The 110,648-nt window shown below is 65.8% G+C and carries 110 protein-coding genes (2 of these 110 running past the window's edge); 72 read left to right on the top strand and 38 right to left on the bottom strand.

Translation table 11 applies throughout. The annotated features are described in order from the left end of the window. Positions 1 to 1,238, bottom strand: partial view of a nucleotide 5'-monophosphate nucleosidase PpnN gene (gene ppnN / locus QC821_RS11645; protein WP_309721376.1) — the 5' portion only. It extends 127 nt beyond the left edge of the window; the window shows 1,238 of its 1,365 coding nt (coding positions 1-1,238); the start codon lies at positions 1,236 to 1,238; its stop codon lies beyond the left edge, outside the window. 181 nt (positions 1,239 to 1,419) lie between these two features. Between ppnN and QC821_RS11640 the strand changes: the two genes are divergently transcribed. Continuing rightward, on the top strand, positions 1,420 to 2,334 hold the full coding sequence (locus QC821_RS11640; protein ID WP_309721373.1) for a LysR family transcriptional regulator: 915 nt from the start codon (positions 1,420 to 1,422) through the stop codon (positions 2,332 to 2,334). An 80-nt stretch (positions 2,335 to 2,414) separates the two neighbouring features. Here the strand turns inward: QC821_RS11640 and gcvP are convergent, their stop codons facing one another. Both gcvP and gcvH read right to left on the bottom strand, forming a co-directional pair. Further along, complete coding sequence (gene gcvP, locus QC821_RS11635; RefSeq protein WP_309721370.1) at positions 2,415 to 5,309, bottom strand: aminomethyl-transferring glycine dehydrogenase; 2,895 nt, start codon at positions 5,307 to 5,309, stop codon at positions 2,415 to 2,417. Positions 5,310 to 5,396: 87 nt separating this feature from the next. After that, the gene (gene gcvH, locus QC821_RS11630; RefSeq protein ID WP_309721367.1) at positions 5,397 to 5,789 is read right to left on the bottom strand and encodes a glycine cleavage system protein GcvH; all 393 of its coding nucleotides are present in this window, start codon (positions 5,787 to 5,789) and stop codon (positions 5,397 to 5,399) included. A 682-nt stretch (positions 5,790 to 6,471) separates the two neighbouring features. On the opposite strand from gcvH, the gene QC821_RS11625 reads away from it, so the two are divergent. Continuing rightward, complete coding sequence (locus tag QC821_RS11625) at positions 6,472 to 7,857, top strand: alanine/glycine:cation symporter family protein (RefSeq protein WP_309721365.1); 1,386 nt, start codon at positions 6,472 to 6,474, stop codon at positions 7,855 to 7,857. A gap of 69 nt (positions 7,858 to 7,926) precedes the next feature. Beyond that, the gene (gcvT, locus tag QC821_RS11620) at positions 7,927 to 9,039 is read left to right on the top strand and encodes a glycine cleavage system aminomethyltransferase GcvT (RefSeq protein WP_309721363.1); all 1,113 of its coding nucleotides are present in this window, start codon (positions 7,927 to 7,929) and stop codon (positions 9,037 to 9,039) included. Between the two features lie 99 nt (positions 9,040 to 9,138). Here the strand turns inward: gcvT and QC821_RS11615 are convergent, their stop codons facing one another. From QC821_RS11615 to QC821_RS11580, 8 genes are all read right to left on the bottom strand, one after another. Then, positions 9,139 to 9,753: an alpha-ketoglutarate-dependent dioxygenase AlkB family protein gene (locus QC821_RS11615; protein ID WP_309721360.1), complete on the bottom strand. Its 615-nt coding sequence runs from the start codon at positions 9,751 to 9,753 to the stop codon at positions 9,139 to 9,141. 31 nt (positions 9,754 to 9,784) lie between these two features. Further along, positions 9,785 to 10,336, bottom strand: a complete 552-nt coding sequence (locus QC821_RS11610) for a phosphatase PAP2 family protein (RefSeq protein WP_309721358.1) — start codon at positions 10,334 to 10,336, stop codon at positions 9,785 to 9,787. After that, positions 10,305 to 11,462, bottom strand: a complete 1,158-nt coding sequence (locus QC821_RS11605; RefSeq protein ID WP_309721355.1) for a glycosyltransferase family 4 protein — start codon at positions 11,460 to 11,462, stop codon at positions 10,305 to 10,307. The genes QC821_RS11610 and QC821_RS11605 overlap by 32 nt, the downstream gene beginning before the upstream one ends. A 92-nt stretch (positions 11,463 to 11,554) precedes the next feature. Next, positions 11,555 to 12,496, bottom strand: a complete 942-nt coding sequence (locus QC821_RS11600; RefSeq protein ID WP_309721353.1) for a LysM peptidoglycan-binding domain-containing protein — start codon at positions 12,494 to 12,496, stop codon at positions 11,555 to 11,557. Beyond that, positions 12,442 to 13,314, bottom strand: coding sequence for an acyltransferase (locus tag QC821_RS11595; protein WP_309721350.1), 873 nt, complete (start codon positions 13,312 to 13,314; stop codon positions 12,442 to 12,444). The genes QC821_RS11600 and QC821_RS11595 overlap by 55 nt, the downstream gene beginning before the upstream one ends. Before the next feature lie 253 nt (positions 13,315 to 13,567). Further along, positions 13,568 to 14,335 (bottom strand): VOC family protein, encoded by a 768-nt coding sequence (locus tag QC821_RS11590; RefSeq protein ID WP_309721347.1) that lies wholly within the window; start codon positions 14,333 to 14,335, stop codon positions 13,568 to 13,570. Between the two features lie 148 nt (positions 14,336 to 14,483). Then, complete coding sequence (locus QC821_RS11585) at positions 14,484 to 14,759, bottom strand: GrxA family glutaredoxin (protein ID WP_095619176.1); 276 nt, start codon at positions 14,757 to 14,759, stop codon at positions 14,484 to 14,486. Positions 14,760 to 14,893: 134 nt separating this feature from the next. Next, positions 14,894 to 15,703: an inositol monophosphatase family protein gene (locus QC821_RS11580; RefSeq protein ID WP_309721344.1), complete on the bottom strand. Its 810-nt coding sequence runs from the start codon at positions 15,701 to 15,703 to the stop codon at positions 14,894 to 14,896. An 87-nt stretch (positions 15,704 to 15,790) separates the two neighbouring features. On the opposite strand from QC821_RS11580, the gene hybE reads away from it, so the two are divergent. Then, positions 15,791 to 16,213 (top strand): [NiFe]-hydrogenase assembly chaperone HybE, encoded by a 423-nt coding sequence (hybE, locus tag QC821_RS11575; RefSeq protein ID WP_309721341.1) that lies wholly within the window; start codon positions 15,791 to 15,793, stop codon positions 16,211 to 16,213. Here hybE and QC821_RS11570 read toward each other — a convergent pair. Both QC821_RS11570 and QC821_RS11565 read right to left on the bottom strand, forming a co-directional pair. Next, entirely contained in the window at positions 16,210 to 16,749 is a 540-nt protein-coding gene (locus QC821_RS11570; RefSeq protein ID WP_309721338.1) for a response regulator transcription factor, read from the bottom strand. The genes hybE and QC821_RS11570 overlap by 4 nt on opposite strands. A 35-nt stretch (positions 16,750 to 16,784) precedes the next feature. Continuing rightward, entirely contained in the window at positions 16,785 to 18,059 is a 1,275-nt protein-coding gene (locus QC821_RS11565; RefSeq protein ID WP_309721335.1) for an ATP-binding protein, read from the bottom strand. Positions 18,060 to 18,188: 129 nt separating this feature from the next. Here QC821_RS11565 and QC821_RS11560 point away from each other — a divergent pair, with 129 nt between their 5' ends. The 3 genes from QC821_RS11560 (at position 18,189) to QC821_RS11550 (ending at position 21,125) form a co-directional block, all read left to right on the top strand. Next, the gene (locus QC821_RS11560) at positions 18,189 to 18,452 is read left to right on the top strand and encodes a hypothetical protein (protein WP_309721332.1); all 264 of its coding nucleotides are present in this window, start codon (positions 18,189 to 18,191) and stop codon (positions 18,450 to 18,452) included. A gap of 95 nt (positions 18,453 to 18,547) precedes the next feature. Further along, entirely contained in the window at positions 18,548 to 20,137 is a 1,590-nt protein-coding gene (locus tag QC821_RS11555) for a peptide chain release factor 3 (RefSeq protein WP_309721330.1), read from the top strand. Between the two features lie 202 nt (positions 20,138 to 20,339). Continuing rightward, entirely contained in the window at positions 20,340 to 21,125 is a 786-nt protein-coding gene (locus tag QC821_RS11550) for a TatD family hydrolase (protein WP_309721327.1), read from the top strand. Here QC821_RS11550 and ygfZ read toward each other — a convergent pair. Continuing rightward, complete coding sequence (ygfZ, locus tag QC821_RS11545) at positions 21,108 to 22,145, bottom strand: CAF17-like 4Fe-4S cluster assembly/insertion protein YgfZ (protein WP_309721324.1); 1,038 nt, start codon at positions 22,143 to 22,145, stop codon at positions 21,108 to 21,110. The genes QC821_RS11550 and ygfZ overlap by 18 nt on opposite strands. Before the next feature lie 146 nt (positions 22,146 to 22,291). Between ygfZ and QC821_RS11540 the strand changes: the two genes are divergently transcribed. From QC821_RS11540 to QC821_RS11510, 7 genes are all read left to right on the top strand, one after another. Continuing rightward, positions 22,292 to 22,483: a hypothetical protein gene (locus QC821_RS11540; RefSeq protein WP_095619269.1), complete on the top strand. Its 192-nt coding sequence runs from the start codon at positions 22,292 to 22,294 to the stop codon at positions 22,481 to 22,483. Further along, complete coding sequence (locus tag QC821_RS11535) at positions 22,483 to 22,884, top strand: OsmC family protein (RefSeq protein WP_095619270.1); 402 nt, start codon at positions 22,483 to 22,485, stop codon at positions 22,882 to 22,884. The genes QC821_RS11540 and QC821_RS11535 overlap by 1 nt, the downstream gene beginning before the upstream one ends. A gap of 42 nt (positions 22,885 to 22,926) precedes the next feature. Next, positions 22,927 to 24,957 carry an excinuclease ABC subunit UvrB gene (uvrB, locus tag QC821_RS11530; RefSeq protein WP_309721317.1) on the top strand — a complete coding sequence of 677 codons (2,031 nt, stop codon included), beginning with the start codon at positions 22,927 to 22,929 and terminating at the stop codon, positions 24,955 to 24,957. A gap of 4 nt (positions 24,958 to 24,961) precedes the next feature. Then, positions 24,962 to 25,783 carry an endonuclease VIII gene (gene nei, locus QC821_RS11525; protein WP_309721314.1) on the top strand — a complete coding sequence of 274 codons (822 nt, stop codon included), beginning with the start codon at positions 24,962 to 24,964 and terminating at the stop codon, positions 25,781 to 25,783. Between the two features lie 197 nt (positions 25,784 to 25,980). Continuing rightward, positions 25,981 to 27,486 (top strand): fumarate hydratase, encoded by a 1,506-nt coding sequence (locus QC821_RS11520; RefSeq protein ID WP_309721309.1) that lies wholly within the window; start codon positions 25,981 to 25,983, stop codon positions 27,484 to 27,486. A gap of 91 nt (positions 27,487 to 27,577) precedes the next feature. Continuing rightward, the gene (gene cls, locus QC821_RS11515) at positions 27,578 to 28,996 is read left to right on the top strand and encodes a cardiolipin synthase (RefSeq protein ID WP_309721306.1); all 1,419 of its coding nucleotides are present in this window, start codon (positions 27,578 to 27,580) and stop codon (positions 28,994 to 28,996) included. 136 nt (positions 28,997 to 29,132) lie between these two features. Further along, positions 29,133 to 30,050, top strand: a complete 918-nt coding sequence (locus tag QC821_RS11510) for a LysR substrate-binding domain-containing protein (RefSeq protein WP_309721304.1) — start codon at positions 29,133 to 29,135, stop codon at positions 30,048 to 30,050. Here the strand turns inward: QC821_RS11510 and QC821_RS11505 are convergent. Further along, positions 30,047 to 31,147: a bifunctional nicotinamide-nucleotide adenylyltransferase/Nudix hydroxylase gene (locus tag QC821_RS11505; RefSeq protein WP_309721301.1), complete on the bottom strand. Its 1,101-nt coding sequence runs from the start codon at positions 31,145 to 31,147 to the stop codon at positions 30,047 to 30,049. The two genes, QC821_RS11510 and QC821_RS11505, sit on opposite strands and share 4 nt — an antisense overlap. A gap of 138 nt (positions 31,148 to 31,285) precedes the next feature. On the opposite strand from QC821_RS11505, the gene QC821_RS11500 reads away from it, so the two are divergent. Together QC821_RS11500 and QC821_RS11495 are read left to right on the top strand one after the other, a co-directional pair. Continuing rightward, on the top strand, positions 31,286 to 32,188 hold the full coding sequence (locus QC821_RS11500) for a YihY/virulence factor BrkB family protein (RefSeq protein ID WP_309721298.1): 903 nt from the start codon (positions 31,286 to 31,288) through the stop codon (positions 32,186 to 32,188). Positions 32,189 to 32,198: 10 nt separating this feature from the next. Then, on the top strand, positions 32,199 to 32,471 hold the full coding sequence (locus QC821_RS11495; protein WP_309721295.1) for an acylphosphatase: 273 nt from the start codon (positions 32,199 to 32,201) through the stop codon (positions 32,469 to 32,471). Positions 32,472 to 32,474: 3 nt separating this feature from the next. Here the strand turns inward: QC821_RS11495 and QC821_RS11490 are convergent, their stop codons facing one another. From QC821_RS11490 to QC821_RS11480, 3 genes are read right to left on the bottom strand one after another with little or no spacing between them, the layout of a single operon-like run. Further along, positions 32,475 to 33,416: a nucleoside hydrolase gene (locus QC821_RS11490; protein WP_309721293.1), complete on the bottom strand. Its 942-nt coding sequence runs from the start codon at positions 33,414 to 33,416 to the stop codon at positions 32,475 to 32,477. A gap of 39 nt (positions 33,417 to 33,455) precedes the next feature. After that, entirely contained in the window at positions 33,456 to 34,385 is a 930-nt protein-coding gene (locus QC821_RS11485) for a ribokinase (RefSeq protein ID WP_309721288.1), read from the bottom strand. A gap of 49 nt (positions 34,386 to 34,434) precedes the next feature. Continuing rightward, positions 34,435 to 35,379 (bottom strand): D-2-hydroxyacid dehydrogenase, encoded by a 945-nt coding sequence (locus QC821_RS11480; RefSeq protein ID WP_309721284.1) that lies wholly within the window; start codon positions 35,377 to 35,379, stop codon positions 34,435 to 34,437. A gap of 240 nt (positions 35,380 to 35,619) precedes the next feature. Between QC821_RS11480 and QC821_RS11475 the strand changes: the two genes are divergently transcribed. The 13 genes from QC821_RS11475 (at position 35,620) to QC821_RS11415 (ending at position 46,292) form a co-directional block, all read left to right on the top strand. Then, on the top strand, positions 35,620 to 35,883 hold the full coding sequence (locus QC821_RS11475; RefSeq protein ID WP_089656751.1) for an FmdB family zinc ribbon protein: 264 nt from the start codon (positions 35,620 to 35,622) through the stop codon (positions 35,881 to 35,883). A gap of 52 nt (positions 35,884 to 35,935) precedes the next feature. Beyond that, the gene (aspS, locus tag QC821_RS11470; protein WP_309721279.1) at positions 35,936 to 37,717 is read left to right on the top strand and encodes an aspartate--tRNA ligase; all 1,782 of its coding nucleotides are present in this window, start codon (positions 35,936 to 35,938) and stop codon (positions 37,715 to 37,717) included. A gap of 81 nt (positions 37,718 to 37,798) precedes the next feature. Continuing rightward, on the top strand, positions 37,799 to 38,344 hold the full coding sequence (gene ruvC, locus QC821_RS11465) for a crossover junction endodeoxyribonuclease RuvC (RefSeq protein WP_309721277.1): 546 nt from the start codon (positions 37,799 to 37,801) through the stop codon (positions 38,342 to 38,344). Positions 38,345 to 38,448: 104 nt separating this feature from the next. Then, the gene (ruvA, locus tag QC821_RS11460) at positions 38,449 to 39,060 is read left to right on the top strand and encodes a Holliday junction branch migration protein RuvA (protein WP_309721274.1); all 612 of its coding nucleotides are present in this window, start codon (positions 38,449 to 38,451) and stop codon (positions 39,058 to 39,060) included. Positions 39,061 to 39,093: 33 nt separating this feature from the next. Then, on the top strand, positions 39,094 to 40,131 hold the full coding sequence (ruvB, locus tag QC821_RS11455; RefSeq protein ID WP_309721271.1) for a Holliday junction branch migration DNA helicase RuvB: 1,038 nt from the start codon (positions 39,094 to 39,096) through the stop codon (positions 40,129 to 40,131). Then, a complete protein-coding gene (gene ybgC, locus QC821_RS11450; RefSeq protein ID WP_163503269.1) occupies positions 40,128 to 40,538 on the top strand; it encodes a tol-pal system-associated acyl-CoA thioesterase in 411 nt (136 codons plus the stop codon). The genes ruvB and ybgC overlap by 4 nt, the downstream gene beginning before the upstream one ends. Positions 40,539 to 40,561: 23 nt before the next feature. After that, positions 40,562 to 41,239, top strand: coding sequence for a protein TolQ (gene tolQ, locus QC821_RS11445; protein WP_422720110.1), 678 nt, complete (start codon positions 40,562 to 40,564; stop codon positions 41,237 to 41,239). Between the two features lie 12 nt (positions 41,240 to 41,251). Next, positions 41,252 to 41,692, top strand: a complete 441-nt coding sequence (gene tolR, locus QC821_RS11440; RefSeq protein ID WP_309721263.1) for a protein TolR — start codon at positions 41,252 to 41,254, stop codon at positions 41,690 to 41,692. Between the two features lie 8 nt (positions 41,693 to 41,700). Next, complete coding sequence (tolA, locus tag QC821_RS11435; RefSeq protein WP_309721261.1) at positions 41,701 to 42,861, top strand: cell envelope integrity protein TolA; 1,161 nt, start codon at positions 41,701 to 41,703, stop codon at positions 42,859 to 42,861. Continuing rightward, positions 42,861 to 44,153, top strand: a complete 1,293-nt coding sequence (tolB, locus tag QC821_RS11430; RefSeq protein ID WP_309721259.1) for a Tol-Pal system beta propeller repeat protein TolB — start codon at positions 42,861 to 42,863, stop codon at positions 44,151 to 44,153. The genes tolA and tolB overlap by 1 nt, the downstream gene beginning before the upstream one ends. Before the next feature lie 39 nt (positions 44,154 to 44,192). Further along, positions 44,193 to 44,729: a peptidoglycan-associated lipoprotein Pal gene (gene pal / locus QC821_RS11425; RefSeq protein ID WP_309721256.1), complete on the top strand. Its 537-nt coding sequence runs from the start codon at positions 44,193 to 44,195 to the stop codon at positions 44,727 to 44,729. 25 nt (positions 44,730 to 44,754) lie between these two features. Next, on the top strand, positions 44,755 to 45,507 hold the full coding sequence (ybgF, locus tag QC821_RS11420; RefSeq protein WP_309721253.1) for a tol-pal system protein YbgF: 753 nt from the start codon (positions 44,755 to 44,757) through the stop codon (positions 45,505 to 45,507). Between the two features lie 23 nt (positions 45,508 to 45,530). After that, complete coding sequence (locus tag QC821_RS11415) at positions 45,531 to 46,292, top strand: YciK family oxidoreductase (RefSeq protein WP_309721250.1); 762 nt, start codon at positions 45,531 to 45,533, stop codon at positions 46,290 to 46,292. Between the two features lie 40 nt (positions 46,293 to 46,332). Here QC821_RS11415 and QC821_RS11410 read toward each other — a convergent pair whose 3' ends face one another. After that, positions 46,333 to 47,004, bottom strand: coding sequence for an HAD family hydrolase (locus QC821_RS11410; protein WP_309721247.1), 672 nt, complete (start codon positions 47,002 to 47,004; stop codon positions 46,333 to 46,335). Further along, complete coding sequence (ubiG, locus tag QC821_RS11405) at positions 47,001 to 47,750, bottom strand: bifunctional 2-polyprenyl-6-hydroxyphenol methylase/3-demethylubiquinol 3-O-methyltransferase UbiG (RefSeq protein ID WP_309721244.1); 750 nt, start codon at positions 47,748 to 47,750, stop codon at positions 47,001 to 47,003. Before ubiG ends, QC821_RS11410 begins: the two co-directional genes overlap by 4 nt. Before the next feature lie 162 nt (positions 47,751 to 47,912). Between ubiG and galU the strand changes: the two genes are divergently transcribed. Together galU and QC821_RS11395 are read left to right on the top strand one after the other, a co-directional pair. Beyond that, on the top strand, positions 47,913 to 48,803 hold the full coding sequence (gene galU / locus QC821_RS11400; RefSeq protein WP_309721241.1) for a UTP--glucose-1-phosphate uridylyltransferase GalU: 891 nt from the start codon (positions 47,913 to 47,915) through the stop codon (positions 48,801 to 48,803). Between the two features lie 6 nt (positions 48,804 to 48,809). After that, positions 48,810 to 50,114 (top strand): nucleotide sugar dehydrogenase, encoded by a 1,305-nt coding sequence (locus tag QC821_RS11395; RefSeq protein WP_309721237.1) that lies wholly within the window; start codon positions 48,810 to 48,812, stop codon positions 50,112 to 50,114. Between the two features lie 54 nt (positions 50,115 to 50,168). On the opposite strand, the gene QC821_RS11390 is transcribed toward QC821_RS11395, so the two are convergent. Then, positions 50,169 to 50,747 carry a superoxide dismutase gene (locus QC821_RS11390; RefSeq protein ID WP_309721234.1) on the bottom strand — a complete coding sequence of 193 codons (579 nt, stop codon included), beginning with the start codon at positions 50,745 to 50,747 and terminating at the stop codon, positions 50,169 to 50,171. A 183-nt stretch (positions 50,748 to 50,930) separates the two neighbouring features. On the opposite strand from QC821_RS11390, the gene QC821_RS11385 reads away from it, so the two are divergent. The 4 genes from QC821_RS11385 to msrA are packed head-to-tail and all read left to right on the top strand — an operon-like array spanning position 50,931 to position 58,358. After that, positions 50,931 to 51,824, top strand: a complete 894-nt coding sequence (locus QC821_RS11385; RefSeq protein ID WP_309721231.1) for a coiled-coil domain-containing protein — start codon at positions 50,931 to 50,933, stop codon at positions 51,822 to 51,824. Between the two features lies 1 nt (position 51,825). Beyond that, positions 51,826 to 53,700, top strand: coding sequence for an autotransporter assembly complex protein TamA (tamA, locus tag QC821_RS11380; protein ID WP_309721229.1), 1,875 nt, complete (start codon positions 51,826 to 51,828; stop codon positions 53,698 to 53,700). Beyond that, entirely contained in the window at positions 53,664 to 57,692 is a 4,029-nt protein-coding gene (tamB, locus tag QC821_RS11375; protein ID WP_479691076.1) for an autotransporter assembly complex protein TamB, read from the top strand. Before tamA ends, tamB begins: the two co-directional genes overlap by 37 nt. Before the next feature lie 30 nt (positions 57,693 to 57,722). Next, entirely contained in the window at positions 57,723 to 58,358 is a 636-nt protein-coding gene (gene msrA / locus QC821_RS11370) for a peptide-methionine (S)-S-oxide reductase MsrA (protein ID WP_309721224.1), read from the top strand. Here the strand turns inward: msrA and QC821_RS11365 are convergent. The 3 genes from QC821_RS11365 to can form a co-directional block, all read right to left on the bottom strand. Continuing rightward, positions 58,339 to 59,379 (bottom strand): hydrolase, encoded by a 1,041-nt coding sequence (locus QC821_RS11365; protein WP_309721221.1) that lies wholly within the window; start codon positions 59,377 to 59,379, stop codon positions 58,339 to 58,341. The two genes, msrA and QC821_RS11365, sit on opposite strands and share 20 nt — an antisense overlap. A gap of 139 nt (positions 59,380 to 59,518) precedes the next feature. Next, on the bottom strand, positions 59,519 to 60,832 hold the full coding sequence (gene pepQ, locus QC821_RS11360) for a Xaa-Pro dipeptidase (protein ID WP_309721217.1): 1,314 nt from the start codon (positions 60,830 to 60,832) through the stop codon (positions 59,519 to 59,521). A gap of 11 nt (positions 60,833 to 60,843) precedes the next feature. Further along, on the bottom strand, positions 60,844 to 61,494 hold the full coding sequence (can, locus tag QC821_RS11355) for a carbonate dehydratase (protein ID WP_309721214.1): 651 nt from the start codon (positions 61,492 to 61,494) through the stop codon (positions 60,844 to 60,846). 149 nt (positions 61,495 to 61,643) lie between these two features. Here can and gorA point away from each other — a divergent pair, with 149 nt between their 5' ends. The 4 genes from gorA (at position 61,644) to QC821_RS11335 (ending at position 65,795) form a co-directional block, all read left to right on the top strand. Next, positions 61,644 to 63,005 carry a glutathione-disulfide reductase gene (gorA, locus tag QC821_RS11350; RefSeq protein WP_309721211.1) on the top strand — a complete coding sequence of 454 codons (1,362 nt, stop codon included), beginning with the start codon at positions 61,644 to 61,646 and terminating at the stop codon, positions 63,003 to 63,005. A gap of 268 nt (positions 63,006 to 63,273) precedes the next feature. After that, positions 63,274 to 63,852: a diaminobutyrate acetyltransferase gene (gene ectA, locus QC821_RS11345; protein WP_309721208.1), complete on the top strand. Its 579-nt coding sequence runs from the start codon at positions 63,274 to 63,276 to the stop codon at positions 63,850 to 63,852. Between the two features lie 102 nt (positions 63,853 to 63,954). Then, positions 63,955 to 65,220, top strand: coding sequence for a diaminobutyrate--2-oxoglutarate transaminase (ectB, locus tag QC821_RS11340; RefSeq protein WP_309721206.1), 1,266 nt, complete (start codon positions 63,955 to 63,957; stop codon positions 65,218 to 65,220). Between the two features lie 182 nt (positions 65,221 to 65,402). After that, on the top strand, positions 65,403 to 65,795 hold the full coding sequence (locus QC821_RS11335; RefSeq protein ID WP_309721204.1) for an ectoine synthase: 393 nt from the start codon (positions 65,403 to 65,405) through the stop codon (positions 65,793 to 65,795). Positions 65,796 to 65,871: 76 nt separating this feature from the next. Here QC821_RS11335 and QC821_RS11330 read toward each other — a convergent pair whose 3' ends face one another. After that, on the bottom strand, positions 65,872 to 66,420 hold the full coding sequence (locus QC821_RS11330) for a DUF3833 domain-containing protein (protein WP_309721201.1): 549 nt from the start codon (positions 66,418 to 66,420) through the stop codon (positions 65,872 to 65,874). A 209-nt stretch (positions 66,421 to 66,629) separates the two neighbouring features. Between QC821_RS11330 and QC821_RS11325 the strand changes: the two genes are divergently transcribed. The 8 genes from QC821_RS11325 to QC821_RS11290 all read left to right on the top strand — a co-directional run bounded on the left by QC821_RS11325 (position 66,630) and on the right by QC821_RS11290 (position 72,528). Beyond that, entirely contained in the window at positions 66,630 to 67,502 is an 873-nt protein-coding gene (locus QC821_RS11325) for an ATP-dependent zinc protease family protein (protein ID WP_309721198.1), read from the top strand. A 52-nt stretch (positions 67,503 to 67,554) separates the two neighbouring features. Next, positions 67,555 to 69,060 (top strand): UUP1 family membrane protein, encoded by a 1,506-nt coding sequence (locus tag QC821_RS11320; RefSeq protein ID WP_309721195.1) that lies wholly within the window; start codon positions 67,555 to 67,557, stop codon positions 69,058 to 69,060. Positions 69,061 to 69,064: 4 nt separating this feature from the next. Next, positions 69,065 to 70,045 carry an alpha-L-glutamate ligase-like protein gene (locus QC821_RS11315; RefSeq protein ID WP_309721192.1) on the top strand — a complete coding sequence of 327 codons (981 nt, stop codon included), beginning with the start codon at positions 69,065 to 69,067 and terminating at the stop codon, positions 70,043 to 70,045. A 58-nt stretch (positions 70,046 to 70,103) separates the two neighbouring features. Further along, complete coding sequence (locus tag QC821_RS11310; protein WP_309721189.1) at positions 70,104 to 70,541, top strand: Fur family transcriptional regulator; 438 nt, start codon at positions 70,104 to 70,106, stop codon at positions 70,539 to 70,541. After that, a complete protein-coding gene (gene hisI, locus QC821_RS11305) occupies positions 70,538 to 70,984 on the top strand; it encodes a phosphoribosyl-AMP cyclohydrolase (protein WP_309721186.1) in 447 nt (148 codons plus the stop codon). The genes QC821_RS11310 and hisI overlap by 4 nt, the downstream gene beginning before the upstream one ends. 3 nt (positions 70,985 to 70,987) lie before the next feature. Next, the gene (gene yidD, locus QC821_RS11300; protein ID WP_422720106.1) at positions 70,988 to 71,347 is read left to right on the top strand and encodes a membrane protein insertion efficiency factor YidD; all 360 of its coding nucleotides are present in this window, start codon (positions 70,988 to 70,990) and stop codon (positions 71,345 to 71,347) included. 128 nt (positions 71,348 to 71,475) lie between these two features. Continuing rightward, positions 71,476 to 72,060, top strand: a complete 585-nt coding sequence (locus QC821_RS11295; protein ID WP_309721183.1) for a DJ-1/PfpI family protein — start codon at positions 71,476 to 71,478, stop codon at positions 72,058 to 72,060. A 99-nt stretch (positions 72,061 to 72,159) separates the two neighbouring features. Then, on the top strand, positions 72,160 to 72,528 hold the full coding sequence (locus QC821_RS11290; protein ID WP_309721180.1) for a ribbon-helix-helix domain-containing protein: 369 nt from the start codon (positions 72,160 to 72,162) through the stop codon (positions 72,526 to 72,528). Positions 72,529 to 72,533: 5 nt separating this feature from the next. Here the strand turns inward: QC821_RS11290 and QC821_RS11285 are convergent, their stop codons facing one another. Together QC821_RS11285 and QC821_RS11280 are read right to left on the bottom strand one after the other, a co-directional pair. Next, positions 72,534 to 72,962, bottom strand: coding sequence for a SufE family protein (locus QC821_RS11285; protein ID WP_309721178.1), 429 nt, complete (start codon positions 72,960 to 72,962; stop codon positions 72,534 to 72,536). A 28-nt stretch (positions 72,963 to 72,990) separates the two neighbouring features. Next, on the bottom strand, positions 72,991 to 74,133 hold the full coding sequence (locus QC821_RS11280) for a tyrosine-type recombinase/integrase (protein ID WP_309721564.1): 1,143 nt from the start codon (positions 74,131 to 74,133) through the stop codon (positions 72,991 to 72,993). Positions 74,134 to 74,407: 274 nt separating this feature from the next. Here QC821_RS11280 and QC821_RS11275 point away from each other — a divergent pair, with 274 nt between their 5' ends. Continuing rightward, positions 74,408 to 75,373, top strand: a complete 966-nt coding sequence (locus QC821_RS11275) for a DNA-binding protein (RefSeq protein ID WP_309721175.1) — start codon at positions 74,408 to 74,410, stop codon at positions 75,371 to 75,373. 88 nt (positions 75,374 to 75,461) lie between these two features. On the opposite strand, the gene nfuA is transcribed toward QC821_RS11275, so the two are convergent. Continuing rightward, the gene (gene nfuA / locus QC821_RS11270; protein WP_309721172.1) at positions 75,462 to 76,052 is read right to left on the bottom strand and encodes a Fe-S biogenesis protein NfuA; all 591 of its coding nucleotides are present in this window, start codon (positions 76,050 to 76,052) and stop codon (positions 75,462 to 75,464) included. A gap of 211 nt (positions 76,053 to 76,263) precedes the next feature. Here nfuA and metH point away from each other — a divergent pair, with 211 nt between their 5' ends. The 6 genes from metH to QC821_RS11240 all read left to right on the top strand — a co-directional run bounded on the left by metH (position 76,264) and on the right by QC821_RS11240 (position 86,702). Next, positions 76,264 to 79,965, top strand: coding sequence for a methionine synthase (metH, locus tag QC821_RS11265; RefSeq protein WP_309721170.1), 3,702 nt, complete (start codon positions 76,264 to 76,266; stop codon positions 79,963 to 79,965). A gap of 54 nt (positions 79,966 to 80,019) precedes the next feature. Continuing rightward, positions 80,020 to 81,348, top strand: a complete 1,329-nt coding sequence (locus QC821_RS11260; RefSeq protein WP_309721168.1) for an MATE family efflux transporter — start codon at positions 80,020 to 80,022, stop codon at positions 81,346 to 81,348. 30 nt (positions 81,349 to 81,378) lie between these two features. Next, the gene (locus QC821_RS11255; RefSeq protein WP_309721165.1) at positions 81,379 to 82,467 is read left to right on the top strand and encodes an ABC transporter substrate-binding protein; all 1,089 of its coding nucleotides are present in this window, start codon (positions 81,379 to 81,381) and stop codon (positions 82,465 to 82,467) included. Beyond that, entirely contained in the window at positions 82,464 to 84,437 is a 1,974-nt protein-coding gene (locus QC821_RS11250) for a putative bifunctional diguanylate cyclase/phosphodiesterase (RefSeq protein ID WP_309721161.1), read from the top strand. Before QC821_RS11255 ends, QC821_RS11250 begins: the two co-directional genes overlap by 4 nt. A 101-nt stretch (positions 84,438 to 84,538) precedes the next feature. Further along, positions 84,539 to 86,191, top strand: coding sequence for a nitrite/sulfite reductase (locus QC821_RS11245; protein WP_309721158.1), 1,653 nt, complete (start codon positions 84,539 to 84,541; stop codon positions 86,189 to 86,191). Continuing rightward, positions 86,184 to 86,702, top strand: a complete 519-nt coding sequence (locus tag QC821_RS11240) for a DUF934 domain-containing protein (RefSeq protein ID WP_309721156.1) — start codon at positions 86,184 to 86,186, stop codon at positions 86,700 to 86,702. Before QC821_RS11245 ends, QC821_RS11240 begins: the two co-directional genes overlap by 8 nt. Before the next feature lie 89 nt (positions 86,703 to 86,791). Here QC821_RS11240 and smrA read toward each other — a convergent pair whose 3' ends face one another. After that, positions 86,792 to 87,376 (bottom strand): DNA endonuclease SmrA, encoded by a 585-nt coding sequence (gene smrA / locus QC821_RS11235; protein WP_309721154.1) that lies wholly within the window; start codon positions 87,374 to 87,376, stop codon positions 86,792 to 86,794. 84 nt (positions 87,377 to 87,460) lie between these two features. On the opposite strand from smrA, the gene QC821_RS11230 reads away from it, so the two are divergent. From QC821_RS11230 to pdxH, 5 genes are all read left to right on the top strand, one after another. Beyond that, entirely contained in the window at positions 87,461 to 87,874 is a 414-nt protein-coding gene (locus QC821_RS11230) for a gamma-glutamylcyclotransferase family protein (protein WP_309721151.1), read from the top strand. A 134-nt stretch (positions 87,875 to 88,008) separates the two neighbouring features. Further along, a complete protein-coding gene (locus QC821_RS11225) occupies positions 88,009 to 88,362 on the top strand; it encodes an ArsC/Spx/MgsR family protein (RefSeq protein WP_309721149.1) in 354 nt (117 codons plus the stop codon). A 25-nt stretch (positions 88,363 to 88,387) separates the two neighbouring features. After that, on the top strand, positions 88,388 to 89,011 hold the full coding sequence (gene wrbA, locus QC821_RS11220; protein WP_309721145.1) for an NAD(P)H:quinone oxidoreductase: 624 nt from the start codon (positions 88,388 to 88,390) through the stop codon (positions 89,009 to 89,011). Next, complete coding sequence (locus QC821_RS11215; RefSeq protein WP_309721142.1) at positions 89,008 to 89,406, top strand: DUF2069 domain-containing protein; 399 nt, start codon at positions 89,008 to 89,010, stop codon at positions 89,404 to 89,406. The genes wrbA and QC821_RS11215 overlap by 4 nt, the downstream gene beginning before the upstream one ends. Before the next feature lie 163 nt (positions 89,407 to 89,569). After that, the gene (pdxH, locus tag QC821_RS11210) at positions 89,570 to 90,211 is read left to right on the top strand and encodes a pyridoxamine 5'-phosphate oxidase (protein ID WP_309721139.1); all 642 of its coding nucleotides are present in this window, start codon (positions 89,570 to 89,572) and stop codon (positions 90,209 to 90,211) included. A gap of 30 nt (positions 90,212 to 90,241) precedes the next feature. On the opposite strand, the gene QC821_RS11205 is transcribed toward pdxH, so the two are convergent. After that, the gene (locus QC821_RS11205; RefSeq protein ID WP_309721136.1) at positions 90,242 to 92,983 is read right to left on the bottom strand and encodes a bifunctional acetate--CoA ligase family protein/GNAT family N-acetyltransferase; all 2,742 of its coding nucleotides are present in this window, start codon (positions 92,981 to 92,983) and stop codon (positions 90,242 to 90,244) included. Between the two features lie 249 nt (positions 92,984 to 93,232). Here QC821_RS11205 and QC821_RS11200 point away from each other — a divergent pair, with 249 nt between their 5' ends. Together QC821_RS11200 and QC821_RS11195 are read left to right on the top strand one after the other, a co-directional pair. After that, a complete protein-coding gene (locus QC821_RS11200) occupies positions 93,233 to 94,183 on the top strand; it encodes a histone deacetylase family protein (protein WP_309721133.1) in 951 nt (316 codons plus the stop codon). A gap of 86 nt (positions 94,184 to 94,269) precedes the next feature. Continuing rightward, on the top strand, positions 94,270 to 94,902 hold the full coding sequence (locus QC821_RS11195) for a helix-turn-helix domain-containing protein (protein WP_309721129.1): 633 nt from the start codon (positions 94,270 to 94,272) through the stop codon (positions 94,900 to 94,902). Between the two features lie 23 nt (positions 94,903 to 94,925). On the opposite strand, the gene QC821_RS11190 is transcribed toward QC821_RS11195, so the two are convergent. Beyond that, entirely contained in the window at positions 94,926 to 95,771 is an 846-nt protein-coding gene (locus QC821_RS11190; RefSeq protein ID WP_309721126.1) for a formate dehydrogenase accessory sulfurtransferase FdhD, read from the bottom strand. Between the two features lie 89 nt (positions 95,772 to 95,860). Here QC821_RS11190 and QC821_RS11185 point away from each other — a divergent pair, with 89 nt between their 5' ends. The 11 genes from QC821_RS11185 (at position 95,861) to QC821_RS11135 (ending at position 106,606) form a co-directional block, all read left to right on the top strand. Next, positions 95,861 to 96,289 carry a DUF3305 domain-containing protein gene (locus tag QC821_RS11185; RefSeq protein ID WP_309721124.1) on the top strand — a complete coding sequence of 143 codons (429 nt, stop codon included), beginning with the start codon at positions 95,861 to 95,863 and terminating at the stop codon, positions 96,287 to 96,289. After that, entirely contained in the window at positions 96,286 to 96,840 is a 555-nt protein-coding gene (locus QC821_RS11180) for a DUF3306 domain-containing protein (protein WP_309721122.1), read from the top strand. The genes QC821_RS11185 and QC821_RS11180 overlap by 4 nt, the downstream gene beginning before the upstream one ends. Before the next feature lie 194 nt (positions 96,841 to 97,034). Next, positions 97,035 to 98,738 (top strand): 4Fe-4S binding protein, encoded by a 1,704-nt coding sequence (locus QC821_RS11175; RefSeq protein ID WP_309721119.1) that lies wholly within the window; start codon positions 97,035 to 97,037, stop codon positions 98,736 to 98,738. Between the two features lie 4 nt (positions 98,739 to 98,742). Beyond that, complete coding sequence (locus tag QC821_RS11170; RefSeq protein ID WP_309721117.1) at positions 98,743 to 99,369, top strand: TorD/DmsD family molecular chaperone; 627 nt, start codon at positions 98,743 to 98,745, stop codon at positions 99,367 to 99,369. A 67-nt stretch (positions 99,370 to 99,436) separates the two neighbouring features. Beyond that, entirely contained in the window at positions 99,437 to 99,637 is a 201-nt protein-coding gene (locus QC821_RS11165; protein ID WP_309721114.1) for a twin-arginine translocation pathway signal, read from the top strand. Between the two features lie 35 nt (positions 99,638 to 99,672). Then, positions 99,673 to 102,525: a molybdopterin-dependent oxidoreductase gene (locus QC821_RS11160; protein WP_309721112.1), complete on the top strand. Its 2,853-nt coding sequence runs from the start codon at positions 99,673 to 99,675 to the stop codon at positions 102,523 to 102,525. A 62-nt stretch (positions 102,526 to 102,587) separates the two neighbouring features. Continuing rightward, the gene (gene fdh3B / locus QC821_RS11155; protein WP_309721109.1) at positions 102,588 to 103,223 is read left to right on the top strand and encodes a formate dehydrogenase FDH3 subunit beta; all 636 of its coding nucleotides are present in this window, start codon (positions 102,588 to 102,590) and stop codon (positions 103,221 to 103,223) included. A gap of 11 nt (positions 103,224 to 103,234) precedes the next feature. Next, positions 103,235 to 104,278 carry a formate dehydrogenase subunit gamma gene (locus QC821_RS11150; RefSeq protein ID WP_309721106.1) on the top strand — a complete coding sequence of 348 codons (1,044 nt, stop codon included), beginning with the start codon at positions 103,235 to 103,237 and terminating at the stop codon, positions 104,276 to 104,278. A 275-nt stretch (positions 104,279 to 104,553) separates the two neighbouring features. Further along, positions 104,554 to 104,862, top strand: a complete 309-nt coding sequence (locus QC821_RS11145; RefSeq protein ID WP_309721103.1) for a DUF1244 domain-containing protein — start codon at positions 104,554 to 104,556, stop codon at positions 104,860 to 104,862. 3 nt (positions 104,863 to 104,865) lie between these two features. Next, positions 104,866 to 105,396, top strand: a complete 531-nt coding sequence (moaB, locus tag QC821_RS11140; RefSeq protein WP_309721100.1) for a molybdenum cofactor biosynthesis protein B — start codon at positions 104,866 to 104,868, stop codon at positions 105,394 to 105,396. Beyond that, positions 105,389 to 106,606 (top strand): molybdopterin molybdotransferase MoeA, encoded by a 1,218-nt coding sequence (locus QC821_RS11135; protein WP_309721097.1) that lies wholly within the window; start codon positions 105,389 to 105,391, stop codon positions 106,604 to 106,606. Before moaB ends, QC821_RS11135 begins: the two co-directional genes overlap by 8 nt. A 4-nt stretch (positions 106,607 to 106,610) precedes the next feature. Here the strand turns inward: QC821_RS11135 and QC821_RS11130 are convergent, their stop codons facing one another. The 7 genes from QC821_RS11130 to hrpB all read right to left on the bottom strand — a co-directional run. Then, positions 106,611 to 107,189 carry an acyl carrier protein phosphodiesterase gene (locus tag QC821_RS11130; protein ID WP_309721094.1) on the bottom strand — a complete coding sequence of 193 codons (579 nt, stop codon included), beginning with the start codon at positions 107,187 to 107,189 and terminating at the stop codon, positions 106,611 to 106,613. Positions 107,190 to 107,197: 8 nt separating this feature from the next. Beyond that, the gene (locus QC821_RS11125; RefSeq protein WP_309721092.1) at positions 107,198 to 107,551 is read right to left on the bottom strand and encodes a TusE/DsrC/DsvC family sulfur relay protein; all 354 of its coding nucleotides are present in this window, start codon (positions 107,549 to 107,551) and stop codon (positions 107,198 to 107,200) included. Continuing rightward, entirely contained in the window at positions 107,551 to 107,841 is a 291-nt protein-coding gene (gene tusB, locus QC821_RS11120) for a sulfurtransferase complex subunit TusB (RefSeq protein ID WP_309721089.1), read from the bottom strand. Before tusB ends, QC821_RS11125 begins: the two co-directional genes overlap by 1 nt. A 15-nt stretch (positions 107,842 to 107,856) precedes the next feature. After that, positions 107,857 to 108,231, bottom strand: coding sequence for a sulfurtransferase complex subunit TusC (gene tusC, locus QC821_RS11115; RefSeq protein ID WP_309721086.1), 375 nt, complete (start codon positions 108,229 to 108,231; stop codon positions 107,857 to 107,859). A 7-nt stretch (positions 108,232 to 108,238) separates the two neighbouring features. Continuing rightward, entirely contained in the window at positions 108,239 to 108,631 is a 393-nt protein-coding gene (gene tusD, locus QC821_RS11110) for a sulfurtransferase complex subunit TusD (protein ID WP_095619350.1), read from the bottom strand. A gap of 156 nt (positions 108,632 to 108,787) precedes the next feature. After that, entirely contained in the window at positions 108,788 to 109,456 is a 669-nt protein-coding gene (locus QC821_RS11105; protein ID WP_076747887.1) for a Bax inhibitor-1/YccA family protein, read from the bottom strand. A gap of 118 nt (positions 109,457 to 109,574) precedes the next feature. Further along, positions 109,575 to 110,648: the final stretch of an ATP-dependent helicase HrpB gene (hrpB, locus tag QC821_RS11100; RefSeq protein WP_309721077.1), read on the bottom strand. The gene runs 1,386 nt beyond the window's last position; 1,074 of the gene's 2,460 nt are visible here — the last part of the coding sequence; its start codon lies beyond the right edge, outside the window; it ends in the stop codon at positions 109,575 to 109,577.

Genomic DNA, 110,648 nt, shown 5'->3' with positions numbered 1-110,648 from the left:
CCGTGGGCCTCGATGGCGCGGATACCGGGCTCCTTGACGTTGCCGGCGACGATACCCGAAAAGGCGCGGCGCAGGTTGGCGGCCAGCTCGTGGGTTGGCTGCTGGTGGTGCAGGGCCAGGCCGGCCATCGCCTCATGGGTCGCCTCGAAGGGTGCCTGGAAGTCGCGGGCGATATTCAGGCGCCAGTTGTAGTAGAAGGCATCCTGCTGATGGCGACGGAAGTCGGCGACGTCACTGATGCCGTCGCGCATGGCGCGCGCCACCCCGGCCGGGTCGTCGATGATGATCTTGTAGCGCGCGCGGGCTTCCTCGCCCAGGGTGTAGGCAAGAAACTCGTCGATGCGCTTGAAGTAGTCGGCGGCGCTGGCCGGACCGGTGAAGATCACCGGGTAGGGCATGTCGCGGTTCTCCGGGTGCAGCAGGATACCCAGCAGGTAGAGGATCTCCTCGGCGGTGCCGACCCCGCCGGGGAACACGATGATGCCGTGGCCGACCCGCACGAAGGCCTCGAGGCGCTTCTCGATGTCGGGCATGATCACCAGCTCGTTGACGATCGGGTTAGGCGATTCGGCGGCAATGATGCCCGGCTCGGAGATCCCCAGGTAGCGGCCCAGGCTGCGGCGCTGCTTGGCGTGGGCGACATTGGCGCCCTTCATCGGGCCCTTCATGGCGCCCGGGCCGCAGCCGGTGCAGATATCCATGTCGCGCAAGCCGATATGGTAGCCGACGTCCTTGGTGTACTCGTACTCCTCCCGCGAGATCGAGTGGCCCCCCCAGCACACCACCAGCCCCGGGTCGCGGCCCGGCTTGAGGGCGCCGGCCTTGCGCAGGATATGGAACACCGCATTGGTGGTGCCCTCGCCGGTGGAGAGGTCGAAGCGCTGCTGGGTCTGGATCTCGTTATAGACGTAGACGATATCGCGCAGCACCGAGGAGAGCAGCTCGCGGATGCCGCGGATCATCTTGCCGTCGACGAAGGCGTCGATGGGGGCGTTGGTCAGCTTGAGGCGAATGCCGCGATCCTGCTGCAGCACTTCGATGTCGAAATCGTGGTAGGTTTCCATCACGGCGCGGCCGTCGTCGGTGACGTTGCCGCAGTTGAGCACCGCCAGGGCGCAGCAGCGCAGCAGGTCGTGCAGGCCGGCGCGGGAGGTGTCGCGCAGGCGATTGACCTCGTGCTGAGAGAGCACCTCGAGGCTGCCTTCCGGCGAGATGATGGTGGAAATGGTCTCTGGCATAGCGGCGATCCTTGTCTTGCGTTCAGGCAGCCCTGCCAGTGGCCAGTGGCCAGCGGCCCCGGCAGGTTGTCATGAAATGCTACCACGGCCTGTGCGCCGGCCGCAGCGCTGCGGTCCTCAACGCGTTCTGATAACATGCGCTGAGTGATTCTTCATCTGCCAGTGAGTGCTGCGCTGCCCCATGTTCAACGCCCAATATTTCCGCACCTTCATTACCCTGGTGGAGACCGGCAGCTTCACGCAGACGGCGCGGCGCCTGGACATGACCCAGCCGGGGGTCAGCCAGCACATCCGCAAGCTCGAGCAGTATCTCGACAAGCCGCTGCTCAATCGACACGGGCGCCGCTTCACGCTTACTGACAGCGGTCGCCGTGCCTATGAGTACGCCATCAAGCTGTTCGCCGAGCATGAGCATTTTCGTCACTCGCTGGATAACGACTCGCTGGATTCCGGCGAGTGCCGCCTGGCCTCACCGGGTAGCGTGGGGCTGATGCTGTATCCCTTTCTGCTCAGCTACCAGCAGATGTATCCCGGTCTCACGGTCAGCTACCGTTTTGCCTTCAACGATGACATCGTCCAGGACGTGCTGGCCGGGCGCTACGATCTGGGGATCGTCACCGACCTGGTCAAGCACGCCGACCTGCACGTCGAGCCCTGGCATCAGGAGCCGCTGTGCCTGGTGGTCCCGGCGGACTTCACCGGCACCACCCTCAATGACCTCACGGGGCTGGGATTCATCAGCTACGCCGACGCTACCCAGCATGCCACCCAGCTGCTCAAGATCAATTTTCCCGGTGAGTTTCGCAGCATGAACCGCTTTCCCCAGCAGGGGTATACCAACGAGCTGTCGATGGTGCTCGATGCCGTGGCCCGCGGGCTGGGCTTTACGGTGGTGCCGCGGCTGGTGCTGGAGACCTCGCCCTGGCAGCGCCAAGTCAAGGAGTTGACGCTCAACCAGCCGGTCCATGAAACGCTCTACGTAGTGACGCCCAGCGGCTCGGAGCTGCCGCTGCGCTATGCGCGGCTACTGGAGGATTTTCGCGAGCAGCGTCGCCAGGCGCTCTACGGTTATGCCGAGGAGCCGAGCTTCGGCTGACGCTTGCGGATCGCTGTCCTAACGCATGCGCCCCGGCCAATAGGCCGGGGCGCATGCGTTGGACGGGGCGCGATTGCGGCTCAGTCGCGGTACTCGTCGATGCTCGGACAGGAGCAGATCAGCTGGCGGTCGCCGTGGACATTGTCGACCCGGTTGACCGCCGGCCACACCTTGGCGGCCTTGACCGCCGGCGACGGGAAGGCGCCCAGCTCGCGGGAGTAGGGCCGCGACCAGTCGGCATCCATCAGGTCGGCCATGGTGTGCGGAGCGTGCACCAGCGGGTTGTCATCCGCCGGCCAGTCGCCGTTTTCAACCTTGGCGATCTCCTCGCGGATGGCGATCATGGCATCGCAGAAGCGGTCGATCTCGTAGCGCGACTCCGACTCGGTGGGCTCGACCATCAGCGTGCCGGGCACCGGGAAGGACATGGTCGGGGCGTGGAAGCCGTAGTCCATCAGACGCTTGGCGATATCCTCCTCGCTGACCCCGGAGCTGGCCTTGAGCGGGCGGATGTCGATGATGCACTCGTGGGCCACGGTGCCGTTGGCGCCGCGATAGAGCACCGGGTAGTGGCCATCGAGGCGCTTGGCCACGTAGTTGGCGTTGAGGATCGCCAGCTCGGTAGCCTCGCGCAATCCGCGGGCGCCCATCATCTTGATGTAGGCCCAGGAGATCGGCAGGATCGAGGCGCTGCCGAAGGCGGCTGCGGACACCGCGCCACACTCGGCGTTGACCCCGGCGATCGGCGTCACCACGTGGTTGGAGACGAACGGCGCCAGGTGTGCCTTGACACCGATCGGCCCCATGCCCGGGCCGCCGCCGCCGTGGGGGATGCAGAACGTCTTGTGCAGGTTGAGGTGGCTGACGTCGGCGCCGAAGTCGCCGGGGCGGGTCAGGCCGACCTGGGCGTTCATGTTGGCGCCATCCACGTAGACCTGGCCGCCGTGGTCGTGAACGATCTGGCAGGCCTCGCGCACGCCCTCCTCGAATACGCCATGGGTCGAGGGGTAGGTGAGCATGATCGCCGACAGGACCTCGCTATGCTGCTCGGCCTTGGCGCGCAGGTCGGCGAGGTCGATATTGCCGTCGCTGTCGCACTCGACCACCACCACCTTCATCTGCGCCATGGCCGCCGAGGCGGGGTTGGTGCCGTGGGCCGAGCTGGGGATCAGACAGATGTCGCGGTGGCCCTGACCCTCGGCGGCCTGGTAGCGGCGAATCGCCACCAGCCCGGCGTACTCGCCCTGGGCGCCGGAGTTGGGCTGCATCGAGATATGGTCGTAGCCGGTGATCTCGACCAGGAAGGCCGCCAGCTCGTCGATCATCTGCTTGTAGCCCACTACCTGCTCGTGGGGCGCAAACGGATGGATCTGACCGAATTCCGGCCAGGTGATGGGGATCATCTCGCTGGTGGCGTTGAGCTTCATGGTGCAGGAGCCCAGCGGGATCATCGCATGGGTCAGCGACAGATCCTTGTTTTCCAGGCGCTTGAGATAGCGCAGCATCTCGGTCTCGCTGCGGTAGCGCTGGAAGGTGGGGTGCTGCAGGAAGTCGGAGTCACGCCGACAGGCGGCCGGAATGCCGCTGCTGCCGGCGCTGACGACGGCCTCGTCCAGGGCACTCACTGACAGGTCGTGCTCCTCGCCGATCAGCACGTCGAACAGCGTGTCGAGGTCGTGGGCGGTGGTGGTCTCGTCGAGGCTGACACCGATATCGCCGTTATCGAAATAGCGCAGGTTGATCTCGTGGGTCATGGCCCGGCCGTGGATCTTGCCGGCATCGACCCCGCTCAGGCGCAGGGTGTCGAACCAGCTGTCGTGGGCCAGCGCGATGCCCTTGTGACGCAGGCCCTCGGCGAGGATGGTGGTCAGCCGGTGGATGCGCGTGGCGATGGTGCGCAGCCCCTCGGCGCCGTGGTAGACGGCGTAGAAACCGGCGATATTGGCCAGCAGCGCCTGGGCGGTGCAGATGTTGGAGGTGGCCTTCTCGCGGCGGATGTGCTGCTCGCGGGTCTGCATCGCCATGCGTAGCGCCTGCTGGCCGCGGGCATCCTTCGAGACCCCGATGATGCGTCCCGGAATCGAGCGCTTGAGCTTGTCGGTGGTGGCGAAGAACGCCGCGTGGGGGCCGCCGAAGCCCATCGGCACGCCGAAACGCTGGGTGTTGCCGACCACGATGTCGGCCCCCAGCGCGCCGGGCTCCTTGAGCAGCACCAGGCTCATGATATCGGCAGCCACGCAGGTCATGATGCCGCGCTCGCGGGCGGCGCCGAGCAGCCCGCCAAGGTCGCGGACCTCGCCGCTCTGGCCCGGGTACTGAAGAAGCGCGCCGAATACCTCGTGTGCTGCCAGCTCATCTGCCGGCGCCACGATCAGCTCGAAGCCGAAGTAGTGGGCGCGGGTGCGCACCACATCGAGGGTCTGGGGCAGCACGTCATCGGCGACGAAGAACGCCTTGCTCTTGGCCTTCTTGTTGGCGCGCTGGCACAGCGCCATGGCTTCGGCCGCGGCGGTGGCCTCATCCAGCAGCGAGGCGTTGGCCAGCTCCATGCCGGTGAGGTCCATGACGGTTTGCTGGAAGTTGAGCAGGCCCTCCAGGCGGCCCTGGGCGATCTCCGGCTGGTAGGGCGTGTAGGCGGTATACCAGCCCGGATTCTCGAGCACGTTGCGCTGGATGACCGCCGGCACGTGGGTGTTGTGGTAGCCCTGACCGATATAGGTCTTGAAGACCTTGTTCTGGCGCGCCAGGCGCTTCAGGTAGTCGAGCGCCTCGGCCTCGGTGCGCGGCCCCTCGAGGGACAGCTCGCGGCCCAGGCGGATGCCGGCAGGTACGGTCTGCTCGATCAGCGAGGCGATGCTGTCGATGCCGAGGGTGGCGAGCATCTGGTCGACATCGTCGGCGCTGGGTCCGTTGTGACGATGAATGAAGGCGTCGTGTCCGGCCAGGTCGGCCAGGCGTCGGGTCTCGGTAGCCATGAAACACCTGTCAGGGTAGTCGGGCGGTCAGTCCCGGGGAAAGAAAAGGGGCGAGGCCGGGTCGCTCACGACCCGGCCGAAAGTCGTTCACTCTTCGGCGTCGACCACTGCGCCATAGGCCTCGGCATCGAGCAGGGCGTCGAGGGCATCGCTGTCGCTGAGCTTGAGCTTGGCGATCCAGCCGTCTTCGTAGGGCGATTCATTGACGGTCTCGGGGGCATCCTCGAGGGCGTCGTTGACGGCCACCACCTCGCCGCCAAGCGGCGCGTAGAGATCGGAGGCGGCCTTGACCGATTCGATCACGCCAAACTCCTCACCGCTGGCGAGCTCCTGGCCGACTTCCGGCAGTTCGACGAAGACCACGTCGCCAAGCGCCTGCTGGGCGTGATCGGTAATGCCCAGGGTGACGGTGCCGTCACCGTTGTCGAGCACCCACTCATGGCTCTTGGTGTAACGCAGGTTGGACGGAATAGCGCTCATAATAGTGGTTTTCCTATACGAAAAGGTTTTCTGAATCAGGGAATCGTACCGCCATTTGCACGCGATGGCGAGTATCGCGCGCATCCGGCGATGCTGCCCCAGGCTGACCGCCTATACAGGTTGGCTGCTGCGGGGAGTCTCGTCCAGCCCTGTGCAGTTGGCAGCCCTCGACTACGCTAAGTAAACACTGCATAAATGCCTACGCGGGCGAATCACTGCGTTGCGCGGTGCTCGAAATCCTCACCTATACCCCATAGGCTCCGGTTTCTGTGCTCCGTGCGCCTTGTGCTTCATCCCGCTCGCCGATTTATTCAGTGCTTCCCTAAAGGCAAGCGATCCAGTGCGGTGCCTGGCGGGTATTGGCGGTTGGTGGTATGCGCGGGGGCATGCTTGCGGACGCCGGGGGAGGCCAGTAAGCTGCCCTGTGTTTCGTATAAGAAATTAGTTTCTTTGAGTGGGGCGAGGGACGGACTCGCCGGCGGCAGAAGCCGATGATTTCACGCTGTAGTCGCATATTGGCAACGCAATGACCTGCAGCAGTAGAGCTTGGATGAGGTTATCCGCTATGGTACGCCCATTCGACCACGGGGACGCCTAGTCCCTTTGCGGTTGAGGCCAGGTGTCCGGCGCTGAGCTCAGCCCGGGGCACAACAATAACGAACCAGGATTGAAAGGAACGACCATGGAAACCTTGACCAGTCTCTTCACCGCCATCAACGGCGTGGTATGGGGCCCGTTGATGTTGATACTGCTGCTGGGGGTGGGCCTCTACCTCCAGCTGGGCCTCAAGCTGATGCCGATCCGCAAGCTCGGCATGGGCTTCAGCCTGCTGTGGCAGGGACGCGACAAGCCCGGTGCTGATAAGTCCGACAAGGACGGCGAGATCTCGCCCTTCAATGCGCTGATGACGGCGCTATCGGCCACCATCGGTACCGGTAATATTGCCGGCGTGGCGACCGCGATTGCGCTGGGTGGACCCGGCGCGGTGTTCTGGATGTGGATCACGGCACTGGTTGGCATGGCCACCAAGTTTGCCGAGGCGGTCCTGGCGGTGCGCTATCGCGAGACCGACAGTACCGGCAACCATGTCGGCGGGCCGATGTTCTATATCAAGAATGGCCTGGGCAAGAAGTGGATGTGGCTGGGCGGTGCCTTCGCCTTCTTCGGCGCCGTGGCAGCGTTCGGCATCGGCAATACCGTGCAGTCCAACTCGGTAGCCGACGCCCTCGACTCCACTTTCGGCCTGCCTCACTGGATCACCGGGGTGGTGATCATGGTGCTGGCCGGGGCGGTGATCCTCGGCGGCATCAAGCGCATCGCCAAGGTCGCCGGCAAGCTGGTGCCGATCATGGCGATTGCCTACATCACTGCCGGCATCGTGGTGCTGATCATCAATGCCAGCGAGATCGGCAGCGCCTTCAGCATGATCTTCTACTACGCCTTCAACCCGCATGCGGCCATGGGCGGCTTCGCCGGGGCGGCGGTGATGGCGGCGATTCGTTTCGGCGTGGCGCGCGGCATCTTCTCCAACGAGGCCGGCCTGGGTAGTGCGCCGATTGCCCACGCCGCCGCCAAGACCAAGAATCCGGTGCGTCAGGGCCTGATCGCCATGCTCGGCACCTTCATCGATACCATCATCGTGTGCACCATCACCGCGCTGGTGATTCTGACCTCCACGGTATGGATCGACGGCGAGGCCGGGGCATCGTTGACCGCACTATCGTTCGAGGCGGCGCTGCCTGGGGTGGGTAACCAGATCGTTTCGATCGCGCTGGCGATCTTTGCCTTCACGACCATTCTTGGCTGGTCGTTCTACGGCGAGAAGTGCTTCCAGTTCCTGTTCGGCACGCGTTCGATCATGCTCTACCGGACCTTGTTCGTGCTGGCCATCCCGCTCGGCGCCATGGCGCAGCTGGGCTTCATCTGGCTGATGGCCGATACCTTCAATGCCATGATGGCGATCCCCAACCTGATCGCACTGGCGCTGCTGTCGCCGATGGTCTTCAAGTTGACCCGCGACTACTTCGACGGCAAGGAGGTGCTGCCGGGCGAAGATCTGCCTAAGTAACCGTATGGCCACGCGGCACCAGCCTGCCGCGTGGCCAATCTGCTAGCCACTCGCCAATGGATCGATACCATGACGCAACTCAGCAAGACGCCACTCTACGACCTGCATCTGGAACTGGGCGGCAAGTTGGTGCCCTTCGCCGGCTACGAGATGCCGGTGCAGTTCCCGCTTGGGGTCAAGAAGGAGCATGAGCATACTCGCCAGGCGTGCGGCCTGTTCGATGTATCGCACATGGGTCAGGTATTGATCCATGGGCCGACGCCCGCCGAGGCGCTGGAAACCTTGGTCTCGGCGGATATCGTCGGCTTGCCCGCCGGCATGCAGCGCTATGCGCTGTTCACCGCGGAAGAGGGCGGTATCCTCGATGACCTGATGGTGGTCAACGCCGGTGAGCATCTCTATCTGGTGGTCAATGCCGCCTGCAAGGAGCAGGACATCAGCCACCTGCGTACCGGGCTCGGCAGCGACTACCGGGTCGAGGTCGTGGATCGCGGCCTGCTTGCCTTGCAGGGGCCTGCCGCGGCCAGCGTCATGCAGCGGCTGTGCCCGGCGGCCTGCGAGCTGGTATTCATGCAGCATGGCCGCTATGAGATCGACGGCATTGCGGTATGGATCAGTCGCAGTGGCTATACCGGTGAAGATGGTTTCGAGATGTCGGTGGCGGCGGAACAGGCCGAGGCACTGGCGCGCCTGCTGCTGGCGGAAGAGGAGGTGGAGGCCATCGGCTTGGGGGCCCGCGACTCGCTGCGCCTCGAAGCTGGCCTGTGCCTCTACGGGCACGATATCGACACCACCACCACCCCGGTTGAGGCGGGCCTGATCTGGGCCATCGGCAAGCCGCGGCGGCGCGGCGGTGAGCGCCCCGCGGGCTTTCCGGGGGCGGATCTCATCCTGCATCAGGTCGAGGCCAAGGATCACACCCGCAAGCGGGTCGGCTTGCTCGGCGAGGGCCGGGCACCGGTGCGCGAGGGTGCCGAGCTGTTCAGCGCCGACGATGTCAAGATCGGCGTGGTGACGTCGGGCGGCTTTGGCCCCAGCGTCGGCCGACCGGTGGCCATGGGCTATGTAGCGATCGATCAAGCCGAAGCGGGTACCCAGGTGTTTGCTGAGGTACGCGGCAAGCGCTTGCCGATGACGGTCAGCAAGATGCCGTTCGTGACGCCGGGCTACCATCGCGGCTGACGCCTGATCTTCTTGGTTATACCGTTATCTTGCGCCTACCATAGCGCATCAGCACCCTCCGGCCGTTCGCCTTGGCGAACGGCCTTTTCGTGGTTGTCATCAGGTGGGGATAACGATATGCCGAAAGGTCAGGCTGATACGGGTGCCATGGCCTGTTCGCGGCAGCAGGGCATGCTGCAGTAGGCGCTGCATGCCGGGCCCCATGACCAGCAGGCTGCCGTGGGGCAGATTGACATTGAAGGCCGGTGCGCGGCGGTCGCGCCAGCGAAAGCGCAGCGGCCGCTCGCTGCCCAGGCTGACGGCGGCGATCAGCGGCGCCTGGCCGAGCTCCGGCTCGTCGTCGCTGTGCCAGCCCATGCGCTCTTCACCGCTGGCATAACGATTGAGCAGCACGCTGTTGAATCGCGGGACCTCGCCGAAGGGACGCAGGGCATGAGCGATGCGCTCGGCCAGCCGCGCCACCTGGGGGTGCCAGGGCTCAGGCAAGAAGTCGCGGCCGGAGTAGCGATAGCGTGCCTCTGGGTCGCCCATCCACACCTGGCGGCGTGGGATCGGGTGCTCGCGGCCGAACAGCGTCAGGCTGGGCTGCTGCCAGGCGAGGTCACGCTCAAGGCAGCCCAGCAACCGGTCCGCTTGGTCGGCGTCTAGCAAGGCGTCATGCCGCCATAGCGGCGGCATGTCGAGAAGGTTCTGCCAGGTAGTCGGGGGAGGCATAGGCCGAGCATGCCAGCGGTGTGGCGGCGTGTCACGTAAGTGTGGGTAGCGTCCACCAGCCGAGCAGCGCAAACAGACCGCCGAGTAGCGCGCCGCCGATAACGTCGCTGATGTAGTGCAGGCCGAGACCGACCCGCGAGACGGCGATCAGGACGGCCAGAGGCACCACCAGCGGGAGCAGTGCCGGCGTGGTGGCAGCGGTCAGCAGGCTGAACATCACCGCGTGCAGGGTGTGTCCGCTGGGGAAGCTGTAGCGGTCACGCGGTACCTCGGTGCAGCATATCGCTTGAAAGGTGATCGAGGGACGTTCGCGGCACAGCCGCGTCTTGATCATTCGGTAGACGCCTATTGCCAGCAGTGACAGCAGTAGATGATGCCATGTCAGCGACCAGCCGTGGGCGCCGTGGATCACCGGCATTGCGGCAACCAGCAGCACCCAGGCCGGCCAGTCGCCAAGCCGGCTGGCTGCACGCAGCAGCATCAGTATGCCGCGGCGGCTGCCGTGGCGGGCGAGCCGCTGGCAGAGCTGCCATTCGAGCAGGTCGAGACGGTCAAAGACCGGCAGGGTGCGTGGTGCGGTCATGGGCGTGCTCCATGGCGGTATGCAAGACATGCAGGAAGCGTTCGGTAATCTGCGACCAGTGGCAGTCGGCCACGCGCACTCGCGCCGCGCGACCCAGGCGGCCGTAGAGTGCCGGTGAGCGAGCCAGCTGCGCGGCGCGTTCGACGAAGGCGCTGGAGGCGTCGAGGGGCAGCGTCAGGCCGTGGTGGTGGGGGACTATCCATTCGCCGGCGGCGGCATAGTCGAAGGCGATCACCGCCAGTCCGCTGGCCATGGCCTCGAGTACCACGTTGCCGTAGGTCTCGGAGCGTGACGGGAATACAAACAGGTCGGCGCTGGCGTAGTGCCTGGCGAGCTGGTCGCTGTCGATGAAGCCGGTGAAGTGGGTCTGCGGCAAGCGCCGCTGCAGGCGCTTGCGCAGGGGCCCATCGCCGACCACCACGCTGACCAGGTCGGGCTGCGCCAGGTGCATGGCCTGGAAGCTCTCGACCAGCAGGTCGAGGTTCTTTTCGCTGGCCAGGCGGCCGACATGCAGGGCCACCGGCTGGTGGTTGCTGGCGCCCCAGCGCTGGCGCAACTCGCTATCGCGTTTATCGGGATTGAAGTGCTGGCAGTCGATGCCGCGACCCATCACGGCGACACGTTCGAAGCCCTGGGCACCCAGCGTTTCGGCCTGCTGGCGGGTTGGCACCAGGGTGGCGCCGGTGCGGTTGTGGAAATGCCGCAGCAGGCCGAGCACGCCGCCGCGCAGCCAACCCAGGCCATAGTCGCTGGCGTAGTGGTCGAAGTTGGTATGAAAGCCGCTCAGGGTCGGGCTGCCGCGGCGTTCGGCGCTGCGCAGCGCCGACCAGCCCAGCGGTCCCTCGGTGGCCAGATAGATCGCATCGGGAGGCCGGGCTCGCCACTCGCCGAGCAGCCGTCGGCCACAGGGCCGGCCGAACTGCACGTCTGGGTAGCGCGGTAGATGAAAGCCTGGCACCTGCAGTTCGTTGGCCATGCGCGAATCGCTGTGCGCCTCGCGGGGGGCCGGTCGAACCAGCTGCAACGTCACCCCGCGTCGCCGGAGTTCGTCCGTCAACTGGCCCAGGGTATGGGCGACGCCGTTGATGTCCGGCGCCCAGGTTTCACTGACCAGGCATAAACGCATGAGGAGCTCCCGCGTGGTGAACTCCTCCCAGCTTCACCGACCATCATGACAGCAGGCCGACAGGTCGATGACGGATCGATGACGATGGGCGTCTAGCGCAGTACCTTGGTCGGGTCGACGGGCTTGCCGCCGTGGCGCAGGTCGAACAGCAGGTCATGGCGCTCGGTGCTGTTGCTGTAGTCGACCTGACAGACCGGTGTGCCCTGGCTCACGGTCTGCCCATCGGCGACCTTGAGCTCGCCGCACAGGGCGTAGACGCTCTGCAGGTTGCCATCGTGGTGGACGATCACCACGCGCCCCAGCTGGCGCATGCTGCCGGCGAAGCGCACCTGGCCATCGGCCACTGCCTTGGCCTGGCTGCCATTCTGGCTGGCGAGCAGCATGGGCTGCAGCGTGCCGCGGTCGTCTGGGCCGAAACGCCTGACCACGCGATAGTCGTCCAGCGGCCAGGGCCAGTTGCGTGCACTGCTGGGCAGGTTGCCGGGGTCGGGACGCTGGGCCGGCGGCCGACTGGCGCTGCTGCCACTACTGCTGGATGCTGCGCCGGATCCGCTTGAACTTGCGCTGCTGGTGCTTGCGCTTGCGCCGCTGAGGGGCACCTGGATCACCTGGCCGACCTGCAGGCGGTGGGCGGGGATGTTGGGATTGGCCGACTGTACGCGGGCAGGGTTGGTGCCGAAGCGTCGTGCAATGCCCGAGTAGGTGTCGCCGGGGCGTACCTGATAGCGGTAAGGGCCGCCGGAGGGGGCGCGCTCCTGCTGGGTGGGGATCAGCAGGCGCTGGCCTACCGCCAGGTGGCGTGGCTCGACCCCGGGGTTGAAACGTGTCAGGCGCTCCAGCGGTACATCGGCACGCGCGGCGATGGCGCCGAGGGTGTCGCCACGCTGAACGGTAATCCACTGGCCGTTGATGCCTTCGAGCCGCTGCGGCGCCGACCCGGCGCCGGCACAGCCGGCCAGCAGCCACGCCAGCAGCAGCATCAGGACGAGGTGTCGAGAGCGCGGTCCTTGTCCTGCCACAGCGCGTTGATCCATGTATGGAAGCGTTCCTTGTAGTCCGGGTCCTGGTGGTAATCGCCGCCGGGCATCCACTGGGGCACGTCGAGACGCCGGATATGGCAGTGAATCTGCCCTTCACGGCCGCACAGGAAGCCCCAGAAGGTCGGGGCCGGGTTGGTGTAGCTCAGGGTGGCGTCGAGAATGCCGCTGAGGCTCTCGCCGAGTAGGCCGGCGACCTGGGCGGTACCGCCGGCCTTGGGCCGCAGCAGGTGCCGGTAGGGGCTATTTTGCGCGTCGCGCTTGGCGGTTGTGAAGCGGGTGCCTTCAACGAAGTTGTAGATTGCCAGCGGCGTCTGGCGTGCCCGCTCGCACATGCGCTGGGTGGCACGACGGTCGCGCTCGGCGAGGGTCGGGTTGCGGGCCAGCTGCTCGCGGCTGTAGCGGCGCATGAAGGGGAACTCGAGGGCCCACCAGGCCTGGCCCACGATGGGGATCCAGATCAGCTGGTGCTTGAGGAAGAAGCGCGGCATGGGGATGCGCCGGTGCAGCGCGAACTGCAGCACGAAAATATCGGTCCAGCAGCGGTGGTTGGAGAGCACCAGCCACCAGCGCTGTGGTGACAGGCCGTCGGGGCGACGTATGTCGAGCCGGGGCTTGAGCCAGTAGCGCATCCACCACAGGTTGGCGCCGATCCAGTTGAGGGCCACAGCGTTGAGCCCGGCCAGCACGCGTAGCTTGGCGCGGCGCCCCGGGGCTAACAGCTTGAGCAGGATCAACACGAACAGCGGGATGCCCCAGAACAGCGTGGTCGCGATCAGCAGCAGCACGCTGACCAGTCCCTTGAGGGTCGCCATGGAGGGCCTCCAGAACCGCAGCAAAAAGCCAATCCTACTGCAAGATCAACGGGATGCCCAGCGCCTGCAGGCGCTGCGGGGTGACAGGCCTACTACCCTGGAGATGACAGCGGCAGTGGAAAGCTATGACAGTGGGATGTCGAAAAACTGACCATTCTGAGTAGAGCGTCAGTGACGTCGCGCTTCTCGGCGATTGTGCAAGGGCTTTGCACAGCGTTATCCACAGGAAATGTGCATAACCTGACCATGCCGTTTACGCGATCTCACAGCGGGTGTGCTGGGGTAGCAGCAGTTCAGCGGCGCGTTCGGCGTGGCTTGGTAGGCACTTCTGCACCAGCGCCAGGCCGCCGAGGGCAATGCGGTGCTCATCGCCCTCGGCGAAGGCCATGCGTCGCGAGCAGGTCGGGTAGAAGCGATAGTTGAGCAGTGGCGAGATCGGGAACACGCCATGGTGGCGATCGCTGCTGCCGATCAGGCCGGTCTGGCGCAGCTGCTGGTCGAGTTCGTCGAGCTCGTGTCCGAGGCGCTCGCTGTCGAAGCCGGCGTGATGCAGGCGTGGCCCCATTACCGCCAGCCATGCCGCCAGCGGATGTGCCATCTCGAGCAGTCGAAACGTCTGCCAGTCGGGCATTGGCCAGGGACGGCCCCGGCACAGCAGGTTCTGCCCGCGGGCGTCGGCGGGGTGAGCGGTGTCGACCAATGCCTTGAGTGCCTGGCGTGCGCTGCGTGGCAGCGTATTCAGCTGAAGCTCGCCGAGCATCAGCCAGGCGCCGTCGTCAGGCGCGGCGAGCAGGGTGGCCAGCAGTCCGCGGTCGGCCATGGCGTAGCGCTCCACTGGCCGGTAGCCAAAGTGTTGCAGGGTGGGCAGCACGGCGCTGGCGGCGTAGCGTCCATGATTGAGGGTCAGTAGCGCCAGGTATTCGGCAGGCGCATCGGTCGGCCAGACTCGCAGCGCACCAAGCTCGGGGTGGAGGTGGATGTAGTCCAACCACAGTTGTTGAAGGAATTCCTGGCGCTGCATGGTGTCCTTACCTCCCGCCTCTAACATGATTTTCAGCTGAGTATAGGCGGCAGCCGGGAGTGGCTTTCAACGCGGCGAAGACGCAAACGCCCGGCACTTGTTCGATTCAAGGGCCGGGCGTGGGGGCGGTGTGGCAGGCGCTAGAGGATTACTGTGCCGCGGTCTCCGGCATCAGCTCGTTATCCTTGGCGTACTGGTCGAACTCGGTAAAGCCGCCGATGTGGGTTTGGTCGATGAAGATCTGCGGCACGGTATCGACCGGCTTGCCGATGGTCTTCTCCATGTCGGCCTTGGTGATGCCCTCCTCGTGGATGTCGACGTAGCGGTAACCGCCGATGGCACCGATATCGCTGAGCTTGTCGGCAAGCTCCTTGGCGCGTACGCAGAACGGGCAGCCGGGACGACCGAAGATCACAACGAACATAGGGGAACTCCTTGCGGTGCAATATGAGAGATTCAAAAACTATCGGGAAGCTGGCCGCTATTGTTTCGCAACTCGCGACCAGATGCCAATAGCGGTGTACTACGCCGATGATGATCGGCTGCTATGGCTGGTGTTCAGCGCCCCTCGTCGGCACGCTTGAGAAGCTCGCAAAGCGGGCGATGGATGGCCTGGCCGGCAACCACGATATTCTCGCCGTACAGGTCGCTGGGTATGCCGCCGGGCGGCGCATAGAGGTGTCCGGTGCGTGCGCCGGCCTCGCGGGCAATCAGCACCCCGGCGGCGAAATCCCAGGGCGATACGCTTTCATAGTAGGCATCGAGCCGGCCGCAGGCGACGTCACACAGGTCGAGCGCCGCCGAGCCGTTGCGGCGGATGTCCTGGCACTCGCCGAGCACCGCTTGCAGCCGACGCAGCAGCGGCGGGCGCGACTCGCGGCGATAGGGGAAGCCGGTGGCCACCAGGGCGCGGTTCAGATCATCGCAGCGACTGGCTTGGATCGACTCGCCGTTACGCCAGGCGCCCTCGCCGCGCAGCGCGCTGAAGGTCTCGCCGAGGAACGGCGCGTGCACCACGCCGAGCTGGGTCTGGCCGTCCTCGCACCAGGCGATGGATACCGCAACGTGAGCCAGGCCGTGGGCGAAGTTGACAGTGCCGTCGATGGGATCGATTACCCACAGCGGGCCGCGTCGTTCGACCGCATCGCGCTCGGGGGAGAGCTCCTCGGTGAGCCGGGCTTCACCGGGGAAGGCGTCCTCGAGCCGCTCGGCGATCTGCTGGTCGACTGCCAGGTCGGTGTCGGTGACCAGCTCATGACCGGCCTTGTAGCGCTGGCCGAAGGTCTGGTCGCGGCGCGCGTCGCGGATCATGCGGCCGGCGTCGTGGGCGATCTCGATGGCGGTGTCGAGGCGAGTGGCGTGACGCATGGCGTCTCCTTGTGGCGTTGCCGTGACGAAGTGATCAGTCTACGCTGCGCGCCGGTGACGTCGCCATGATGACAGAGGAGAGACGCCGTGCAGGCCTTGACCGTCGAGCAGTATGCGCGGCTGCAGCAGCTGGCACGCCGCTACCAGCACCGCTGTGCCGCTTCCATCAAGCGCCACCCTGCGCGCAACCCGCGGCTGGGGGTCGACCTGCTGTGCTTCCAGCCGCTGCCCGAGCCTCACGCCGGCGACGAGCTGCTGGGGGCCTTGATCACGCCGGTCTCGCTGGCGCTCTGCGTGGTCAGCGCCACGCCGGTCGCCGTGCGCGATGACATGCCGCGGCGCTGGCTGGCGCTACCCGGCGGCGAGTATCCTCTCGCGCCGCTGGCGCTAGGGGAGGATGACGGCCTGTGGCACTGTCCGCTGCTCGATGATGTATCTGACCTTGCCTCGCTGCACGAGGCCAATCGGCTGGCCCAGCACATGGTCGAGCGGGTGCTGAGCGAGGCCTAGCGCCGCACCGGTCGCTTCTGCAGCTTGCGCTGCAGAGTGCGGCGGTGCATGCCCAGGGCGCGTGCGGTGGCCGAGATGTTGCCGTCGTGCTCCTGCAGGACTTTCTGGATATGTTCCCAGGTCACCCGGTTGATCGACGGGGGGTTGTCGGCCAGCTCGGTGTTGGGGTCGCCGTCCTGTTTGTCGAGCGCGGCGAGGATCTCATCGGCATCGGCGGGCTTGCACAGGTAGTTGACCGCGCCGAGCTTGATCGCCTCCACCGCGGTGGCGATGCTCGAGTAGCCGGTCAGAACCACGACCCGACAATCGGGCACCACGTCGAGCAGTTCGGGCAGCAGCTTGAGTCCCGAGGAGTGCTCCAGCTTGAGGTCCAGGGTGGCGATGTCGGGCTGCTGGCGGTGGGCCAGCATCAGCGCCTGCTCGGCGTCGTTGGCCACCTCGACGTCGAAGCCACGGCGGGTCATGGCGCGCTGCATGACGTGGCAGAACATATCGTCATCGTCGATGATCAGCAGGCGTTGCGGTTGGTCGTGCATGCGCTTTCCTCGTGACGGGTGGTGCAGTGGCACCCTTAACCTTGACTGGTATCCAGGCGCGGGAGTTTCACTTCGGTGAGGGTGCCGCCCTCTTCATGGTTGTAGAGACTCACGCCGCCGCCGAGGCGGTTGATGGTGGCATGGGTCAGGAACAGACCGATACCCATGCCCTTGCTCTTGGTCGAGACGAAGGTGTCGCCGAGCTGGTCGGCGATCGACATCGCCACACCAGGGCCGTGGTCGCGGATGTCGATGATCACCTCGTCGGTGTCCCAGTCGAGGCTCACGGCGATGCGCTCGGGGTTGGCATCGGCGGCGTTGTTGAGCAGGTTCATCAGCGCCTGCTCGAGGGTGGCATCCACCGCCAGGGTCGGCATGCCGCGGCGCTCGGCGATCTCCAGGCGGTGGCTGACGTCGGGGCGCAGCACCAGCCAGCGCTGTACCACCTGGGCCAGCCACTCGCCGGCGGGGCGCTGTTCGGGCTCGGCCAGGCGGCGCCGGTCGGCATTGGCCACCAGGTGCTGCAGCCGCGACTTGCAGATATCGACCTGCTGGCGCAGCAGATCGATATCGGCGCCGAGCTGCGGATCGTCTCGCGCATCCTCGCGCATCTCCTTGAGCAGCACGGCCATGGTCGACAGCGGCGTGCCAAGCTCGTGGGCGGTGCCGGCGGCCTGGGTGGCCACCGCCAGCACCTGCTCGTTGCGCAGTGCCGCCTCACGGGTACGTGACAGCGTCTGGTCGCGACGCCGCAGCGCATGGGCCATCTTGTAGATGAAGAAGGTCACCAGGCCCGCCGAGAGGCCGAAGTTGAGCCACATGCCGAGCACGTGGAGGCTGATCGAGCCAACGATGATGCCGTGGCTGAGCTGCGGCACCGGCTCGAAGAACAGCATCAGGAAGGTGTAGCCGGCCATCGAGGCGCTGGCGATCAGCCAGGCGAAGCGCCATGGCAGGGTGGCCGCCGCGATGGTGATCGGCACCAGGTAGTAGGTGATGAAGGGGTTGGTGGAGCCGCCGGTGAAATAGAACAGCAGGGTCAGACCGGCGACATCGGCCAGCAGGTGGAACAGGTACTCGGTATCGGTGACCGCCCGCGGGCGGCCCAGCCGCCACCAGGTGGCGACGTTGATCAGGCCCATGGCCACGATCACGCAGATCACCGGCACCACGCGCAGCTGGAAACCGATCACTTCGATGCCGAAGATGATTGCTGCCAGGAAGCCGGTCCAGGTGATGCCGCGCACGATGGTCAGTCTTACCAGGTTGCGATTGGGCGTCGATAGCGGCAGGGGTAGGGCGGGATGCATGGGCGCTCCGAAGATTTTCTCGCGCCATGATAGCGCATTGCCGCCGCTGGCTCAGCCGCAAGGCCGCCTTGAGGCCCAGATTTCAACTGCCTAGACTCATAGGGTCAGGCATCCAAGAGGAGCAATGAGATGGACGAGGAACGGATCTCCCAGGCCGAGCTGATCGAGCGGCTGCACAAGTGCATGGCAGGTGAGCGGGTGGTGGTGGTCACCGCCGAGGCGCGCTATCCGGCCAGGGTGCAGCATGTCGGGGCGACGGGGCTCAAGGTGATTCCCGAGCCCGAGTTGGAGGGCAGCCACGGCGCGCCGGGCGATCTCGAGGGCCATGTGGTGTCGTTCGGCGACGTCGAGTCGCTGGAGCTCGACGGGGTGCGCTACCTGCGCGAGCAGTAGCGGCGGGTGCGAGGTGGGGGCGTGATGCGCTATCATGCGCGCCACTCTTGTCGCCTGCGATACGGGCGACCGCTCATTCGTCATCAGGGCCGACCATGCCAGACACCGCCATTGCTCGCGAAGCCGAGCTGCGCCGTACGTTCGCCATCATTTCGCACCCCGATGCGGGCAAGACCACCATCACCGAGAAGCTGCTGCTGTTCGGTAATGCCATTCAGCTTGCCGGGTCGGTGAAGAGCAAGCGCGCCGAGCGCCACGCCACCTCCGACTGGATGAAGATGGAGCAGGAGCGCGGTATCTCGGTAACCACCTCGGTGATGCAGTTCCCTTACAATGGACGCATCGTCAATCTGCTCGACACGCCCGGGCACGAGGATTTCTCCGAGGACACCTACCGTACCCTGACCGCGGTGGACTCGGCACTGATGGTGATCGACGGCGCCAAGGGCGTCGAGGACCGTACCATCAAGCTGATGGATGTGTGCCGCCTGCGCACCACGCCGATCCTGACCTTCATCAACAAGATGGACCGCGATATCCGCGACCCCATCGAGGTGATGGACGAGGTGGAAACGGTGCTCAATATCCAGTGCGCACCGATGACCTGGCCGATCGGCATGGGCCGCCACTTCAAGGGTGTCTATCACCTCTACAACGACGTCATTCACCTCTACACCCAGGGCCAGGGCAGTCGGATTCCCGATGACAAGCGCATCGAGGGACTCGACAACCCCCAGGTCGAAGAGGTGCTGGGGGCCGACCAGGCCGAGGAGCTGCGCATGGAGGTCGAGCTGGTGCGCGGCGCCTCCCATGACTTCGACCTCGAGGCCTACCGCCGCGGTGAACTGACGCCGGTGTACTTCGGCACCGCCATGGGCAACTTCGGCGTGCGTGAGATGCTCGACGGCTTCGTCGAGTTCGCCCCGGCGCCGCAGCCGCGCGACACCGATACCCGCGAAGTCCGCGCCGACGACGAGCGCTTCAGCGGCTTCGTATTCAAGATCCAGGCCAACATGGACCCCAAGCACCGCGACCGCGTGGCGTTCCTGAGGGTCTGCTCCGGCAAGTACGACAAGAACATGAAGATGCGCCATGTGCGGATCGGCAAGGATGTCAAAATTGCCGATGCCTTGACCTTCATGGCCTCGGATCGCGCTCAGGTCGAGGAGGCCTGGCCCGGCGACATCATCGGCCTGCACAACCACGGCACCATCCAGATCGGCGATACCTTTACCGTCGGCGAGAGCATGCGCTTCACCGGGATTCCGCACTTCGCGCCGGAGCTGTTCAAGCGCGTTCAGCTCAAGGACCCGCTGAAGATGAAGGCGCTGCAGAAGGGCCTGCAGCAGCTTTCGGAGGAGGGTGCGACCCAGGTCTTCATGCCGCTGGATAACAACGACCTGATCGTCGGGGCGGTGGGGTCGCTGCAGTTCGACGTGGTCGCCCACCGGCTCAAGGAGGAGTACAAGGTCGACTGTGTCTACCAGGCGGTCAACGTGCAGACCGCGCGCTGGATCTACTGCGACGATGCCAAGATGCTCGACGAGTTCAAGCGCAAGGCGAGCGCCAACCTGGCGCTGGACGGTGGCGGCTACCTGACCTATATCGCCCCCACGCGAGTCAATCTGCAGATGACCCAGGAGCGCTGGCCGGATATTCGCTTTGCAGCGACAAGGGAGCATTAAGTGTTAAGCGCTCAGCAGTAAGGGGGCATTCCAGCCAGAGCACGCGACAGGGCCGGCTAACCTTGCCGCGTACAACGCTCACACGCTGTGAACCCCTCCCTGGGCGCTCCATTCTTCTTCCCTGAAGAATGAAGTTCGCTTTTGTACGCGGCAAGCGCCGGCCCGTTCCGGCGTAGGAGATCTCTCCAGCACGGTACAGCCTATGTTGATCGACGCCCACTGCCATCTTGATTTCCCCGACTTCGATGCCGACCGCGAGGCGGTCATCGCGCGTGCCAAGGCGGTGGGCGTCGAGGGCTTCGTGGTGCCGGGCACTACCCGCGCCCGCTGGCCGGACGTGCTGGCGCTGGGGCGCCGCGACGATGTCACGGTGTGCCTGGGGCTGCACCCCTATTTTATCGACCAGCATGGCGACGATGACCTGCAGGCCCTGGACGACGCACTGGCGTCCAACTCCCAGGTGGTGGCGGTGGGCGAGTGCGGGATCGACGCGCGCTTCAGCGAGAGTTGGGACGCTCAGTGGCGGCTGTTCGATGCGCAAGTACGCCTGGCCAAGCGCCATGGGCTGCCGCTGGTGGTCCACTGCGTGCGCGCCAACGACCGGCTCGCCAAGCGGCTGCGTCAGCTGGCTCCGCCTCACGGCGGGCTGATTCACGGCTTTGCCGGTTCCCCCGAGCAGGCCCGGGCCTTTATCGAACTCGGCTTCGTGGTCGGGCTGGGCGGAGCGCTCACCCATCCGCAAGCCAAGCGCCTGCAGCGCGCCGTTGCCGCACTTCCCGACGATGGCTATGTGCTGGAGACGGACAGCCCCGATATGCCGCTGGCCGGCCATCAGGGGCAGCGTAATGAACCGGCACGTGTGGCCGAGGTGTGCCGGCAGGTAGCGGCACTGAGAGGCCAGGACGTCGAACGGGTGGCCGCGGCCAGCAGCGCCACCGTGCAGCGGCTATTCGTTATTGGCAGCGCAGCCTCAGGAGGCCGCGAATAGTGTCTCGGGGTCGAGGCGTTCCAGCGCGTAGGGTAGCTCCTGTGGCGTGCAGGGGTGTCCAGCGACCGCCAGCGGCTCGGCCACCTCACGGGTGCTGAGCACGGCCAGCAGCTCGATCCGCCCATGCGCATCGAACTCGGCGGCGACCACATCTCCCTGGCGCTTGCCGTTGGCATCTTCCACGCCGTCGCCGGGCGCCGGCAGCGCATCCCCCGTGCACTGCAGGCGCGACAGGCGCTTCTTGACCTGGCCGCGGAAGTGCGCCCTGGCCACCACCTCCTGGCCCGTATAGCAGCCCTTCTTGAAGCTGATGCCGCCGAGCGCCTCCCAGTTGAACATCTGCGGCAGGTAGGCGTCCTGGTGGGCGTCACCGACCCATGCCAGGCCGGCCTGGATATCCAGCAGGCACCACTGGGCGTTACCCACCGGGGTTGCCTTGGCGGCGAGCCGCTGCCAGTGCGCCGTCATGACCTCCTGAGAGGCGATCAGCATCCGACGCGGTACCGGCCCCGGATGGTTGAGCAGCAGCAGAGTGGCATCGCCTGCCTGCTGCCAAGGACGGGGTGCTGTCAGGCCGCTCTCGGCCTCGCTGAGTGCCGCGGCGTCGCTGCCCATGACGCCGACCAGGGCCAGGTCGTCGCGGGCGCTGAGCGTGACCTGGTAGAAGGGCGCGAACTTGCCCAGGTGTGCCTGCAGCGGAGCAATTCGCTCGACGGGCATGATCAGCCACAGGCGCTCGGCATCGATGCGCAGTAGCTGGGCGTTGGCGAGCATGCGGCCCTTGGCGGTGCAGAAGCAGGTCAGCGGTGCGCCGCGGCCGTCGGCGAGCTCGGCCTGGGCGCTGGTCTGGCCCTGCAGGAAGCGCACCGCACCCTGGCCGTGTATCTCCAGCACTCCGAGATGCACCAGTGGGGCGATGGCAGTCTGCTCGGGGGGCAGGGCGTTGGCGACATCGGGCGCGAAGGTGACGCGCTGAGGGCCGCAGGGGGTGGCGCCTTGGTGGCGACTCCAGTCAAGCATGACGACTCCGGAAGGGTGGCATAACGGGCGCGGCATAATGCCACGCATGGTACTCCAATGGGGGCACTGAGTGGCGATTCAAGGCGTGTCGCGGCCGCAGCATGCTAAACTGGCAGGCTTATCGTGACGATTGTAGGGAGCGCGACATGGCGCAGATATCGCTGACCTTCGAGGGCGTCGACGACGCCGAGTTGATCAATCGCATCACCACCGCGCTGATGATGGTCGACGGCGTCGACAGCGCCGAAGTCGGTCGCCACGGCGCCGACGTGGACGGCCGCGTGCGCCGCGAAGCGCTCATCGAGGCGCTGGCGCCGCTCAAGGTCAAGGTGCGCTGATGCCGATTACCGTAATCAGTCAACAAGCCGGCACGCTGCGCCAGCGAGTGGAACTCGAGGGCTTTGACGACCTCTATGTAGACGCGCCGCGCATCGTAGGCGGAGAGGAGAGCGCTCCCGATCCCCATGACTACTTCGATCTGTCGCTAGGCGCCTGCAAGGCGATTACCGCGCAGATGTACGCCCAGCGCAAGGGCTGGGCCCTGAGCGGAGTGACGGCGGTGGTCAGCCGCGATGAGCGTGACGAGCGGCGTGGCCTGTATCGCCTCGAGGTTGCCCTGACCTTTCACGGGGTCGATGACCCTGAACGTCTGGCGCGACTCACCGAAATCAGCGACCGCTGCCCGATTCATCGGCTGATGACCAGCGCCACGGTGGAGATCACCACCCGGCAGGCCTGACGTCGAATTTATACCGTTATCTATCTGGTGGGGAAATAGCAGATGCAGAAGCGCTTCGAGCTGCAGTCCAAGTTCCAGCCGGCCGGTGATCAGCCGCAGGCCATCGATGCCCTGGTCCGGGGCCTGGATGCGGGGCTGACCCACCAGACGCTGCTCGGTGTGACCGGCTCGGGTAAGACCTTCACCATGGCCAATGTGGTCCAGCGGCTGCAGCGACCGACCATCGTCATGGCACCCAACAAGACCCTGGCAGCGCAGCTCTATGGCGAGTTCAAGTCGTTCTTTCCCGACAATGCCGTGGAGTATTTCGTCTCCTACTACGACTACTACCAGCCCGAAGCCTATGTGCCGTCATCGGACACCTTCATCGAGAAGGATGCCTCGATCAACGATCATATCGAGCAGATGCGGTTGTCGGCGACCAAGGCGTTGCTCGAGCGTCGCGATGCGCTGATCGTGGTGTCGGTGTCGGCGATCTACGGCCTCGGCGATCCCGAGCAGTACTTGAAGATGCGCCTGCACGTCAATCGCGGCGAGCTGATCGACCAGCGCAAGATGCTGCGCCGCCTGGCCGAGCTGCAGTACACCCGCAATGACATGGATTTTCGTCGTGGTACCTATCGGGTGCGCGGCGACGTGATCGATATCTTCCCGGCCGATGCCGAGGAGGAGGCGGTGAGGGTCGAGCTGTTCGACGACGAGATCGATTCGATCAGCCTGTTCGACCCGCTCACCGGCGAGATACGCGGCAAGGTGCCGCGCATGACCATCTACCCCAAGTCACACTACGTGACCCCGCGCCAGACCATTCTCGAGGCGGCCGAGAGCATCAAGGTCGAGCTGGCCGAGCGGCTCGACTGGCTGCGCAAGCATGACAAGCTGGTCGAAGCCCAGCGCCTCGAGCAGCGCACGTTGTATGACATCGAGATGATGTTCGAGCTGGGTTACTGCAACGGCATCGAGAACTACTCTCGCTACCTGTCCGGGCGTGCGCCGGGCGAGCCGCCGCCGACCTTCTTCGACTACCTGCCGGCGGATGCGCTGCTGCTCATCGACGAATCCCACGTCAGCGTTCCCCAGGTGGGCGGCATGTACAAGGGCGACCGCTCGCGCAAGGAAACCCTGGTCGAGTACGGCTTCCGCCTGCCCTCGGCGCTGGATAATCGCCCGATGAAATTCGAGGAGTGGGAGCGTATCTCACCGCAGACCATCTTCATCTCGGCGACGCCCGGGCCCTACGAGGCCGAGCATACCGGCCAGGTGGTCGAGCAGGTGGTGCGCCCCACCGGCCTGGTCGATCCAGCCATCGAAGTGCGCCCGGCCTCGACGCAGGTCGACGACCTGCTGTCGGAGATTCGCCTGCGTGCCGAGGTGGGCGAACGTGTACTGGTCACCACCCTGACCAAGCGCATGGCAGAGGACCTCACCGAGTACCTCGACGAGCACGACGTCAGAGTGCGTTACCTGCACTCCGACATCGATACCGTGGAGCGGGTCGAGATCATTCGCGACCTGCGCCTGGGCAAGTTTGACGTGCTGGTAGGGATCAACCTGCTGCGCGAGGGGCTCGATATCCCCGAGGTGTCGCTGGTGGCGATCCTCGACGCCGACAAGGAGGGCTTCCTGCGCAACGAGCGCTCGTTGATCCAGACCATCGGGCGTGCTGCACGTAACGCCAACGGCCGCGCCATCCTCTACGGCGACCGGGTCACCGATTCGATGCGCCGCGCCATGGACGAGACCGAGCGGCGGCGTGACAAGCAGATTGCCCACAACCTGGAGCACGGCATCACCCCGACCACGGTGACGCGCTCGGTGGCCGATATTCTCGAGGCAGCGGCCGCGCCAGGGTCGCGCAAGAGCAAGGGGCGCAAGGCCGAGCGCAAGGTCGCCGAAGGGCAGGGCGACTACGCCGCCTCCCTCGATTCGCTGGATGCCGCCGGCTTGACCCGCGAGATAAGCCGGCTCGAGGATGCCATGTTCGAAGCGGCGCAAAACCTCGAGTTCGAGGAGGCGGCGAGGCTGCGCGACCGCCTTCAAGAGCACAAGGCGCGCCTGCTGGCGCTGGGCTGAGCCGATGCCGGAAGGCCCCGAGATTCGGCGCGCCGCCGACCGCCTTGGCAAGCTGCTGGTCGATCGCCCGCTGATTGAGGTGTGGTTCGCCTTTCCCGAGCTGCAGCGGTCGGCGGCGACGCTGGTGGGGCAGCGCATCCGCGCAGTGGACAGCTGGGGCAAGGCGTTGCTGACGCGTTTCGAGGATGGCCGCGTGCTCTACTCCCACAACCAGCTCTACGGTCGCTGGATGCTGCATGCGCGAGATCTGCCGCCGAACACCACGCGGAGCCTGCGCTTGCGGCTTACCACCGAGACCCATGCCGCCAGTCTCTACAGCGCGTCGGACATTTCGCTGCATGACGATGCGGCCGCGCTCGATGAGCATCCTTTTCTACGCCGGCTGGGACCGGACCTGTTGACCCATCGGGTAACGCCGGAGGATGTCACGGCACGCTTGCTGACGCCGCGGTTCCGGCGGCGGGGGTTGGGCGGGTTGCTGCTCGACCAGCACTGCTATGCCGGCATCGGCAACTATCTACGCTCAGAGATGCTGTTCTTCGCCGGCCTGCTGCCGCAGAGGCGCCCCGAGAGCCTCGCCGAGGATGAACTGCAGCGGCTGGGCGAGGTCATGGTCGGCACCATGGCACAGGCCTTTCGTGAAGCAGGCGTCACCAACCGGCCAGCGTGGCGTGAGGCGCTGCAGCAGGCGGGGCTGCCTCGCCGGGTGTGGCGGCATGCGGTCTTTGACCGAGCCGGCGAATCGTGCCACGCCTGCGGCGCTTTTATCGAAAAGCACAGCGTGGCATCGCGGCGGCTCTACCTGTGCCCAGGCTGTCAGCGCTGATTTGAGGCTGATGATCCGGGTTTATACCGTTATCTAAACTCTAGCTGCATCTAACGTCAGATTGAGCCTTGAGCTATCGCCTGATCGCAGTTTGCAAATGGGGTATAATCTGCGCCGCTCGATCGTTCCCTCGCCACGGTACCGCCTCCTGACCGCTGTGCCGTGCGCCATAGCCATAGCCAAGGAGCTAGCCGCTGATGACCGTGATCCGCCAGGATGACCTGATCCAGAGCGTCGCCGACGCCCTCCAGTACATCTCCTACTATCATCCCAAGGATTTCATCGACGCCATGCATGAGGCGTATCAGCGGGAGGAGAATCCGGCGGCCAAGGATGCGATTGCCCAGATCCTGATCAACTCGCGGATGTGTGCCCTCGGCCATCGCCCGATCTGTCAGGACACCGGCATCGTCACGGTATTCCTGCACGTGGGCATGAACGTGCGGTGGGAGGCCGAGATGAGCCTCGACGATATGGTCAACGAGGGCGTAAGGCGTGCCTATCAGCTCCCCGACAACGTACTGCGCGCCTCGGTGCTGGCCGACCCTGACGGTCAGCGCAAGAATACCGGCGACAATACCCCGGCGATCATCCACCACAAGATCGTGCCCGGTGACACGGTTGAGGTCCACGTGGCGGCCAAGGGCGGCGGCAGCGAAGCCAAGTCCAAGTTCGCCATGCTCAATCCCTCCGACAGCGTGGTCGACTGGGTGATGGAACAGCTACCCAAGATGGGCGCCGGCTGGTGCCCGCCAGGCATGCTTGGCATCGGCATCGGCGGTACCGCGGAGAAGGCCATGGAGATCGCCAAGGAAGCGCTGCTCGATCCCATCGACATTCAGGCACTGCAGGCCCGCGGCGCCTCCAACCGTGCCGAAGAGCTGCGCCTGGAGCTGTTCGACAAGGTCAACAGGAGCGGCATCGGTGCCCAGGGGCTCGGCGGCCTGACCACGGTGCTCGACATCAAGGTCAAGGATTACCCGACACACGCCGCCAACAAGCCGGTGGCGATCATCCCCAACTGCGCCGCTACCCGCCACGCACACTTCACCCTCGACGGTTCCGGCCCCTCGGCGCTGCCGGCGCCCAAGCTCGAGGACTGGCCGGAGATCACCCGCGAGGCGGGCGACAACGTCAAGCGCGTCAATCTCGATAGCGTGACCCCGGAAGAGGTGCAGTCCTGGCAGCCGGGCGACACCCTGCTGCTCAACGGCAAGCTGCTCACCGGCCGCGACGCCGCACACAAGCGCATGGTCGAGATGATCGGCAAAGGGGAGCCGCTGCCGGTGGACATGCGCGGCCGCTTCATCTATTACGTCGGCCCGGTGGATCCGGTGCGTGACGAGGTAGTCGGCCCGGCTGGCCCGACTACCGCCACGCGCATGGATAAGTTTACGCGCACCATGCTCGAGGAGACCGGCCTGCTGGGCATGGTCGGCAAGGCCGAGCGAGGCCCGGCGGCAATCGAAGCGATCCGCGACAACAAGGCCTGCTACCTGATGGCCGTGGGGGGCTCCGCCTACCTGGTGGCCCAGGCCATCAAGAAGTCCCGCGTAGTAGGCTTCGAGGACCTGGGCATGGAAGCGATCTACGAGTTCGAGGTCGAGGACATGCCGGTAACGGTGGCGGTGGACAGCGTCGGCACCTCGGTCCACCAGACCGGCCCCGCCAAGTGGAAAGAGATCATCGCCGAGCGCGCCTGACACCCGCTCATCTTGTCGCAGTCCCGCCCCTGGCGGGGCTGCGCGCGTTACAGGTATGATGGCAGCCCGATTCACGGATCAGGGAGCGTCCATGACATCCTGGCTGATGGGCCTGGCCATCTTCATGGTGCACCTGCTGGGTATTCTCTCAGCGGTGCTGGCACTTATGTCGAGCCGTACTTCCCAGGGCGCAATCGCCTGGATCATCTCGCTGATCACCTTCCCCTACGCAGCCTTGCCCGCCTACTGGATCTTCGGTCGGCCACGCTTCTATGGCTATGTTTCGGCCCGTGGCGAGCGCGACACGGTACTGCGACGCGTCCTGGCGCGCTACCGCGAGCAGATAGAACCCTACCTGGCCGATCCCGGCATCGGCGAGATTCGCGCCGTCGAGCAACTGGCGATGATGCCGCTTACCAGTGGCAACCGCGCCGAGCTGCTGATCAACGGTGAAGACACCTTCGCCAGCCTGTTCGCCGGTATCGATGCGGCCGAGGAGTACCTGCTGGTACAGTTCTTCATCGTCCGCAACGACGCCCTGGGGCTGCAGTTCAAGGACCATCTCGAGCGCGCCGTCGAGCGCGGCGTCAGGGTCTACTTCCTCTACGATGAGCTCGGCAGTCGCAAGCTGGGTGAAGGTTACCTCAATGACCTGCATGACGCCGGGGTAGCCGTGAGTGCCTTCAACTCATCGCGCGGCGTGCGTCATCGATTCCAGCTCAATTTTCGCAATCACCGCAAGGTACTGGTGGTCGATGGTCGTGAGGGGTGGCTGGGAGGCTTCAACGTCGGCGTCGAATATCTCGGCCAGCACCGCAAGCACGGCCCGTGGCGCGATACCCATCTCAAGCTGACTGGCCCCAGCGTGCTGGGTCTACAGGAAGCGTTCTGGGAGGACTGGCACTGGGCCACCGGCGAGGTGCTGAGCCTGACCTGGATGCCGCACAGCACCTGCGACGAGTGCCAGAACGTGGTGATCGTCCCCTCGGGGCCGGCCGACCGGCAGGAAACCGCCAGCCTGCTGGTCCAGCAGGCGATCCATAGTGCCAAGGAGCGGCTATGGGTCACCAGCCCCTACTTCGTGCCCGACCAGGGCGTCCAGGACGCACTGCGCCTGGCGGCGATGCGGGGTGTCGATGTGCGCGTGATGATTCCCGAGCGGCCCGACCATCTGCTGGTATTCCTGTCGGCGTTCTCGTTCCTGCCCGACATGCTGCGCGCCGGGGTCAAGGTGTATCGCTATCAGCCTGGCTTCCTGCACCAGAAGGTGATGCTGATCGACGATCACAGCGCCACCGTGGGCACCATCAATCTCGACAACCGTTCGTTCCGGCTCAATTTTGAAATCACTGCCTTCGTGCCCGATCGGCGCTTCGCGGCCGAGGTGCGTCTGATGCTGGAAAAGGACTTCGCCGACTGCCGTCGCATCAGCTACGACGAGCTGCGCGACCGCGCGCTGTGGCGCAAGCTGGTGTCGCGCGCGGCCTATCTGCTGTCGCCGATTCAGTAGACTGATGCGGCATATCGTTACAGCGATTCGACGGCGTGCTTGTCGAACTCTCTTCTGCACGCTAACGTGCTGATTTTTATCCTGGCTCGCCTGTGTGGTGGCCATTCAAGCTTGATTGTCGGACACGGGAGTCGCGGTGAACCTCGAAACCAAGTGGCTTGAAGACTTCGTCGCCCTGGCCAATACGCGCAGTTTCTCGGCGTCGGCACGTCAGCGCCATGTCACTCAGCCGGCGTTCAGCCGCAGAATCCGCTCTCTCGAGCAGGCGGTAGGGGTGACGCTGGTCGACCGTTCGACCACTCCCGTGGGCCTGACCCCCGAAGGCCAGCTGTTTCTGGTCACCGCGCGCAATCTGGTCGAGCAGCTCAGCGAGTGCCTGGGCCATCTGCGAGGCCTGTCGATGGCCAACGAGGCGCTGGACATCGTCGCGGCGCACTCCCTGGCGCTGACCTTCTATCCGCAGTGGATCTCGCGTCTGCAGCAGGGCACCGGTGAACTACCCACCCGGCTGATCGCCATGAACATGGGGGAGGCGATCCATGTGCTGCGCGAAGGCAACTGCGATCTGATGCTCGGCTACTATGACCCCTATGCCAGCATGCAGCTCGATGCCGAGGTGTTTCCGTCGTTCTCGATCGGCCAGGTCAAGATGGTGCCGGTATGCCTGCCGGATGCCAGTGGGGCTGCGCGCTTCCCGCTTGGTGGCAGCGAGTCGGTGCCCTTCCTGGCCTATACTCAGGGCGCTTTTCTGGGACGCAGCGTGCGCATGCTGCTCAAGAACGACCCACTTCGCATGCGCCTGCGCACGGTCTACGAGACCGCCATGGCCGAAGGTTTGAAGGGCATGATGCTACAGGGCGCCGGCATGGCCTGGATCCCCGATTTCTGCATCCGCGACGAACTCAAGTGCGGCAAGTTGGTGAGGGCCGGCGGCGAAGAGTGGGACATTCCGCTGGAGATACGTCTGTATCGCTGCTCGCTGGTCCACAAACCCGGAGTCGAGAAGCTCTGGCGGCAGATGATGAAGTTGCCGCGTGACTTCCTGCAAGCCTAGCTGCCGCCGAAGTCGGCGGGCAGTCCCAGGAAATTCTGGATGATGAAGAAGTGGTCCTCGAACAGGCTCTCGGGCTCGAGGTCGGCCAGCGCTACCCAGCGCGCGTGGTCGCCGCCCTTGGCCGGCTTGAGCTGGGGCAGCTGCTGCTCCGGGCGCAGTGCGAAGTAGAAGGCTTCCGCCAGGGTCCGGCCGCGCCAGCTGCGGTGGGGTTCGTCGAATAGCCGCTGGCCGCGCAGCGAGCCCTTGAGCACCGGCTCAGGCACCTTGAGGCGCAGCCGCTCGCGAAGCTCGCGCAAGCAGGCGTCCAGCAGGCGCTCATGAGGATTGATGAAGCCGCCGGGGAGGGCCAGCAGTCCCTTGCCCGGCGCCGCGGTACGCTTGACCAGCAGGACGTGGCCGGATTGCACCACCACCGCATTGACGGTGACGAAGATCGGCGGGTAGGGGGCCTCGGCCCAGGCGCTGCGATACTGTTCGAGCAGCTGCTGCTCCTCGATCAGGCGCTGAAAGGGTTCTTCGTCGGCAAAGGTACCGAGGGCGGTATGCACGCTGGGCGGCAGGTCGTGGGCGGCACCGGTGGAAAGGTAGTCGCCCGCCGAGGAGTGCGAACGGAACAGCCGCTCACGGATCTGGCTGGCCGAAATACCCTCGACCAGCGGCACGCTGACCGATTCCCACTGCGGGAACAGCGACAGGTAGTAGCTGGATTGTCCGCGACTGGCGCCGATCAGCCCGGTGCGCGGCAGGCGGCCATGCTGGGGGCTGGCAACGTCGCGCACCTTGCGCTGTACGTCGCGCACCCAGACGTCGTCGTTATAAAGCGCATCGAGCAGCGGTTCGATGTCGAGGCGCTGGTTATCCTCCTCGTCGAAGCAGCCGCGCAGCATCGCCTGGCGCTCATCGAAACGCCACGGGTTGCGCAGCGAGCGCGCCTGCCATGCGGAACCGACCAGCACGATCACCTGACGAGCGCGCTTGAGCGCCTCGTGAATCACCGCCAGATGCCCCAGGTGGGGCGGCTGGAAGCGACCGATGAAGACCAGGCAGTCGAAGTCGTAATCGTGCTGCGCGGATCGTACTTGCTGGGTCGACGCCATGCGGGCTCCGTGGGCTGGTGGGTGGGAGCATTATCCGAGCTCGCCGGGCTGGCTGCAATGTGGCGTTGATCGTGCGTCTGCAGCAGTAGCCTCTCTAACGTATGCTTTAGAGGACCCTAATCACGCCTGGGAGACTGCATGATCAAGCAACACGCCCTCTACTGGTGGCGAATCGTTCACGCCGCCATTCAGCTATGGCTGAAGCGCAATGCCTTCAGCTACGCCGGCTCGTTGGCGTTCTACACGCTGTTCTCGCTGGCACCCACGGTGATCATCGCGGTGACCGTGATCGGCGTGGTGCTGGGTGAAGATGCCGCCCAGGGCCAGATCGTTGCTCAGCTGCAGGGCACCATGGGCGAGGATGCCGCCATCATGGTCCAGCAGGCCGTCGCTCAGTCGCGCATCGAGGAGTCGGGGCTCTTGCCTACGCTGCTGGGCATCGGCGCGCTGCTGGTCGGTGCGACCACGGTGTTCGCACAAATGCAGTTCTCGTTGAATACCATCTGGGACGTGATCGCCAAACCGAGCGGCAACAGCCTGCTGATCTTCCTCAAGAATCGCGTGCTGTCGCTGACCGTGGTGCTGTCGATCGGCTTTATTCTGCTGGTATCGCTGGTGTTCGGGGTAGCCCTGCGTGCGGTCCTCAATCACGCCGAGAATCTGCTGCCAGTGTTGGGCGTGCTGGCGGGTAGCGCCGAGTTTCTGATCTCGCTGTTGATGATCGCCGCACTGTTCGCCACCATCTTCAAGGTACTCCCGGACGTGGTGCTGCGCTGGAAGGACGTGGTGGTAGGTGCCGCGGTGACCGCGGTGCTGTTTGCCCTCGGCCGCTATGGCATCGCCGCCTATCTCGCCTACACCGCTACCGCCTCGACCTACGGGGCGGCAGGCTCAGTGGTGGTGATCCTGCTGTGGGTCTACTACAGCTCGCTGATCCTGCTGTTCGGCGCGGCCTTCACCAAGTGCCATCTGTTGGCCCGGGGTAGGCCTATCGTGCCGCGCAACTCGGCGGTGGTGGTCCGCCATGAAGTCGATGAGTGAGGAGAGCACCATGAGCAAATGCTGCGTCAAGGCCATGGTCACCGGCAAGGTGCAGGGCGTCTGGTATCGCCGCTCCACCCAGGAGCAAGCGCTCCAGCACGGCGTCACCGGCCATGCCAAGAACCTGCCGGATGGTCGCGTCGAGGTGCTGCTGTGTGGCGAGAGCAGCGCCGTCAACGCGGTTGTCGAGTGGCTATGGAAAGGGCCGCCCGGCGCCCGGGTGACCCACGTCGAGCTGGAAGGCGTCGAATACCGCGATCGCGATACCTTCCAGACGCTCTAGGGCTTAGCGCAGCGTGTCGACGATCCAGCTCACCACACCCGGGCCATCGGCATTCAGGCACACCTCGACCGGCGGCGTACGCGACCAGCGCGCGTCGATGAAGTCACGCCCCTCGGGGGCGAAGATCGTCTGCCCCTCGGCATCGCCATCGGTCACCACCGTCAGGTATCCGCGGGCGCTGGTGAACAGCTGCGGCGCCATCAGCCAGGCCAGTGCACAGCTGTCGTGGGGGCAGCAGCCGTCGATGCCCAACGCCTGCTGGTAGAAGTCGCGATAGAAGCCATAGCTGCCCTTGAGGACGTCGCCGAGACGCCCCTGGCCGGCGGCGATGGTGTCCATGTCGGCGGGAGAGAGCACGCAGCGATGGGTGGCATCGAGCCCCACCATCACCAGCGGCCAGCCGGCCGTCAGGGCGCGCGACGCGGCATGGGGGTCGTTGAACATATTGGCCTCGGCCACCGGCGTGACGTTGCCGCCTTCGCGAATCGACCCGCCCATGATCACCACCTGCTTGACCCGCTCGACGATGCCCGGGTCGAGCTGCAGGGCCGCGGCCAGGTTGCCCAGCGGGCCCACCGCCACCAGTGTCACCTCGCCGGGGCGGGCATTGATGGTGTCGACGATAAACTGTGCCGCACTGCGCGGATCGGCCTGGCCGCTCACCGCCGGCAGCTCGATGTTACCCAGGCCGTTGGCGCCATGGATATGTGCCGGTGCCGGGTGCTTGGGCTTGACCAGCGGCGCTGCGGCGCCCTGGGCCACGGGGATCGACTGGCCGGCCAGCTCACTGAGCAGTAACGCATTGTGGGTGGCGGTAGCGATGTCGACATTGCCGTAGGTGGTGGTCAAACCCAGCAGCTCGATGTCGGGATGGGCGAGGGCAATGGCGATCGCCTGAGCGTCGTCGACGCCCGGGTCGGTATCGAAGATGATCGGAGTCGTCATGCTGCGTCCTTATGCTGGAAAGACAGTGGGTGTAGAAACCTAGTATGCCGAGAGCGCAAGCGCCGGCCAGTCGTCGAGGGCCGCCTGGACCTCGGCGGCCAGCGGTATGCTGGGCGCCGCCCCCTCGCGCTGCACGCACAGCGCCGAGGCCGTACTGGCGCGCCGCAGGCAGGCCTCGACGTCTTCGCCGGCCTGGCGGGCGGCCATGAAGTAGCCGATGAAGGTATCGCCGGCGGCGGTGGTGTCGATGGGCTCGACGCGATGTGCCGGCAGTGCCAACTGCTGGCGTTGGCTGTGGAAGCAGACGCCGTCGCCACCCAGCGTCAGCACCAGCTCGGTGGTTGGCAGCCGCTTCGCCAAGGCCTCGAGCAGCCGCTGTGGCGAGCTCGACTCGGGCAGCTCGGCGAGTGCCGCGGCCTCGCCGCGATTGACGAACAGCAGCTGGCAGGCACTCAGCGGCAGGGCCGCAGCGGCTTCGTTCATCGGCGCGGGGTTGAAGGCGATCTCGAGTTGCGCCTGCTGGGCACTGCGCATCAGGTGCTCGAGGCCATTGCACTCGTTCTGCAGCAGCAGGCCGTCGCCGGGCCGGGTCTGGGCCAGCAGGGCATCGATGGCCGCTTCACTGAAGCCGTGATTGGCGCCGGGGTGAAGGATGATGGCGTTCTCGCCCTGGTCATCGACCTGAATCAGCGCGTGACCGCTGGGCTCGTCGTTAAGCCCGGTGCCGTCGAGGCCGACCCCGGCCTGGGAGAGGATCTGCAGGGCCCAGGCGTCGGCCTGACCCAGCCGCCCCCAGTGCTCGATCCGACCGCCGGCGCGGGCCATGGCCAGGGACTGGTTGGCGCCCTTGCCGCCCAGCACCTGCTGGAAGCTGCGGCTGGCCAGGGTTTCCCCGGGACGCACCAGATGCGGCACGCGGTAGACGTGGTCGATATTGATCGAACCGAAGTTGTGAAGAGGGCGAGGCATGCGGGCTCCTTGCGTATGTGGCCAGGCGCGAAAGGCTAGCAAATGCCGCTCAGGCTGTCCTGCCGGCGCGCCAGGCGCGCAAGTTGTCGACCGTGAGCTTGACCACATTGGCCCGTGACTCGGGGCTGATCCAGGCATTGTGGGGGGTGACGATCAGGTTGAGCGGCTCGCGGCTGGCGTCGATCAGCGGGTGACCGTCGCGGGGCGGTTCCACCGGCAGCGAGTCGACGCCGAGGCCGCCGAGGGTGCCGGCGCGCAAGGCGGCAAGGGCCGCGGCCTCGTCGACGATGCCACCGCGGGCGCAGTTGATCAGCAGGGCGTCGTCGCGCATACGGGCCAGCATGTCGGCATCGACCAGCCCGCGGGTGGCGTCGGTCAGCGGGCAGTGCAGGCTGATGATATCCGCCGTCGGCGCCAGCTCGGCCAGGCCGGGGCGGCTATCCTGTGCCTCGTTGCCGGGGCGCGCGGCGAAGGTCACCTGCATGCCGAAGGCCTCGGCGAGCTGGGCGACCCGCGAGCCAAGCTCGCCCTGGCCGACGATCACCAGCCGCTTGTCGGACAGCTGCAGGGTGCGATGGCCCAGCAGGCAGAAGAACGCACTCTCGCCCCAGCGCCCGGCGGCGACATCCTGCTGGTAGAGCGGCAGCCGATTGGCCAGGGCCAGCATCAGCATCAGGGTGTGCTGGGCGACGCTGGCGGTGCCGTAGGCGGTGACATTACGCACCTCGATGCCGTGACGCTCGGCGGCGGCCATGTCGATGTTATTGGTGCCGGTGGCGAGCACGCAGATCAGCTCGAGGGCCGGCAGCTGGTCGAGCAGCTCGGCGTCCAGCACCACCTTGTTGACGATGGCGATGCGTGCGCCGGCCAGGCGTTCGAGGCGCTGCGCGGGGTCGGTAATGGCATGCACCTCGAGGCTGTCGACCTGCTCACGCAGCGGCGCCAGGTCGACGTCCTCGCCCAGGGTAGCAGCATCCAGGATCACGGCTTTCATGGCGGTTCCTCATCGGCATTGGTCAGGAGATCGGCTTGCCTTGCCCGCTAGGGGGCGCAACACGCTATACTATCCGGCTTTCAAGGCAGGCTTGGAAAGTCCCTTGTCTTGTAATTAGCCTCGTAGTGAGTCTTGTAATAAACGCGGCTGGCCCTATATCACGGTTCGGTCGCAGGCGTTGCCACCGGCTGTGTGCGCCACGACCTTGTCGCATTGTGGTCTTTCGGAGAGATAAGAACCATGCCCATCTACGAATATGAGTGCAAGGCCTGTGGCCAGCGCCTGGAAAAGCTTCAGAAGATCAGCGCCGCACCGCTGACAGACTGCCCCAGCTGTGAACAGCCGGCGCTGAGCCGCCTGGTCTCGGCAGCAGGCTTCCGGCTCGCCGGTGGCGGCTGGTACGAAACCGATTTCAAGTCCGGCAGCAAGAAGAACCTGGCCGGCGACGGCGCTGACAGCAAGGCGTCGAGCAAGACCTCCAGCAAGGACGGTGCCGCGGCCTGAGCCGGGCGCCGTGCCTGACACTTTCGATCCATGCAACAGAACAGGATGTAACATGCGCAGCCATTATTGCGGCCAGCTCAACGAGACCCTGGTGAATGACCAGGTCACCCTGTGCGGCTGGGTACACCGTCGCCGCGACCACGGCGGGGTGATTTTCCTCGACATGCGCGACCGCGACGGCATCGCCCAGGTAGTGGTCGATCCCGACACCGAGGCGGCCTTTGCCACCGCCGATCGCGCCCGCAATGAGTATGTGCTGCGCATCACCGGCCGCGTGCGGCCGCGCCCTGAGGGCACCGAGAATCCCAATATGCCGACCGGCATGATCGAAGTGCTGGCCAAGCAGGTCGAGGTGCTCAACAGCGCCGTGACGCCGCCGTTCCAGCTCGACGAGCACGGCAAGGTGGGTGAGGAGGTGCGTCTCAAGCATCGTTACATCGACCTGCGCCGTCCGGAGATGATCGACAAGCTGCGCCTGCGTTCGCGGATTTCGCACAATGTTCGCGCCTACCTCGAGAACCAGGGCTTCCTGGACATCGAGACACCGATCCTGACGCGTGCCACCCCGGAAGGCGCCCGCGACTACCTGGTGCCGAGCCGTACCCACGCCGGCAGCTTCTTCGCGCTGCCGCAGTCGCCGCAGCTGTTCAAGCAGCTGCTGATGGTGTCGGGTTTCGACCGCTACTACCAGATCGCCAAGTGCTTCCGTGACGAGGACCTGCGCGCCGATCGCCAGCCCGAATTCACCCAGATCGATCTCGAGGCCTCGTTCGTCGAAGAGGACGACATCATGGGCATCACCGAGGCGATGATTCGCGGGCTGTTCCAGGAGGTGCTCGACGTCGAACTGCCGCGCTTCCCGCGCATGCCCTACAGCGAGGCGATGTCGCGTTTCGGTTCCGACAAGCCTGACCTGCGCATTCCGCTTGAGCTCACCGACGTCGATGACCTGATGAGCCAGGTCGACTTCAAGGTTTTCTCCGGCCCGGCGACCGCCGACGACGGCCGCGTGGCGGCGCTCAAGGTGCCGGGTGGCGCCGAGCTGTCGCGCAAGGCCATCGACGAATACACCAAGTTCGTCGGCATCTACGGCGCCAAGGGCCTGGCCTGGATCAAGGTCAACGAGCGTGCCAAGGGCCTGGAAGGGCTGCAGTCGCCGATCGTCAAGTTCATGGAGAACGTGATCGATCAACTGCTCGAGCGCCTCGACGCCCGGGACGGCGACATCATCTTCTTCGGTGCCGACAAGACGCGGGTCGTCAACGAGGCGCTTGGCGCGCTGCGCGTCAAGCTGGGCGAGGATCTCGACCTCTACACCCAGGCCTGGGCACCGCTGTGGGTGGTCGACTTCCCGATGTTCGAGGCCGACGACGCAGGCCGCCTGCATGCCTTGCACCATCCGTTCACCGCGCCCTCGTGCAGCCCCGAGGCGCTCAAGTCCGATCCGGCAACGGCCCTGTCACGCGCCTACGACATGGTGCTCAACGGCACCGAGCTGGGCGGTGGTTCGATCCGTATCCATGACCAGGCCATGCAGCGTACGGTGTTCGAGGTGCTGGGCATCGGCGAGGCCGAGGCCGAGGAGAAGTTCGGCTTCCTGCTCGACGCCCTGAAGTTCGGCGCGCCCCCCCACGGTGGCCTGGCCTTCGGCCTCGACCGCCTGGTGATGCTGATGACCGGTGCCAAGACCATCCGTGAAGTGATTGCCTTCCCCAAGACCCAGAGCGCCGCCTGCCTGATGACCGATGCCCCCGGCGAGGTCAGCGCCGAGCAGCTCAAGGAGCTCAATATCCGGCTGCGTCAGAAAGCCAAGCCGGAGACGACCGGCGAGTGATTGCCGTGATGCCCCTACCGCAGTTCATCGGCGCCCGTATGGCGCCGATGTCGTCTGCGCCGGCCGGGTAGGGCAGCCGTCATGCTGATTCTCGGCATCGACCCCGGTTCGCGGATTACCGGCTACGGGGTTCTCGACGTCTCGCTGGCCAAGCCGCGCTACGTGGCCAGCGGCTGCATCCGCATCCAGGGCGATGACCTGGCTCAGAAGCTGGCCCAGGTCTACGCCGGTATCAGCGAGCTGATTGCCGTGCATCGCCCCGGCGAGTTCGCCATCGAGCAGGTATTCATGGCCAAGAACGCCGATTCGGCGCTCAAGCTTGGCCAGGCGCGCGGTACGGCCATCGTGTGTGCCGCCAACCATGGCCTGCCGGTTAGCGAATACGGGCCGCGCCAGATCAAGCAGGCGGTCACCGGCACCGGAGCTGCCAACAAGTCCCAGGTCCAGCATATGGTCACCGCGATACTCGGCCTCAGCGCCACGCCGCAGGCGGATGCCGCCGATGGACTGGCGATTGCCCTGACCCACGCCCATGCGCGGCTGGGCCTGGTGCAACGCGGCAGCTACGGTGGTCGCAGCGCCGCCAAGGGGCGCGGAAAGGGCTGGCGTGACTACCGTCCTGGCTAGTCCTGGGCGTGATTCGAAGGATTATCAAACAGTGTTTGAAGACGCTGGTCAGTCGTCGCGGCGACCAGTATAGTGGCAAGCCAGTCAGCTCAAGGATGTGATGCATGATTGGACGCCTGCGTGGCACCCTGCTCGAGAAACAGCCGCCCTGGCTGGTACTCGATGTCGGCGGGGTCGGTTACGAGCTCGAAGCCTCGATGAACACCCTGTTGGCCCTGCCCGCCACCGGCGAGCAGGCCCAGCTGTTTACTCACTTGATCATTCGTGAGGATGCGCATCTGCTGTTCGGCTTCGGCCGCGAGCAGGAGCGGGCCCTGTTTCGCGCCCTGATCAAGGTCAACGGCGTGGGTCCCAAGCTGGCCCTGGCAATTCTCTCCGGCATGGAAGAGGAGCAGTTCATCCGCTGCGTAATGGATGACGACGCCAAGGCGCTGACTCGCCTGCCCGGCGTCGGCAAGAAGACCGCCGAGCGGCTGATCATCGAGATGCGTGACCGCTTCCCGCACTGGCAGCAGGGCGGCACGGCGCTGGATGACCTGACACAGGCAGCCGGACCGGCAAGCGCCGGCAGCGACCCGCTGCTCGACGCCGAGGCGGCGCTGGTGTCACTCGGCTACAAGCCCACCGAGGCCAGCAAGATGCTCAGCGGCCTCGACAAGGGGCTCACCACCGAGGCCTTGATCAAGGCCGCCCTGACCCGCAAGCTGGCAGGCTGAAGGAGGGACGCATGACTCGCCACGAGAGCAGACATGATTGACAGTGATCGCCTGATCGCGGCCCATGGCCAGCCGGGTGAGAGCCGGATCGATCATGCCATTCGCCCTCAGCGGCTGGCCGATTATATCGGCCAGCCGGCGATGCGCGAGCAGATGGAGATCTTCATCAGCGCTGCCCGCGGCCGCGATGAGAGCCTCGATCACACCCTGGTGTTCGGGCCGCCGGGGCTGGGCAAGACCACCCTGGCCAACATCATCGCCGCCGAGATGGGCGTCGATATAAAGTCGACCTCGGGGCCGGTGCTCGAGCGTGCCGGCGACCTGGCCGCCATGCTCACCAACCTGCAGCCGGGCGACGTGCTGTTCATCGACGAGATCCACCGCCTGTCGCCGGTGGTCGAGGAAGTGCTGTATCCGGCCATGGAGGATTTCCAGCTGGATATCGTGATTGGCGAGGGGCCCGCGGCACGCTCGATCAAGCTCGACCTGCCGCCGTTCACGCTGGTGGGGGCGACCACCCGTGCCGGGCTGTTGACCTCGCCGCTGCGCGACCGTTTCGGGATCGTCCAGCGCCTCGAGTTCTACGCCATCTCCGAGCTGACCGAGATCGTCAGCCGCTCGGCGCGGCTACTGGGCGTCACGGCGGATCGCCCCGGTGCCGCCGAGATCGCGCGCCGCGCCCGCGGTACGCCGCGTATCGCCAACCGCTTGTTGCGCCGGGTGCGTGATTTTGCCGAGGTGCGCGGCGACGGCACCCTGGATGCGGCCATTGCCGATAGCGCCCTGAACATGCTCCACGTCGACCGCCACGGCCTCGACCATATGGACCGTCGCCTGCTGCTGGCGATGATCGAGAAGTTCGAGGGCGGCCCGGTGGGTGTCGACTCGCTGGCTGCGGCGATCGGCGAAGAGCGCGACACCATCGAGGATGTCATCGAGCCCTATCTGATCCAGCAGGGCTTCATGATGCGCACCGCCCGCGGCCGGGTCGTCACCCGCCACGCCTACCAGCACTTCGGCATGGCCGCGCCGACGACGCCCGATAGCAGCGACGCGGAGCGCGAGGCATGAGTGGCTTCCAGTGGCCGGTGCGGGTCTATATCGAAGACACCGATGCCGGGGGCATCGTCTACTACGTCAACTATCTCAAATACATGGAGCGGGCACGCAGCGAATGGCTACGCCAGCTCGGGCTCACCCAGCAGGGTTTGCTCGACGCCGATATCCAACTGGTGGTACATCGCCTCGAATGCCGCTACGCCAAGCCCGCCCGGCTCGACGATGCGTTGCAGGTCAGCGCCCAGGTCGAGCGCTACGGCGCCTGCCAGATGAGCTTTCATCAACGCGTGACGCGCCGCGGGGAACCCTTATGTGATGCCTGGGTCGACATCGCCTGTATCGATGCGACTCGCCTCAAACCGACGCGGTGGCCAGCGCCGCTGCGTGCCGCCTTGAGCGGTCAACACTTGCAAGACTGACGAGGATACCCGTGAACGACTCCATGTCCATTCCCCACCTGATCATGAGCGCCAGCACCGTGGTGCAGCTGGTCATGCTGCTCCTGACGGTGGGTTCGATCGCCTCCTGGATCGTGATCTTCCAGCGCACCTTCGTGATGCGCCGTGCCAAGAAGGCCCACTTGGCGTTCGAGGAACGCTTCTGGTCAGGGGTCGATCTCAACGAGCTGTATCGTGAAACACCCTCCGAGCAGGAAACCAACGGCGCCGAGCACGTGTTTCGTGCCGGCTTCCGCGAATTCAACCGTCTGCTGCCCAAGACCCGCAGCCCCCAGGCGATTCTCGACGGCGTACAGCGCTCGATGCGCGTGGCCTGGTCGCGGGAAGAGGAGCGCCTCAACCTGCACCTGGTGTTCCTCGCCACGGTGGCCTCGGCCAGCCCCTACATCGGCCTGTTCGGCACCGTGTGGGGCATCATGGGCTCGTTCCAGAGCCTGTCGATGACCCAGCAGGCCACCCTGGCCACGGTTGCGCCATGGATTGCCGAGGCGCTGATCGCCACCGCCATGGGGCTGTTCGCAGCGATTCCCGCGGTGATCTTCTACAACCGCCTGTCATCGGAATCCGGCAAACTGCTCGGCAAGTACGAAGATTTCGCCGAAGAGTTCCACTCCATCCTGCACCGTAATCTGCAGGGGCGTGGCGACAGCGACGCCGGCTGAGGGAGAACCGCAATGCATGGTCCATTCAACCGTGGCGGCAATCGCAAGCCGATGGGTGAGATCAACGTCGTGCCATTCATCGACGTCATGTTGGTGCTGCTGGTGATCTTCATGATCACCGCACCGATGCTCACCCAGGGCGTACGCGTCGACCTGCCACAGGTCACCTCCGAGCCGATCGACGACATCGATGACAGTGAGCCGATCATCGTTTCGGTCGACCGCGAGGGCGACTACTACATCTCGCTGGGCGACGAAGAGACCGCGGTGTCGCTCGACGATATCGCCGATCAGATCATCATCATTCTCGACCGCCGCCCGGATACGCCGGTGATGGTGCGCGGCGATCGTAACGTCACCTATGGCCAGGTGGTCACGCTGATGAGTACGCTGCAGGTCGCCGGTGTTTCCAATGTGGGGCTGATCTCCGAGCCGCCTTCGAGTGAAGATTGAGGAACCTCATGGCCAGACACGATAGCCGTGTAGGCTATGGCCTGCCCACCCTGCTCGCCGTCGGCCTGCACGTACTGGTAGTGGTGATGAGCGTCATCACCTTGCCCAGCCGCGAGCCGGAGGCGACCTCGTCGTCGGTGGTGCAGGCCACGCTGGTGAGCACCGAAACCACCACCGACCAGGCACTACGCGCTGAAGAGGCGCGGGCCAGGGCCGCCCAGCGACAGGCCGACGAACAGGCCGCAGCGGCCGAGGAAGAAGCCGCCGCCGAGGCCGAGCGCCAGCAAGCCGAAGAGGAGGCCGCCCAGCGCCAGGCAGAGCAGCAAGCCGAACGTGAAGCCCAGCAGCAGGCGCGCGAGCAGGAGCGTCGAGAGGCCGAGGCCGAGGCACAGCGGCGCGCCGAAGAAGCTGAGCGTCAGGCGCAGCTGCGCCAGGAGCAGGAGGCTGCCGCCGAGACTGAGCGCCAGCGCCAGGAACAGCAGCGCCGCGAGGCCGAGGCCGCCGAACGCCAGCGCCAGGAAGAAGAAGCGCGCCGCCAGGCCGAGCAGGAGGCCGAGGCCGAGCGTCGCCGCCAAGCCGAGCAGGAGGCCGAGGCCGAGCGTCAGCGCCAGGCTGAGCAGGAGGCGGAACGTCAGCGTCAGGCAGAGCAGGAAGCCGAGGCCGAGCGCCAGCGCCAAGCAGAGGAGGAGGCCCGTCGCCAGGCAGAGCAGGAAGCCGAACGCCAGCGCCAGGCAGAGGAAGCCCGACGCCAGGCTGAACAGGAAGCCGAACGCCAGCGCCAGGAGGCGGCGCGAGCCGCCGCCGAGGCGGCCAGCGATATCGATAGCCTGATCGCCGGTGAACAGGAGTCGATCGCCAATGCACGCCAGGCCGAGCAGGCTGCCAACAGCTTCCAGAACCTGGTGCGCAACGCGGTGGAGCAGGCCTGGATCATTCCGGCCGGCTCGGCGTCGGGCCTCGAGGCCACCTTGCAACTCGATCTGTTGCCCACCGGCGAACTGATTGGGGCTAGGATTGTAAGTAGTAGTGGGGACGGTGCCTTCGATCGCTCGGTGATCCAGGCCGTTGAGCGCGCCTCGCCGTTTCGCGAGATGCGCCAGCTGCCACCGGCCGCGCAGAGTCAATTCCGTCAGTTCAATCTGAGATTCCGACCCGGGGATGTACGCTGATGAAAGCCTTGCTGAACCTCTGGCTTGCCGCCTTGCTGGTGCTGTTTGCCACCCAGGCCCAGGCCAATCTGACCATCGAGATCACCCGCGGCAGCGACCGCGCGATTCCGATTGCCATCGTGCCGTTTGCCGTTGAGGGCGGCGGCTCCCTGCCTGACGACGTCGCCCAGGTGATCAGCGATAACCTGGAGCGCAGCGGTCAGTTCGACCCGCTGTCGCGTAACTCACTCATTGCACGGCCCAGCAGCAGTAGCGACGTCAACTATCGCGACTGGCGAGCCGTCGACGCCGACTATCTGGTGGTTGGACGGGCCAGCGAGGAGGGCAGCCAGTACCGGCTGCAGTTCGAGCTGATGGATGTGCTTGGCCAGCGGCGCATGATCGGCGAGGTGGTCACCAGCGACCGCAACGAACTTCGCAGTGCCGCTCACTACATGAGCGATCAGATCTTCGAGGCGATCACCGGGCTGCGCGGCGCTTTCTCGACGCGTATCGCCTACGTCACCTCTGAAGGTGCCGGCGATGACATGCGCTTTGCACTGTTCATCGCCGATGCCGACGGCCGAAATAGCCAGGAGATCCTCAGCTCCAGCGAGCCGATCCTGTCACCGGCCTGGTCGCCGGACGGCACCAAGCTGGCCTATGTCTCGTTCGAGACCGAACGCCCGGCGATCTATATCCAGGACCTGGCGACCAGCCAGCGGGTGCGCGCCACCTCCTTCCCGGGCATCAACGGTGCACCGGCCTGGTCACCCGACGGCCGGCGCCTGGCAATGTCGCTGTCCAAGGATGGTCAGCCGGAAATCTACATCATGGACATCGCCGGACGCAGCTTCGAGCGCATGACCGACAGCAGCTCCATCGACACCGAACCCAGCTGGTCACCGGATGGCCGCAGCATCGTGTTCACCTCGGATCGCAGCGGTGGGCCGCAGCTTTATCAGATGGATGTCGCCAGTAAGCAGGTTGAACGCCTGACCTTCACTGGCAACTACAATGCCCGCGGCCGCTATTCGCCGGACGGGGAATCGCTGTTTCTGATTCATCGTGGCAACAACGGTTATCAGGTGGCGCGCCAGGATCTTGGGTCCAATCGCCTCACCACGCTGACCGATTCACGCGCGGATGAATCTCCTAGTGTTGCGCCGAATGGGAGCATGGTAATCTTCGCTACCCAACAGGGTAACAACGGTGTGCTGGGGGCAGTGTCGGCCGACGGAAGAGCCGCGTTCCGCCTGCCCGCAGCACGAGGTGACGTTCGCGAACCCGCGTGGTCACCGTTTTTGAACTGATCGACATTAGTGTCATTCAATTCTTGCAAGGAGTTGAACATGCAATTCTCATCTTACGCCAAGGGTCTGGCGCTGGCCGCTTCTCTCGTCTTCGTGGCCGGCTGTTCCAGCAGCGGCGGCACCCAGGACGGGTCCATGGATGGCACCAGCGGCAGCGGTGCTGCCGGCCAGGGCGTCGGTAGTGGCCAGGTTAGTGGTACCGGCATGAACGGCGGCAACGGCAGCAGCCAGGCCAGCCAGCAGGGTATCCCCAGCGTGCGTACCATCTACTTCGACTTCGACCGCGATACCATTCGCAGCGAGTTCGAGTCGGTACTCAATGCCCACGCTCAGTACCTGCGTGCCAATCCCAACTCCCGCGTGGTGCTCGAAGGCCATACCGACGAGCGCGGTACCCGCGAGTACAACATGGCGCTCGGCGAGCGGCGTGCCAACTCCGTGCAGCGCTTCATGAGCGTGCAGGGCGTTTCGCCGTCGCAGCTCGAAGTGGTCAGCTACGGTGAGGAGCGTCCCGCCGTGCGCGGCCAGAACGAAGACTCCTACGCCCAGAACCGTCGTGTGGTCTTCTCTTACTGAGCCACACTCGCCAGTGGAGTGAAGCATGAAACACAGCCTGAAAAGGCTGTGCGGCGCGGGAGCCCTGGTGCTCCCGCTGTCCGTTGGGGCCGCCCCGATCGTGGAGGACCTCTCGGCACAGCAGCAGCAGTCGCGCAGCTTCTATGAACAGACCGAAGTACGCGAGCCCAGCGGTGGCAGCCTGATGCTGCTCAACCAGCTGGAAGAGAACCAGCGTCAGATCCAGCAGCTGCGCGGCCAGATGGAGGAGCTGCGACACCAGCTCGAGCAGATGCGCCAGCTCAACCAGGAGCGCTACATCGACCTCGAGGAGCGCTTGGCAGCAGTCGGCACCGTAGGCGGCAGCCCCAGCGTCGATGCCGGCGCCGCGCAGCAGGTAGCCGCCGCCAGCGGTGACGGCAGCGGCGCACAAGCGGACTACCAGCAAGCCTTCCAGCAGGTTCAGGCGCGCGATTTTCCGGCGGCGATCAGCGCCTTCAACGCCTTCGTGGCCGACTATCCCGACCATGACCTGGCCGCCAACGGCTACTACTGGCTGGGTGAGCTGCACTCCGCCGAGTCGAATCTCGATCAGGCCGCAAGCGCCTTCCAGACCGTGATCGACGACTATGCTTCGAGTAACAAGGTCCCGGACGCGCTCTACAAGCTGGCACTGCTGCGCGCCCGCCAGGGGCAGCCGGACGCCAGCCGCGAGCTGCTCGACGAGCTGATGGAAACCTACCCGGACAGCAATGCCGCAGCCTTGGCCAGCGAATTTCTCAACCAGTCAGGCCTGTGACGGCCGTTGCCAGAGGAGCCCCGATGTCCTGCAAGATCGACTACCAAGCGCGCCCCGACCTGCTTGCCGGGCGCGTGATCCTGGTCACCGGTGCCGGTGACGGTATCGGCCGCGAGGCCGCCAAGGCCTATGCCGCCCACGGTGCCACGGTGATCCTGCTGGGCCGCACCGTGGCCAAGCTGGAGGCGGTCTATGACGAGATCGAGGCCGCAGGTGGCCCGCAGCCGGCGATATTCCCGCTCAACTTCGAGGGTGCCACGCTCAAGGATTTCCGCGACATGGCGGAGACCCTCGACAAGGAGTTCGGGCGGCTGGACGGCGTACTTCACAATGCCGGCCTGCTGGGGCGCCTGACACCCTTCGAGCAGTATGACCCGGCGCTGTGGGAGCAGGTCATGCAGGTCAATACCAATGGCCCGATCTGGATGACTCAGGCGCTGATGCCGTTGCTGCTGAGCAGCGACGACGCTTCGCTGGTGTTCACGTCGTCGAGCGTGGGCCGCAAGGGGCGTGCCTACTGGGGCGCCTATGCGGTCTCCAAGTTCGCCACCGAAGGCTTCATGCAGGTGTTGGCGGAGGAGTTCGTCAACAATCCCGGCATCCGTATCAACAGCCTCAATCCCGGCGCTACGCGTACCCAGATGCGCAAGACCGCTTATCCCGGCGAGGATCCCGGTAGCCTGCGTCGGCCGGCCGATATCATGCCGACCTACCTGTGGCTGATGGGTCCCGACAGCCGCGGTGTCACCGGCGAGCAGTTCGACGCGCAACCGCCACGCGCTTGAGCGAACCGCGCGCAGCGGCCAAGATGCCACTGCGCGCGCCTCACAGCTCCCGTATCAAGGCCCCCACCAGCTCCTGCGGCGTCTCGAACCACAGGTCTGCCGGCCAGCGGCCGATGTCATCCTCTTCGGCAATATAGCCATAGCCCACCGCCACGGCGGTCATCCCGGCACTGCGCGCGGCCTCCATGTCGCGCAGGTGGTCACCGATGTACCAGCACTCTGCCGGCGCTATCGAGAGGCGACGTGCCGCTTCCCATAGTGGCTCGGGGGCCGGCTTCTTGACCGGCAGGTCGTCGGCACACAGCAGCGCGCCAGGCATCAGCTGCAGCGCCTCGATCAGCGGCGCCGCGTAGGCGCGGGGCTTGTTGGTGACGATTCCCCAGCCACGCGGGGGCACTGCCCAGGCCTCGAGCAGGCGCTCGAGGCCATCGAACAAGCGGCTCTGGCTGGCGACATCGCGGCCGTAGGCGTCGAGCAGGAAGGCGCGTGCCGCCGCATGATCGACATGCTCGCTGGCAAGTCCCAGCGCCAGGGTGACCAGCGCGCTACCGCCGTTGGAGACCTGGCTGCGAATCTGTGGGTAGGGCAGCGGGGCGAGGCCGTGATGGGCACGCAGCTCGTTGGTGGCCCGAGCCAGGTCGGGCGCGGTGTCGACCAGGGTGCCGTCGAGATCGAACAGCAGGGCGCGCGGTGCTGGGTAGCTCACGCTCATGGCAGTTCCCGACTGGCGTGCATCAAGTAGTTGACCGACACGTCGCGGGGCGCGAGGCGATAGCGGCGCGTCAGCGGGTTGTAGACCAGCCCGCTCTGTTCGCACACCTTGAGCCCGGTGGCACGGCACCAGCTCGACAGCTCGGCGGGGCGGATCAGCTTGCGATAGTCGTGGGTACCGCGGGGCAGCAGCCGCAGCAGGTACTCGGCGCCGAGAATGGCAAAGGCGTAGGCCTTGGGATTGCGGTTGATGGTCGAGAAGAACACTTGGCCACCCGGCTTGACCAGGGTCGCGCAGGCGCGCACCACCGAGGCCGGATCGGGCACATGCTCGAGCATCTCCATGCAGGTCACCACATCGAACTCGCCGGGGTGGCTGGCCGCCATCTGCTCGGCGCTGGCCTGGCGGTAGTCGACGGTCACGCCGCTCTGTTCCTGGTGCAAGCGCGCGACGGCCAGTGGCGCCTCACCCATGTCGATACCGGTCACCTCGGCGCCGCGATGGGCCATGGCCTCGGCGAGGATGCCGCCGCCGCAGCCGACGTCAATGACCGTCTTGCCGGCCAGGCCGGCGCGGGCATCGATGAAGTCGAGCCGCAGCGGATTGATGTCGTGAAGCGGCTTGAACTCGCTGTCCCTGTCCCACCAGCGGCTGGCCAAGGCCTCGAACTTGGCGACTTCGGCGTGATCGACGTTGCCATGGTGGGGATTGTCGTGTCGCTGAGCCGGATCCTGAGTGGCTGTCATCGGGTGCCTCTTGCTGTCCATCGGGGTCGTCTCATTCTACTCTGTCGAATGCTGGCTTGTCCGTCTCGCGGCGCGAAAGCACAACTGTTGCCGTCCTGCATCATCCACTGGCCGGGCGGCTATGGCATAATCCAACCGCACTCATGATCAGGAGGGATCCCGATGATCCGCAAGGCCGTACTTCCGGTGGCCGGCCTCGGCACACGCTGCCTGCCCGCCTCTAAAGCCATTCCCAAGGAGATGATCACCATCGTCGACAAGCCGGTGATCCAGTACGTGGTGGAAGAGGCCGTTGCCGCAGGCATCAAGGAGATCGTGCTGGTCACCCACTCCAGCAAGGCGGCGATCGAGAACCACTTCGACAAGCATTTCGAGCTCGAGGCGAGCCTCGAGGCCAAGGGCAAGACCGAGCTGCTCGAGGAGCTGCGCAATATCATCCCCGACGACGTCAAGATCATCAGCGTGCGTCAGCCCGAGCCGCTGGGCCTCGGTCATGCGGTGCTCTGCGCGCGTCCGGTGATCGGTGACGACGAGCCCTTTGCAGTGCTGCTCCCCGACGTGCTGGTGGATGGCCATGGCCTGTCCGGCAACGATCTGGGCGGCATGATCGACGCCTTCGCCGCCAGCGGCCAGTCGCAGATCATGGTCGAGAACGTGCCACGTGAGATGGTCTACAAGTACGGCATCGTCGCCATCGACGGCGACGCCCCGGAGGCCGGCGAATCGGCACCGATGGCGCGGGTCGTCGAGAAACCCAAGGTGGAGGAGGCGCCCTCGACACTGGCGGTGATCGGTCGCTACCTGCTCCCCGGTTCGATCTTCCCGCTGCTGGCCGACACCCCGCCCGGCGCCGGCAACGAGATCCAGCTCACCGACGCCATCGATACCCTCCGCGCCAGCGAGGGCGTAGCCGCCTATCGCATGCGCGGCGCAACCTACGACTGCGGCCATCAGCTCGGCTATCTCGAAGCGATCCTGGCCTTCGCCAAGCGCCACCCCAAGTATGCCGACGGCTTCGCCGAGCTGCTCGACAAGTACGCCGCCAAGGAGTGATGCGCCATGCGAGTCCTGATACAGGGAAGTGAGCTGGCGGCGGCTACCGCCGCCGCGGCGCTGGCCAGCGTCGGGCACCGGGTCGCATGGCTGACGCTGGCCCAGCACCCGTGGCGTGAGCTCGAGCAGGCCGACTGGCTGATCCGCGAGCCCGAGCTGCTGCACCAGCTCCACGAGGCCCAGCGCGGTGGAGCTCTGCAGATCCTCGACAGCGATGCGGCGCTGTCGACACTGGCTGGCGATGAGCCCCTCGACGTGCTGTGGTTGGCCCTCGCCCCGGACCAGCGAGAGCTCGCCACCCACAGCGTCGACCGGATCGCCGGGCTCCAGTCCACGCCGCTGGTAGTGGTCAACAACTCGACCTTTCCAGTAGGCGATACCGAGCAGCTCGAAGCGCTGCTCGGGCATGCCGGCCAGGTTGCCGTGGCGCTGCCCGACATGCTCGAGGAGGGGCGCGCCTGGCAGGCCTTCACCCGGCCCAGCCGTTGGCTGCTAGGCTGCGAGGACGACCAGGCCGCCGCCCAGGTGCGCGAACTGCTGCGCGCCTTCAACCGCCGCAGTGACAGCTTCCAGCGCATGCCACGGCGTGCCGCCGAGCTCACCAAGCTATCGATCAACGGCATGCTGGCGACCCGCATCAGTTACATGAACGAGGTCGCCGGGCTTGCCGACTCGCTGGGCGTCGACGTCGAGCACGTGCGCCAGGGGATGGGTGCCGACCCGCGCATCGGCTACCAGTACCTCTACCCGGGCTGTGGCTTCGGCGGTCCCAACTTTTCACGCGACCTGATGCGCCTGGCCGACGTGCAGTCGGCCAGTGGCCGCGAGTCGGCGCTGCTTGAGCAGGTCCTGGATATCAATGAGCACAAGAAGGAGACGCTGTTCCGCAAGCTGTGGGGGCATTTCCACGGCCAGCTGGAGGGGCTTACCGTGGCCGTATGGGGTGCTGCCTTCAAGCCCGGCACTGCGCGTATCGATCATGCACCGGTGCTGACGCTGCTGCGCGCACTGTGGGCTCAGGGCGTTCATGTGCGCCTGCACGATCCGGCGGCACTGCCGGCGCTGCGCAAGGAGGTCGGCGAACACCCGCTGCTCACGCTGTGCCAGGCCGACCCCTACGAGGCGTGCCAGGGCGCCGACGCGCTGATGCTGGTTACCGAGTGGAAGTGCTACTGGAACCCCGACTGGCGGCGTCTCGGCGAAGCGCTGAGCGAGCGCCTGGTGCTTGATGGTCGCAATATCTACGACCCCGCCTATGTCGCCGCCCGCGGGCTGGTGTATCGGGGTATCGGTCGCCGCGCAGATCCCTGAGGCTGGGTGCCAGGGCGCTGCGCTTCGCGGGGCGCCCTGGCGTCGCAACCATCCTCAGCTGAAGTTCTGGTTGACGAAATCCCAGTTGGTCAGCTGCCAGATGCCTTGCAGGTACTTGGCGCGGGCGTGGCGGTAGTCGATGTAGTAGGCGTGCTCCCAGACGTCGACGGCCAGCAGCGGGGTCTGGTGATGGGCAATCGGAGTATCGGCATCATGGGTCGCCACGATCTCGAGCCCGCCGTCGGCGCGCTTGACCAGCCAGATCCAGCCAGTGCCAAAATGCTCGAGGGCGGCGGTCTCGAAGGCCTGGGTGAACGCTGCGAAGGAGCCGAATTCGGCGACGATGGCCTCACCCACCGGGCCATCCGCCTCGCCACCGCCGCTGGGTGACAGGCAGTGCCAGTAGAAGGTGTGGTTCCAGGCCTGGGCGGCCTGGTTGAACAGCTCGCCGGCGCTCGACTGGATGATCTCCTCCAGCGACTTCTGATCGTCATCGGTGCCCTCGACCAGGGCATTGAGGCGCGTCACGTAGGCCAGATGATGTTTGCCATAGTGGTATTCCAGGGTTTCGGCGGAGAGGTACGGCTCCAGCGCATTCTTGTCGTAGGGTAGCGCGGGTAGTTCGAATGCCATTGCCTGTTGCTCCTGCAAAAAGCCTTACGCTGCAACCATATATGCGTAAGTGGTGTCGCCAGATCATAGCAGCCTGGGGTATGCTCGCCAATGACGAGGGCGTCGCTCGGCCAGGCCGACGCCGCTCACGACGGGAGTCTACCCCGTCCGTCTTATGACGCTCTCACGGCAAGGAGTCACCCAATGGCTGAGCGCCCGGAGGAACAGCGCCTTTCGTCGCCGATAGTCCCCGATGTCAACGCTAGTCTGACCGCCAATCATCTGCGCCAGCCGCGCAGCGCTCGGCTGTGGCCGCTGTGGCTGATGATCCTGGTGCTGATCGGCGCGCTGGCCGGCCTGGCGTTCGCTGCCTGGCAGGAGCGGCTGCTGCTGCTGCGTGAGCTGGATAGACTCGAAGGCCAGCTCTCCAACGTCCATGCTCGCTTCGACGGCCTGGACCAGGAGCAGGACAGTGAGCTCGAGCCGATCACCGAGCGCCTGGCGTCGCTTAATGATGGCCAGCAGGCGCTGCGTGATCGCCTCGAGGAGCAGGAGCAGTTGATTGAGTCGATTCGCGTTGCCAGCGCCGAGGATGAAGCGGTCGAGCGCCTTGCCGCGCAGTTCGAGGAGTTGAGCGAAGAGGTCGAGTCCCTCGACGGCCTGATCGGTGTGGTGCGCCAATCGCTGGACGCCCTGGAGGAGGGCGGCGAGCAGGCCAGGGCGAGCCTTGACGCGCGTCTCGAGCGGTTGGAAACGCGCAGCGATGAGCAGACGCCTCGCCTCGCCTCGCTCGGCGAGCAGTGGCGTGATCTCGATCCGCGCCTGGAGGACCTCGAGGCGCAGCAGCAGGCGCTTGCCACGCGCCTCGACGAGCGCCCCGAACTCGATCCACAGCGTCTCGATCAACTCACCAGCGATCTCGATGCGTTGCAGGAGGCACTTGAGCAGCTCGACGCGGTGCGCGAAGATGAGCAGCAGGAAGTTGCCGAACTACGTGACCGACTGGACTCTACCCGAGCCGAGCTCACCGAACTCAGACAGTCGCAGCTAGCGACGAGCGCGCAACTGGAAGCCCTGCAGAGCCAGTTGGGAAACTGATATGGAATTTCGCGCATTAGCGCGCCTGGGGTCGGTGGTGGCCTGCCTGGCAAGCATTGCACCGGCCTGGGCGCTGGATGCCGACGTACAAGGTATTTCGGGACGCCCCGCCGACAATATCGCCATCTACCTCGGTGGGTTGGATGCCGCCCAGTACAGCCAGTCGCGGCTCGAGTCGGTGGTGCGTCGACGTAGCATGGAGGCGCTGCGGGTCTACGGCTATTACGAGCCCCAGCTACAGTTGGCGTTTGCGGGAGATCCAGTAGAGCGCGTCACCGTGATGGTCGAGGCGGGGCCTCAGGTGGTGATTCAGTCGCTGAATTTTCAGGTGCGCGGCGAGGCGAGACGCGACGAGACGTTCGTCGACGCTCTCGAAGCCTTTCCGCTCAGCGAGGGCGACCCCCTCGAGCACGCCCCCTATGACCGTCTGCGCAACCGCCTCTCGGCGCTGTCGCTGGAGCGCGGCTACTTCGATTCGCGCTTTCTCGACCGGCGCATGGAAGTCCGCCCGTGGGAGCAGAGCGCACGGCTCTATCTGACACTCGACAGCGGCCCACGCTACCGCTTCGGCGAGCCACGCTTCCACGGCAGCCACATCGACGAAGACCGCCTGCGTCGCATGCTGCCGTTCGAGCCGGGCGATCCCTACCTGGCCGGCGACATCGCACGCTACAACCAGCGACTTGGCCAGAGTAACTGGTTCAGCTCGATCAGCGTGCGCCCGCGGGTCGGCGGCGATGCGAGCCTGGCGCTGGACGCCCCGGCAGGCCCCGGCTGGTGGCAGCAGGCCGACCTGCAGGGCGAAGGCGCGCCGGCGTCACCCCCGGCGGACACCCCGGTCGAGGGGCCGATGATAAGCGCCCAGACGCTTGCCGCAGTGCGTAGCGTTACCCCACAGTCCCTCGACGTCCCCATCGACGTCACCCTGGTACCTGCCGATCGCCATCAGTTTGAAGTCGGCGTGGGCTATGCCACCGATGTCGGCCCGCGACTGCGGTTTGGCTGGCAGCAGCCGTGGATCAACCGCCTCGGTCACAGCCTCAATCACGACCTGTTCCTGTCTGGCCCGGAGCAGCGCTTTACCGGCGAGTATGCGATTCCGCTGGAGGATCCACTGCGCGATAGCTACCGGCTGCAGTACGGCTTTCGTCATCGCGACAGCGACGACACCCGTAGCCTCGAGGCCTCGGTCGAGCTGGCGCGGCGCTGGGAGTTCGAAAACGGCTGGGTACAGAGCGCCTACCTGCGCAGCACCTTCGAGGACTTCACCCAGGGGGTCGATGAGGATCAGACGTTCCTGCTCTACCCGGGGATCAGCTGGTCACGTACCCGCACCCGTAACCCGCGTTTCCCGAGCTGGGGCGATCGTCAGCGGGTGGCCATCGAATACTCCAATACCGCCTGGGGCTCGGACATCGAGTTCTTCCGCAGCACCGCCGACTCGCAGTGGATCCGCATGTTGGGTCGTGACAACCGCTTCATCGGCCGAGTCGGCCTGGGCAGCGTCGAGACCAGCGAATTCGAACGCATGCCGCCCTCGCTGCGTTTCTTCACCGGCGGCGATCGCTCGGTGCGCGGCTACGCCTACGAAAGCCTTGCGCCGCGAGACGAGGAGGGCGCCTTGCTGGGTGGCCAGCAGCTATTCACCGCCAGCCTCGAATATCAGCGCCGGGTCACCGGCGACTGGTGGGGCGCCACCTTCATCGATACCGGCGACGCCTTCGATGACTGGGGCCCCGACCAGCTCAACACCGGCGCTGGCCTTGGCGTGCGCTGGATCTCCCCGGTGGGGCCGATTCGCTTCGATGTGGCCCACCCCTTCGACGATGACGAAAACGACTGGCGAATTCATTTCGCGATCGGACCGGAGTTCTAATCATTACTCGACTGATCTGGGCGCTGCTACGCGCTGCACTCTGGCTGCCGCTATGGCTGATAGGACTGGTGATCTTCGCCCTGGGGCTTGCGCTGTCGCCGTGGGGCACCGGCGTGCTGCTGGAACAGGGCCAGCAGCGTGGCTGGTACAGCTACGAGGCGGCGCAGGGGGCACCGCTCGATCGCCTGCGCATCGACGGCTTGCGTCTCGAGGCCGGGCCGGCCAGCGTAAGCGTGGCCGAGTTCGAACTGGCCTGGGCCGACGACTGCCTGCTCAGCGGACGGCTGTGCATCGATCGGCTCGCGGTACGCGGCCTGAGCGTGCGCCTGGCTGCGGGTGACCCGGCGGTCGATGACGAGACGCCAGCCGCGGAGGCGGCCGACGATACCGCGCCGATCTCCCTGCCTTTCCCGATCGAGCTGCGCGCCCTGTCGCTCGAGGATATCGACATCCGGCTGGCCGACGGCACCCGCCTGTACTGGGCCAGCTTCACCAGCGGGGCGACCGCCGAGGGCAGCGACCTCGAGCTGCACGCCACCCAACTGGCGGGCCTGCGCGTGATGCTGCCGCTGACCCCGGGGGCCAGGCTGGCACTGCCGGCCGATGACGACGCCACGCCGCGCATCGAGGCCGCGGCCATCGATGCCGCCATCGCCGCCCAGTCGCCGCTGCCGGCGCAGGCCGCCGCCGAACTGGAGGGCCTGGCCAGCGTGCCGCTGGAGGAGCGCGAGCGTATCGCCCTGCCGGAGATATCACTCCCCCTCAACGTCAGCGTGCCATCCCTGGAGATCCTCGACAGTGAGCTCCAGGGGCCCGTCGAGTATCGCGTCGAACGCCTGGCGCTGGCGGTCAGCGCGGTGGGCCAGCAGGTCGAGCTGTCGAGCCTTGAACTGGCCACCGCCGATGCCGACCTGACACTCGCAGCGAGCGTGACGCTGCGCGACGACTATCCGCTCGAGGCGCAGCTCGACGGCGAACTCTTTCTCCCGGAGATCATGCCCGAACTGGCCGGCGAGCGGTTCGGTCTGACCCTGAGCGGCAGCCTTGCCGCGCTGGACGCCCAACTGATCACCAGCGGCCAGATCAACAGCTCCATTTCGGCGCAGCTCGATGCCCTCGACCCGACCCTGCCGATGCGCGTCAGCGCCCGCGCCGAACGCCTCGAGTGGCCACTTTCCGCGCAGCGTGAGCAGCAGGGCGACGACGCCGAGTCGCCCTATGCACTCAACGACCTGGTGCTGCGCCTCGAGGGGAGCCTGCTGGAGTACCAGGCGGCGCTGTCGGTGAACGCCGAGGGACCCGAACTGCCCGGCATGCGGCTGGCCTTGAATGGCAACGGCGATCTCGAGCAATTCGCCTGGACGCCGCTATCGGTCACCGTCCAACAGGGCGGCTCGCTGATCAGTCACGGCGAAGTGCGCTGGTCCGAGGGGCTCGATGTCAGCACCCGGCTGCAGCTCAACAACCTCGATCCGGGCGCCTTCACCGACGCCGTGCAGGGCCGGCTCAGCGGCAATGCCGCGCTGGGCTTCGCCCAGTCGCCCGAGGGCTGGTCGCTGGACGTCCCCACGCTGAGCATCCGCGGTGAGCTGCAGGAGTTGCCGCTGGCCCTGGATGCCGAACTCAGCGGCAACAGCGAGATGCAGTGGGATATCACTGCGCTGGATCTGCGCCAGGGCAGCAACCGCCTGACCGCCCAGGGCCGGGTCGCCGAGCGCCTCGACCTGAGCGGCACCCTGCGCGCGCCGGATCTTGCCACCCTGTCGCCGCAGCTGGGTGGCAGCCTGCAGGGCGACTTCGACGTGGCCGGCACCCTGGAGGCGCCGCAGCTGCGCCTCGATCTGGTCGGCGACTCGCTCTCCGCCGCCGACAATCGTCTCGAACAGCTGACGCTGAGCGCGCGGGTCAGCGGGCTAGACGATCCAAGCCTGGACGCGACTCTCGAGATAGCGCAGCTCAACGCCAGCGGGCAGCGCTTCTCGAGCATCAGTCTGGGACTCGATGGTCGTCTCTCGGCGCACCGCCTGGAACTCGAGGCGCTCGCCGGGCCCGGCATGCCGCTATCACGTGCGGCGCTGGCCCTCGACGGCAGCATGAACCAGGCCCGTGACCGCTACCGGGCTAGCCTGTCGCCGCTCGAGGTCGACAGCGAGCACGGCGACGTGCGTCTCGACCAGCCCATCGAGCTGGCCGCCAACCTTGACGCCGGCAGTGTGCAGGTGCAGCCATTCTGCCTTATCTACGACCGCGGCGGACGCCTCTGCGTCACCGACACCCTGAGCGCCAGCGGCGAGCGGGGCAGTGCGGCGCTGGCGATTCGCGACCTGCCGATGTCGCTGCTCGAAGAGTTCATGCCCGAAGGCTGGTCGGTGGCCGGCGAAACCCAGGCCGAGCTACGCGCCGAGTGGGCCGCAGGCGGGTCGCGCTGGTCGCTCGACCTGGGGCTGGGTAGCAACCTGGCATTGAGTGGCCTGGACGCCTTCGGCCAGCCGTGGGAGCTGCCGGCCTCACAGCTGCGGCTGGCGGTCGACGCCACCCAGGCCCGCGCCGAGGCCCAGCTCGACGTGTCGCTGGCCGACGCCGGTGACATCCGTCTGCTCATCGATATCGACGATCCCGTCAACCAGGGGCCGCTCAGTGGGCGCCTGGTGCTCGACGATATCCGCCTGGCGCCCTATCAGGCGCTGGTCGCCGACATGCAGACCCTCGAGGGCTCGGTGACCGGCGACGTCGCCATCGGCGGTAGCCTGGCGGAGCCCAGCCTGGATGGCGATATTCGCTTGAGCGGCCTGGAGGCGCGCGGCGGCGACGTGCCGGTAGAAGTGCGCGACGGCAATCTGGAGATCCTGCTGGCCGGCGATCGCGCCGATATCCGCGGTCTGATCGCTGCGGAGCAGGGCCAATTGAGCATCGACGGCAGCGCCAGCTGGCCCAGCGCCGACGCCTGGCAGGCAGCCATTACCCTGGACGGCCGCAGCGATCCGCTGCTCGCCGAGCTGCCCGATGTCGGCCGGCTGCGCATCGCCCCCAACCTGTCGATCGAGGCCGACCCCGAGCGCCTCGAGGTTCGCGGTCGAGTCGAGGTACCCTGGGCACGCCTCGAGATCGGCCAGATGCCCGCCTCGGCGGTCACGCCCAGCAGCGACGAGATCATCATCAGCGAGCGCGATGAGCGTCGCGCCCAGCGTGAGGAGGCACGGGCCGCCGAGCGTGCCGAAGAGGGCGCCGACGAAGCCACTTCCCAGGCGCTGGCCGAGGCCGGCATTCAACTCGACGTGCAGATCGACCTGGCACTCGGTCCCGACATGCAGCTCGAGGCCTATGGCTTGGAGAGCGGCCTGCGCGGCAACCTTCAGGTACGCCAGCAGACCGGGCCGGTGCAGCTGTTCGGCGAGGTCAACCTGGTCGACGGCCGCTTCCGCGCCTTCGGTCAGGACCTGCTGATTCGCCGCGGCCAGCTGCTGTTCAGCGGCCCCGCCGACCAGCCGCTGCTCGACTTCGAGGCGATTCGCAACCCCAATGTCACCGAGGACGATGTGATCGCCGGGCTGCGCGTCACCGGCGCCGCCGAAGCCCCCGACCTGCAGGTGTTCTCGGAGCCGTCGATGGACGAGGCGCGGGCACTCTCTTACCTGCTGCGCGGCCGCGCGCCAGGCGAGGGTGACGCCGACGGCGCCCTGGCCTCGGCGCTGATCGGGCTATCGCTGTCGCAGACCGGCGGCGCGGTGGGGCAGATCGGCCAGGCCTTTGGCGTCGATGACCTGGCGCTGGAAACCGCCGGCACCGGGGACGAGAGCCAGGTGGTGGTCAGCGGGCAGCTGACCGACGATCTGCGCGTCAGCTACGGGGTCGGGATCTTCTCGCCCATCGCCGAGCTGACGCTACGCTACACGCTGTGGCGTAATCTGTATCTGCAGGCGGTCTCAGGGGCAGCCCAGGCCGTCGATCTGGTCTACCAGTTCAGCCTGGGCCGCGCCGAGCAGACCCGCTGAGGCGCACGACGACAAGCGAGGAATAGCCTAATGCCATTACGCGACAACACGTCCCTGGTCGCCCCCGAGCGCGCCTTGCCGGGCCGCGACACGCCGCTGCGCATCAGCGGACAGCATCTGGTCAACGGTGCCAGCATGCTGCCGCCGTTTCCCGACGGCCTCGAAGAGGTGGTGCTGGGGCTGGGTTGCTTCTGGGGCGCGGAGCGGCTGTTCTGGGAGCTGCCCGGCGTGCACGTTACTGCGGTGGGCTATGCCGGCGGCTATACGCCCAATCCCACCTACGAGGAGACCTGTACCGGCTTGACCGGGCACACCGAGGCGGTGCGGGTGGTCTTCGATCCGGCTCGGCTGCCGTTCATGGCGCTGCTACAGGTGTTCTGGGAAGCCCATGACCCGACCCAGGGCATGCGCCAGGGCAATGACCGCGGCAGCCAGTATCGCTCAGCGATCTACACCACCAGCAGCGGCCAGTTGGCGGCCGCGAAGCAGAGTCGTGACGCCTACCAGCGGGCGCTCGAGGAAGCCGGCCGCGGTATGATCACTACCGAGATCGCCGCCCTCGAAGCCTTCTATGTGGCCGAGGAGTACCACCAGCAGTACCTGGCCAAGAACCCCAACGGCTACTGCGGGCTGAAGGGCACCGGCGTCAGCTGTCCGATCGGCTAGCCGAGGGCAGCGCTTGGCCGCTGGCGGCGCTGCCCAGCGCCGCCCAGTCGTTGAGCTGCTCGGCGACGCGCCGCCCCAGCCATGACCGCAGCCCTCCGCGGCGGTATTCGAGGAAGCCTACGTGGCCGCCGTGGCGGGCGATCTCCACGCGCACCGAGTCCGAGGGTGTCGGCAAGCGGTCGAACAGGTCGCCGGGCATGAAGGGGTCGTCGGCAGCGTGCAGGATCAGGGTCGGCAGCTCGATATCGCCGAGCAGCCGACCCGCCGAGGCGCGGCGATAGTAGTCGCTTGCCGAGCTGAAACCGTGCAGCGGCGCGGTAACCTCGTTGTCGTAGGCCCAGAAGCTGTCGAGCTCCTTGAGCTGGTGCGGCGACAGCGCAATCGGCATGGGTCCCTGGGCCATCTTGGCCATGACCTTGCGCTTCAGCGAACGCAGCAGATGCCGCTGATAGACGCGGGCGAATCCGCTGTTCAAGGCATCGGCACTGGCCGCCAGGTCGAGGGGGGCGCAGATGGCAATGGCGCCGGCCAGGTCCAGCCCATCGCCGCCCTGTTCGGCCACCAGCTTGACCAGCATGTTGGCCCCCAGCGATACCCCGGCGGCGACCTTGATGGCGTGGGGATAGCGCTGGGCGAGCTGGCCGATCACCCAGTAGGCATCCGCGGTATCACCGCTATGATAGGCCCGTGGCAGGCGATTGGGGGCCTGGCCACAGCCGCGGAAGTGCATCATCACCGCTCGCCAACCGGCCTGCTGGGCACTCCACAGCAGCTCGCCGGCGTACGGCGAGTCGAGCGAACCCTCGAGGCCATGGAAGAGGATGAACAGCGGCGCGTCGTCCCGCTTCGGGGCCTGGCGCAGCCAGGCCAGCTCGACGAAGTCGCCATCCGGCAGGTTGAGAATTTCGGTATCCCGCGCCAGCCGTCGCCGAGGCAGCAGGCGCGGTAGCAGCGTCTGGACATGGCGATTGCTCAGGCCGCGCGGAGGGCGGTAGTCAGCGGGAACGATGGTGCGTGACATGCCGGTCTCGATGAGTGGGCGTACTTCCAGCTTATCGCGCTGACGGCGCCGCGCAACCCGTATTGGAGCGAGACCCTCAATCGACTTGGTGAAGGCCTGCCGACGGATCCGCTGCGCTCGACTCGGCAATGGCCCGGGATCAGTCGCCGTCGTCGGCGGCCAAGGTCAGGTTGCGCTGGCCGCTGGGGGTAATGGCGACGTTGTCTTCGAGGCGAATCCCGCCACAGGGGGCGAGCCGTTCTACCAGTGTCCAGTCGACCTGCGCCGCCTCGGCGCCGCGGCGCAGTGGTTCGAGCAGCATCGGGATCACATAGCAGCCGGGTTCGATGGTCACCACCATGTTCGGCGTCAGGGTGCGCGTCAGGCGCAGAGCGGGATCGCTGGCGGGCGGCGGTAGCGGCGCGCCGGCAGCGTCCTGCCGGCCGCCCACGTCGTGGACCTGAATGCCCAGCGAGTGGCCCAGTCCGTGCGGGCAGAAGGCGCGGGTAAGGCCGGTGTCGACGGCCGCCTCCGCGGAGCAGCGCAGCACGCCGTGCTCGATGAGCAGTTGGGCAAGCTCATGGTGCATCTGGCGATGCAGCGCGACGAAGGCGACCCCCGGCGCACAGGCCGCGACCAGGCGCTGATGCAGGGTTTGCATACTTGCGAGCAGCGACACGAAGAGATCGGGCGCCTCAGGGCCTGCCCAGGTGCGGGTGATGTCGGCGCAGTAGCCGAGCTGACGCTGGCCGGCATCGACCAGCAGGCTATACCGCTCGCCGGGAAGCGTCTGCTCATAGTGCTGGTAGTGGAGTACCCCGGCGTGGCGGTTGAGGCCCACGATACTGTCGTAGGGCAGTGACGACTCGCGCTGCCGGCTCGCCGCCAGATAGGCGAGGTGGATATCGAGCTCGCTGGCACCGCGTTCGAATGCCTGACGCGCCGCGGCATGGCCGGCCAGCGCAGCGCGATTGGCGTCGATCAGGCAGGCCTGTTCGTGGGCGCTCTTGTGCAGTCGGCCGTGGTCGAGCGCAGCGAGCAGTGCCGGCGGGTTGAGCGTCGCGCCCATGGCCTTGGCCTGCTCGACGTCGAGGTCGCCGATCACCGCGCGACGCTTGGCAGCGCAGGGCGGGGGCGTGATCTCGTCACTCAGCCGAATCTCGAATGCCTGACTCCAGGCCGCGTCTGGGCGCCGGGCGGGGAGGTGCCAGAAATCGGCCGGGGCATGGATCTGCAGCAGCGGCCGCCGTCCGCGACGGATCAGCAGCCAGCTGTGGCTGAGCTCGGGCAGCGGCGCCCAGTGCACGAAGTGGCCGTAGGCGCGAAAGGTAGCGGTCTGGTCGTCGGCGTAGTGCTGGTGGGGCGCGCCGCTGTAGATCCACAGCGCGTCAACGCCTGCCGCCTCGAGGTGCCCGGCGTAGGCCTGCTGTAGCGCATCCAGATGGGCCAAGTGCAGGGCGTCGCGGTCGCGCATCGTAGCGCCGCTCATGGCTCGATGGGATCGAGGCGGTCGACGCGGTAGAGCTGTGGCACCTGGTCGAGCCCTTCGACGGTGCAGTCGAGGTCGGTGACCCGGCCGTCGCCGAGCCCATAGACCCAGCCATGCACGGCCAGCGGCTGGTCGCGCTGCCAGGCGCGCTGAATGATCTTGTTGCGCGCCAGGTTGTCGACCTGGGCCTTGACGTTGAGCTCGCACATGCGGTCGACCTGCTCGTCCAGGCTAAGCGCGGCAAGGCTCTCGCGATGACGGCTGTAGAGGTCGCGCACCGAGTGCAGCCAGAAGTCGACGATGCCGTTTTCGCCCCCCTGCACGGCGGCCCGCACCCCGCCACAGCCGTAGTGCCCAACCACCATGATGTGCTTTACCTTGAGCACGTCGACCGCGTACTGCACCACCGACAGGGCATTCATGTCGTTGTTGTGCAGCAGGTTGGCGACATTGCGATGGACGAAGACTTCGCCGGGGGGCAGGGCGATGATCTGGTTGGCCGGCACGCGGCTGTCCGAACAGCCGATCCACAGGTAGTCGGGGTTCTGTTGCTGCGAGAGGCGCGAAAAGAACTCGGGGTCCTGTTCGCGCATCCGCTCCGCCCACTCGCGGTTGCGTTCGAGCAGCGCTTGCATGCGTTCTTTCATGACGGCAAACCTATAATGACAACATGGGTGGCGCTTCTTTTACCGTGAGTCTTGCAGAGGGTCAACGTCACCGCCACTCCCGGCACTGCTCGGGGGCTGGTATCATCTGCGCAGCGATTCAATGCTTTAGCGTTTTTCAGGAGATATCCGTGTCCCAGTACGACTACGATCTTTTCGTCATCGGTGCCGGTTCCGGTGGCGTGCGCGCCGCGCGTACCGCAGCGGCCACCGGCGCACGTGTCGCCGTAGCCGAGGACCGCTACCTCGGCGGTACCTGTGTCAACGTCGGCTGCGTGCCCAAGAAGCTCTACTCCTATGCCGCGCACTTCCATGATGCCTTCGACGACAGTGCCGGTTTCGGCTGGACCCTGCCCGAGGCGCCGCGCTTCGACTGGGCCACCCTGCGCGACAACAAGATCGCCGAGATCAAGCGGCTCAACGGCATCTACGGCCGCCTGCTCGAGGGCGCTGATGTGACCCTGATCAACGCCCGCGCCAAGGTGCTCGATGGCCATCACGTCGAGGTCGGCGGTGATACCGTCAGCGCCGAGAAAATTCTCGTTGCCGTCGGCGGCTGGCCCTGGGTGCCGGACTTCCCCGGTAACGAGCACGTCGTCGACACCAACCGAGTGTTCGATCTCGATGCCTTTCCCGAGCGCTTCCTGGTGCTTGGCGGGGGCTATATCGCAGTGGAGTTCGCCAGTATCTTCAACGGCCTGGGCAGCGAGGCGCATCTCGTCTATCGCGGCGAACTGTTCCTGCGCGGCTTCGACCGCGAAGTGCGTGAATTCACCCGTGATGAAATGGCCAAGAAGGGCGTCAAACTGCACTTCGAGACCAATATCGAGCGCATCGAAGCGGCGGGAAGCGCCTATCGGGTCACCCTGACCAACGGCGAAACGCTCGAGGTCGACGCCGTGCTTGCCGCCACCGGCCGCAAGCCGCACCTGCAGGACCTGGGCCTCGACCAGTTGGATATCGCGCTCAACGAAGATGGCACGATCAAGGTCAACGAACGCTACGAGACCTCGGTGCCGTCGATCCTGGCGCTGGGCGACGTCACCGGCGGCCCCGAGCTGACCCCGGTGGCCCTGGCCGAAGCCATGCACATGGTCCAGCACCACTTCAGCGATGCGCCGCCGCGCCCGCTCGACTATCACAACATCGCAACGGCGGTGTTCTGCCACCCCAATATCGGCACGGTGGGCCTCTCCGAAGAGGCGGCGCGCGAGCAGTTTGGTGAGGTGCGTGTCTACACTGCCGACTTCCGGCCGATGAAGCACACCCTGTCGGGCAGCGACGAGCGCTGCCTGATGAAGCTGATCGTCGATGAAATCAGCGACAGGGTGGTCGGCGCGCATATGGTCGGCGAGGAGGCCGGCGAGGTGATCCAGGGCATCGCCATTGCGGTGCGGGCCGGCCTCACCAAACTCGATTTCGATGCTACCGTGGGCATTCATCCCACCGGCGCCGAGGAGTTCGTCACCATGCGTAGCGTGACGCGTCGCTGAGGGCACCTGCCTGATGATCAAGAGGCCGCCTGCGGGCGGCCTCTTGCGTTGATGGCAAGGCGCTATATCAGCGTCACAAGGCGCTGGCCTGGGCTAAACTCCTTGGGTGACGTTGTCATCAGGGGGCTTGCCTTGCCAGCGAGGCTGCTGGGTGGCGCCCACATAACTCAGGATTATGGATTGTGCGCCACATGATAAAGGGCTTTTTGATTTATCCATAAGCGCTTGTTATCATATGGCGCAAATTCGCCAACTGCGAAGTATAACGATGAACGTATCCGCACAGCCGTTTACGACCTCCGCCGATCTTGCCCGCCCCAGCGTCGCCGATGCAGTGGTCGGTAAATCGTCTTCTCAACTGTACATACGCAAGCCCAATCCCGACGATGGCTGGGGCGTCTATGAGCTGGTCAAGGCCTGCCCGCCGCTCGACGTCAATTCCGCCTATGCCTACCTGCTGCTGGCCACCCAGTTTCGCGATAGCTGCGCCGTGGCAACCAATGAAGAGGGCGAAATCGTCGGGTTCGTATCGGGCTACGTGAAGAGCAACGCGCCTGACACCTACTTCCTGTGGCAGGTGGCCGTGGGTGAGAAGGCCCGCGGTACCGGTCTTGCGCGGCGCCTGGTCGAGGCGGTCATGTCGCGCCCGGAGCTCGCCGACGTGCATCACCTCGAAACCACCATCACCCCGGACAACGATGCCTCCTGGGGGCTGTTCAAGCGTCTCGCCGACCGCTGGCAGGCGCCGCTCAACAGCCGCGAGTATTTCTCCACCGACCAGCTTGGCGGTGAGCACGACCCGGAAAACCTGGTACGTATCGGCCCCTTCCAGCCCGATCGTATCTGACCCCGTTTGTGTCCCCAGCGGCCGTTCTCGAGACGGCCGCAGGGCTTCCCTTTGTCTGCGTGACAGCGGTCACGCCAACCATCTTTGATCAGGAGGTCGATAATGCAGACCCAGACTCTCGAACGCATGGAATCCAACGTACGCACCTATTCACGCTCGTTTCCGGTGGTCTTCACCGAAGCCAAGGGCGCGCGCCTGACCGACGAGGAGGGGCGTCAGTACATCGATTTCCTGGCCGGCGCCGGCACCCTAAACTACGGCCACAATCATCCCAAGCTCAAGCAGGCGCTGATCGACTACATGGCCGGCGACGGTATCATCCACGGCCTCGACATGTGGACCCGCGCCAAGCGCGAGTATCTCGAGACGCTTGAAGAGCTGATCCTCAAGCCGCGCGGCCTGGACTACAAGGTGCACCTGCCGGGCCCGACCGGCACCAACGCCGTCGAAGCCGCGATTCGACTGGCCCGCGTGGCCACCGGCCGCCACAACATCGTGACCTTTACCAACGGCTTCCACGGCGTGACCATGGGGGCGCTGGCCACCACCGGCAATCGCAAGTTCCGCGAAGCCACCGGCGGCATTCCCACCCAGGGCGCCTCGTTCATGCCGTTCGACGGCTACCTGGGCGAGCACGCCGATACCCTCGACTATCTCGAGAAGCTGCTCGGCGACAACTCCAGCGGCCTCGACATCCCCGCCGCAGTGATCGTTGAAACCGTACAGGGGGAGGGCGGCATCAACCCCGCCGGCATCGAGTGGCTGCAGCGCCTCGAGAAGATCTGCCATGCCCATCATATCCTGCTGATCGTCGACGACATCCAGGCCGGCTGCGGTCGTACCGGCAAGTTCTTCAGCTTCGAACATGCCGGTATCAAGCCCGACATCGTGACCAACTCCAAGTCGCTGTCCGGCCTTGGGCTGCCCTTTGCCCACGTGCTGATGCGCCCGGAGCTCGATAAGTGGAAGCCTGGTCAATACAACGGCACCTTCCGCGGCTTCAATCTCGCCTTCACTACCGCCACCGCCGCCATGCGCCACTTCTGGAGCGACGACACCTTCGAGCGCGATGTACAGCGCAAGGGGCGTATCGTCGAAGAGCGTTTCCAGAAGCTCGCCGAGTGGCTGACCGCCAAGGGCATTCCCGCCTCGGAGCGCGGCCGCGGCCTGATGCGCGGTCTCGACGTGGGCAGCGGTGAGCACGCCGACAAGATTACCGCAGAAGCCTTCGAGCAGGGCCTGATCATCGAGACCAGCGGTCACGATGGACAAGTGGTCAAGTGCCTGTGCCCGCTGACCATCAGCGATGAGGATCTGCTCAAGGGGCTGGACATTCTCGACGCCAGCACCAAAAAAGCTTTCGGCTAAGGCGCTATACTGCCAAGCATGTTTTGATGGAAGGGGCAGTAGAGCAGTAGACAGTAGATAGAGTAGGGCACTGGGCATGCTTGGCGCCCTGCACATCCACGGCCCGCCGCGGCGGGCCGTCGTTACGTTACGCGCCTGTCGACACGGCACCCGCGATTCACCGCATTCAGGAGATCACACCCATGATCGTTCGTAACCTCGAAGAAGCACGTCAATCCGAGCGCCTGGTCAAGGCCGAGAACGGCAACTGGGACAGCACGCGCCTGCTGCTGGCCAGCGATAATGGAGGCTTCTCTTTCCATATCACCCGTATCTACGAAGGCACCGAGACCCACATCCACTACAAGCATCACTATGAAGCGGTGTTTTGCATGGAAGGCGAAGGGGAAGTCGAGACCCTGGCCGATGGCAAGATCTGGCCGATCAAGCCGGGCGATATCTACATTCTTGACCAGCACGACGAGCATCTGCTGCGTGCCAGCAAGACCATGCACCTGGCCTGCGTGTTCACGCCGCCGATCACCGGCACCGAAGTGCATCGCGAGGATGGCTCCTACGCGCCGGCCGACGACTGAGCGGGACGCTTGATACAGCGCCTACCGACGCCCCGACAGGTTCTCCTGGCGGGGCGTCGGTGTATCGGTGACTCGCTCAGCGCTGCTGATCGAAGACGATGGTGATTTCCCCGAGGGTGATGCCGAACTTGCGCATCGCGGTGCGATTGATCAAGCGGCCATCGGGCTGCAGGTACATCCAGTCATCCATCTGGAAGGTGATGTTGCGTCCGCCAACCTCGACGTCCAGTGGATAGCGCATGTTGAAGACGTGGCCGTGATGTGCCGCGTCCACCGAACCCTCGACGTCGTTGGCGCTGCCGCGCCAGCGATTGTCGTCGACGCGCTCGAAGGTCCAGATGCGGCGGTCGGTCTCGCCATCGTCGAAGACGAAGTGCTCGTCGAGCACCAGGGTCTGGCCGTCGTAGCTGCCGTCGATATCCACCGTGAAACGGCGCTGTACCTCGCCGCGGAAATCCTGAACCATGCCCCAGGCGCGTGTCTCGCCAACGAAGTACTCGGCGATATCCAGGCGCGGTTCGCTACCTGTATAATCCTCCACGTCGACACCGGCGCAGCCGGCCAGCAGCAGAGCCAGCCACAGCACCAGCCAATGGCGATGAAACAGTGGGAGTTTCTTGTACATTAATCGAGCCCTTGCATGATGTTTGTAGCGCTGTGACCCTTAGTTGGCCGCAGGGTTCGCGATATCATGAGGCAATGCTCTACTTCGCATAATGTATATTATGTTAAATTGAGTGTGTACAGCGCCGTCCATACCAGCAAACCCATTGGACACGCCTCCACCACACTCCTTATCATCAGGCGACCAGTTACAAGGATTCCCCCTATCCCATGTCGATTGTGATGCGGATTCGACGCGCTTTTCCTGCCACGGCACTCGCCATCCCGGCACTTCTTGGCGGCTGTGCTCTCCTGCAAGGAGAACCCGAGCCTCCCCCTGAGCCAGCGCTGACCCAGATGCAGTTCGAGTCGCGAGTCGTCCAACTGGAGCAACAGCTCGCCGAGCGCTGCGACGTCCATCATCAGCTACTCACCGAGAATGCCAACGATACCCGCCGCCTGACCGCGGATGTACGTGAAGTCGGCAGCCTGTTGCGCGACATACGCAGCGATATCGACCTCCTCGCCGACGAGCCGGTGATCATCCCCGCACAGTGTGAAGAAGACGCCGAAAGCCCGCTCGATAACAAGGAGATCCTCGGCCGCAGCGAATGGATCGGCCTGCCGGACGTGGGGACCTACCTCAAGGCGCGGGTCGACTCCGGCGCCAGCACCTCGTCGCTGTCGGCTACCGACATCACTCGCTTCGAACGTGATGGCGACACCTGGGTGCGTTTCAAGCTGGCCCTGGGCGAAGATGATGTCGTGGTCGAGCAAGTGCGCGATGAGTGGATCGAGGCGCCGGTGATAAGGCGCGTGCGCATACTCCAGGCGGCCGGCGAAGAGTCGCGGCCGGTGGTACGGATGATGATGACGCTGGGCCCGATTCGCGAACAGGTCGAGTTCACCCTCAATGATCGCAGCCATCTCAACTATCCTGTACTGCTGGGACGGCGTTTCATGATGGACATTGCCATGATCGACGTCGCTGAAACTTACCTTCATCCACGCCCCGAGTTCCCGGGTGGTCGACCGGCCGACGAGGCCAGCGAAGATGAAGTCATGGACGATGATGAAAACGAAGCCAACGGCGACGAGTCCTGAGCCGCTGCCGCTGATGGGGTCGTGAGACCCCTTCGTTGTACAAGGAATTGACATGTCCCGCCTGCCCTTCTATTTACTCGTCGGCGCCTTGATGATCGCCGGCATCGCCCTCAGCGTGCACCGCCACGTGCAGTTCGAGGTCCCCTGGACACCCGGCGAACAGCGCCAGGTATGGGAGATCGAGGCCCAGGTCAACCTTACCGCCCAGGGCGGACCGGTGATGGTCGACATGGCGCTGCCCTCGCATCAGCAGGGCTATCGCGTGTTGACCGAAAACACCGCCTCGCCGGGCTATGGCCTGTCATTCCTCGAGGATGAGCGCGGCCGCCGCGCACAGTGGTCGATACGCCAGGCCGCCGGCAGTCAACAGCTCTACTACTCCGTGCAGCTGCTGGTTGCCCCGGACGCCCGCCCGCCTGAGTCGCGGCGCCCCGCGTTGCAGGAGGACATCGTCTGGGAGCGTCCCTATGACACCGCCGCCACCCAGGTCATAGAGCGCGCCTGGCAGCGCTCCGCCAGCCCGTTCACCTTCGCTCGCGAACTGATCCGCGACTTCAGCGATGATCGCCAAGGCGAGAACTCGCGACTGTTGCTCAATCAATTCGATCGCGCCTCGCTGCTGGTTCGCCTGCTGAACGACGCCGGCGTACATGCCCGGGCGGTCAGTGGCCTGATGCTCGAGGATGGGCGCCGCCGGCAGAGTCTCTCCACCTGGGTGCAGGTGTTCGATGACGATCGCTGGTCGCTGTTCAATCCAGTCACCGGTGAGCAGGGACGCCCTGACAACCTGTTGATGTGGGAGGATAGCGGCCAGGCGGTGCTCGAGGTGCAGGGGGGCACCAACTCGAACATCAGCTTCTCGATGATCCAGCACAACCAGCCTGCCGCCGCCGCGGTGCGTAACCAGTTGGCCAACGACACCCTGATCAACTTCTCGATCCATAGCCTGCCGCTGGAGGAACAGGCGCTGTTCCAGACCATCCTGCTGATCCCGATTGGCGCGCTGGTGGTGGTACTGCTCAGGGTGCTGATCGGTATCAAGACCTCGGGTACCTTCATGCCGGTGCTGATCGCCCTGGCGTTCATCCAGACCACGCTGATGACAGGCCTGATCGGTTTCCTGCTGATCGTTGCGGTAGGCCTGGTGATTCGCAGCTACCTGTCGCGCCTCAACCTGCTACTGGTGGCGCGAGTGTCGGCGGTGATCATCACGGTCATCGCCATCATCTCGCTGTTCTCGGTGCTCTCCTACCGCTTCGGCCTCAACGCCGGGCTTACGATCACCTTCTTCCCGATGATCATTCTCTCCTGGACCATCGAGCGGATGTCGATCCTGTGGGAGGAAGAAGGTCCCAAGGAGGTACTGATCCAGGGCGGCGGCAGCCTGCTGACGGCAGTGCTGGCCTACCTGGCGATGAACAACCCCTGGGTGCGACACATCACCTTCAACTTCCTTGGCGTGCAGATGATCCTGATGTCGTTGATCCTGCTGCTGGGCAACTACACCGGCTATCGGCTGCTGGAACTGCGCCGCTTCAAGCCGGTCACGGAGGATTGAGCCAATGTGGACCACGCCAGGACGGCTCAGAGCCAAGGGCATCGTCGGCATGAACCGGCGCAATATCCGCTATATCGGCCGCTACAACGACCGCCGGCTCTATCCGCTGGTGGACGACAAGCTGAAGACCAAGCTACTCGCCAAGGAGTTCGGTATTACCACGCCGGCGCTGATCGGCACCATCAAGAGCCAGTTCGAGGTCAAGGGCGTGGCCAGGATGGTCGCCCCCCACCCCGGCTTCGTGATCAAGCCGGCCAAGGGCAGCGGCGGCAAGGGCATTCTGGTCATCGAGCGGGCCGAAGGCGACAGCTACATCAAGCCCAGCGGTGCGGTCCTGAACCATGTCGATATCGAGCGGCATGTGTCCAACATCCTGTCGGGCCTCTACTCACTGGGCGGTTCACCGGACGTTGCGGTGGTCGAGGCGCTGATCAACTTCGACGAATCGCTTTCGGTCTATACCTACGAGGGCGTGCCGGACATTCGCGTGATCATCTTCCAGGGCTACCCGGTCATGGCCATGATGCGCCTCTCCACCGCGGCCTCCGATGGCAAGGCCAACCTGCACCAGGGCGCGGTCGGCGTAGGCCTGGATATCGCCAGCGGCGGTGCGCTGCGCGGCGTACAGTTCGACCGCTCGCGCAGCGATCATCCGGACACCGGACACGAGCTTGCCAGCCTGCAGATCCCCGGCTGGCAGACACTGCTGGAGCTCGCCGCCGGCTGCTTCGAGATGACCGGGCTCGGCTATCTTGGCACTGACATGGTGCTGGACCGCGACAAGGGCCCCATGCTGCTCGAGCTCAACGCCCGCCCCGGGCTGGCCATTCAGATGGCCAACGGTGAAGGGCTGCGGCCACGCCTCGACCTCATCGAACGGCAGCCACCGGGGGTTAGCGTCGAGGAGCGCGTCGCCTTCGCCCAGCGTCACTTTGCCCGCCGCGGCGAGCTGCAGCCATCCGAGCAGGTTCCCTGCCCGGCGTGATTGGCCGTCAGCGGGTTGGCCGCGTAGAATAACCGCTCATTGCATAATCAGGCTCATCATGTCCGACGCCAATTCCCTGATCCAGCAAGCGGATCGGCAGTGCCAGCAACGTGGCGTGCGCTTCACGCCAATCAGGCGCCGCGTGCTCGAAATGATCGCCAGCGCCGACGGCGGTCTGAAGGCCTATGACCTCCTCGACAAGCTCGCCGTGGAGCACGCGTCGGCGCGCCCGCCAACGATATATCGCGCCCTGGAATTTCTCATCGAACAGGGGCTGGTGCATCGCATCGAGTCGCTCAATGCCTATGTCGCCTGCCCCTGCCCCGAGCACGCCCACGGCTTTCAGCTGCTGATCTGTCGCGCCTGTGGTCGCGTCGAGGAGCTGCATCTCGACGACGTCAACGCTCAGTTGGCCAGCCGGGCGAGCAGTCTGGGCTTTCGCGTCGAACGCCAGACCATCGAGCTGTTGGGAATCTGCGAGGAGTGTAGCGCATGAGTCAGCTGTTCAAGGATCTCGAACGCGCCGACGTTGGCGAGGGCGTGGAGCTCGACGCCCTGCTGGCAGCGGCCAAGTGGAACGCCGACGGCCTGATACCCGCCATTGCCCAGCAGCACGATAGCGGCGAAGTGCTGATGATGGCGTGGATGAATCCCACGGCGCTGCGTGAAAGCCTCGCTACCCGCCGGGTCTGCTACTGGTCGCGCTCGCGCGGCAAGCTGTGGCGCAAGGGAGAGTCGTCCGGCCAGCAGCAGCACCTGGTCAGCGCCGCCCTGGATTGTGACGGCGACACCCTGCTGCTGCAGGTCGACCAGCACGGCCCTGCCTGCCACACTGGCCGGCGCAGCTGCTTCTATGTGGCTCTGGATGCCGAGCGGGCGCGCGTCAGCAGCGAGCCGCTGATCGACCCGGATACCCTCTACGGCAAGGGCCAGGCCTAGACGATGCGCCGCCTGGCCGGATACGTGCGCGGTTTTCTGCACCTGCTGGGCCGGCTGGCGAGCCGCCTGCTGGGCGGACTGATGATCGGCCTGGTGCACGTCTACCAATGGCTGATCAGCCCCCTGCTGGGCCCCCGCTGCCGCTACTGGCCGAGTTGCTCGCACTACACGCTGGAAGCACTCCAGACGCATGGACCCCTCAAGGGCGGCTGGCTCGCCCTGCGCCGCATCCTGCGCTGCCACCCCGGCGCCGACGGGGGGATCGACCCGGTGCCCGGTGGACCAAGCGAGCGACTATGCCGCGAGGATCCCGAGCTCGACGAGCACTTTCGGCCCCGTGACGGCGCCTGTCGTCACCACTGATTCCCCCCGCCAGCCTGTCCTCCCTGTAGTAGCCCGCTACCACCTCGATGGCGCCTGGTTATGCCAGAGTGATCGTCTCCGCCTGTGTCGGAGACGCCAATCACAAGATCACGAGGAGGAGTGTCGTCATGTCCACCCAACGACTGTTGCTGCTATGTGGGGATTTCGTCGAGGACTACGAGATCATGGTGCCTTTCCAGGCCCTGCAGGCGGTGGGCTATCGGGTCGATGCGGTCTGCCCCGACAAGGCCGCAGGCGACTCGGTGGCCACCGCCATCCATGACTTCGAGGGTGACCAGACCTATACCGAGAAGCCCGGCCATCGTTTTACCCTCAATGCGGATTTCGCCAGCGTCACGCCGGCCGACTATGACGGCCTGGTCATACCCGGCGGCCGGGCCCCGGAATATCTGCGCCTGAATGCTGACGTCACCGCACTGGTGCGCCACTTCTTCGAGACCAACAAGCCGGTGGCGGCGATCTGCCATGGGGCCCAACTGTTGGCCGCTGCCGGCGTGCTCGAGGGGCGGCGCTGCTCGGCCTACCCCGCCTGCCGGCCCGACGTGGAGCTGGCCGGCGGCAGCTATGCCGATATTGCCGTGGATGACGCCATCACCGAGGGCAACCTGGTCAGCGCACCGGCCTGGCCGGCGCATCCGGCCTGGATCGCGCAATTCCTCGCCCTGCTCGGCACGCGGATCAGCCACGCCTGACGCGCCCGGCATCCTTGGCGCCGGACGCCTCGTCGCGGCGACGGCGCCAGACTATGCTATGGGAGAGACGATCCCGTAGCGTACGAGGAGAATTCGACGATGTGCAGGCTCTTCGTGGGTGCCGACCCCGATCTATGGGAGGCGCAGACCCGCTCCATTCGCCTTGATGGAGTCTCCACCAGCGTGCGACTGGAGAGCTTCTTCTGGTACCTGCTCGAGGAGATCGGCCAACGTGACGGGCTGACCCTGGGGCAGTTGCTGACGCGCCTGGCCAGAGAATCCAGCGAGGCTGGCCATGACCTGGCTAACTTCGCCTCGTTCCTGCGCGTCTGCTGCGCCCGCTACCAGGCCCTGCAGCTGGCCGGCGACATTCCCACCGATCGCGGCGTGGCGATCGCCGCCCTTGACGCACCGGCGATCCTGGCCCGGGAAGAACGGCAACGCGCGCATCCACCGCTATCGGCCTAGCTTGCTCAGGCGGCTTCGCGCTGGGCCACATCGTAAATCCGCGTCAACATGGCATGCAGGCCGTTGCTGCGGGTCGGCGAGAGGTGCTTGTCGAGCCCTAGCGCCTCGAGGAAGCTGGGTTCGGTGGCGACCACCTCCTGGGGTTCGCGATCATTGTAGATGCGGAGCAGCACGGCGATCAGCCCGGAGACGATAGCGGCATCCGAGGTGGCGTCGAAATGCAGGCGCTCGCCGTCGCGGGCGTGGCGAATCCAGACGTTGGACTGACAGCCCTGGATCTTGTAGTCAGGGGTCTTCCACTCATCGGGGAAGGTCGGCAGCTGCTTGCCGAGGTCGATGATGTACTGATAGCGATCCATCCAGTTGTCGAACATCGCGAATTCGTCGATGAGCGCCTGCTGGGCCGCCTGGGTCGTGGGTTCCTGCGTTGACATGATGGCTCCTTCTCCTCGAATGGAGTCATTATACCGGCCCATCGCCGCTCGTGTCCGCCCCGCTCCGCCGACTGCCGGTATACAGCGAATGACGCGAGACCTGCTGCTGCCATTCCTCGGCTTCGGCGTGCAGGTAGCGCGCCGTGGTGTCGAGCCGTGCATGGCGAGCGGTCATCGCCAGGTAGCGCAGCTCGACGCCACGCTGCGCCTGGTGGGTCAAGGCGGTATGCCGCAGCCAGTGCGGTGAGGCCTGGCGCAGCCTGGGCGCCATGGCCGCCAGCGATGGCGCTACGTCGCCGCGACCCCCCGCGGCCTCCAGGGCGCCTGCCGCCTCGGCGAAGGCCGACTTGATCAGCCGATAGAGCTGGTTGTCGCCTAGCCCACGCTTGCCATCCAGCCCGCGCAGCAGCGGGCCGCTATCACGCGAATCGGGCTCCGCGGCGAGTTCCAGTGCCTGGCGCCATTCACCGAGCAGCGCCAGTGCTTCCGGCGGCAGCGGAATCTCGGCGCGCTTGTCGCCCTTGCCGGTCACCCGCCACCACCAGCGACCCTCGATCAGGTACACATCCTCCATGCGCGCCGCGGCCAGCTCGGCGATGCGCGGGGCCAGCAGATAGACAAAGCCGAACAGGAAGCGACGCCGCTGCCAGCGCAGCACCTCGCGCCTGCTGGCGCCCTCCCCCGGCGGCTGGTTGATCCAGGTCCATAGCCAGTCCCACAGCGGTCGCTCGAGGTAACGCTCGATGCGCCCGCCGCGATTATCGAGCCGGCGGCGCTTGTCGCGCATCAGCCGAAAGGGGTTGTGGCGCACCCAGCCGGCGTCAGTCAGCCAGGCAAACATGCCCTGCAGAATCACCAGGCTCTGCCGACGGCTAGCCGCCGACAGCGGCCCACGAAATGGCCGCCATTCGCTGCTGGCCCGTGGCCGCGGCGGTCCGATCCAGCGCTCGGCGGGTCGAGGGTCGGCGAGAAAGGATTCGAACTCGGCGAGGTGCTCGCGGCGCAGCCCCTCCAGCGCCAAGCCGCGCCCGGCCAGCCATAGCAGCAGGCGCTCGGCCTCCTTGCGATAGGCGCGCTGGGTCTGCGGGCTGGCCGCGTACTCCGCCAGCCACAGCCTGACCGCCTCGCTATCGCTGCGGGCAGCGATATGCACGCCGTCGTCATTTGGCAGTAGCGCCTGCTCAGGCTGGGTTGTCGCAAGCCCTCCGAGGGTCGCTATCTCGTGCTGTTCCAAGTGCCCGCCTCCTCGGTTGCCCGTAGCCCGCAGTATCGACCCATTGCCGGCAGATAATCAAGATAATGCGGGTAATCATGAATTAATACGTCATTTCATAGTGTATTTTACGTAAAACGTAATACGTAAAATGCTTCCTTTTCGGTCGCTACGGCGCTAGGCTGCGGCATGGCAACGAGCGGTTTGCAGCCACCGTGACGAGGAGAGCGATATGGCAAGGAACGGCGTGCAGTTCGAGGACGTCCAGCGGGCGGTCGATGCCCTGCTGCAGCGGGGCGAGACGCCCAGCGTGCAGAAGGTGCGCGAGGTATTGGGCACCGGCAGCTTTACGACCATCAGCGATCACCTCCGCGAGTGGCGTCAGCAGCGCGAGGAGAACCGCGCCACGCCCCACCCCCAGGCGATCCCCGAGGCGCTGCAGTCACTCATGGGCGAGCTGTGGCACAAGGCGGAAGAAGCCGCCAGCGAAGGACTTGCACACTATCGCCAGGAGGCCGACCGACGCGTCGAGGCGGCGCAGCAGGCCAGCGCCGAGAGCCAGCGGCTCGCCGAGCATGCCGCCCAGCGCGAAGCCGCCCTCGCCGATCATCTTGGTCAGGTGCAGGCCAGCCTGGATGAGCGCAGCCAGCGCCTGGCCAAGGCCGAAGCGGAGCGCGATGCGCTGCAGTCGCGGCTGGCGGAGGCCGAGCACCAGCATCAGCGGCTCACGGCGCAGCTGGCTCAGCTGCAGCAGCAGCGGGACCGGCAGGCCGAAACCCACCGCGAGGCGCTGGAGGCCCAGGCCGAACGCCACCGCGAAGCGCTGCAGCAGGAAGAGCAGCGCCACGAGGCCGCCGAAGCACGCCTGATGGGTCTGCTGGATGCCGCTCGCCAAGAGCGCCAGGCGGCAGACAAGCAGCACGCCGAGCGCCAGGCTCAGCTCGAGGCGCGCCTCGAGGCACGCGATCAGCAGCTGCAGGAGCAGCGTAGCGCCCTCGCCGAGCAGGAGCGCCGTCAGCGCGAGGCGAGCCTGCAGCGTCAACAGGCGCAGGATGCGCTGGCCGATGCGCGGCAACGTAGCGATGCGTTGACCAGCCAGCTGAGCTCTCGTGAGAAGGCCCTGGAGGAGAGCCGCCAGCGGCTAGCCGAAGTCGAAGCGCGACTGGCCAGGGCCAGCCTGCCACCCTTTACCTACTGAACGCATGCCCAAACGCAGCAGAGCCGCTCATGGAGCGGCTCTGCAAGGGAACAGGCGAGAGGAAAGCCGGCCTGGATGCCGGCCCCCCTTAGCGGTAGTACGCCTGGCTGGTGTCGGAGTGGTCGGTGACGTCGCGAATCCCGGCGAGCTCGGGGATGCGCTCGATCAGGGTCTTTTCGACGCCGTCCTTGAGGGTCAGGTCGACCGCGGCACAGCCTTGGCAGCCGCCGCCGAACGCCAGCACCGCGACGTTCTCGTCGGTCAGCTGGATCAGCTTGATCTCGCCGCCGTGGGCGGCAAGGCCGGGGTTGATCTCGCTGTAGAGCACGTAGTTGACGCGGTCTTCCAGTGGGCTGTCGGCGTTGACCTTGGGCATCTTGGCATTGGGGGCCTTGATGGTCAGCTGACCGCCCATGCGATCAGCGTTGAAGTCGACCACCGCCTCATCGAGGAATGCCAAGCTGTGCTTGTCGAGGTAGACACGGATCTTGTCGAGCTCGAGCAGCTCGTCGCTCGGCTCCTCTTCGCCCGGGCGGCAGTAGGCCAGGCAGGTCTCGGCGTAGGGCGTACCGGGCTGGGTGATGAAGATGCGCACCGCAATGCCCTCGACGTTCTGCTTCTCGAGCAGCTCGGCGAGGTAGTCCTGGGCGCTATCGGTAATCTCGATGCTCTGGCTCATGATGTCGTCAGTCCTGGAACCGATGGGCAGATGAATAGTGCCATGGTAAGGAAAAGTCCTCGGCGACACAATCCCGAGTGAAATACTCGGTTTTGTCGCCCCTGCCCCGCGCCAGACGCTTTCTGTTACCATACGCGGCTATATCGAGACGGCGTGGGACGCCTGCCCCGACCCTCGCTGCAGACCCTGACGCTGGAGACGTATCCCCATCATGGCCGCCGTTGACACCGCCGTTACCGCCTTGCTTCGTGAGCAACTCGCACGCCGTATCCTGATCCTCGACGGCGGCATGGGTACCATGCTGCAGAATGCCGACCTCAGCGAAGAGGAGTTTCGCGGCGAGCGCTTCAAGGAGTGGCCCAGCGACCTCAAGGGCAACAACGACCTGCTGGCGCTGACCTGCCCGGACGTGGTGACGCGAATCCACCGCGACTACCTGGAAGCCGGCGCCGACATCATCGAGACCAACACCTTCAACAGCACCCAGCTGTCCCAGGCCGACTACGGCATGCAGTCGCTGGTGGTCGAGCTCAACCGCGAAGCGGCGCGGCTGGCCCGCGAGGTGTGCGATGCCGTCGCCAGTGAGACCGGCGTGCCGCGCTATGTGGCAGGGGTGCTTGGCCCCACCTCACGCACCGCCTCGCTGTCGCCGGACGTCAACGATCCGGCCAAGCGCAACGTCACCTTCGACGAGCTGCGCGACAACTACTACGAAGCCGCCGAGGCATTGATCGAGGGCGGTTCGGATCTGATCCTGATCGAAACCATCTTCGACACCCTCAACGCCAAGGCGGCGATCTTCGCCCTCGAGCAGCTGTTCGACGATCGCGGCGAGCGCCTGCCGGTGATGATCTCCGGCACCATCACCGACGCCTCGGGGCGCACCCTCTCGGGCCAGACCACCGAGGCGTTCTGGAACTCGATTCGCCACGCCCAGCCGCTGTCGGTGGGCCTCAACTGCGCGCTGGGCGCCGCGGAGCTGCGCCCCTACCTCGAGGAACTCTCGACCAAGGCCGACACCTTCGTTTCGGCTCACCCCAACGCCGGCCTGCCCAACGAGTTCGGCGAGTACGATCAGACCCCCGAAGAGATGGCGGAGATCGTCGCCGAGTTCGCCGACAGCGGGATGGTCAACATCATCGGCGGCTGCTGCGGCTCGACGCCCGAGCATATCCGGGCCATCGCCGAGGCGGTACGCAATACCTCGCCGCGCCAGGTGCCCGAACGTCCACGGGCCTGCCGCCTGTCGGGGCTCGAGCCGTTCAACATCGAGCATGACTCGCTGTTCGTCAACGTCGGCGAACGCACCAACGTTACCGGGTCGGCGCGCTTCAAGCGGCTGATCGTCGACGAGGACTACACCACCGCCCTCGAAGTGGCCCTGGAGCAGGTCGAGAACGGCGCCCAGGTCATCGACATCAACATGGACGAGGGCATGCTCGAGTCACAGGAAGCGATGGTGCGCTTCCTCAACCTGATCGCCGGCGAGCCGGATATCTCCCGGGTGCCGATCATGATCGACTCCTCCAAGTGGGAGATCATCGAGGCCGGCCTGAAGTGCGTACAGGGCAAGGCGGTGGTCAACTCGATCTCCATGAAGGAGGGCGAAGACGCCTTCCGCGAGCAGGCCACCGCCTGCCGTCGCTACGGGGCGGCCATCGTGGTGATGGCCTTTGACGAAGACGGCCAGGCCGACACCTTCGCGCGCAAGGCCGAGATCTGCGAGCGCGCCTATCGGCTGCTGGTGGACGAGATCGGCTTCCCGCCGGAAGACATCATCTTCGACCCCAATATCTTCGCCATCGCCACCGGTATCGAGGAGCACAACAACTACGCCGTCGACTTCATCCAGGCCACCCAGTGGATCCGTGAGCACCTGCCCCACGCCATGGTCTCCGGCGGCGTGTCCAACGTCTCCTTCTCGTTCCGCGGCAACAACCCGGTGCGCGAGGCGATCCACTCGGTGTTCCTCTACCACGCCATCCGCGCCGGCCTGACCATGGGCATCGTCAACGCCGGCCAGCTGGCGGTCTACGACGACCTGCCCGCCGAACTGCGCGAAACGGTAGAAGACGTGGTGCTCAACCGGCGCAGCGACGGCACCGAGCGTCTCCTCGACATCGCCGACAAGTACAAGGGCGACGGCTCCGGCGCGGCCAAGAAGGAGGACCTCGAGTGGCGCAGCTGGCCGGTCAACAAGCGCATCGAGCACGCCCTGGTCAAGGGCATCACCGCGCATATCGAGGACGACACCGAGCAGGCCAGGGCCCAAGCCGAGCGCCCCATCGAGGTCATCGAAGGTCCGCTGATGGACGGCATGAACGTGGTCGGCGACCTGTTCGGCGACGGCAAGATGTTCCTGCCCCAGGTGGTCAAGTCGGCCCGTGTCATGAAGCAGGCGGTGGCCTACCTGATTCCCTATATCGAGGCGGAAAAGAGCGAAGAGACCAAGGCCAAGGGCAAGATCGTCATGGCCACGGTCAAGGGTGACGTCCACGACATCGGCAAGAACATCGTCGGCGTCGTCCTGCAGTGCAACAACTACGAGGTGATCGACCTCGGCGTGATGGTGCCCGCCGAGAAGATCCTGCAGACCGCCCGGGAGCACAATGCCGACATCATCGGCCTGTCCGGGCTGATCACCCCGTCGCTGGATGAAATGGTCCACGTCGCCAAGGAGATGCAGCGCCAGGGCTTCGAGCTGCCGCTGCTGATCGGCGGCGCCACTACCTCCAAGGCCCACACCGCGGTCAAGATCGAGCCGCAGTACCAGCATCCGGTGATCTACGTCACCGACGCCTCGCGTGCCGTCGGCGTCGCCGGTCGCCTGCTGACGCCGAATCTCAAGCCGGCCTATGTGGCGGAGATTCGCGAAGAGTATGAGAAAGTCCGCGAGCGCAACGCCAAGCGCCGCCCCAAGGCAGCGGACCTCTCCTACGCCGAGGCCCGCAAGCGGCGCTTCCGCACCGACTGGACCAGCTTTACCCCACCCGCCCCGCAGTTCACCGGACTCAAGGTCTTTGATGACTACGACCTCGAGGAGCTGATCGAGCGCATCGACTGGACGCCGTTCTTCATGAGCTGGCAGCTGGCCGGCAAGTACCCCAAGATCCTCGACGACAAGGTGGTTGGCGAGGCGGCACGCAGCCTGTTCGCCGATGCCCAGGAGATGCTCGCCAAGCTGGTCGATGAAAAGCGCGTCCAAGCGCGCGGCGTGATCGGCCTGTGGCCGGCCAACAGCGTCGATGACGACGTCATCGAGGTCTACGCCGACGAGTCGCGCAGCGAGGTGGTCGAGCGGCTGCACCACATCCGCCAGCAAATGACCAAGAATCGCGACGGCATCTGCTACAGCCTGGCCGACTTCATCGCCCCCAAGGAGAGCGGTAAGCCCGACTGGATCGGTGGCTTCGCGGTCACCACCGGCCACGGCGTCGATGAACTGAGCAAGGCCTACGAAGCCGCCGGCGACGACTACAACGCGATCATGGTCCAGGCGCTGACCGACCGCCTCGCCGAAGCCTTTGCCGAGCGCATGCACGAGCGGGTGCGCAAGGAGTTCTGGGGCTATGTGCCGCAGGAGCAGCTCGACAACGAGGCGCTGATCGCCGAGAAGTACCAGGGCATTCGCCCGGCACCGGGCTACCCGGCCTGCCCCGACCACACCGAGAAAGCCACCCTGTTCCGGCTGCTCGACGCCGAGCGCCATAGCGGCCTGACGCTGACCGAGAGCTTCGCCATGTGGCCAGCGGCGGCGGTGTCGGGCTGGTACTTCGCGCATCCGCAGTCGAAGTATTTCGCCACCGGCAAGATCACCCGCGATCAGGTCGAAGTGCTGGCCGAGCGCAAGGGCATGCCGCGCACCGAACTCGAACGCTGGCTGTCGCCGGTGCTCTCCTACGACGCTGACTGACCATCGCCTGGGCCCGCGCTAGCGGGCCCTGTCATTGACCCGCTGGAACCCGGCATGCTGCCCGAGCCCACCCGACGCCGCACCATCCTCAAGCTGGCACTACCGATCATCGCCGGGATGCTGTCCCAGAGTCTGCTCAACCTGATCGACGCCGCCCTGGTCGGGCGTCTTGGCGAGGTGGCGCTGGCCGGGGTCGGCATCGGCGGCTATGCGATGTTCCTGGTCACCGCCATGCTGTTCGGGCTCTCCTCCGGGGTCCAGGCGCAGACCGCACGTCGCCACGGCGAACAGGCCTGGTCGCAGCGCGCCACCGCGCTCAACGCCGGCCTGCTGATCGCGCTGGCGGTCGCCGGCCCGCTGACCCTGGTATGCCTGTGGCAGGCGCCGCGGCTGCTGGCGCTGATCAACCAGGAGCCCGACGTCACTGGCGTGGCGGTGGAGTATTTCCGCTGGCGGGTGGTCTCGCTGGTACCGGTGGCAATGATCTTCTGCTTCCGCGGCTACTGGAACGGCATTCAGCAGACCGCCATCTACCTGCGCATCATCCTGTTCATGCACCTGGTCAACGTGGTGGCCAGCATCGGACTGATCTTCGGCTACGCTGGGCTGCCCGCCATGGGACCTGCCGGGGCCGGCGCCGGTACCAGCCTGTCGCTGTTCGTCGGGGCAATGACCTGGCTGCTGATCAGCGCTCGCCACGCTACCGCCAGCGGTTTCCTGTCGCGCTGGCCGCGGCGACCGACCTACGCCAGCACGCTGCGCCTGGCAACGCCGCACTCCTTCCAGCAGCTGTGGTTTGCTGCGGGCTATGCGGTGCTGTTCTGGATTCTCGGCCAGCTCGATACCGCGAGCGTGGCGGTGGGCCATGTGCTGGTCAATCTTTCGCTGTTCCTGATCCTGCCGGGGGTAGGCTTGGGCATGGCCGCCATGAGCCTGGTGGGCCAGGCGATGGGCCGCGACGCCCACCACGATGCCCACCGCTGGGGCTGGGATGTGGTCAGAGTTGCCTGGGCCTGTCTGGCGCTGCTGGCCCTGCCCATGCTATTGATGCCGGAGCTGGTACTTGGCCTGTTCCTGCACAATGAGGCACTGATAGACATGGGCCGCCTGCCGCTGCGCCTGACGGCGGTGATGATCGTGCTCGATGCCGCCGCCCTGGTGCTCGCCCAGGCCCTGCTCGGCGCCGGCGCCAATCGCACCGTGATGACGCTCACCCTGTCAATGCAGTGGCTGCTGTTCCTGCCACTTGCCTGGCTGGTGGGTGTCGCCCTCGAACAGGGCCTGGCAGGCATCTGGTGGGTGCAACTGGGCTACCGGGCGCTCAACTCGCTATGTTTTGCCTTGCTCTGGCAGCGGCGGCGCTGGCAGCGCTTGGCGGTCTGATCGCGATAACGATAACGAGGAGACGTGTACATGCGTGTGTTGGCCATCTGCCTGCTGTGCCTGGTGTCGCCGGTGCTGTTGGCCGCACCACTGAGCGTCACCTTCATCAATCCCGGCTACCAGGGCGAGCGCTTCTGGGACATGGTCAGCAGCACCATGCGCGCCGCGGCTGACGACCTCGATATCAGGCTTGCGGTCCACTATGCCCAGCGCGATCGACACGTCATGCAGGCCCTCGCTACGCAGGTGCTCGAGGGCGAGCAGCTACCGGACTACCTGGTGCTGGTCAATGAGGAGCAGTATGCCGTCGACCTGCTCGAACAGGCCGAGGCGCGCGGCGTCGACGTGCTGTTCCTGCTCAACGGCCCGAGTGCCGAGCAGCGTCTGCATACCGGCGCCCCCGGCGAACGCTACCGCCACTGGATCGGCGCCATCGAGCCCGACAACTTTGCCGCCGGCGCACGCATGGCCGAGGCGCTAGTCGAGGCGGCGCCGGCGCAGTCAGATCCACTTCCCACCCTGGCGCTGCTCGGCGATACCCTCACGCCCGCCTCCATCGGTCGCAATGGCGGCATGCTCGACGTGCTCCTCGACGAGCCGCGAGTCCGCCTCGATCGCCTGCTGACCGCGCACTGGAACCAGGAGGAGGCGCGTACCCTGACCGCCGGCTACCTGCGCTGGCTGGAGCGGCGCAACGAAGCGCCCGCGCTGATCTGGGCAGCCAACGACCCGATCGCCATCGGCGCCATCGAGGCGCTGCAGGATGCCGGCTTTACCCCCGGCGAAGACGTGCTGCTGGTGGGGCTCAACTGGTCGCCGGAAGGCATCCGGCGAGTTGCCCGTGGCGAGCTGCTGCTCACCGACGGCGGCCACTTCCTGGCCGGTGCCTGGGCCATGGTCATGCTGCGCGATCTGGCCGACGGCGTCATCGACATAGCGGATGCCAGCATCCGCTTCCCCATGGAGGCCCTGGATACCCACGACGTGGCCACGTTCGGCGAACGCCTCGTCGCGCCGGATTGGCGAGACATCGACTTTGCGCGCTTCCGCCATACCCCGGACGGCTATGACTTCTCGCCGCGGCGCGCCCTCGACATGCTGATGGAGGCTCGGCAATGAGCCGACGGCCGAGCCTCAATCAGCTGTTCATGCTGCGCCTGGTACCGCTGGCGCTGCTGGTGGCCATGGCGGTGAGCCTGGCCAATGCCTGGCACCTGCACAAACGCTTCGAAGTCGAGCTGGATCGCAAGGAGACCGAACTGCTGCGAATCGGCGCAAGCCTGCTGGCCGCGCCGCTGTGGAACTTCGACAACCAGGCCGTCAACGAGCTGGTCGAGACACTGCTGGCTGACGCCGACGTGGCCAGCGTCAGTGTCTACGACGATGCCGATACGCTGTTGCTGTCGCGCTTCGCGGGCGACGACCTGCAAGGCCTCCAGCAGCGGCGCGCCGCCATCATCTTCGAGAATGCCCTGCTGCGCCGCCAGCTTGGGTATCTCGAGCTGACCTTCACCCGCCAGCGGCTCAGCGAGCAGATCGGTTGGTCGGTGTTCTTCACCCTGCTGGCGGTCTCGCTGGTGGTGGTGGCGGTATTTGCCTGGACCATGCGTTTCAATCGGCTCCACGTGGTGGCCCCGCTGAATGCCATTCTCGATACGCTACGCGCGATGCGCAGCGGCCAGCCCTTCATGCCGCTGGTCAGCCATGCACCGGGCGAGGTCGGCGATGCGCTCCAGGCCTACAACAGCTTGGCGGTGCAGCTCGACCACGCACACCAGGAGATCGCCGCCCAGTCCCAGCGCGATGCCCTTACCGGCCTGCTCAACCGTCACGGCTTCTATGCGCACCTCAGCGGCTGGCTGGAAATGCATCCGCAGCGGCCACTCGGCATACTGCACATGGACATCAATCATTTCCGCTGGATCAACGAGAGCTTCGGCCAGGATGCCGGGAGCCAGCTGCTGCGCGATATCGCCAGGCGTCTCGAAGATCAGCTTGGTGCGCAGCTATGCCTGCCGCTGGCGCGGCTCGGCAGCGATGAGTTCGTGGCCGCCTTTGCCGATATCGATGCGCCCGCCCTGGCTCGCCATGCCCGCACCCTGCAGCGCAACATGCTGGAGCCTTTCGAGGTCTTCGACCAGCAGGTATTCGTGTCGATGAACCTGGGCGGCGCCCTCTTCCCCCAGCACGCCGCCACCGCCGAAGGATTGCTCAAGGTGGCGGAGCTCGCCCTGCACCGCGGCAAGGAGCGCAGTCCCGGCGAGTATCGGCTCTACCGGCCCTCGACCGTGCATCTGCCGGCCCACGAGATGATCGCGCTGGAGCGCGATCTGCATCGCGCGCTCAACGAGGACGGCCTGCGCCTGATGCTGCAGCCCATCGTCACCGCCGACTCCCAGCCCGGCGCCCGGGTGACGCTGGCCGGCGTGGAGGCGCTGGTGCGCATCGAGCATCCCGAGCGAGGCGTGCTCTCCCCCGATACCTTCATTCCGGTCGCCGAGGCCTCGGGACTGATCCTGCCGCTCGGGGCCTGGGTCATGGAGCAGGGCCTGGCCTGGCTCGCCGACGCGACCCGCCAGGGACTCGACACCCAGACCATCGCATTCAACGTCTCGGCGCGGGAAATTCACGCCGGCGGCTTGGTCGAGCGCCTCGCCGCCGGCCTCGAGCGGCATGACCTGGCCGCGCAGCGCATCATCCTCGAAGTCACCGAGAACGTGATGCTGGAGCACGACAGCGTCGTGCGGGAAACCTTCGATGCGCTACGCGCACTGGGCTGCAAGCTTGCCATCGACGACTTCGGCACCGGTTTCTCATCGCTGAGTTACCTGCAGCACCTGCCCTTCGATATCGTCAAGATCGACCGCTGCTTCGTCGGCGAGGTCCATACCGCCCCTCGTCAAGCCGCACTGGTAGCAGCAATGATCGAAATGGGTCATGCTTTGGGGTTGAGCGTTACCGTGGAGGGCATCGAGCTTCACGAGCAGGCAAGCCGCTGTCTTGCCAGCGGTGCCGATCACCTCCAGGGCTACTACTTCTGCCGGCCGCTGCCGGCCGCGGAAGCGCTGGCACGCTTCATAACTCTTTAATTAAAATCTATGATCATTTATTCTTTCAAAGAATAACGCGAGAGGAGTATCGTCCTCCCAGCGGCTATACCCATTCGCCCCGACTAGCAGGACAACCCTGAATGTATCGGTACGACACCTACGACCAGACGCTCGTCGACGAGCGCGTCGCCCAGTTCCGCGACCAGATGGCCCGCCATCTGGCCGGGCGCTTGCCGGAAGAAGAGTTCCGCCCGCTGCGCCTGCAGAACGGTCTGTACATCCAGAAGTATGCGCCGATGCTGCGCATCGCGATTCCCTACGGCATGCTGTCCAGCACTCAGCTGCGCGCCCTGGGTGATATCACGCGGCGCTACGACCGCGGCTATGGCCACTTCACCACCCGTCAGAACCTGCAGCTCAACTGGCCGGCGCTGGAGGACGTGCCCGAGATTCTCGCCGACCTGGCCAAGGTACAGATGCATGCCATCCAGACCAGCGGCAACTGCATTCGCAATACCACCAGCGATCAGTTCGCCGGTATCGCCAGCGATGAAGTCGAGGATCCGCGCCCCTGGTGTGAACTGATCCGCCAGTGGTCGACCCTGCACCCCGAATTCGCCTTCCTGCCGCGCAAGTTCAAGATCGCCGTCAGCGGCGCCGCCGAGGATCGTGCCGCCATCCAGGTTCACGACATCGGTCTACGGCTATGGCACGACAGCGACGGCAGCCTCAAGGTCAAGGTGCTCGCCGGCGGCGGCCTGGGCCGCACACCGATGATCGGTGACGTAGTGCGCGAGGACCTGCCCTGGCAGCACTTGCTGACCTATCTCGAGGCCTGTGTACGCGTCTACAACCAGTTCGGCCGCCGCGACAACAAGTTCAAGGCGCGCATCAAGATCCTGGTCAAGGCGCTGGGTATCGAAGAGTTCCGGCGGCGCGTCGACGCCGAGTGGGCGCATCTCAAGGATGGCCCGCAGACCCTGAATCAGGCCGCCGTGGACAACGCTCGCGCCCACTTCGTCGAGCCCGAGCGGCGCGCGGTGAGCGAGCAGGCCATCGCCACTTTCGAGGCACTGCGCGGCGAGAACCGTGCCTTCGCACGCTTCGTGACCAATAACGTCACCGACCACAAGGTGGCCGGCTACAAGGCCGTGACCCTGTCGCTGAAGCGCCGCGAGCATGCCCCCGGCGACGTCACCGCCGACCACATGGACGCCGTGGCCGACCTCGCCGAGCGCTATAGCTTCGGCGAGCTGCGCGTCACCCACGAGCAGAACCTGGTGCTCTCCGACGTGCCGGTGGACCAGCTCGAAGCACTGTGGCAGGAACTCGAAGCGCTGGGCATGGCCAACCCCACCGTGGGCACTCTCAACGACATCATCTGCTGCCCGGGGGGGGACTACTGCGGTCTCGCCAACGCAGTGTCGATCCCCATCGCCCAGGCGCTCCAGGAGCGCTTCGAGGATCTCGACTTCCTCTACGACCTGGGCCCGCTGGACCTCAATATCTCCGGCTGCATGAACGCCTGTGGTCATCACCATGTCGGCCATATTGGCATTCTCGGCGTCGACAAGAAGGGTGAGGAGTACTACCAGATCTCCATCGGCGGCAATGCCACCGACGACGCATCGCTGGGCAAGATACTCGGCCCCTCCTTCTATCGCGAGGATGTGCCCGAGGTGATCGACAAGGTACTCAAGGTGTACGTCGAGCAGCGCCATGACGACGAGCGTTTCCTCGATACCTATCGCCGCATCGGCCTCAAGCCGTTCAAGGAGCGAGTCTATGCCTGATACACAACTCGAGCATGCCCAGACGCTGATCAAGCTGGGCCAGCCGGAGCAGGACGAGTGGGCGCTGTCGCGGGTCGAGGAGGCGCTACCCACGCAGCGTCCGGTGATCGTACCGCTGGCCCTGTGGCAGGCCAATGCCGAGGATCCGCAGCTGGCGCCGTGGCTTGCCAGCGACACCCTGCTCGACGATGAGCTGGCCAAGGCCCTGGCCAAGGCACCGCTGGTGGCCATCGACTTTCCCGCCTTTACCGACGGCCGCGGCTACTCCCTGGCACGGCTGCTGCGCGAGCGCTATGGCTACCAGGCAGAGGTGCGCGCCATCGGCGACGTACTGGTCGACCAGCTCTACTACATGAGCCGCTGCGGCTTCGACGCCCTGGCCCTGCGCGACGATCAGCACCTCGACGATGCGCTGCGCGCGCTTGGCGCCTTCAGCGTCAGCTACCAGCCCGGCGTGGACGTTCAGGAGGCGCTCTTCGAGCGCCGCCTGCGCGAGGCCAACGGCGCCTGATCCGTGGCTCCCCGACGCAAGACGCCCGGCCTAGCCGGGCGTCTTGCGTTTGGCATCATCGTGGCAGGCAGGTGTTAGGTGCACGGGATTCAGCCGCGGCGCTTCTGCTGGCGCTCGCGGTTGTTGGCCCGCGCCCGCTCGGACTTGCGCAGCATCACCAGGGTGGCGCCCAGCCCGCCCTGTGAAGCCGGTGCCGAGGCGAAGGCCTGCACCTCGTCGAACTGCTGAAGCCACTTGACCAGGTAGGAGCGCAGCACGTTGGGCGGGCTGTCGATCTCGCGGCCGCGGCCGTGGATCACCATCAGGCTGCGCAACTCGGCGTGGTGTGCATCGCGGATGAACTGGAAGAGTTCGCGGCGGCACTCGGCAAGGGGCCGCTTGAGCAGATGCAGCCGTGCCTCGGCGGGATAGCCGCCCTGGCGCAGCCGCTCGAGCACGCCAACCTGGATGCCATCGTGGCGGTACTCCACCGGATCGTGGGCGCCGATCAGCTCGACGAAGTCATCGGACAGGAAGTTGTCGTCGTTGGTGGCATTGGCGGCATTTTCACGGCGTGCCAACTGGGCATCGCTGGGCGCCCGGCGAGCCGGGCGAACATCGGCCTTGTCACGTCCTCTCGGCAAGGGGCGCACGTCACCCATGAGCTGACTGAAACTGACGTCATCCTGTTGCATGGGCTCTCTCCTCACGTCGATACTTGAGCGATCATTATCACCATGTCGCTCTGACATCGAAAGCTTGCCACGGATTCGACTCCTATGCGCAAACGCTATCCGCTGATAGCCACCCTTGTCCTGAGCCCCTTGCTGCTGCTTGGCTACCTGTGGCTGACCATGCTCAGCCCGCTCACCTACGACCGCCCCGACCACCTGCCCCCGGTGGCCGAGGGCGAACATCGAGTCTTCGTCTACGGCACGCTGCGCCACCCGCTGGTGCGCTGGTGGGTGTATGGACGCACGGGGTCGCCCCAGCCGGCCAGGCTGGAAGGCTTTCGGCGCACACGACTCGACCTCGAACCCGCTGCAGATGATGCCGTCGACGGCCTGCTGCTGCACGTCGACCATGAAGAACTGGCGCGACTCGACCGCTATGAACGGCTTGGCATTCGCTATGAGCGAGTCGCCAAGCAGCTGGCTGATGGACGTACTGCCTGGGTTTATCGTCGCTTATAGGAGGTAAGTTGTCTGCTGCCACGATCTGCATAGATAACGGTATAAGTACGTGACCCCTTATAGGCCTGCCGCTTGTGACCGCCTCTGCGGGCACTCTACAATGGCCGGCTGAGTTATCCTGCCAAGGAGACGTGATGGCTGCCATCATCTACTACCACAACCCGCGCTGCTCGAAATCTCGTCAGGGCCTGGCGCTATTCGAGGCGCGCAACATCGAGCTCAAGGTGCGTCGCTACCTCGACACCCCTCTCGATATCACCGAGTTGACAGGATTGCTGGCGCGTCTCCAGTCTCCCCTTGCCAGCCTGGTACGCACCAATGAAACCAGCTGGAAGGCCATGAACATCGATATCGGCGACCAGCAGCGCACCCTCGAAGCCATTGTCGAGGACCCGCGACTCCTGCAACGCCCCATCGCCGACGACGGTCAGCGAGCCTTTATCGGACGCCCTCCCGAGGCCATGCTGGCCCTGCTCGACAACGCCTGAGCTCGCCCAATTGACTGGAGCCAAGATGTCTTCATCACTGCCCTATGTACTGGTCCTCTATTACTCCCGCCACGGCGCCACCCGCCAGATGGCCGAACAGCTCGCGGCAGGCGTCGAGCGTATAGCGGGTATCGATGCCCGGCTGCGCTGCGTACCGCCGGTCTCGACCACCTGCGAAGCGGTCGAGCCCGAGATTCCCGCCGAGGGAGCCGTCTACGCCAGCGCCGACGACCTGCGTCACTGCGCCGCACTCGCCCTGGGCAGTCCCACCCGCTTCGGCAACATGGCCGCACCGCTCAAGTACTTCCTCGACGGTACCAGCGAGCTATGGATGAACGGCGCGCTGATCGACAAGCCGGCCACCGCCTTCACCTCGACCTCGAGCCTGCACGGCGGCCAGGAAACCACGCTGATCACGATGCTGATGCCACTACTGCACCACGGCATGGTCTATGCCGGCCTGCCCTACAGCGAAACCGCACTGTTTACCACCCAGAGCGGCGGCACCCCCTACGGTGCCAGCCACGTGGCGGGCAGTCGCAGCGAGCGACCGCTCGACGACGACGAGCGCAGCCTGTGCCAGGCCCAGGGCCAGCGCCTGGCCCGCCTGGCGCTTGCGCTTGGCGCAGCAAGGAGTGCCAGCACATGAAGCAGATGCTGGAACGCTGGGAGACGCAATACGGTATTGACGCCCTCACCGAACGTGCCCGACGCGGCGTGCTGGGTAGCTATGTGCTGCTGCTGGTACTGCTGGTCTATAGCGGCACCGTCATTCACAGCATCGAGGAAGGTGGCTGGATCCCGGTCCTGGTGCGCGGCCTGCCGCTGGTCCTGTTCCTGCCCTCGATCATTGCTCGCCGCCCCCGCGGCCACGCCTGGCTGGCCTTCGTCAGCCTGCTCTACTTCATGCAGGGCGTGATGGTCGCGACCCTGCCCGGCCAGGGGCTGTTCGGCATGTTCGAGGCGCTCACGGCAATGACGCTGTTCGCCGCCAGTACCTGCTACGCGCGTTTTCGCAGCCGCCAGCTGCGCCAAGCGAGCTGATTCGCCACCTCGCAGCCGTCATGGCTGCGACATAACCTGGGTTACCGGCAGCCACGAACGGCTTGATCTAGCATGCACCAATGGCCCATTGCAGGGTCAATATTCTCGGTTGAGCCCAGCGCCGTGAGCGGCGAAGATGGTCACACGCTTTCAGGAGATCGACATGACACGAGACATCGCCGATATCAGGCGTGACTACGAGGGCGGCCGCCTCGACGAAGACGGCACCCCACAGACGCCCTTCACGCTGTTCGACGAATGGTTCCAGCTGGCGCTCGAATCCGAGGGGGACGATGGTAACGCCATGACCCTGGCTACCGCCGATACCCAGGGCCTGCCCCACGCGCGGATCGTGCTGCTCAAGGGCTATGACGAGCAGGGCATGGTGTTCTACACCAACTACCACAGCCACAAGGGCAGCGAGCTGGCCAACGTACCCCAGGCGGCGCTGGTATTCTGGTGGCCCTCGCTATCGCGCCAAGTGCGCGTCGAAGGGCGCGTCGAGCAGGTCAGCGCCGAGGAGTCCGATCACTACTTCGCTAGCCGCCCTCGGGGTAGCCAACTAGGTGCCTGGATTGCCACCCAGAGCGTTGAGATACCCGACCGTCACTGGCTAGAGGAGCGCCAGTCGCGCTATGAGCAGCTGTACGCCGAGCAGGAGATCGCTCGCCCGGCCCACTGGGGCGGCTATCGCCTGGTCCCGGAAATGCTCGAGTTCTGGCAGGGCCAGCCCAGCCGCCTCCACGACCGCATCCGCTATGAGCAGCGCGACGGCGACTGGCACAAGTACCGGCTCGCCCCCTGACGGCAGACGACGCCCCATCAAGGGCGTCGTCTACTCCATGGCACTGTCGAGGCGCAGCTTCTGCCAGTCGCTGACCGGCTCGTTGAGTCGCAGGCTGGCGTGCATCACCTGCTCCTCCATGTCGTAGCGCAGACGAAAGCCGAGGTGCTTCATCAGCGCACGCATCGGGTGATTGTCGACCATCACCGTGCCGACCATCTCCAGGGTGCCCACCCCGCGGCAGTAGCGAATCATCTTGTTCATCAGCAGGCTGCCCAGACCGTGGCCGTGCATGTCGTCGCGGATGATCACCGAAAACTCGGTGCGAATGTTGTCTGGGTCGTTCCACACCCGCACCACCCCGAGCATCTCCTTGCTGCCGTCATCGCGATGATGCTCGGCGATGAACGCCATTTGCCGGTCGTAGTTGATATGCGCCAGCATCGACAGGTCGCGCTTGGTCAGGTCGGCCTTGTGATGGAAGTAGCGAAAGCGAATGCTCTCCTCGGAGAGCTGGGTATGGAAGGCAGTGATCAGCGGTGCATCCTCGGCGCGGATCGGGCGCACCTCTACCGCCATATCGTTGCCCAGCGTTACCCATTCGCGCAGCTCCTCGGGATACGGCATGATCGCATGGCGCGCCGGGGTGCCAAGATCCATGGCGAAGTCCACCGCCACCACGCCATCGCGATTGAGCAGCAGCGGATTGAGCTCCAGCCCCTTCAGCGCCGGCAGGTCGGAGGCCATCTGCGAGAGCTTGACCAGCAGCTGACAGAGCCGCGCGATGTCGCGCTGCGGGTCGCGGGAGTGCTCGCGAATCAGCTTGCTGGCGTGAGTACGCGCGATCAGATCGTCGGCCAGGGTCATGTTGAGCGGCGGCAGCGACACGTGGCGGTCGGCCAGCACGTTGACCTTGTAGCCGCCGATACCGAACACGATCACCGGGCCGAAGATCGGGTCGCGGGTGATACCGGCGCATAGCTGCATCGAGTGCTTGCCGCGCTGCATCGGCTGCAGGCAGAACTCGCGGATGGTCACGCCGGGAAACTTCTCGGCGACCTTTTCGCTGAGCTGCACCACGCCCTCGGCGACCTGCTCGGGGGTGGTCAAGTCCTGCAGCATGCCGGCGGAGAGCTTGTGCGGGTGGCGGCGATAGCGATATGGCACCACGTTGTGATCATGGACCACCTTGAGCGCCATCGGCTCATCGAAGCTCGCCGCGGCCGCCTCATCGGCACTGTGCAGGTAGCGACTGGGGGCAGCGGGAATCCCGTAGGTCGCCAGCACCTGAGCCGTCTCGGAGTGTGTCAGGCTCTCGCGTCCATCCTCCCGGGCGCGTTCGATCAACGCATGGCAGCGCTGGCGGATCTCTGCGGTCGTCGCGAAGGGCAGGCTCGGCGGGGTCTCCTGGAGCAGCGTCTGGACGCGCTGGTAGTCGACCATATGCATGAAGGCCTTGACCGCCTTCTCCGGCGAGATATAGGTGGGAATACCGGCCAGGTTGCACTCATGGCGTGCCGAAAGCGCCTCCTCGAGGCCCATCCAACTGGTCAGCAGGTTGCGCTTGAAGCGCTTGCGATTGGCGACGATGGCCTCGGCGGTAAGCTTGGAGGGCGCCAACCGGGTCGGCGCATGCACCACCAGCACCGCATCGACGTCGGGGTCGGCGGCGACCACCTCGAGGGCATCGACCATGCGCTCCGGGGTGGCATTGCCGCCCAGGTCCACCGGATTGCGCCCCGGCAGGCTCATGTCGAAGTCACCGCGGGTCAGGGCATCGCGGGTGGCGTCGCTGAAGCTGGCAAGCCGCCCGCCGGCGCTGATCAGCTTGTCGATGGCCAGCATCGCCGGCCCCAGGCCGTTGGAGACGATCGCCAGGCGATCGCCGCGCAGCGGCTTCATGCGCGATAGTGTCTCCAGCGCATCGAATAGCTCGTCGGAGTCATCGACGCGCACCACCCCGGCGCGGGCCAGGGCAGCGTCGAAGATCACGTCGCGATTGGCAATCCCCGGGGTCGGTGCCAGTCCCGAGAGATCCGACTCCGGCGTCCGTCCGCTCTTGATCGCCAGCACCAGGCGGTTGCGCGACGCCTCGCGCAGCGCGGTCATGAAATGCTGGGAGTCGTGAATGCGCTCGAGGTGCAGCAGAATCGCCTGGGTCGGCGCATGCTGATTGATGTAGTCGATCAGGTCGGGCAGCATCACGTCGACGCTGTCGCCCAGCGTCACCAGGTGCGAGAAGCCAATGCCGCGGCCCGCGGCCCAGTCGATCATGGCATTGCCGAGCATGCCCGACTGGCCGAGATAGGCCACCCGCCCCGACTTGACCGGCTGGCTGGCATAGGTGGCGTTGAGCTTGCGCCCGGGCACGATCAACCCCAGGCACTCCGGCCCCAGTACACGAATCCCGCTGACCCGGGCGGCCTTGATCATGCGCTCGCGAATCGAACCGCCGTCGCCACGGCGGTCGTCGAGGTAGGCACCGCCTGAGAGCACCATCACCGCCTTGACGCCGATGCTACCTAGCCGCTCGATCAGCTTGGGTACGCTGTCCACCGGCGAGCAGATCACCGCCAGGTCGGGGCAGGCCGGCAGGTCGCCGACGCGCTTGACGCAGGCCACGCCGTGCACGCTGGCGTAGCCCTTGGGGTTGACCGCCCACAGCTGGCCGGGAAACCCCGCTTCCAGCAGGTTACGTACAACCAGCCCGCCCATGGAGTGGGGCTTTTCCGAGGCGCCGATGATCGCCAGGCTGCGTGGCTCGAAAAAATGCCGCAGAAATCGTGTACCCAAGAACTCTCTCCTGAAGCCTTCTACCCTCATGTGCGCGCGGGACGCTGGCGGCAGGTCGCAGAGGAGGTTCTACGCCATGGATGGCGTAGGTAGCGCCCAGGGAGGGTTCATAGCGCCTCCTCGTAGGCCTGCCGGCGGATCAGTCCCGAGCGATGCTGCTATGTTCGATACTCCTATGTACGACTTATTGACACTGTCCTGCAAGGCCCGCTGCCGATTAAGGTCGCAGCATCTCCCGCGGAGCCTGCGATGATCACCGCCTACATTACTCATCCCCGCTGCATGGATCACCATATGGGGCCGCAGCACCCAGAAAGCCCGCTGCGCCTCGAGGCGATTCGCGCGCGCCTGGCGCTGGCCGGGGTGCTGCAGCAGACCATGCAGTCGGAGGCCAAGCCGGCCACCGACGAGCAGCTGCTGCGGGTCCACCCGGCCCGCCACCTCCACGCCCTCGACAAGTGCGTGCCCGACGACGGCCTGGTGACCATCGACTCGGGCGACACCCTGATGAACCCGCATAGCCTCGATGCCGCACGCGTGGCCGCCGGCGCCGTGGTGCGCGGCGTCGACCAGGTGTTTCGCCACCAGGCCGACAACGTCTTCTGCGCCGTGCGACCGCCCGGCCACCACGCCGAAGCAAGCGACGCCATGGGCTTCTGCTTTTATAACAACGTCGCAGTGGGCGCGGCCCACGCGCGGGAAGCCTACGGCGCCCGGCGCATCGCCATCCTCGACTTCGACGTGCACCAGTGCAACGGCACCATCGATATCTTCAAGGACGATCCCGAGATACTGATCTGCACCAGCTTCCAGTACCCCTTCTATCCATGGCGCTACCTGCGCAGCGACAGCCACAACGTCATCAACACCCCCCTCGAGGCGGGCTGCGACAGCACAGCCTTCCGTCGCGCCATCGAGGATGACTGGCTGCCGGCACTGCACGCCTTCAAGCCCGACCTGGTGCTGCTCTCCGCGGGCTTCGACGCCCATCGCGACGACCCCATGGCCGAGCTCAATCTCGACGAAGCCGACTACCACTGGGTGACCCGGCTGGCGCTGGAGATCGCCGCCCTGTATGCCGACAACCGCCTGGTGTCGGTGCTCGAGGGCGGCTATGACCCCGACGCCCTGGGCCGCTGCGCCGAGGCCCACGTCAAGGCCCTGCTCGGTCAGCCCTGGTCATCCAGCGCGGCGCAATAAGGCAGGCCAGCGGCGCGCCTGGCCAGCCGGTCAAGACCCGGCTGTGGTATGCTTCAGGAAATTAAATTTCCAATAGTGAACTGCCGATGAGCGCCACCACCGATCAAGACGCCGCCCTGCGCATCGCCTCAGGGCGCAAGCCGTTCGTCGAGCCGCTGCGCCTGGGCGAGCGACTCAAGGAAATTCGACTGGCCAATCACTGGACCCTGGAAGACGTCAGCCAGCGCACCGGGCTTGCCCGTTCGACGCTGTCGAAGATCGAGAACGACCAGATCTCGCCTACCTTCACTGCGGTGCAGAAGTTGATCGGCGGCCTGGGCATCGACCTGCCGCAGCTGCTCAGCCCGCCCAAGCCCCAGAGCCGCACCCTGGGACGCCGGGACCTGACCCGGGTCGGCGAAGGCCAGCAGCACCCCACGCCGACCTACGAGCATGAACTACTATCGTGGCAGCTGGCCCAGAAGCGCATGATCCCGTTCAAGACCATCGTCCGCGCACGGGGCTTCGAGGAATTCAACGAGTGGGTGCGCCACGACGGCGAGGAATTTCTGATCGTACTCGACGGCGATATCCTGCTATATACCGAGTTCTACGAGCCGCTGCGCCTGACCCGCGGCGACAGCATCTACTTCGACAGCGACATGGGCCATGCGCTGGTATCGGTGAGCGACGAGGATGCCGTGGTGCTGTCGGTATGCACCCGCGCCGAGAGTAGCTGAGTCGCCCTCGCTGCAGGCGCGACTCAAGAGGCCTTGCGATCACCGGGACGACGCGGCGGCACATCGTCGAGCAGCAGGCGCCCCGCGGCATTGATCGCCTGGAAATGGCGGCCCTTGGCCCGTGCCACCAGCAGCACGCCAAAACGCTCGGCCAGCTCGACCCCCTTCTGGGTCACGCCGGAGCGCGACACCAGCACGCTGATCCCCATCTGCGCCACCTTGAGCACCATCTCCGAGGTCAGGCGTCCGGTGGTATAGAAGATATCCGCCTCGCCGGCTTGGGTGGCCTCCAGCCACTGGCGTCCCGCCAGGGTATCGACCGCGTTGTGCCGTCCCACGTCCTCGACGAAATCCACCACCTGGTCCTGACGGCAGAGCGCACAGCCGTGCACCGCGCCGGCGCTCTTGTAGGTCTCGTTGTAGGCGCCCAGGTTGTGCAGCAGGCGCCCCAGGGTCGACTGCGCCAGGCGCGTGTCAGGCAGTTCGGCAAGCCCGGTGACGTCCAGCAGGCGGCCGAACACCGTGCCCTGGCCGCAGCCGGTGGTCACCGTGCGCTGGCCAAGCCGCTCCTCGAGGTCCTCCGGTAGCCGGCGGGTCACCACCGCCGCGGCCTCGACCTCCCAGTCGACGTGTACCGCCAGCAGATCCTGGCGCGACGTCAGCAGCCCCTGATTGCGCAGATAGCCCACCACCAACGCCTCGGGCTCGGCCCCCAGGGTCATCAGGGTGACGATCTCGCGCTTGTTGAGATAGACCGTCAGCGCACGTTCGGCGGCGATCGCCTGGCGACGGGAGGTGCCGAACTCGTCGATCACCTCGACCTCGAGGGTCGTCGGCAGGCGCGCCCGGCTCAGGCTGATGGCTGTCATATCGTGAGCTTCCCCATGCGGTTCAGTGGCTTGACCATGATGGCACTCCTGTCGCTTACTGTCTTCAGTCATCCCATCGAGCAGCCAATATGTCGACACCCAGCCTACGCCAACTGAGCCTGGCACTTGCCGGCGAGAACAGGACCGTCAAGGGCTTCACTCGCATGCAGTGGCGCATCGCCGCCCTGGCGCCGGGCGACCTGGGCCCACATGTGCTCGACCTGCAGCTGTATATGACCGAGCGCGCTGCCTATCGCTTCAACCTTACCTCGAGCGAGCCACGCCTGTTCGTACGCTGTGGATTTTCCGGCGAACACCCCCACCCCACTGCCATCACCGCCAGCCAAGACGTCGCCGCTGGCTGGATGGACGGAGAGCAGCAGGTGCTGGAGGCGCCCATGCCCATGGCCGTACAGGTGTGGTTGGAAGCCTACCTGGCACGCCATGGCGAAGCCCCGGCCGAGGGTCGCAAGAAGAAGCGCAAGGGCGCCGGGCGAGCGCGGGAGGACCAGGTATGAATCGCTTCGCGCGCTGGTCGCAGCGCAAACGCGGCCTGGAGAGCGACCCGCCCCCCGCTGACGAACCTCAGCATAGCGCCCCGCTGGTCGGCGATGCCGACTCCCCCCCAGCCGACGGCGACACGGCCCTCGACGCCGTCTCGCCCGGCGGCGACGAGCTGCCCCCCGAAGGCAGTCTCGACCATACCCTGCCCGACCCCGACAGCCTGGGCCCGGGCAGCGATTTCAAAGCCTTCCTGGCGCCGGGGGTGAGCAGTGCGCTCAAGAACCGCGCCCTGCGTCGCCTGTGGGCCAGCGGCAACTACAACGTTCGTGACGGCCTGGACGACTACGATCTCGACTATTCGCAGATGCGCAAGATGAGCGCCGCCACCAGCGAGAACGTTCGCAAGTGGGGCAGGAAAGTGCTCGACGAGCTCGAGGAGCAGGACGAAGCGCCAGCAGCAATCGATGACACCCAAGACGACGACGCGGCGGCTACGCCTGACGCTGGGCATGTTGCACGGCATAGCACAGAGAGCGCAGAACCGCCGCCGGAGGGCGAACGTTGAAAGCGCTTGGCCCTGGTCAACTGCGCATAGACTAATGAGGCATTGGCGACGCTGTACGCAGGCGTCGACACTAGTTGCATTATATCGGCACGCCATCATAATGAGCGCGCTAATCATAAGGCTACGCTGTACAAGCAATGCCACGAAAGCGGTGCCATGACGCCGCTTCACGCCTGACCCGATGATGAGAGACCATGACGCAACGCATCGCGCTGACCCAGCTCGACGCGCAACACAACCGGCAGGCGAAGTCCGCCGCGTTGACGCGCGTATCCTGGCCAACCAACCTGACGCCGGCAAGCGTCAGTTACCAGAGTCACGGCCACGTGCTGATCATTGGCGGAGCCGCCAGTTGCCGTGCCGCCTGTGACGCCCTCGCCCCCCACCTCGGTGCCGAGGCACTGAGCAGCATTACCCTGATGATCGATGCTACCGAGGGCTCCACGGCAACACTCGACGACCTGCCCTCGGGCGTGATCTGCCAGCGAGCCGACTTCACCCGCCAGTCGCTGTCGATCAGCGGCTACCTGGGCAATTTCAGCGTACTCCTGGAAGGTGCCGGCGAGTCCATCGACCTGGCCAAGGCCAGCCTCACGCGACCGCACTTCGATCTGATTGTCGATTTGGGCGCCACGCCCTGCCTGACGCTAGAGCTACCGCCACCCGGCTATCATGCCGTGACGCCGGGCAGCGACGCTTACCACGAGGCCCTGGCCGCCCTGCCGGAGATGATCGGCGAGTTCGACAAGCCCAAGTACTTCCAGATCGACCACGACCTGTGCGCCCATGCCGGGCGTGGCCAGCAGGGCTGTACCCGCTGCCTCGAGGTGTGTCCGGCCGATGCCATCGCCAGCCAGCAGAAACGCATCGAGGCGTGGATCGAAATCGATCCGTTCCGCTGCCACGGCGCCGGCAGCTGCACCTCTGCCTGCCCCACCGGCGCCATCCAGTATCGGCTGCCCAAACCCGAGGCGCTGCAGGACTACATTGCCCGGCTGCTGGCCGCCTACCATGAGGCCGACGGCCAGGCGGCAGTGGTCCGCTTTGCCGATCGTGCGAGCCTCGCCGCCGAAGCATCCGAACCCGCAGGCCATATCCTCGACGTGCCCCTCGAGGAGCTCGGCGCGGCAGGCCTCGACGACTGGCTGCTGGCCTTGACCCAGGGCGCCTGCGAGGTGCGCATCCAGCGCCCCGCTGAGCTACCGCCCCGCATGGCGGCCCAGGTCGAGGCGCAGCAGGCCGAGGCCCACGCCCTGCTCGAGGCGCTAGGTCATGACCGGCGCCGCCTGGTGATGCTCGAGGCCGATAGCGATGCCACGCAGCGCGATGCGCTGCCGACCCTGCAGGCGCTGCCGGTTGGCCCCCTGGCCACCGGCACCAAGCGCCAACGCCTCAATGCCAGCCTCGAGTGGCTGGGCCAGCATGGCAGCCCCTCCGGCGAGCGTCATGACCTGCCTCAGGGCGCGCCCTTTGGTGGCCTGGCGATCGACAGCGAGGCCTGCACGCTGTGCATGAGCTGTGTTGCGGTGTGCCCCACCCCGGCGCTCAAGGGCGGCGAGGCAAGTCCGGAGCTGAGCCTGCGCGAGGCCGACTGCGTCCAGTGCGGCCTGTGCGACAGCGCCTGCCCCGAGAACGCCATCAGCCTGATACCCGGTTTCCTGGCGAGCGACGCGCGTAGCGCACGGCAGATCGCCAAGCAGGAGCCCGCCTTCGAGTGCATCAGCTGCGGCAAGCCGTTCGCGACGGTCAGCACCATTGCCAGCATCAAGACCAAGCTCGCCGACCACCCCTACTTCGCCGGCGATGCCATGGCGCGCCTCGAGATGTGCGAGGACTGCCGCGTCAAGGACGTATGGCATGAACTGGCCCGCAACCCCCATGCTCAGCTGAAGGTGTGACGCCATGAACCATGCCACCGACACGCCCACCGCCATCGACGACAGTGACGCCCTGCGCGCCGACGTCTACCGCCTGCTGGGTCGACTGCTCAGCGCGCCGCCGGATGCCGAGCTGCTGACCTTTGTCGCCGAGCTGGAAGCCGAGGGCGACGACACCGCGCTGAGCCAGGCCTGGCAGTCCCTGGCCCAGGCCGCCGACGCAGCCGATAGCGAGGCCCTGGCACGTGACCACTTTCGCCACCTGGTCGGCGTAATTCAGGGCGAGGTCGTACCCTACGCCTCATGGTATCTGCACGGCACCCTGATGGACGAACCGGTGGTCGCGGTACGCCGTGACTTGCGCCGTCTGGGACTCGAGCGAGACCCGGCGGTCAAGGAGCCCGAGGATCACCTGGCGGCGCTATGCGATGCCATGGCCTGGCTGATCGAGCAGACGCCGGCCGAGCAGGCGAGCTTTTTCAATCACCACCTGGCGAGCTGGGGCGAGCGCTGCATGCACGACCTGGCCGCCGTGGATACCCCGTTTTATGCCAGTGTCGGCCGCCTCGGCCAAGCCTACCTGGCGATGGAAGCAGAGCGTCATGACGCCGCTCTCAGCGCGGTGCGGATCGTTGATCCAGCGCCTAACTGAGGCATGGAGGCCAGTGCTACAACCGCTACGCTGTTAACAGACAAGAAGCAACGAGGAGAATCACAGCATGCCTGACCAACATAACCCTCAGCGGCGTCGTTTCCTGCGCGTGATGGGCATCGGTGGCGCCGCCGCCGGTACCGCCGCGGTGATCGGTAACGTCACCCTGGTGCAAGCCGACAAGCCCGCCAGCGAGAAGCAGGACACCTCACTGAACTATCGGGAAACCGACCATATCCGCGCCTTCTACGCCACGCTGCGTGACTGACGCCTTCGCGGCTCACGGTTAAGAGGAATGATTCGATGCGCTTGACAAAAAAAGCCACCACTCCCGCCAAGGCGGGGCTGGGCATCTCCCGCCGCCAGTTCCTGAAGCGTAGCGGTGCCACCACCGGCGGCCTCGCCGCTGCCGGCTTCATGGGCAACGGCATGCTGCGCCCGGCAGAAGCCAGCGGCAAGACACCGGTGTCCGATGCACCGGTAGAGACCAAACGCACTATCTGCTCCCACTGCTCGGTGGGCTGTGGCGTCTACGCCGAGGTTCAGGAAGGCATCTGGACCAAGCAGGAGCCGGCCTTCGACCACCCCATCAATCGTGGTGCCCACTGTGCCAAGGGCGCCTCGCTGCGCCAGCACGGCCACTCCACGCGGCGTCTCAAGTACCCGATGAAGCTGGTCAACGGCGAGTGGCAGCGCATGAGCTGGGACGATGCCATCGACGAGATCGGCGACAAGCTGCTGGAGCTGCGCGAGGAGTACGGTCCGGACAGCGTCTACTGGCTGGGCTCGGCCAAGTTCAATAATGAACAGGCCTACTTCATGCGCAAGCTGGCCTCCATGTGGGGCACCAACAATACCGATCACCAGGCGCGTATCTGCCACTCCACCACCGTGGCCGGGGTGGCCAACACCTGGGGCTACGGTGCGATGACCAATTCGCTCAACGACATGCAGAACAGTCGGGCGATCCTGTTTATCGGTTCCAACCCATCCGAAGCGCACCCGGTGGCCATGCAGCACATCCTGATGGCCAAGGAGAAGAACAACTGCGACATCATCGTCGCCGACCCGCGCTTCACCCGCACGGCGGCCAAGGCCAACAAGTTCGTGCGCATCCGCCCCGGCTCCGACGTGGCCTTCATCTGGGGCCTGCTGTGGCACATCTTCGAGAACGGCTGGGAGGATAGCGAGTACATCGCCCAGCGCGTCTACGGCATGGAGGATGTCCGCGCCGAAGTGGCACAGTTCACCCCCGACGTGGTCGAGGACGTTACCGGCGTGCCGGAAAGCGCCATGTTCGATACCGCCAAGCGCCTCGCCGACAACCGCCCGGGCTGCGTGGTGTGGTGCATGGGTGGTACCCAGCACACCACCGGTAACAACAACACCCGCGCCTACTGCATCCTCGAGCTGGCGCTGGGCAATATCGGCAAATCCGGCGGCGGCGCCAACATCCTGCGCGGCCACGACAACGTCCAGGGTGCCACCGACCTGGGCCTCGGCTCCGATTCGCTGCCCGGCTACTACGGCCTCGCCGAAGGCGCCTGGCAGCACTGGGCCAAGGTTTGGGACGTCGATTACGACTGGCTCGAGAGCCGTTTCGAAGACGCCGAATACGCCGACGGCCGGCCGATGAACAGCGCCGGTATTACCGTGTCGCGCTGGGTCGACGGGGTGCTCGAGGACGACGAGAACATCTCCCAGCGCACCGCCCTCAAGGCGATGTTCTACTGGGGGCACGCGGTCAACTCCCAGAGCCGCGGCCCGGAAATGCAGCAGGCGATGCAGAAGCTCGACATGATGGTCATCGTCGACCCCTACCCCACCGTTGCCGCCGTCATGCACGACCGCAGCGACGGCGTCTACCTGCTGCCTGCCGCTACCCAGTTCGAGACCACCGGTAGCGTCACCGCCACCAACCGTTCGCTGCAGTGGCGCGACAAGGTCATCGAACCGCTGTTCGAGGCCAAGCCCGACCACGAGATCATGTACCGCTTCGCACGCAAGCTCGGCTTCGGCGACGAGTTCGTTAAGAATATCGAGATGAACGGCGACGAGCCGCTGATCGAAGATATCCTGCGCGAAATCAACCGCGGCATGTGGACCGTCGGCTACACCGGCCAAAGCCCCGAACGCCTCAAGGAACACCAGCAGAACTGGCACACCTTCAGCTTCAGCAACCTGCGCGCCGAGGGCGGCCCGGCCGACGGCGACTACTACGGCCTGCCCTGGCCGTGCTGGGGCACGCCGGAGTTCCGCCACCCCGGCTCGCCCAACCTCTACGACACCAGCGTGCCGGTCAAGGAAGGCGGCATGGGCTTCCGTGCCCGCTTCGGTATCGAGCGCAACGGCGTCAACCTGCTGGCCGACGGCTCGGCGCCGGTGGAGTCCGACCTCACCGACGGCTATCCCGAGTTCACCGCCCAGATGCTCAAGGACCTCGGCTGGTGGGACGACCTGACCGACGCGGAGAAGGAAGCCGCAGACGGCGAGAACTGGAAGACAGACTTCTCGGGCGGCATCCAGCGCGTGGCCATCGAGCACGGCTGCGCACCCTACGGCAACGCCAAGGCGCGCGCCGTGGTCTGGACCTTCCCGGACGAAGTGCCCAAGCACCGCGAGCCGCTCTACACCACGCGCCGCGACCTGGTCGAGCGTTTCCCGACCTGGGACGACTTCGACTCGATCATGCGTCTGCCGACGCTCTACAAGACCATTCAGGATCGCGACAACTCCAGCGAATACCCGATCATCCTGACCTCCGGCCGCCTGGTCGAGTACGAAGGGGGCGGCGAAGAGACCCGCTCGATGTCGTGGCTCGCCGAGCTGCAGCAGGAGATGTTCGTCGAGATCAACCCGGCCAACGCCAATGACATCGGCATCAGCGACGGTGACGAGGTGTGGGTCGAGGGTGCCGAGGGCGGCCGCGTCAGGGTCAAGGCGCTGGTCACCCCGCGGGTCGACCGCAACGTCGCCTTCATGCCGTTCCACTTCGGCGGCATGTTCCAGGGCGAGAACCTGCGCGATCGCTACCCCGACGGTGCAGACCCCTACGTGCTCGGTGAGGCGGCCAACACCGCCACTACCTACGGCTACGACCCGGTGACGCTGATGCAGGAAACCAAGTGCACCATTTGCCGGATCGAACGCGCCTGACATCGCGACCCTGAACGCTTGACGGCGCGGCAGGTTTGCCGCGCCGGTATAGGAGAACAACCATGGCCCAGATGAAATTCATGTGTGACGCCGAGCGCTGCATCGAGTGCAACGGCTGCGTCACCGCCTGCAAGAACGCCAACGACGTCGAATGGGGCATTCAGCGCCGCCGCGTCGTCACCCTCAACGACGGCGAGCCCACCGAGGTATCGATCTCGGTGGCCTGCATGCACTGCGACGACGCGCCGTGCATGGCGGTGTGCCCCACCGACTGCTTCTACAAGACCGATGACGGCATCGTGCTGCACGACAAGGACCTGTGCATCGGCTGCGGCTACTGCCTCTACGCCTGCCCGTTCGGCGCGCCGCAGTTCCCGAAGCAGAACGCCTTTGGCGAGCGCGGCAAGATGGACAAGTGTACCTTCTGCGCCGGCGGCCCCGCCGACAGCAAGGAAGAGGAGTACGAGAAGTACGGCGCCAACCGTATTGCCGAGGGCAAGCTGCCGCTGTGTGCCGAGATGTGCTCCACCAAGGCGCTGCTGGCCGGTGACGCCCAGACCGTGGCCGACATCTTCCGCCAGCGCGTCGTTCAGCGCGGCCATGAGGACGGCGCCTGGTCCGAGGTCAACCGCCAGGGACCCGACACGGCAGCAGCACGCATGGATAACCTGGCCTACGACGCCACCCGCCAAGGGTAAGGAGGCCTCCCATGTCCCTGCTCAGACATGCCTGTATCGTGCTGCTGATGGCGCTGCTGACGCTCGGCGTCGGCAGCCAGGCCGTGGCGCAATCGGCTGACCCCAACCGTGAAATCTCCACCTCGGTCGGGGCTGCCAACGCCGACACCTGGCGCCAGGTAAGAAGCGGCGAGGTAGATGCCAACTATCGTGACTCGCGCCACGACTCCAACTACAACCTGATCAACGCCGCCGGCCAGACCTGGCGGGAGATCCGCAACCACTGGGTCACGCCGTTCGGCCTGATCGCGCTGGGCGGCATGATCGCCATGATCGTGCTGTTCTACGTGATCTTCGGTCGCAAGGAACTCGATGAACGCCCCACCGGCCGCAAGCTGTTTCGCTGGTCGGCGCTGGAACGCTCGCTGCACTGGAGCGTTGCCACGCTGTTCATCATCCTGGCGCTGTCGGGGCTCAATATCCTCTACGGCAAGTTCGTGTTCCGCTCGCTGTTCGGCGACGCGGTATGGGGGGCGATGATCTCGGCCTCCAAGGTCTCGCACAACTACCTGGGGCCGCTGTTCGGGATCCTGCTGCTGATCATCCTCGCCAAGTTCTTGAAGCATAACCTGCCCAAGAAGCATGACCTGGCCTGGTTCAAGAAAGGCGGTGGCCTGATCGGCAAGGGACACCCCGACGCCGGCTTCGCCAACGCCGGCGAGAAGGTCTGGTACTGGCTGCTGGCCACCGCCGGCGTGGCGGTGATCATTAGTGGCCTGGTGCTCAACTTCCCCAACTTCGACCAGACCCGCGACACCATGATGTGGGCCAACGTCATCCATGCGGTGGCGGCACTCGGCCTCACCGCGGTGGCGCTGGGCCATATCTATATCGGCACCATCGGTACCGAAGGCTCGCTGGAGGGCATGAAGACCGGCTATGTCGATGAAGCCTGGGCCAAGGAGCACCACAACCTGTGGTACGAAGAGGTCAAGGACCAGGCAGTCGATGCCGAGTCTCTTGATCAGTCGACCAGCGATGACGGCGGCAAACCGGCACCCAGTCAGCCCGGTTAGCACCTCATCTAACTAACCCTGGCCTAAGTAGCTGCTAGCGTCAGCGAGGGACGCCGGCGACAGGTCGCAGAGGAGGTTCTACGCCATGGATGGCGTAGGTAGCGCCCAGGGACGGGTTTACAGCGCCTCCTCGCAGACCTGTCGGCGGATCAGTTCCGAGCGCAGCCACTGTCTAAGTGGCCTTGATGATCGACCTGCGAACACCGCCTACGGGCGGTGTCTTTTGTTATGCTTGGCGGCAAACGCCGCTCCCTGTTTCCGACACGAGGATGACCATGCAACATCTCGACGATGCGACCCGCACCGAACTTGAAGCCGCCGCCTTCCGGCGCCTGCTCAAGCACCTCGACGAGCACAAGGAAGTGCAGAATATCGACCTCATGGTACTCGCCGGATTCTGCCGCAACTGCTTCTCCAAGTGGCTGGTCAACGCCGCCGACGAGCGCGATGTCGCACTCGATCTCGACGCCGCCCGCGAATACGTCTACGGCATGCCCTACCAGGAGTGGAAGGACAAGCACCAGACGCCGGCCAGCCCCGAACAGCTAGCCGCCCTCGAGGCCCGCCATTCACACAAGGGCTGAACCATGAGCGATGATCGCAACACCCAGGTGCCGCTCAACGTCGCGGTGCTGACGGTTTCCGACACCCGCACCGAGACCACCGACCGCAGCGGCCAGACACTGGTCGAGCGGCTTGCCGCTGCCGGCCATCGCCTGGCCGACAAGCGTATCGTGGTCGACGACGTCTATCGTATCCGCGCCCAGGTCGCCGCCTGGATCGCCGACCCGGCAGTACAGGTGATCCTGACCACCGGCGGCACCGGCTTCACCGGGCGTGACTCTACCCCGGAAGCCGTCAGGGTGCTGTTCGACAAGCCCATTGAAGGCTTCGGCGAACTGTTCCGGCAACTCTCCTACAAGGATGTCGGCAGCTCGACCATCCAGAGCCGCTGCCTGGGTGGACTGGCCAATGCCACCGTGGTGTTCTGCCTTCCCGGCTCTACCGGCGCCTGCCGCACGGCATGGGACGGCATCCTGCTCGAGCAGCTGGATAGCCGCCACAAGCCGTGCAACTTCGCCAACCTGGTCATCCCTGAGCGCGGCACCCATGGCTGATGACCTGCAGACCGTCGAAGCCGCGCTGGCCGCCCTGCTTGACGGTGTCGCGCCGCTGGCGGCGGAAACCGTACCGCTGGAGGTCGCCGGCGGGCGCGTACTGGCCGAGAGTGTCGCTGCACGCCTAGACGTGCCCCCCTTCGATAACAGCGCCATGGATGGCTATGCGCTCCACCACCGGGATGCCGGTAAGTGGCTCGCGGTCAGCCAGCGCATCGCCGCCGGCCAGCCCGCCGCCGCGCTCGCTCCCGGCAGCTGCGCGCGCATCTTCACCGGCGGCGAGATCCCGCCCGGGGCCGACTGCGTCGTGATGCAGGAGAGAGTGCAGGAGCGCGTCGAGCTCGACGGCCAGCGAGCGCTGATGCCAGCGGATATTCCCGCCGGCGACAACCTGCGCCGCCGCGGCCGTGATGTCAGCGCCGGCGACACACTGCTCGACGCCGGCCAGCCACTCAATGCCGCCGCACTCGGCCACCTGGCCGGCCAAGGGATTACCGAGGTCAGCGTCACGCGCCGCCCAAGGGTCGCCCTGCTCTCCACCGGCGACGAGGTGATCGACCCCGGCCAGCCGCTGGCCGCGGGGCAGATCTACAACTCCAACCGACCGATGCTGCGCCAGTTGCTCGAACAGTTCGGTGCCGAGGTGGTACTGGCCGAACGCGTGGCCGACGACTTCGATGCCACCTGCCGCTGCCTGTCCGATGCCGCCGCCAGAGCGGACGTCGTGGTGACCACCGGCGGCGTCAGCGTCGGCGAAGAGGATCACGTCAAGGCAGCGCTGACGCAGCTCGGCGAGCTCGACCTGTGGCGGCTCGCCATGCGCCCCGGCAAACCGCTGGCACTCGGCCGCCTGCCGCGCACCGACGGCAGTTCGGCGCGCTTCGTCGGCCTGCCCGGCAACCCGGTGTCGGGGTTCGTCGGCGCCTGGCTGTTCCTGCGCCCATTGGTCGGCGCCCTGCTCGGCTGCCCGACGCTTGCTGCACTGCCGCGGCTGCGCGCTCGCGCCGAGTTCGCCACCACCACTCAGGCCCGCCAGCACTACATGCGCGTGGCACTGGACTTCACTGCCGACGGCATCACCGCCCGCGCCTTTCGCGACCAGAATTCGGGGGTTCTATCGTCCTGCATTCAAGCCGATGCGCTGGCGGTGATCCCGGCCCATAGCGAGGTGTGCCAGGGTGACGAGATCGACTGCCTGTGGCTGCAATGAGCGCTTATCCGGGCTTGCCGCCGTCGCTCTCCAGTGCCGCATTCACGGCCGGCCACAGCCGCTGAAAGTCATGCTCCAGCGCCGCATAGTCGTCGTATAGCCACGGCACCAGCTCGGCCAGCCGGTTGGGGCCCGACAGGCGCCGCCCGATGCCGGCCACCGCACGGCAGGTGAAATCGAAGTCGGCGTAGCCGCGCAGCCAGTCGTGAGCCACCAGCGACGGCACCATCTGCTCCAGGCGCGCCGGCGCCGAGCGTACCGACAGTAGCCGATAGCAGCGCTCGACCAGCTGCTGCTGCTCGGCCAGCGCCGCGGTATCGCGAGAAAGGAAGTGATCCCACACCAGGTCCAGGGCGATCGCCGCATAGCGCCGCTGGGCGCGCGGCGCGCGATGGCGCGCCGCCAGCACGCTGGGATGACGATCTACCCAGGCGTCGACGCGCCGGTGGTGGCGAATACCCAGCGCCGTGGCATCGGGCCAGTCACCGAGATCGCTGCCCTTGACGCCATCGGCAATCAGGTTGCCGTAGAGGAAGTCATCGCTGCCGCGACGCGCCAGCCAGGCGTGGGCGAGAAAGTTCATGGGCAGGCCTAGAGGCAGTTGGCGGGCTTGGGCAGCCCCGCCAGCCGCGCGCCGACCTTGGCTGGGCTGTCGGGGAACAGCCGCATCAAGTGCAGCGACTTGCCCTTCTCAGGCCCCAGCGCCTGCCCCACCGCCTTGACCAGCGGCCGCATTGCCGGCGACGCCTCGAAGCGCGCGTAGAAGTCGCGCAGCACCTCGATCACCTCCCAGTGCTCGGCGGTCAGTGTCCGCGACTCCTCGGCAGCGAGTGCCTCGGCCACCGCTGGCGACCAGTCATCGAGATGGATCAGGAAGCCTTCGGGATCGAGTGGCACCTGTTTAGAACCCACCTGAAGATAACGGTATATTTCCGAGGAGGCCATCAGAACCAGCTCACCGTCTTGTCGGCTTCTTCGGTCAGGGTGACGAAGCCGTCGGCGTCCACCACCAGCACCTCGGCGGCACAGCGGCCGGCCAGGCCACGCGCCTCGAGGTCCTCGCGCAGCGCAAACAGCCGCCCGTCGAGCTCACCGAAGTGGCGTATCAGCGATGGCAGCGCCCCCTGTACGCCGTCCTCGATCAACAGCAGGCGGTCGTCGGGCCCCATCGCCGCCAGCGCCTGGCGATAGACGCGGCTCTCGGTGGGGGAACGGTTCAAGGTGTGCAGGATCATCGCAGTCTCCCCGCCTCAGAAATTCATGACCAGCGGATGGGCCGCCAGCGTCGCCGCCAATTCGGGCGGTGCCAGCGTCGTTACCGGAAGCAGCAGATCGGCGACGCCAAGCCCGCGCTCATCGAGGGCCTGCTGGTCGACCAGCAGCGTATCGATATCATACATCGCCAGCATCTCCAGCGTCGGCTGGGTGCCCTTCTGCCCCAGCGCCCCGACTGCCTGGCCGGCAACCAGCGCGGTGACGCCCTCACCAACGAACAGCAGCGTCACCCGGCGGCCGAAGGCGGCTGCCACCAGGGCGGCATCCAGGCCTTCGCGCAGCCAACTGGTGCCGTGGGGGGCATGGCGCAGTATCACCAGCACCTCGCCGTTCAGGCTCTCATCGTGCATGGCAACCTCACGGGGAAAAGGTGATCAGGCGGTCGTGGCTGAGCCCGGCATCGATCAGTTGGCCGAGGCCGGTGAGCTCGAACGGCGCTTCGAGGCTATGCCCCTGCTTGCCGTGGCGGGCCGCCTCGCGTTCATCGAGCAGGCCACGGCGCAGCCCGGCGGCAATACACACCTTGAGCTGGGTGCCGTGGTTATCATGCAGGGCACGGAAGCGGTCGACCAGGTGCGGTTCATCCTGGGGCGGCGCAGCCAGTCGGGCGGCGTTATAGACCCCATCATGATAGAAGAATACCGTCTCAAGACGATGTCCACGGGCTATCGCGGCCTCGCCGAAGCGCAGCGCCGAGTGCGCCGCCTGACGGCTGTAGGGCCCCCCCTGCACCAGCAAGGCGTATCGCATAGGGCCAACCTCCTTCTTGCTTGACAGCCTACCAAAACAAGCAGGCCCCACCATCTAGGCGGGGCCTGCATGACCCAGGGCTATCGCAGATGATAGCACCGCTCGGAGCTGATCCGTCGACAGGATCGCCCTACTGCACGACCGCGAGCCCTAGGCTCAGTCGCTGTTCATGATCCCCAGGATCGACAGCAGGCTGACGAACAGGTTGTAGATCGACACGTACAGGGTAATGGTGGCGAGGATGTAGTTGGTCTCGCCGGCACGGTGCACGATCTCGCTGGTCTGGAACAGGATCGCTGCAGAAGCAAACAGCACGAACCCGGCAGATACCGCCAGCGACAGGGTCGGGATGTTGAAGATCAGCGCCGCGACCATGGCCAGGATCAGCACGATGGCGCCGGCCAACAGGAAGTTGCCGAGGAAACTAAAGTCCTTCTTGGTAATCAGCGCCACCGCCGACAGGCCGATGAAGGTTGCACCGGTCATGGCCAGGGCGTTCATGATCAGCGCCGCGCCATTGGGCATGGCAAGATAGGCGCTGAGGATCGGCCCCAGAGTAAAGCCCATGAAGCCGGTGAAGGCGAAGGTCGCCAGCAGGCCGGCGGCGGAGTTGGCGGTCTTGTGGACCAGGAACATCAGGCCGTAGGCGCCGATGAAGAACACGAAGATGTTCATCCTCTCGATGCCCATGGCCATGGCGGCCCCGGCGGTCACCGCAGAGAACAGCAGGGTCATGGCCAGCAGGGCGTAGGTATTGCGCAGCACCTTGTTGGTACTGACAGCGCTCGCCTGGCGCTGTGTCACATGGGACTCTTGGTAAGCCATCGATCAATGCTCCCTGAAATTGTAGATCTTGCGTGAACCAAGGATGCCGTCTCGCGGGTGTCGGTGCAAGACTTTCGGTTAACGCTTTGAACAGCAATGCCTAAGCTGAGTTCCACCATTATTGAACGCGACGCTTGGTGCGCGCCGTGGCCTCGGCGCTGAGGGGATCCTCCGGCCAGGGGTGCTTGGGGTAGCGCCCGCGCATGTCCTTGCGCACCTCCGGATACCCGTTGACCCAGAAACTGGCGAGGTCGCGCGTCACCTGCAGTGGGCGGCGGGCCGGTGACAGCAGGTGCACCAGCGGTGTCACCCGGCCGTCAACCAGGCGCGGCGTCGACTGCCAGCCGAACAGCTCCTGCAGCTTGGCGGCCAGCAGCGGATCGTCTCCTGCCAGGCAGGGACGGTAGTCGAGCCGTATGCTGTTGCCGCTGGGCAGCGTCATGCGCTCCGGGGCTAGCGCCTCCAGGCGTTGGCGCAGCATCCAGTCGAGCCTGTCTAGCGCGTCCAGCAGGTAGCGGCCCAGCGGCAGTCGAGGGATTGCCTCGAGCCGCGTGATGCCGTCGAGATAAGGGCCCAGCCACGCATCCAGGTCGTCCAGCAGTGCCGCCTGGGACCAGTCGGGCCAGGGTTCGCCGAATTCGCGTCGCAGCAGCGCCACCCGGCCGCGCAGCTGGTCGGCCGCGTCATCGAAGGGCAGCGTCGCGTTGCGCTGCAGCGCCGCGAGGAGCGCGCCGCGAACCGCCTCCGGTGGCAGCGAGGTCATGGGCCGTCTGGCCACCACCAGCGCCTGCAGGGCGCGCACCTGCTCGCCGAGCAGCCGCCCCTCCTGATCCGACCACTCGACCCTGTCCTGCCACTCGGCAAGCGAAGGAAAGCACGCCTCGAGACGCGCCAGAGTGACCGGCGCCGCGCGGTAGATACTCGCCGCCGTAGCGTCGCCGTCGAGTTCGGCGGCCACCAGCAGCTCGGCGTGGGCCAGCGGATGGCGCTCGGGCAGCGTCGCCTGGCCGCCGCCAGCCAGGCGAAAGCGCCCCACGCCCAGTTGCTGGGCGACCCGTTCGGGAAAGGCCAGCGCCAGCAGTTCGCCTAGTGCATCCAGATGCTCGACCGACAGCGACACCCCAGCGCTGCGGCATAGCCGCTTGGCATCGCGCTGCCACTGGCGGTGCTCCTCGGGATGCGCGAGACGCTG

The organism is Franzmannia qiaohouensis (assembly GCF_031451695.1).
GTDB lineage: Bacteria > Pseudomonadota > Gammaproteobacteria > Pseudomonadales > Halomonadaceae > Franzmannia > Franzmannia qiaohouensis.
This window is presented reverse-complemented; position numbering and strand designations above follow the sequence as displayed.

Excerpts from the sequence above, each read along its gene's own strand:
- QC821_RS11640 (WP_309721373.1), top strand. The coding sequence starts at position 1,420 with ATGTTCAACGCCCAATATTTCCGCACCTTCATTACCCTGGTGGAGACC.
- gcvP (WP_309721370.1), bottom strand. The coding sequence starts at position 5,309 with ATGGCTACCGAGACCCGACGCCTGGCCGACCTGGCCGGACACGACGCC.
- gcvH (WP_309721367.1), bottom strand. The coding sequence starts at position 5,789 with ATGAGCGCTATTCCGTCCAACCTGCGTTACACCAAGAGCCATGAGTGG.
- QC821_RS11625 (WP_309721365.1), top strand. The coding sequence starts at position 6,472 with ATGGAAACCTTGACCAGTCTCTTCACCGCCATCAACGGCGTGGTATGG.
- gcvT (WP_309721363.1), top strand. The coding sequence starts at position 7,927 with ATGACGCAACTCAGCAAGACGCCACTCTACGACCTGCATCTGGAACTG.
- QC821_RS11615 (WP_309721360.1), bottom strand. The coding sequence starts at position 9,753 with ATGCCTCCCCCGACTACCTGGCAGAACCTTCTCGACATGCCGCCGCTA.
- QC821_RS11610 (WP_309721358.1), bottom strand. The coding sequence starts at position 10,336 with ATGACCGCACCACGCACCCTGCCGGTCTTTGACCGTCTCGACCTGCTC.
- QC821_RS11605 (WP_309721355.1), bottom strand. The coding sequence starts at position 11,462 with ATGCGTTTATGCCTGGTCAGTGAAACCTGGGCGCCGGACATCAACGGC.
- QC821_RS11600 (WP_309721353.1), bottom strand. The coding sequence starts at position 12,496 with ATGGATCAACGCGCTGTGGCAGGACAAGGACCGCGCTCTCGACACCTC.
- QC821_RS11595 (WP_309721350.1), bottom strand. The coding sequence starts at position 13,314 with ATGGCGACCCTCAAGGGACTGGTCAGCGTGCTGCTGCTGATCGCGACC.
- QC821_RS11590 (WP_309721347.1), bottom strand. The coding sequence starts at position 14,335 with ATGCAGCGCCAGGAATTCCTTCAACAACTGTGGTTGGACTACATCCAC.
- QC821_RS11585 (WP_095619176.1), bottom strand. The coding sequence starts at position 14,759 with ATGTTCGTTGTGATCTTCGGTCGTCCCGGCTGCCCGTTCTGCGTACGC.
- QC821_RS11580 (WP_309721344.1), bottom strand. The coding sequence starts at position 15,703 with ATGCGTCACGCCACTCGCCTCGACACCGCCATCGAGATCGCCCACGAC.
- QC821_RS11570 (WP_309721338.1), bottom strand. The coding sequence starts at position 16,749 with ATGCACGACCAACCGCAACGCCTGCTGATCATCGACGATGACGATATG.
- QC821_RS11565 (WP_309721335.1), bottom strand. The coding sequence starts at position 18,059 with ATGCATCCCGCCCTACCCCTGCCGCTATCGACGCCCAATCGCAACCTG.
- QC821_RS11560 (WP_309721332.1), top strand. The coding sequence starts at position 18,189 with ATGGACGAGGAACGGATCTCCCAGGCCGAGCTGATCGAGCGGCTGCAC.
- QC821_RS11555 (WP_309721330.1), top strand. The coding sequence starts at position 18,548 with ATGCCAGACACCGCCATTGCTCGCGAAGCCGAGCTGCGCCGTACGTTC.
- QC821_RS11550 (WP_309721327.1), top strand. The coding sequence starts at position 20,340 with ATGTTGATCGACGCCCACTGCCATCTTGATTTCCCCGACTTCGATGCC.
- ygfZ (WP_309721324.1), bottom strand. The coding sequence starts at position 22,145 with ATGCTTGACTGGAGTCGCCACCAAGGCGCCACCCCCTGCGGCCCTCAG.
- QC821_RS11540 (WP_095619269.1), top strand. The coding sequence starts at position 22,292 with ATGGCGCAGATATCGCTGACCTTCGAGGGCGTCGACGACGCCGAGTTG.
- QC821_RS11535 (WP_095619270.1), top strand. The coding sequence starts at position 22,483 with ATGCCGATTACCGTAATCAGTCAACAAGCCGGCACGCTGCGCCAGCGA.
- uvrB (WP_309721317.1), top strand. The coding sequence starts at position 22,927 with ATGCAGAAGCGCTTCGAGCTGCAGTCCAAGTTCCAGCCGGCCGGTGAT.
- nei (WP_309721314.1), top strand. The coding sequence starts at position 24,962 with ATGCCGGAAGGCCCCGAGATTCGGCGCGCCGCCGACCGCCTTGGCAAG.
- QC821_RS11520 (WP_309721309.1), top strand. The coding sequence starts at position 25,981 with ATGACCGTGATCCGCCAGGATGACCTGATCCAGAGCGTCGCCGACGCC.
- cls (WP_309721306.1), top strand. The coding sequence starts at position 27,578 with ATGACATCCTGGCTGATGGGCCTGGCCATCTTCATGGTGCACCTGCTG.
- QC821_RS11505 (WP_309721301.1), bottom strand. The coding sequence starts at position 31,147 with ATGGCGTCGACCCAGCAAGTACGATCCGCGCAGCACGATTACGACTTC.
- QC821_RS11500 (WP_309721298.1), top strand. The coding sequence starts at position 31,286 with ATGATCAAGCAACACGCCCTCTACTGGTGGCGAATCGTTCACGCCGCC.
- QC821_RS11495 (WP_309721295.1), top strand. The coding sequence starts at position 32,199 with ATGAGCAAATGCTGCGTCAAGGCCATGGTCACCGGCAAGGTGCAGGGC.
- QC821_RS11490 (WP_309721293.1), bottom strand. The coding sequence starts at position 33,416 with ATGACGACTCCGATCATCTTCGATACCGACCCGGGCGTCGACGACGCT.
- QC821_RS11485 (WP_309721288.1), bottom strand. The coding sequence starts at position 34,385 with ATGCCTCGCCCTCTTCACAACTTCGGTTCGATCAATATCGACCACGTC.
- QC821_RS11480 (WP_309721284.1), bottom strand. The coding sequence starts at position 35,379 with ATGAAAGCCGTGATCCTGGATGCTGCTACCCTGGGCGAGGACGTCGAC.
- QC821_RS11475 (WP_089656751.1), top strand. The coding sequence starts at position 35,620 with ATGCCCATCTACGAATATGAGTGCAAGGCCTGTGGCCAGCGCCTGGAA.
- aspS (WP_309721279.1), top strand. The coding sequence starts at position 35,936 with ATGCGCAGCCATTATTGCGGCCAGCTCAACGAGACCCTGGTGAATGAC.
- ruvC (WP_309721277.1), top strand. The coding sequence starts at position 37,799 with ATGCTGATTCTCGGCATCGACCCCGGTTCGCGGATTACCGGCTACGGG.
- ruvA (WP_309721274.1), top strand. The coding sequence starts at position 38,449 with ATGATTGGACGCCTGCGTGGCACCCTGCTCGAGAAACAGCCGCCCTGG.
- ruvB (WP_309721271.1), top strand. The coding sequence starts at position 39,094 with ATGATTGACAGTGATCGCCTGATCGCGGCCCATGGCCAGCCGGGTGAG.
- ybgC (WP_163503269.1), top strand. The coding sequence starts at position 40,128 with ATGAGTGGCTTCCAGTGGCCGGTGCGGGTCTATATCGAAGACACCGAT.
- tolQ (WP_422720110.1), top strand. The coding sequence starts at position 40,562 with ATGTCCATTCCCCACCTGATCATGAGCGCCAGCACCGTGGTGCAGCTG.
- tolR (WP_309721263.1), top strand. The coding sequence starts at position 41,252 with ATGCATGGTCCATTCAACCGTGGCGGCAATCGCAAGCCGATGGGTGAG.
- tolA (WP_309721261.1), top strand. The coding sequence starts at position 41,701 with ATGGCCAGACACGATAGCCGTGTAGGCTATGGCCTGCCCACCCTGCTC.
- tolB (WP_309721259.1), top strand. The coding sequence starts at position 42,861 with ATGAAAGCCTTGCTGAACCTCTGGCTTGCCGCCTTGCTGGTGCTGTTT.
- pal (WP_309721256.1), top strand. The coding sequence starts at position 44,193 with ATGCAATTCTCATCTTACGCCAAGGGTCTGGCGCTGGCCGCTTCTCTC.
- ybgF (WP_309721253.1), top strand. The coding sequence starts at position 44,755 with ATGAAACACAGCCTGAAAAGGCTGTGCGGCGCGGGAGCCCTGGTGCTC.
- QC821_RS11415 (WP_309721250.1), top strand. The coding sequence starts at position 45,531 with ATGTCCTGCAAGATCGACTACCAAGCGCGCCCCGACCTGCTTGCCGGG.
- QC821_RS11410 (WP_309721247.1), bottom strand. The coding sequence starts at position 47,004 with ATGAGCGTGAGCTACCCAGCACCGCGCGCCCTGCTGTTCGATCTCGAC.
- ubiG (WP_309721244.1), bottom strand. The coding sequence starts at position 47,750 with ATGACAGCCACTCAGGATCCGGCTCAGCGACACGACAATCCCCACCAT.
- galU (WP_309721241.1), top strand. The coding sequence starts at position 47,913 with ATGATCCGCAAGGCCGTACTTCCGGTGGCCGGCCTCGGCACACGCTGC.
- QC821_RS11395 (WP_309721237.1), top strand. The coding sequence starts at position 48,810 with ATGCGAGTCCTGATACAGGGAAGTGAGCTGGCGGCGGCTACCGCCGCC.
- QC821_RS11390 (WP_309721234.1), bottom strand. The coding sequence starts at position 50,747 with ATGGCATTCGAACTACCCGCGCTACCCTACGACAAGAATGCGCTGGAG.
- QC821_RS11385 (WP_309721231.1), top strand. The coding sequence starts at position 50,931 with ATGGCTGAGCGCCCGGAGGAACAGCGCCTTTCGTCGCCGATAGTCCCC.
- tamA (WP_309721229.1), top strand. The coding sequence starts at position 51,826 with ATGGAATTTCGCGCATTAGCGCGCCTGGGGTCGGTGGTGGCCTGCCTG.
- msrA (WP_309721224.1), top strand. The coding sequence starts at position 57,723 with ATGCCATTACGCGACAACACGTCCCTGGTCGCCCCCGAGCGCGCCTTG.
- QC821_RS11365 (WP_309721221.1), bottom strand. The coding sequence starts at position 59,379 with ATGTCACGCACCATCGTTCCCGCTGACTACCGCCCTCCGCGCGGCCTG.
- pepQ (WP_309721217.1), bottom strand. The coding sequence starts at position 60,832 with ATGCGCGACCGCGACGCCCTGCACTTGGCCCATCTGGATGCGCTACAG.
- can (WP_309721214.1), bottom strand. The coding sequence starts at position 61,494 with ATGAAAGAACGCATGCAAGCGCTGCTCGAACGCAACCGCGAGTGGGCG.
- ectA (WP_309721208.1), top strand. The coding sequence starts at position 63,274 with ATGAACGTATCCGCACAGCCGTTTACGACCTCCGCCGATCTTGCCCGC.
- ectB (WP_309721206.1), top strand. The coding sequence starts at position 63,955 with ATGCAGACCCAGACTCTCGAACGCATGGAATCCAACGTACGCACCTAT.
- QC821_RS11335 (WP_309721204.1), top strand. The coding sequence starts at position 65,403 with ATGATCGTTCGTAACCTCGAAGAAGCACGTCAATCCGAGCGCCTGGTC.
- QC821_RS11330 (WP_309721201.1), bottom strand. The coding sequence starts at position 66,420 with ATGTACAAGAAACTCCCACTGTTTCATCGCCATTGGCTGGTGCTGTGG.
- QC821_RS11325 (WP_309721198.1), top strand. The coding sequence starts at position 66,630 with ATGTCGATTGTGATGCGGATTCGACGCGCTTTTCCTGCCACGGCACTC.
- QC821_RS11320 (WP_309721195.1), top strand. The coding sequence starts at position 67,555 with ATGTCCCGCCTGCCCTTCTATTTACTCGTCGGCGCCTTGATGATCGCC.
- QC821_RS11315 (WP_309721192.1), top strand. The coding sequence starts at position 69,065 with ATGTGGACCACGCCAGGACGGCTCAGAGCCAAGGGCATCGTCGGCATG.
- QC821_RS11310 (WP_309721189.1), top strand. The coding sequence starts at position 70,104 with ATGTCCGACGCCAATTCCCTGATCCAGCAAGCGGATCGGCAGTGCCAG.
- hisI (WP_309721186.1), top strand. The coding sequence starts at position 70,538 with ATGAGTCAGCTGTTCAAGGATCTCGAACGCGCCGACGTTGGCGAGGGC.
- yidD (WP_422720106.1), top strand. The coding sequence starts at position 70,988 with ATGCGCCGCCTGGCCGGATACGTGCGCGGTTTTCTGCACCTGCTGGGC.
- QC821_RS11295 (WP_309721183.1), top strand. The coding sequence starts at position 71,476 with ATGTCCACCCAACGACTGTTGCTGCTATGTGGGGATTTCGTCGAGGAC.
- QC821_RS11290 (WP_309721180.1), top strand. The coding sequence starts at position 72,160 with ATGTGCAGGCTCTTCGTGGGTGCCGACCCCGATCTATGGGAGGCGCAG.
- QC821_RS11285 (WP_309721178.1), bottom strand. The coding sequence starts at position 72,962 with ATGTCAACGCAGGAACCCACGACCCAGGCGGCCCAGCAGGCGCTCATC.
- QC821_RS11275 (WP_309721175.1), top strand. The coding sequence starts at position 74,408 with ATGGCAAGGAACGGCGTGCAGTTCGAGGACGTCCAGCGGGCGGTCGAT.
- nfuA (WP_309721172.1), bottom strand. The coding sequence starts at position 76,052 with ATGAGCCAGAGCATCGAGATTACCGATAGCGCCCAGGACTACCTCGCC.
- metH (WP_309721170.1), top strand. The coding sequence starts at position 76,264 with ATGGCCGCCGTTGACACCGCCGTTACCGCCTTGCTTCGTGAGCAACTC.
- QC821_RS11260 (WP_309721168.1), top strand. The coding sequence starts at position 80,020 with ATGCTGCCCGAGCCCACCCGACGCCGCACCATCCTCAAGCTGGCACTA.
- QC821_RS11255 (WP_309721165.1), top strand. The coding sequence starts at position 81,379 with ATGCGTGTGTTGGCCATCTGCCTGCTGTGCCTGGTGTCGCCGGTGCTG.
- QC821_RS11250 (WP_309721161.1), top strand. The coding sequence starts at position 82,464 with ATGAGCCGACGGCCGAGCCTCAATCAGCTGTTCATGCTGCGCCTGGTA.
- QC821_RS11245 (WP_309721158.1), top strand. The coding sequence starts at position 84,539 with ATGTATCGGTACGACACCTACGACCAGACGCTCGTCGACGAGCGCGTC.
- QC821_RS11240 (WP_309721156.1), top strand. The coding sequence starts at position 86,184 with ATGCCTGATACACAACTCGAGCATGCCCAGACGCTGATCAAGCTGGGC.
- smrA (WP_309721154.1), bottom strand. The coding sequence starts at position 87,376 with ATGCAACAGGATGACGTCAGTTTCAGTCAGCTCATGGGTGACGTGCGC.
- QC821_RS11230 (WP_309721151.1), top strand. The coding sequence starts at position 87,461 with ATGCGCAAACGCTATCCGCTGATAGCCACCCTTGTCCTGAGCCCCTTG.
- QC821_RS11225 (WP_309721149.1), top strand. The coding sequence starts at position 88,009 with ATGGCTGCCATCATCTACTACCACAACCCGCGCTGCTCGAAATCTCGT.
- wrbA (WP_309721145.1), top strand. The coding sequence starts at position 88,388 with ATGTCTTCATCACTGCCCTATGTACTGGTCCTCTATTACTCCCGCCAC.
- QC821_RS11215 (WP_309721142.1), top strand. The coding sequence starts at position 89,008 with ATGAAGCAGATGCTGGAACGCTGGGAGACGCAATACGGTATTGACGCC.
- pdxH (WP_309721139.1), top strand. The coding sequence starts at position 89,570 with ATGACACGAGACATCGCCGATATCAGGCGTGACTACGAGGGCGGCCGC.
- QC821_RS11200 (WP_309721133.1), top strand. The coding sequence starts at position 93,233 with ATGATCACCGCCTACATTACTCATCCCCGCTGCATGGATCACCATATG.
- QC821_RS11195 (WP_309721129.1), top strand. The coding sequence starts at position 94,270 with ATGAGCGCCACCACCGATCAAGACGCCGCCCTGCGCATCGCCTCAGGG.
- QC821_RS11190 (WP_309721126.1), bottom strand. The coding sequence starts at position 95,771 with ATGACAGCCATCAGCCTGAGCCGGGCGCGCCTGCCGACGACCCTCGAG.
- QC821_RS11185 (WP_309721124.1), top strand. The coding sequence starts at position 95,861 with ATGTCGACACCCAGCCTACGCCAACTGAGCCTGGCACTTGCCGGCGAG.
- QC821_RS11180 (WP_309721122.1), top strand. The coding sequence starts at position 96,286 with ATGAATCGCTTCGCGCGCTGGTCGCAGCGCAAACGCGGCCTGGAGAGC.
- QC821_RS11175 (WP_309721119.1), top strand. The coding sequence starts at position 97,035 with ATGACGCAACGCATCGCGCTGACCCAGCTCGACGCGCAACACAACCGG.
- QC821_RS11170 (WP_309721117.1), top strand. The coding sequence starts at position 98,743 with ATGAACCATGCCACCGACACGCCCACCGCCATCGACGACAGTGACGCC.
- QC821_RS11165 (WP_309721114.1), top strand. The coding sequence starts at position 99,437 with ATGCCTGACCAACATAACCCTCAGCGGCGTCGTTTCCTGCGCGTGATG.
- QC821_RS11160 (WP_309721112.1), top strand. The coding sequence starts at position 99,673 with ATGCGCTTGACAAAAAAAGCCACCACTCCCGCCAAGGCGGGGCTGGGC.
- fdh3B (WP_309721109.1), top strand. The coding sequence starts at position 102,588 with ATGGCCCAGATGAAATTCATGTGTGACGCCGAGCGCTGCATCGAGTGC.
- QC821_RS11150 (WP_309721106.1), top strand. The coding sequence starts at position 103,235 with ATGTCCCTGCTCAGACATGCCTGTATCGTGCTGCTGATGGCGCTGCTG.
- QC821_RS11145 (WP_309721103.1), top strand. The coding sequence starts at position 104,554 with ATGCAACATCTCGACGATGCGACCCGCACCGAACTTGAAGCCGCCGCC.
- moaB (WP_309721100.1), top strand. The coding sequence starts at position 104,866 with ATGAGCGATGATCGCAACACCCAGGTGCCGCTCAACGTCGCGGTGCTG.
- QC821_RS11135 (WP_309721097.1), top strand. The coding sequence starts at position 105,389 with ATGGCTGATGACCTGCAGACCGTCGAAGCCGCGCTGGCCGCCCTGCTT.
- QC821_RS11130 (WP_309721094.1), bottom strand. The coding sequence starts at position 107,189 with ATGAACTTTCTCGCCCACGCCTGGCTGGCGCGTCGCGGCAGCGATGAC.
- QC821_RS11125 (WP_309721092.1), bottom strand. The coding sequence starts at position 107,551 with ATGGCCTCCTCGGAAATATACCGTTATCTTCAGGTGGGTTCTAAACAG.
- tusB (WP_309721089.1), bottom strand. The coding sequence starts at position 107,841 with ATGATCCTGCACACCTTGAACCGTTCCCCCACCGAGAGCCGCGTCTAT.
- tusC (WP_309721086.1), bottom strand. The coding sequence starts at position 108,231 with ATGCACGATGAGAGCCTGAACGGCGAGGTGCTGGTGATACTGCGCCAT.
- tusD (WP_095619350.1), bottom strand. The coding sequence starts at position 108,631 with ATGCGATACGCCTTGCTGGTGCAGGGGGGGCCCTACAGCCGTCAGGCG.
- QC821_RS11105 (WP_076747887.1), bottom strand. The coding sequence starts at position 109,456 with ATGGCTTACCAAGAGTCCCATGTGACACAGCGCCAGGCGAGCGCTGTC.